The 115,343-nt window shown below is 48.5% G+C and carries 108 protein-coding genes, 1 tRNA gene and 4 pseudogenes (2 of these 113 only partly in view); 57 read left to right on the top strand and 56 right to left on the bottom strand.

The window, feature by feature from the left end:
* Nucleotides 1-456, bottom strand: the 5' portion of a protein-coding gene (locus CWM47_RS04010) for an SAM-dependent methyltransferase (RefSeq protein ID WP_100986485.1). The gene continues 312 nt to the left of window position 1, outside the view; 456 of the gene's 768 nt are visible here — the first part of the coding sequence; the start codon lies at nucleotides 454-456; its stop codon lies beyond the left edge, outside the window.
* A gap of 108 nt (nucleotides 457-564) precedes the next feature.
* Entirely contained in the window at nucleotides 565-1,029 is a 465-nt protein-coding gene (locus tag CWM47_RS04015; RefSeq protein ID WP_100986486.1) for a redoxin domain-containing protein, read from the bottom strand.
* A 292-nt stretch (nucleotides 1,030-1,321) separates the two neighbouring features.
* On the opposite strand from CWM47_RS04015, the gene CWM47_RS04020 reads away from it, so the two are divergent.
* Entirely contained in the window at nucleotides 1,322-2,245 is a 924-nt protein-coding gene (locus tag CWM47_RS04020; RefSeq protein ID WP_100986487.1) for an ROK family protein, read from the top strand.
* Nucleotides 2,246-2,394: 149 nt separating this feature from the next.
* Here the strand turns inward: CWM47_RS04020 and CWM47_RS04025 are convergent, their stop codons facing one another.
* Both CWM47_RS04025 and CWM47_RS04030 read right to left on the bottom strand, forming a co-directional pair.
* On the bottom strand, nucleotides 2,395-5,040 hold the full coding sequence (locus tag CWM47_RS04025; RefSeq protein WP_206170602.1) for a TonB-dependent receptor domain-containing protein: 2,646 nt from the start codon (nucleotides 5,038-5,040) through the stop codon (nucleotides 2,395-2,397).
* A 347-nt stretch (nucleotides 5,041-5,387) separates the two neighbouring features.
* Entirely contained in the window at nucleotides 5,388-5,945 is a 558-nt protein-coding gene (locus CWM47_RS04030; RefSeq protein WP_317046716.1) for an SOS response-associated peptidase, read from the bottom strand.
* 171 nt (nucleotides 5,946-6,116) lie between these two features.
* On the opposite strand from CWM47_RS04030, the gene CWM47_RS04035 reads away from it, so the two are divergent.
* A complete protein-coding gene (locus CWM47_RS04035; RefSeq protein ID WP_206170604.1) occupies nucleotides 6,117-6,752 on the top strand; it encodes a pyridoxamine 5'-phosphate oxidase family protein in 636 nt (211 codons plus the stop codon).
* 7 nt (nucleotides 6,753-6,759) lie between these two features.
* Here CWM47_RS04035 and CWM47_RS04040 read toward each other — a convergent pair whose 3' ends face one another.
* Nucleotides 6,760-7,299: a DUF1349 domain-containing protein gene (locus CWM47_RS04040; RefSeq protein ID WP_100986490.1), complete on the bottom strand. Its 540-nt coding sequence runs from the start codon at nucleotides 7,297-7,299 to the stop codon at nucleotides 6,760-6,762.
* A 233-nt stretch (nucleotides 7,300-7,532) separates the two neighbouring features.
* Between CWM47_RS04040 and CWM47_RS04045 the strand changes: the two genes are divergently transcribed.
* From CWM47_RS04045 to CWM47_RS04055, 3 genes are all read left to right on the top strand, one after another.
* Nucleotides 7,533-8,033, top strand: a complete 501-nt coding sequence (locus CWM47_RS04045) for a DUF4385 domain-containing protein (RefSeq protein ID WP_100986491.1) — start codon at nucleotides 7,533-7,535, stop codon at nucleotides 8,031-8,033.
* A 45-nt stretch (nucleotides 8,034-8,078) separates the two neighbouring features.
* Nucleotides 8,079-8,963 carry a bifunctional 5,10-methylenetetrahydrofolate dehydrogenase/5,10-methenyltetrahydrofolate cyclohydrolase gene (locus tag CWM47_RS04050; protein ID WP_100986492.1) on the top strand — a complete coding sequence of 295 codons (885 nt, stop codon included), beginning with the start codon at nucleotides 8,079-8,081 and terminating at the stop codon, nucleotides 8,961-8,963.
* Nucleotides 8,964-9,392: 429 nt separating this feature from the next.
* Complete coding sequence (locus tag CWM47_RS04055) at nucleotides 9,393-12,350, top strand: glycosyltransferase family 117 protein (protein WP_100986493.1); 2,958 nt, start codon at nucleotides 9,393-9,395, stop codon at nucleotides 12,348-12,350.
* A gap of 79 nt (nucleotides 12,351-12,429) precedes the next feature.
* Here CWM47_RS04055 and CWM47_RS04060 read toward each other — a convergent pair whose 3' ends face one another.
* The 4 genes from CWM47_RS04060 to CWM47_RS04075 all read right to left on the bottom strand — a co-directional run bounded on the left by CWM47_RS04060 (nucleotide 12,430) and on the right by CWM47_RS04075 (nucleotide 15,676).
* Nucleotides 12,430-12,723, bottom strand: a complete 294-nt coding sequence (locus tag CWM47_RS04060; RefSeq protein WP_100986494.1) for a hypothetical protein — start codon at nucleotides 12,721-12,723, stop codon at nucleotides 12,430-12,432.
* A gap of 458 nt (nucleotides 12,724-13,181) precedes the next feature.
* Nucleotides 13,182-13,682: an anthrone oxygenase family protein gene (locus CWM47_RS04065; RefSeq protein ID WP_100986495.1), complete on the bottom strand. Its 501-nt coding sequence runs from the start codon at nucleotides 13,680-13,682 to the stop codon at nucleotides 13,182-13,184.
* Nucleotides 13,683-13,776: 94 nt separating this feature from the next.
* On the bottom strand, nucleotides 13,777-14,946 hold the full coding sequence (dnaJ, locus tag CWM47_RS04070; protein WP_100986496.1) for a molecular chaperone DnaJ: 1,170 nt from the start codon (nucleotides 14,944-14,946) through the stop codon (nucleotides 13,777-13,779).
* A 109-nt stretch (nucleotides 14,947-15,055) separates the two neighbouring features.
* Nucleotides 15,056-15,676, bottom strand: coding sequence for a nucleotide exchange factor GrpE (locus CWM47_RS04075; RefSeq protein ID WP_100986497.1), 621 nt, complete (start codon nucleotides 15,674-15,676; stop codon nucleotides 15,056-15,058).
* 202 nt (nucleotides 15,677-15,878) lie between these two features.
* On the opposite strand from CWM47_RS04075, the gene queG reads away from it, so the two are divergent.
* Nucleotides 15,879-16,814, top strand: a complete 936-nt coding sequence (gene queG, locus CWM47_RS04080) for a tRNA epoxyqueuosine(34) reductase QueG (RefSeq protein ID WP_100986498.1) — start codon at nucleotides 15,879-15,881, stop codon at nucleotides 16,812-16,814.
* A gap of 87 nt (nucleotides 16,815-16,901) precedes the next feature.
* Here the strand turns inward: queG and kynU are convergent, their stop codons facing one another.
* Entirely contained in the window at nucleotides 16,902-18,191 is a 1,290-nt protein-coding gene (gene kynU, locus CWM47_RS04085) for a kynureninase (RefSeq protein ID WP_100986499.1), read from the bottom strand.
* Nucleotides 18,192-18,301: 110 nt separating this feature from the next.
* Between kynU and CWM47_RS04090 the strand changes: the two genes are divergently transcribed.
* Nucleotides 18,302-18,802 carry a hypothetical protein gene (locus tag CWM47_RS04090; protein ID WP_157815901.1) on the top strand — a complete coding sequence of 167 codons (501 nt, stop codon included), beginning with the start codon at nucleotides 18,302-18,304 and terminating at the stop codon, nucleotides 18,800-18,802.
* Nucleotides 18,803-18,953: 151 nt separating this feature from the next.
* On the opposite strand, the gene CWM47_RS04095 is transcribed toward CWM47_RS04090, so the two are convergent.
* The 7 genes from CWM47_RS04095 to CWM47_RS04125 all read right to left on the bottom strand — a co-directional run bounded on the left by CWM47_RS04095 (nucleotide 18,954) and on the right by CWM47_RS04125 (nucleotide 27,642).
* Nucleotides 18,954-19,319: a heavy-metal-associated domain-containing protein gene (locus CWM47_RS04095; protein ID WP_100993719.1), complete on the bottom strand. Its 366-nt coding sequence runs from the start codon at nucleotides 19,317-19,319 to the stop codon at nucleotides 18,954-18,956.
* A gap of 89 nt (nucleotides 19,320-19,408) precedes the next feature.
* Nucleotides 19,409-20,851, bottom strand: coding sequence for a hypothetical protein (locus tag CWM47_RS04100; RefSeq protein WP_100986501.1), 1,443 nt, complete (start codon nucleotides 20,849-20,851; stop codon nucleotides 19,409-19,411).
* A 19-nt stretch (nucleotides 20,852-20,870) separates the two neighbouring features.
* Entirely contained in the window at nucleotides 20,871-21,914 is a 1,044-nt protein-coding gene (locus CWM47_RS04105) for a sialidase family protein (protein WP_240625690.1), read from the bottom strand.
* 75 nt (nucleotides 21,915-21,989) lie between these two features.
* The gene (locus tag CWM47_RS04110; RefSeq protein ID WP_100986502.1) at nucleotides 21,990-22,346 is read right to left on the bottom strand and encodes a four-helix bundle copper-binding protein; all 357 of its coding nucleotides are present in this window, start codon (nucleotides 22,344-22,346) and stop codon (nucleotides 21,990-21,992) included.
* Between the two features lie 111 nt (nucleotides 22,347-22,457).
* Nucleotides 22,458-23,456 carry a glycosyltransferase family 61 protein gene (locus CWM47_RS04115; RefSeq protein WP_240625691.1) on the bottom strand — a complete coding sequence of 333 codons (999 nt, stop codon included), beginning with the start codon at nucleotides 23,454-23,456 and terminating at the stop codon, nucleotides 22,458-22,460.
* Nucleotides 23,457-23,854: 398 nt separating this feature from the next.
* Nucleotides 23,855-24,487 carry a response regulator gene (locus CWM47_RS04120; protein ID WP_100986504.1) on the bottom strand — a complete coding sequence of 211 codons (633 nt, stop codon included), beginning with the start codon at nucleotides 24,485-24,487 and terminating at the stop codon, nucleotides 23,855-23,857.
* Nucleotides 24,488-24,621: 134 nt separating this feature from the next.
* The gene (locus tag CWM47_RS04125; protein ID WP_100986505.1) at nucleotides 24,622-27,642 is read right to left on the bottom strand and encodes a sensor histidine kinase; all 3,021 of its coding nucleotides are present in this window, start codon (nucleotides 27,640-27,642) and stop codon (nucleotides 24,622-24,624) included.
* A 209-nt stretch (nucleotides 27,643-27,851) separates the two neighbouring features.
* Between CWM47_RS04125 and CWM47_RS04130 the strand changes: the two genes are divergently transcribed.
* The 24 genes from CWM47_RS04130 (at nucleotide 27,852) to tssD (CWM47_RS04245) (ending at nucleotide 49,848) form a co-directional block, all read left to right on the top strand.
* Nucleotides 27,852-28,928: a glycoside hydrolase family 5 protein gene (locus CWM47_RS04130; RefSeq protein WP_100986506.1), complete on the top strand. Its 1,077-nt coding sequence runs from the start codon at nucleotides 27,852-27,854 to the stop codon at nucleotides 28,926-28,928.
* A gap of 296 nt (nucleotides 28,929-29,224) precedes the next feature.
* The gene (locus CWM47_RS04135; RefSeq protein WP_100986507.1) at nucleotides 29,225-29,698 is read left to right on the top strand and encodes a hypothetical protein; all 474 of its coding nucleotides are present in this window, start codon (nucleotides 29,225-29,227) and stop codon (nucleotides 29,696-29,698) included.
* Nucleotides 29,699-29,779: 81 nt separating this feature from the next.
* Nucleotides 29,780-30,691, top strand: coding sequence for a hypothetical protein (locus CWM47_RS04140; protein ID WP_100986508.1), 912 nt, complete (start codon nucleotides 29,780-29,782; stop codon nucleotides 30,689-30,691).
* A gap of 51 nt (nucleotides 30,692-30,742) precedes the next feature.
* On the top strand, nucleotides 30,743-31,651 hold the full coding sequence (locus CWM47_RS04145) for a hypothetical protein (RefSeq protein ID WP_100986509.1): 909 nt from the start codon (nucleotides 30,743-30,745) through the stop codon (nucleotides 31,649-31,651).
* A 63-nt stretch (nucleotides 31,652-31,714) separates the two neighbouring features.
* A complete protein-coding gene (locus CWM47_RS04150; RefSeq protein ID WP_240625692.1) occupies nucleotides 31,715-32,614 on the top strand; it encodes a hypothetical protein in 900 nt (299 codons plus the stop codon).
* 12 nt (nucleotides 32,615-32,626) lie between these two features.
* A complete protein-coding gene (locus tag CWM47_RS04155; RefSeq protein WP_100986511.1) occupies nucleotides 32,627-33,058 on the top strand; it encodes a GPW/gp25 family protein in 432 nt (143 codons plus the stop codon).
* Between the two features lie 12 nt (nucleotides 33,059-33,070).
* Nucleotides 33,071-34,927, top strand: a complete 1,857-nt coding sequence (locus tag CWM47_RS04160; RefSeq protein ID WP_100993721.1) for a type VI secretion system baseplate subunit TssF — start codon at nucleotides 33,071-33,073, stop codon at nucleotides 34,925-34,927.
* A 14-nt stretch (nucleotides 34,928-34,941) separates the two neighbouring features.
* Nucleotides 34,942-35,895, top strand: a complete 954-nt coding sequence (locus CWM47_RS04165; protein ID WP_100986512.1) for a hypothetical protein — start codon at nucleotides 34,942-34,944, stop codon at nucleotides 35,893-35,895.
* Nucleotides 35,896-35,912: 17 nt separating this feature from the next.
* Nucleotides 35,913-37,070, top strand: a complete 1,158-nt coding sequence (locus CWM47_RS04170) for a hypothetical protein (protein WP_100993722.1) — start codon at nucleotides 35,913-35,915, stop codon at nucleotides 37,068-37,070.
* A 50-nt stretch (nucleotides 37,071-37,120) separates the two neighbouring features.
* Nucleotides 37,121-38,053 (top strand): hypothetical protein, encoded by a 933-nt coding sequence (locus CWM47_RS04175; RefSeq protein WP_100986513.1) that lies wholly within the window; start codon nucleotides 37,121-37,123, stop codon nucleotides 38,051-38,053.
* 21 nt (nucleotides 38,054-38,074) lie between these two features.
* Nucleotides 38,075-40,594: an ATP-dependent Clp protease ATP-binding subunit gene (locus tag CWM47_RS04180; protein WP_100986514.1), complete on the top strand. Its 2,520-nt coding sequence runs from the start codon at nucleotides 38,075-38,077 to the stop codon at nucleotides 40,592-40,594.
* Nucleotides 40,595-40,599: 5 nt separating this feature from the next.
* Complete coding sequence (locus CWM47_RS04185) at nucleotides 40,600-41,124, top strand: DUF4347 domain-containing protein (protein WP_100986515.1); 525 nt, start codon at nucleotides 40,600-40,602, stop codon at nucleotides 41,122-41,124.
* A 106-nt stretch (nucleotides 41,125-41,230) separates the two neighbouring features.
* Nucleotides 41,231-41,779, top strand: a complete 549-nt coding sequence (locus CWM47_RS04190) for a hypothetical protein (protein WP_100993723.1) — start codon at nucleotides 41,231-41,233, stop codon at nucleotides 41,777-41,779.
* Nucleotides 41,780-41,865: 86 nt separating this feature from the next.
* A complete protein-coding gene (locus CWM47_RS04195; protein WP_100986516.1) occupies nucleotides 41,866-42,819 on the top strand; it encodes a hypothetical protein in 954 nt (317 codons plus the stop codon).
* A gap of 42 nt (nucleotides 42,820-42,861) precedes the next feature.
* Nucleotides 42,862-43,380, top strand: a complete 519-nt coding sequence (locus CWM47_RS04200) for a papain-like cysteine protease family protein (protein ID WP_100986517.1) — start codon at nucleotides 42,862-42,864, stop codon at nucleotides 43,378-43,380.
* Nucleotides 43,381-43,401: 21 nt separating this feature from the next.
* Nucleotides 43,402-43,704 carry a PAAR domain-containing protein gene (locus CWM47_RS04205; protein ID WP_100986518.1) on the top strand — a complete coding sequence of 101 codons (303 nt, stop codon included), beginning with the start codon at nucleotides 43,402-43,404 and terminating at the stop codon, nucleotides 43,702-43,704.
* Between the two features lie 21 nt (nucleotides 43,705-43,725).
* Complete coding sequence (locus tag CWM47_RS04210; protein ID WP_100986520.1) at nucleotides 43,726-44,268, top strand: DUF4347 domain-containing protein; 543 nt, start codon at nucleotides 43,726-43,728, stop codon at nucleotides 44,266-44,268.
* Nucleotides 44,269-44,372: 104 nt separating this feature from the next.
* Nucleotides 44,373-44,822: a hypothetical protein gene (locus CWM47_RS04215; protein ID WP_100986522.1), complete on the top strand. Its 450-nt coding sequence runs from the start codon at nucleotides 44,373-44,375 to the stop codon at nucleotides 44,820-44,822.
* A gap of 26 nt (nucleotides 44,823-44,848) precedes the next feature.
* On the top strand, nucleotides 44,849-46,216 hold the full coding sequence (locus CWM47_RS04220; RefSeq protein ID WP_100986524.1) for a DUF5458 family protein: 1,368 nt from the start codon (nucleotides 44,849-44,851) through the stop codon (nucleotides 46,214-46,216).
* Nucleotides 46,217-46,252: 36 nt separating this feature from the next.
* Nucleotides 46,253-46,753 (top strand): hypothetical protein, encoded by a 501-nt coding sequence (locus CWM47_RS04225; RefSeq protein WP_100986526.1) that lies wholly within the window; start codon nucleotides 46,253-46,255, stop codon nucleotides 46,751-46,753.
* A 1-nt stretch (nucleotide 46,754) separates the two neighbouring features.
* Nucleotides 46,755-47,147: a type VI secretion system tube protein TssD gene (gene tssD / locus CWM47_RS04230; protein ID WP_100986528.1), complete on the top strand. Its 393-nt coding sequence runs from the start codon at nucleotides 46,755-46,757 to the stop codon at nucleotides 47,145-47,147.
* 47 nt (nucleotides 47,148-47,194) lie between these two features.
* Entirely contained in the window at nucleotides 47,195-47,599 is a 405-nt protein-coding gene (tssD, locus tag CWM47_RS04235) for a type VI secretion system tube protein TssD (protein WP_100986530.1), read from the top strand.
* A 12-nt stretch (nucleotides 47,600-47,611) separates the two neighbouring features.
* Nucleotides 47,612-49,411: a type VI secretion system Vgr family protein gene (locus CWM47_RS04240; RefSeq protein WP_100986532.1), complete on the top strand. Its 1,800-nt coding sequence runs from the start codon at nucleotides 47,612-47,614 to the stop codon at nucleotides 49,409-49,411.
* A 50-nt stretch (nucleotides 49,412-49,461) separates the two neighbouring features.
* Nucleotides 49,462-49,848 carry a type VI secretion system tube protein TssD gene (gene tssD / locus CWM47_RS04245; protein WP_100986534.1) on the top strand — a complete coding sequence of 129 codons (387 nt, stop codon included), beginning with the start codon at nucleotides 49,462-49,464 and terminating at the stop codon, nucleotides 49,846-49,848.
* Between the two features lie 62 nt (nucleotides 49,849-49,910).
* On the opposite strand, the gene CWM47_RS04250 is transcribed toward tssD (CWM47_RS04245), so the two are convergent.
* From CWM47_RS04250 to CWM47_RS04290, 9 genes are all read right to left on the bottom strand, one after another.
* Nucleotides 49,911-50,672, bottom strand: a complete 762-nt coding sequence (locus CWM47_RS04250; protein ID WP_100986536.1) for a TssN family type VI secretion system protein — start codon at nucleotides 50,670-50,672, stop codon at nucleotides 49,911-49,913.
* A 184-nt stretch (nucleotides 50,673-50,856) separates the two neighbouring features.
* A complete protein-coding gene (locus CWM47_RS04255; protein ID WP_100986538.1) occupies nucleotides 50,857-51,423 on the bottom strand; it encodes an AraC family transcriptional regulator in 567 nt (188 codons plus the stop codon).
* The gene (locus CWM47_RS04260; RefSeq protein ID WP_100986540.1) at nucleotides 51,423-53,723 is read right to left on the bottom strand and encodes a TonB-dependent receptor; all 2,301 of its coding nucleotides are present in this window, start codon (nucleotides 53,721-53,723) and stop codon (nucleotides 51,423-51,425) included. The genes CWM47_RS04255 and CWM47_RS04260 overlap by 1 nt, the downstream gene beginning before the upstream one ends.
* 74 nt (nucleotides 53,724-53,797) lie before the next feature.
* A complete protein-coding gene (locus tag CWM47_RS04265; protein ID WP_100986542.1) occupies nucleotides 53,798-54,244 on the bottom strand; it encodes an HYC_CC_PP family protein in 447 nt (148 codons plus the stop codon).
* A 115-nt stretch (nucleotides 54,245-54,359) separates the two neighbouring features.
* Entirely contained in the window at nucleotides 54,360-54,878 is a 519-nt protein-coding gene (locus tag CWM47_RS04270; RefSeq protein ID WP_100986544.1) for a DUF4494 domain-containing protein, read from the bottom strand.
* Between the two features lie 153 nt (nucleotides 54,879-55,031).
* Nucleotides 55,032-55,910 carry an SDR family oxidoreductase gene (locus CWM47_RS04275; RefSeq protein ID WP_240625693.1) on the bottom strand — a complete coding sequence of 293 codons (879 nt, stop codon included), beginning with the start codon at nucleotides 55,908-55,910 and terminating at the stop codon, nucleotides 55,032-55,034.
* A gap of 139 nt (nucleotides 55,911-56,049) precedes the next feature.
* Nucleotides 56,050-56,889, bottom strand: coding sequence for a crotonase/enoyl-CoA hydratase family protein (locus CWM47_RS04280; protein WP_100986546.1), 840 nt, complete (start codon nucleotides 56,887-56,889; stop codon nucleotides 56,050-56,052).
* A gap of 51 nt (nucleotides 56,890-56,940) precedes the next feature.
* Complete coding sequence (locus CWM47_RS04285) at nucleotides 56,941-58,449, bottom strand: DUF1501 domain-containing protein (RefSeq protein ID WP_100993725.1); 1,509 nt, start codon at nucleotides 58,447-58,449, stop codon at nucleotides 56,941-56,943.
* Between the two features lie 42 nt (nucleotides 58,450-58,491).
* The gene (locus tag CWM47_RS04290) at nucleotides 58,492-60,138 is read right to left on the bottom strand and encodes a DUF1800 domain-containing protein (RefSeq protein ID WP_100986548.1); all 1,647 of its coding nucleotides are present in this window, start codon (nucleotides 60,136-60,138) and stop codon (nucleotides 58,492-58,494) included.
* A 165-nt stretch (nucleotides 60,139-60,303) separates the two neighbouring features.
* On the opposite strand from CWM47_RS04290, the gene CWM47_RS04295 reads away from it, so the two are divergent.
* The 3 genes from CWM47_RS04295 (at nucleotide 60,304) to CWM47_RS04305 (ending at nucleotide 62,494) form a co-directional block, all read left to right on the top strand.
* The gene (locus CWM47_RS04295; protein ID WP_100986550.1) at nucleotides 60,304-61,422 is read left to right on the top strand and encodes a trans-sulfuration enzyme family protein; all 1,119 of its coding nucleotides are present in this window, start codon (nucleotides 60,304-60,306) and stop codon (nucleotides 61,420-61,422) included.
* 82 nt (nucleotides 61,423-61,504) lie between these two features.
* Nucleotides 61,505-62,101, top strand: a complete 597-nt coding sequence (locus CWM47_RS04300) for an NAD(P)H-dependent oxidoreductase (RefSeq protein WP_100986552.1) — start codon at nucleotides 61,505-61,507, stop codon at nucleotides 62,099-62,101.
* Between the two features lie 3 nt (nucleotides 62,102-62,104).
* Nucleotides 62,105-62,494 (top strand): VOC family protein, encoded by a 390-nt coding sequence (locus CWM47_RS04305; RefSeq protein WP_100986554.1) that lies wholly within the window; start codon nucleotides 62,105-62,107, stop codon nucleotides 62,492-62,494.
* A 90-nt stretch (nucleotides 62,495-62,584) separates the two neighbouring features.
* Here the strand turns inward: CWM47_RS04305 and CWM47_RS04310 are convergent, their stop codons facing one another.
* Nucleotides 62,585-63,763: a cysteine desulfurase family protein gene (locus CWM47_RS04310; RefSeq protein ID WP_100993726.1), complete on the bottom strand. Its 1,179-nt coding sequence runs from the start codon at nucleotides 63,761-63,763 to the stop codon at nucleotides 62,585-62,587.
* A 269-nt stretch (nucleotides 63,764-64,032) separates the two neighbouring features.
* On the opposite strand from CWM47_RS04310, the gene CWM47_RS04315 reads away from it, so the two are divergent.
* Nucleotides 64,033-64,728, top strand: a complete 696-nt coding sequence (locus CWM47_RS04315) for a mechanosensitive ion channel family protein (protein WP_317046717.1) — start codon at nucleotides 64,033-64,035, stop codon at nucleotides 64,726-64,728.
* A 548-nt stretch (nucleotides 64,729-65,276) separates the two neighbouring features.
* A complete protein-coding gene (locus tag CWM47_RS04320) occupies nucleotides 65,277-66,344 on the top strand; it encodes an SDR family oxidoreductase (RefSeq protein ID WP_100986558.1) in 1,068 nt (355 codons plus the stop codon).
* A 183-nt stretch (nucleotides 66,345-66,527) separates the two neighbouring features.
* Here CWM47_RS04320 and CWM47_RS04325 read toward each other — a convergent pair whose 3' ends face one another.
* Entirely contained in the window at nucleotides 66,528-67,154 is a 627-nt protein-coding gene (locus CWM47_RS04325) for a transposase (RefSeq protein ID WP_317046746.1), read from the bottom strand.
* Nucleotides 67,111-67,287, bottom strand: a complete 177-nt coding sequence (locus CWM47_RS39065) for a hypothetical protein (protein WP_240625694.1) — start codon at nucleotides 67,285-67,287, stop codon at nucleotides 67,111-67,113. Before CWM47_RS39065 ends, CWM47_RS04325 begins: the two co-directional genes overlap by 44 nt.
* A gap of 237 nt (nucleotides 67,288-67,524) precedes the next feature.
* Here CWM47_RS39065 and CWM47_RS39070 point away from each other — a divergent pair, with 237 nt between their 5' ends.
* Nucleotides 67,525-68,031, top strand: a complete 507-nt coding sequence (locus CWM47_RS39070) for a hypothetical protein (RefSeq protein WP_240625695.1) — start codon at nucleotides 67,525-67,527, stop codon at nucleotides 68,029-68,031.
* Between the two features lie 44 nt (nucleotides 68,032-68,075).
* A complete protein-coding gene (locus CWM47_RS39075) occupies nucleotides 68,076-68,363 on the top strand; it encodes a hypothetical protein (RefSeq protein WP_240625696.1) in 288 nt (95 codons plus the stop codon).
* A 263-nt stretch (nucleotides 68,364-68,626) separates the two neighbouring features.
* On the opposite strand, the pseudogene CWM47_RS39080 reads toward CWM47_RS39075, so the two are convergent.
* The 5 genes and pseudogenes from CWM47_RS39080 to CWM47_RS04360 all read right to left on the bottom strand — a co-directional run bounded on the left by CWM47_RS39080 (nucleotide 68,627) and on the right by CWM47_RS04360 (nucleotide 75,326).
* Nucleotides 68,627-69,022 (bottom strand): annotated as a pseudogene (locus CWM47_RS39080) (IS1 family transposase).
* 2 nt (nucleotides 69,023-69,024) lie between these two features.
* Nucleotides 69,025-69,174 (bottom strand): IS1-like element transposase, encoded by a 150-nt coding sequence (locus CWM47_RS40620; RefSeq protein ID WP_449448544.1) that lies wholly within the window; start codon nucleotides 69,172-69,174, stop codon nucleotides 69,025-69,027.
* On the bottom strand, nucleotides 69,122-69,379 hold the full coding sequence (locus CWM47_RS40625; protein ID WP_449448545.1) for a transposase-like zinc-binding domain-containing protein: 258 nt from the start codon (nucleotides 69,377-69,379) through the stop codon (nucleotides 69,122-69,124). Before CWM47_RS40625 ends, CWM47_RS40620 begins: the two co-directional genes overlap by 53 nt.
* An 880-nt stretch (nucleotides 69,380-70,259) precedes the next feature.
* Entirely contained in the window at nucleotides 70,260-73,973 is a 3,714-nt protein-coding gene (locus CWM47_RS04355; protein ID WP_100986568.1) for a sensor histidine kinase, read from the bottom strand.
* An 819-nt stretch (nucleotides 73,974-74,792) separates the two neighbouring features.
* Nucleotides 74,793-75,326 (bottom strand): CAP domain-containing protein, encoded by a 534-nt coding sequence (locus tag CWM47_RS04360; protein WP_100986570.1) that lies wholly within the window; start codon nucleotides 75,324-75,326, stop codon nucleotides 74,793-74,795.
* Nucleotides 75,327-75,996: 670 nt separating this feature from the next.
* On the opposite strand from CWM47_RS04360, the gene CWM47_RS04365 reads away from it, so the two are divergent.
* Complete coding sequence (locus CWM47_RS04365; RefSeq protein ID WP_100986572.1) at nucleotides 75,997-76,644, top strand: response regulator; 648 nt, start codon at nucleotides 75,997-75,999, stop codon at nucleotides 76,642-76,644.
* A 189-nt stretch (nucleotides 76,645-76,833) separates the two neighbouring features.
* On the opposite strand, the gene CWM47_RS04370 is transcribed toward CWM47_RS04365, so the two are convergent.
* From CWM47_RS04370 to CWM47_RS04390, 5 genes are all read right to left on the bottom strand, one after another.
* Complete coding sequence (locus tag CWM47_RS04370) at nucleotides 76,834-77,220, bottom strand: LytR/AlgR family response regulator transcription factor (RefSeq protein ID WP_240625697.1); 387 nt, start codon at nucleotides 77,218-77,220, stop codon at nucleotides 76,834-76,836.
* Between the two features lie 165 nt (nucleotides 77,221-77,385).
* Nucleotides 77,386-77,937: an RNA polymerase sigma factor gene (locus CWM47_RS04375; protein WP_100986574.1), complete on the bottom strand. Its 552-nt coding sequence runs from the start codon at nucleotides 77,935-77,937 to the stop codon at nucleotides 77,386-77,388.
* An 863-nt stretch (nucleotides 77,938-78,800) separates the two neighbouring features.
* A complete protein-coding gene (locus tag CWM47_RS04380) occupies nucleotides 78,801-79,505 on the bottom strand; it encodes a recombinase family protein (protein WP_240625698.1) in 705 nt (234 codons plus the stop codon).
* Complete coding sequence (locus tag CWM47_RS04385) at nucleotides 79,498-79,830, bottom strand: hypothetical protein (protein ID WP_157815902.1); 333 nt, start codon at nucleotides 79,828-79,830, stop codon at nucleotides 79,498-79,500. Before CWM47_RS04385 ends, CWM47_RS04380 begins: the two co-directional genes overlap by 8 nt.
* Before the next feature lie 209 nt (nucleotides 79,831-80,039).
* The gene (locus tag CWM47_RS04390; protein ID WP_100986578.1) at nucleotides 80,040-80,936 is read right to left on the bottom strand and encodes a helix-turn-helix domain-containing protein; all 897 of its coding nucleotides are present in this window, start codon (nucleotides 80,934-80,936) and stop codon (nucleotides 80,040-80,042) included.
* A 151-nt stretch (nucleotides 80,937-81,087) separates the two neighbouring features.
* Between CWM47_RS04390 and CWM47_RS04395 the strand changes: the two genes are divergently transcribed.
* Together CWM47_RS04395 and CWM47_RS40165 are read left to right on the top strand one after the other, a co-directional pair.
* On the top strand, nucleotides 81,088-82,071 hold the full coding sequence (locus CWM47_RS04395) for an aldo/keto reductase (RefSeq protein WP_100986580.1): 984 nt from the start codon (nucleotides 81,088-81,090) through the stop codon (nucleotides 82,069-82,071).
* A gap of 92 nt (nucleotides 82,072-82,163) precedes the next feature.
* A pseudogene (locus CWM47_RS40165) lies at nucleotides 82,164-82,931 on the top strand (aldo/keto reductase).
* A 228-nt stretch (nucleotides 82,932-83,159) separates the two neighbouring features.
* Here the strand turns inward: CWM47_RS40165 and CWM47_RS04405 are convergent.
* Complete coding sequence (locus CWM47_RS04405; protein ID WP_240625701.1) at nucleotides 83,160-83,834, bottom strand: recombinase family protein; 675 nt, start codon at nucleotides 83,832-83,834, stop codon at nucleotides 83,160-83,162.
* Between the two features lie 430 nt (nucleotides 83,835-84,264).
* A complete protein-coding gene (locus CWM47_RS04410; RefSeq protein WP_100986584.1) occupies nucleotides 84,265-84,753 on the bottom strand; it encodes a hypothetical protein in 489 nt (162 codons plus the stop codon).
* Nucleotides 84,754-85,267: 514 nt separating this feature from the next.
* Between CWM47_RS04410 and CWM47_RS39090 the strand changes: the two genes are divergently transcribed.
* From CWM47_RS39090 to CWM47_RS38915, 3 genes are all read left to right on the top strand, one after another.
* Complete coding sequence (locus CWM47_RS39090; RefSeq protein ID WP_240625702.1) at nucleotides 85,268-85,678, top strand: transposase; 411 nt, start codon at nucleotides 85,268-85,270, stop codon at nucleotides 85,676-85,678.
* Nucleotides 85,671-86,504, top strand: coding sequence for a transposase (locus tag CWM47_RS39095; protein ID WP_240625703.1), 834 nt, complete (start codon nucleotides 85,671-85,673; stop codon nucleotides 86,502-86,504). The genes CWM47_RS39090 and CWM47_RS39095 overlap by 8 nt, the downstream gene beginning before the upstream one ends.
* Before the next feature lie 234 nt (nucleotides 86,505-86,738).
* The gene (locus tag CWM47_RS38915) at nucleotides 86,739-87,179 is read left to right on the top strand and encodes a hypothetical protein (protein WP_206170701.1); all 441 of its coding nucleotides are present in this window, start codon (nucleotides 86,739-86,741) and stop codon (nucleotides 87,177-87,179) included.
* Nucleotides 87,180-87,451: 272 nt separating this feature from the next.
* On the opposite strand, the gene CWM47_RS39100 is transcribed toward CWM47_RS38915, so the two are convergent.
* The 5 genes from CWM47_RS39100 to CWM47_RS04430 form a co-directional block, all read right to left on the bottom strand.
* The gene (locus CWM47_RS39100) at nucleotides 87,452-87,637 is read right to left on the bottom strand and encodes a transposase (protein ID WP_240625704.1); all 186 of its coding nucleotides are present in this window, start codon (nucleotides 87,635-87,637) and stop codon (nucleotides 87,452-87,454) included.
* A gap of 39 nt (nucleotides 87,638-87,676) precedes the next feature.
* Nucleotides 87,677-88,285, bottom strand: a complete 609-nt coding sequence (locus CWM47_RS39105; protein WP_240625705.1) for a transposase — start codon at nucleotides 88,283-88,285, stop codon at nucleotides 87,677-87,679.
* Nucleotides 88,286-88,310: 25 nt separating this feature from the next.
* Entirely contained in the window at nucleotides 88,311-88,688 is a 378-nt protein-coding gene (locus tag CWM47_RS39110; RefSeq protein ID WP_240625706.1) for a transposase, read from the bottom strand.
* A 90-nt stretch (nucleotides 88,689-88,778) separates the two neighbouring features.
* On the bottom strand, nucleotides 88,779-89,444 hold the full coding sequence (locus CWM47_RS04425) for an outer membrane beta-barrel protein (protein WP_100986586.1): 666 nt from the start codon (nucleotides 89,442-89,444) through the stop codon (nucleotides 88,779-88,781).
* A gap of 276 nt (nucleotides 89,445-89,720) precedes the next feature.
* Nucleotides 89,721-90,587, bottom strand: coding sequence for a bestrophin-like domain (locus CWM47_RS04430; RefSeq protein WP_100986588.1), 867 nt, complete (start codon nucleotides 90,585-90,587; stop codon nucleotides 89,721-89,723).
* 323 nt (nucleotides 90,588-90,910) lie between these two features.
* On the opposite strand from CWM47_RS04430, the gene CWM47_RS04435 reads away from it, so the two are divergent.
* The 4 genes from CWM47_RS04435 (at nucleotide 90,911) to CWM47_RS04450 (ending at nucleotide 93,948) form a co-directional block, all read left to right on the top strand.
* A complete protein-coding gene (locus CWM47_RS04435; protein ID WP_100986590.1) occupies nucleotides 90,911-91,486 on the top strand; it encodes a DedA family protein in 576 nt (191 codons plus the stop codon).
* Between the two features lie 122 nt (nucleotides 91,487-91,608).
* Nucleotides 91,609-92,319 (top strand): DUF92 domain-containing protein, encoded by a 711-nt coding sequence (locus tag CWM47_RS04440; RefSeq protein WP_100986592.1) that lies wholly within the window; start codon nucleotides 91,609-91,611, stop codon nucleotides 92,317-92,319.
* 135 nt (nucleotides 92,320-92,454) lie between these two features.
* Nucleotides 92,455-93,282 carry a ceramidase domain-containing protein gene (locus CWM47_RS04445; RefSeq protein WP_100986594.1) on the top strand — a complete coding sequence of 276 codons (828 nt, stop codon included), beginning with the start codon at nucleotides 92,455-92,457 and terminating at the stop codon, nucleotides 93,280-93,282.
* 228 nt (nucleotides 93,283-93,510) lie between these two features.
* Nucleotides 93,511-93,948, top strand: coding sequence for a hypothetical protein (locus tag CWM47_RS04450; RefSeq protein WP_100986596.1), 438 nt, complete (start codon nucleotides 93,511-93,513; stop codon nucleotides 93,946-93,948).
* Nucleotides 93,949-94,594: 646 nt separating this feature from the next.
* On the opposite strand, the gene CWM47_RS04455 is transcribed toward CWM47_RS04450, so the two are convergent.
* Entirely contained in the window at nucleotides 94,595-95,251 is a 657-nt protein-coding gene (locus CWM47_RS04455; protein WP_100986598.1) for a hypothetical protein, read from the bottom strand.
* A gap of 76 nt (nucleotides 95,252-95,327) precedes the next feature.
* A complete protein-coding gene (locus CWM47_RS04460) occupies nucleotides 95,328-96,155 on the bottom strand; it encodes a helix-turn-helix domain-containing protein (RefSeq protein WP_100986600.1) in 828 nt (275 codons plus the stop codon).
* 342 nt (nucleotides 96,156-96,497) lie between these two features.
* Here CWM47_RS04460 and CWM47_RS04465 point away from each other — a divergent pair.
* A tRNA-Lys gene (locus CWM47_RS04465) sits at nucleotides 96,498-96,573 on the top strand.
* A gap of 570 nt (nucleotides 96,574-97,143) precedes the next feature.
* Here the strand turns inward: CWM47_RS04465 and CWM47_RS04470 are convergent.
* The 3 genes and pseudogenes from CWM47_RS04470 to CWM47_RS04475 form a co-directional block, all read right to left on the bottom strand.
* Complete coding sequence (locus CWM47_RS04470) at nucleotides 97,144-97,407, bottom strand: hypothetical protein (protein ID WP_100986601.1); 264 nt, start codon at nucleotides 97,405-97,407, stop codon at nucleotides 97,144-97,146.
* A 248-nt stretch (nucleotides 97,408-97,655) separates the two neighbouring features.
* Nucleotides 97,656-97,781 (bottom strand): annotated as a pseudogene (locus tag CWM47_RS40630) (recombinase family protein); the annotation flags it as partial.
* A 15-nt stretch (nucleotides 97,782-97,796) separates the two neighbouring features.
* A complete protein-coding gene (locus tag CWM47_RS04475) occupies nucleotides 97,797-98,276 on the bottom strand; it encodes a recombinase family protein (RefSeq protein ID WP_317046718.1) in 480 nt (159 codons plus the stop codon).
* Between the two features lie 613 nt (nucleotides 98,277-98,889).
* Here CWM47_RS04475 and CWM47_RS04480 point away from each other — a divergent pair.
* From CWM47_RS04480 to CWM47_RS04495, 4 genes are all read left to right on the top strand, one after another.
* The gene (locus CWM47_RS04480; RefSeq protein ID WP_100986603.1) at nucleotides 98,890-100,086 is read left to right on the top strand and encodes a sensor histidine kinase; all 1,197 of its coding nucleotides are present in this window, start codon (nucleotides 98,890-98,892) and stop codon (nucleotides 100,084-100,086) included.
* Nucleotides 100,086-100,790 (top strand): LytR/AlgR family response regulator transcription factor, encoded by a 705-nt coding sequence (locus CWM47_RS04485; RefSeq protein WP_100986605.1) that lies wholly within the window; start codon nucleotides 100,086-100,088, stop codon nucleotides 100,788-100,790. The genes CWM47_RS04480 and CWM47_RS04485 overlap by 1 nt, the downstream gene beginning before the upstream one ends.
* 356 nt (nucleotides 100,791-101,146) lie before the next feature.
* Nucleotides 101,147-102,289: a DUF3500 domain-containing protein gene (locus CWM47_RS04490; protein WP_100986607.1), complete on the top strand. Its 1,143-nt coding sequence runs from the start codon at nucleotides 101,147-101,149 to the stop codon at nucleotides 102,287-102,289.
* 115 nt (nucleotides 102,290-102,404) lie between these two features.
* Entirely contained in the window at nucleotides 102,405-103,751 is a 1,347-nt protein-coding gene (locus tag CWM47_RS04495; RefSeq protein ID WP_317046719.1) for a HupE/UreJ family protein, read from the top strand.
* A 281-nt stretch (nucleotides 103,752-104,032) separates the two neighbouring features.
* Here the strand turns inward: CWM47_RS04495 and CWM47_RS40170 are convergent.
* Nucleotides 104,033-104,158, bottom strand: a pseudogene (locus CWM47_RS40170) (DUF3500 domain-containing protein); the annotation flags it as partial.
* A 244-nt stretch (nucleotides 104,159-104,402) separates the two neighbouring features.
* On the opposite strand from CWM47_RS40170, the gene CWM47_RS04500 reads away from it, so the two are divergent.
* Complete coding sequence (locus tag CWM47_RS04500) at nucleotides 104,403-104,978, top strand: hypothetical protein (protein ID WP_100986609.1); 576 nt, start codon at nucleotides 104,403-104,405, stop codon at nucleotides 104,976-104,978.
* 105 nt (nucleotides 104,979-105,083) lie between these two features.
* Here CWM47_RS04500 and CWM47_RS04505 read toward each other — a convergent pair whose 3' ends face one another.
* Nucleotides 105,084-106,403, bottom strand: coding sequence for an NAD(P)/FAD-dependent oxidoreductase (locus CWM47_RS04505; protein WP_100986611.1), 1,320 nt, complete (start codon nucleotides 106,401-106,403; stop codon nucleotides 105,084-105,086).
* A 41-nt stretch (nucleotides 106,404-106,444) separates the two neighbouring features.
* On the bottom strand, nucleotides 106,445-107,143 hold the full coding sequence (locus CWM47_RS04510) for an SDR family NAD(P)-dependent oxidoreductase (RefSeq protein ID WP_100986613.1): 699 nt from the start codon (nucleotides 107,141-107,143) through the stop codon (nucleotides 106,445-106,447).
* A 626-nt stretch (nucleotides 107,144-107,769) separates the two neighbouring features.
* On the opposite strand from CWM47_RS04510, the gene CWM47_RS04515 reads away from it, so the two are divergent.
* Nucleotides 107,770-109,836: a sigma 54-interacting transcriptional regulator gene (locus CWM47_RS04515; protein WP_240625707.1), complete on the top strand. Its 2,067-nt coding sequence runs from the start codon at nucleotides 107,770-107,772 to the stop codon at nucleotides 109,834-109,836.
* A gap of 49 nt (nucleotides 109,837-109,885) precedes the next feature.
* On the opposite strand, the gene CWM47_RS04520 is transcribed toward CWM47_RS04515, so the two are convergent.
* Both CWM47_RS04520 and CWM47_RS04525 read right to left on the bottom strand, forming a co-directional pair.
* Complete coding sequence (locus CWM47_RS04520) at nucleotides 109,886-110,464, bottom strand: DsbA family protein (protein WP_100986615.1); 579 nt, start codon at nucleotides 110,462-110,464, stop codon at nucleotides 109,886-109,888.
* A gap of 58 nt (nucleotides 110,465-110,522) precedes the next feature.
* Nucleotides 110,523-110,996, bottom strand: coding sequence for a nuclear transport factor 2-like protein (locus tag CWM47_RS04525; protein ID WP_100986617.1), 474 nt, complete (start codon nucleotides 110,994-110,996; stop codon nucleotides 110,523-110,525).
* Between the two features lie 374 nt (nucleotides 110,997-111,370).
* Here CWM47_RS04525 and CWM47_RS04530 point away from each other — a divergent pair, with 374 nt between their 5' ends.
* Both CWM47_RS04530 and CWM47_RS04535 read left to right on the top strand, forming a co-directional pair.
* Nucleotides 111,371-113,761: a tetratricopeptide repeat-containing sensor histidine kinase gene (locus CWM47_RS04530; RefSeq protein WP_100986619.1), complete on the top strand. Its 2,391-nt coding sequence runs from the start codon at nucleotides 111,371-111,373 to the stop codon at nucleotides 113,759-113,761.
* Between the two features lie 89 nt (nucleotides 113,762-113,850).
* Nucleotides 113,851-115,343 carry the 5' portion of a tetratricopeptide repeat-containing sensor histidine kinase gene (locus tag CWM47_RS04535; protein WP_100986621.1) on the top strand. It continues 1,042 nt past the right edge of the window, so 1,493 of the gene's 2,535 nt are visible here — the first part of the coding sequence; the start codon lies at nucleotides 113,851-113,853; its stop codon lies off the right edge, out of view.

The following is a 115,343-nucleotide window of genomic DNA, read 5'->3' on the forward strand; positions in this document are numbered from 1 at the left end:
AAGCATTTCAGAATGAGCGAGGAACCGCCCGCCCGGTTTCAGCATATCTGCAATGCGCGTCAAAAATGCCAGCATGTCGTGGCGGGGAAAGAAACTGAAACTATTGCCTAAACAATAAGCAGCATCGTAGGAAGCCAATGCACCTAAATCGCTTTCGGGCATGGTCAGGAATTCTGCCTTCAAAGCGGTCAATGCCAATTTTTCAGCTTTGGCAGTGGCCTTCATTTCGGCAATGTACTCCTCCGAAATGTCGACTCCCGTAACGTGGGCACCCATCCGCGCCAACGGTAACGCATGACGACCATACCCACAGAAAATATCTATCAAACGGTCATCGGGGCCAAAATCCAGCGTTTCAACGAGCAATTCGAGATCAAGCTGTGTCTGTTCCTCTGTTTGCGCAGCTTTCCAGGCAGCCTGCGGCAATCCATGAAAAAAATTATGATACCAGGCCATTTTTTGAATGAGTGAATGAGTGGATAGCAGAATAAGCGAATGTAAAGGCAGCACTTTTTAGAGGTAACACTACTATTTTCACACATCCTACTGTTCACTCATTCTAAATTAAAGTTTTGCTAGCGTTTCCTGAATAGCCTGAAAACTTGGGACTTCCCCAGCATTTTCGAGCACTTCAGCGTATTGAATAACGCCGTCTCTATCAATTACAAAAGCCGAACGCTTGCTAACGCCTTTCATGTTCATAGCGAAGGTTTCGTAGATGGTATCGTAGGCCTTTGACACGTCCTTGTTGAAATCAGACAGTAAATCGAATGGCAACTGTTGGTCTTCTTTAAATTTGGCCAGCGTGAACGGTGAATCGACCGATATACCCACTATTTCGGCATTCAAGCCAGAATAGGTAGCGATATTGTCACGCATTTCACAGAGTTCAGCTGTGCAAACACTGGTAAAAGCCATCGGGAAAAATAGGATGATGACATTCTTACCAGTAAAACTTGATAGCGATACTTCTTTTTTATCGCTGTTGAAAAGGGTAAAATCAGGGGCTTTCTGGCCGGGCGTAAGCATGTTGACGTTTTTAAGTTTGACTACGTGTTAGTTTTCTTTCAAATCCGTTCCCTGAACGGAAGTTCGGGGGGCCTCTGTTCAGGGAACGCGAAATTCCGAAAAAGCGCAGGGAAAACAAGCACTTTTCTTTGATAGCTCGTTTACAGGTTAGGTCAAAACGCACGAAGGTTCATAAATTGCGACCTTCATCGTTATCAATCGGTCAGTCAAAAACGAGTATAAAAAGCCCGGCGGCTCCTATAAACTCAGAATGATCTGGCACCAATTTCAGAATCTTTTATCCTTTTCTTAAATGCAACACTACTGGGGTATTGACTTGGGCGGTACAAAAATCGAAGGTGTTATTTTATCGGCTCCTTCACCCGATGCGGTCATCATTCGTAAACGTATTGATACAGAAGCCCATAAAGGCTATGACCATATTATGGGTCAGATTATTCGGCTTATTGATATGCTTAAAGCCGAAACCGGGCTTACACCTGATCGAATTGGTTTTGGTACTCCCGGCACGTTCGATCCAGCCCGGCAATGGATGAAGAACTGCAACACAACGGTACTAAATGGCAAACCGATGAAACAGGATTTGACCCGCCTGTTAGGTGTGCCCGTAACCGTGGCAAACGACGCCAATTGCTTTGCCCTTGCGGAGTCGACAATGGGTATCGTGCCGGATGTTGTTCCTGATTTTCAGACAGTTTTTGGCGTCATTATGGGTACGGGCGTTGGCGGAGGTGTCGTGATCCGGGGTCGCGATGGGGTTCCGTTCGTTTTAAATGGATTGCAAGGTATTGGGGGCGAGTGGGGCCATAATATCCTGGAAGAAAATGGTCACTCTTGTTATTGTGGCAAAAGCGGTTGTAATGAACAGGTCATTTCAGGTCCGGCTCTGCAACGTTACTATTTCGAGAAAAGCGGAGAAGAACGAACTATGAAGGACATTATGGACCGCTATCAGGAGGGCAACGACCTTGTGGCAAGTCAAACGGTTAACCGAATGCTGGAGTATTTTGGCCGGGCAGTTTCTGTCATTATCAATATTCTCGACCCAGATGCCATTGTCCTTGGCGGAGGAGTCGGCAATGTAGACTTGCTATATACTGAAGGCATCGAGCGAGCCAAGAAATACGTTTTCAACAGCCGGGAGATTAATACTCGTTTCCTGAAGCCTAAATTGGGCGACAGCGCTGGTGTTTTTGGCGCTGCATTGTTAGTCTGAAGAAGTTAGTAAGTGAGATAAGTGAACTGAGTGAAGTAAGTCAGTAAGTGGCTGACCGCACCGGCGGACCGGCGAAAGCAACACTCGCGCGTCAGCCACTTACTGACTTATTTCACTTATCTCACTCATTTCACTTACTAACTAAAAACCTACCTCGGCCGGCGGGCACCACCAGCGGCTGGCGCCTGTTGTTGCTGTTCGCCACCACCTTCACCGCCTTTTACGTCGTCGTTGTTCACTGATTTTTTCTGACGTTGTGGGGCATCGAAGCTCAGCTTCCCGATTTTATAACTAAAGTTGACCCGCACACCTGCGTTATACAGACTTGTTGAGCTGCTCTGCGCAAAGATGGGCGACGAGGACTCCGAATGAATTGTGAATGGGTGATTAAAGAAATTCTCGGCCGCAATCCCGAAACTACCCCGTTTGTCTTTGATATCTTTTTTCAGACCGATGCTATAGAAGGCAAACCCACCCTGATAGCCCTGCAACTGAATTTGTTTACCCCGTATGAAACCGAAACCCTGCACGCCCCAGCCATTTTTGAGTGTCAGGTTCGTAAAGAAACGCCCCGTTGTTACCCAACCTGAGTTGGTTGCATTGTAAGCAGAGCCAGCATTGTTGTTGGTCAGGTACGAATAATACAAGTCAAAGCCGCCACCAATCTGCCATTTAGAGAAGAAGGTAGCATTTCCGAACACGTTCGTACCATAGGCGGACTCACGACCAATGTTCAGGTAGGTTGTTTGAATAGCCTGCGCTAGTGTTGGGTTAGTCACCTGCCCTGCACCCGTCGTGATCGTATCCCGAACGCTGGTGATCGAGTTGTTCGTTTGCCGGGCAAACAACGACACGTTCAGATACACACTTTTAATGTACGCACTTGTACTCAGCTCAAGGTTGTCGGTCAACTCTGGCGACAGTAATGGGTTTCCTTTTGTGATGCTCGTCGGGTTCGACGTGTTTACATTTGGATTCAGGAATTGTATACCCGGACGTTGTAAACGACGGTTATAAGCCAGCTTGATCGTTTTACCGCCTTTCAGTGCCTTCGAGATGTTGATACTCGGCACTAGATTGCTGTAGCTTGGAATACCTAAATCCTGCCCGGCAGCACCACCCTGCTCTCCCGGCTGATTCTGGCTATAATTCGCATTGATTGTCGTATGCTCGAACCGAGTACCCGCTTTGATCGTGTACTTGTTTTTGGTCGTTAACGTATAGGATACATAACCGGCACCGATTGTCTGGTCATAATTTAACGTGTTGGCAGAGCGGGTTGGGTCAACCATAAGTTCGCCAGTGCCTGTTCCCACCCGGTAGCTGTAGGCACTTTCGACTTGCCGATAAATGCCCTTACCACCAAATTCAAGCATCTGATTTTTACCAATCGGCGTCTGGTAATCTCCCTGAATAGTTGACTCCTGGTTGTAGCTGTTGTTCAGGTTCTGCAAACGAGACGCAGTGGTCGTAAAGTCGGGCGACGTTAGAATATCAGCCGTGAAATCGTTGTTACGGTTATTGCGACTATACTGCGCCGATACACTTAACTCCTGCTGTGGCTTGGCAAAGGTGCGTGTGTAATCAATATTTGCATCAACCGTACCCGACAAATCCTTGGTTAACACATTACGATCCGAAACGATTGGAAAATACGCCGTTGGCGTGATGGTTTTCGTTAGAAAATTGTCCTGATTTTGGTAGTTGTTACGGGCACCATAGCGCAAACTGGCTGTAATAGAGCTTGTTTTACTGATGTCATAATCCCAGCCGAGGGTGTACTGACCAAAAAGGCTGTGGTTGCGGGTATCGGCGGTTTGGTCGGTGGTTGTGGTACCTGTGCTGCCAAATGTTTTCTGTGTATTGGCAAAATTACCAATCACATTGTAGTTCGCACGGCCAAAACCGCTGAGGCTAAAGCCCATTTTACCGGTCCGCAGGTTACCGTTCAGGCCAAGATTACTCCCCCGGTTACCTACACCCGAATCAACATTGAGCGTAAAACCCTGCAAGGTTGTTTTCTTTGTGACGATATTAATGATCCCGGCGGAGCCTTCGGCGTCGTATTTTGCAGAAGGGCTGGTAATCACTTCAATGGTTTTAATCATGTCGGCCGGAATTTGCTTGAGCGCATCGGCAACACTACTGGCCACAATAGTCGAAGGCTTATTGTTGATCAGCACCCGCACATTGCTGCTGCCCCGTAAACTGACGTTACCGTCCAGATCGACAGACAGCAATGGCACTTTTCGCATTACATCGGTGGCGTCACCCCCTTTTGCCGTAATATCTTTATCGGCGTTATACACCAGCCGATCCACTTTTTCTTCAACCAGTGAAGCCTGTCCTACCACCTCGACTTCTTTCAGTGTGCGGACATCGGCACTGAGTTTAATAGCGCCTAGGTTAATATCGCCTTTGCGGTCAAGTTTAACGCTCGAAACAGTTTTGTTACGGTAGCCAACAAACGAAATCAGGAGTTGAAAATCGCCTTGCGGTAATTTAGTCAAGGTGAACTTGCCTTTTTCATCGGCAACGGTTCCATCAATTGGCTTTTTTGTCTGCGCATTAATCAGCGCGATACTGGCAAACTCAACGGGCTTACCCGTCGTCGAATCAGTGACCACACCGGTTAATTTGGCGTTGCCCCGAGGGGAGGTGTCGCTCGACGTGCCGGGGATTACGGCCGCTGGCTGCTGCCCTCCACCCGGCATGGCAGGAAACTGTGCCAATGTTATCCTGGGGGCCGTTAGCAGAGCAGTACCAAGGCAAAAAGAAAGTATTATTTTTTTCATAGTCAGGTTGTAAAAACAATAAGGGGTTATCTATCATAATGCATGCCAACCTGGAATCGCATCACAAAGACAACCTGGTTGACCAAAATTCGGTACAAATTTTCGGTTAAAATCTTATTCTACACAAACGGACTGCCACAATGACAAACGGGCCGGTTTACTCAGCTAAATAATTGAGTGTTTTTATTCAATTCAGGATAATCAAAACGGGTCAGCACCTCTGGAACATCGCTGGGTTCGTATCGGGAAGTGATTCGTTTACTAATGCTATAGCTATGCATTTTAGTCGCAGGATATTGATCAGTCAGCAAGGCCAGGGCATCAGCTTCATTCAGATCGTCGTGAATCTATGCGTGCTCAGCTTCTGGAGTCAATACACAGGGCATTCGCTTCTTGGTGTTGTGAATAGCAGCCAGCAAGGGGTTCGCATCGGTTGTGAGCAGCGTGTAAGTCGACATTACTTCGCCTGTTTCAGGGTCCGCCCAATCGTCCCATAAACCCGCAATTGAGGCAATTTTCTGATCACTAGCGCTGATATAGAATGGATATTTTTTGCTTTTGTCAGTATACCATTCAAAAAAGCCCGTCACCGGAATCAAACACCGTCTGCCTGCTTGTGCTGCCGACCGAAAGGACGGTTTTTCGTAAATCGTTTCCGAACGGGCATTAATCGTTTTCGTACGAATGTCATCCGCAGCATCCTGACTTCGGACCCAGTGCGGAATAAGTCCCCAGTGAATTAGCTGAAGTTTGCCCGGTTCCTGACGGGTAACAATTGGCCAGGCAGGCAAATTATAGGCATTGGCATGGTATACAGGCTGAAAATTAGCCGAAGGCGGCAACACCGCCTTGTAGCGATCTTCAAGTTCCGCGGCACTGACATCTAATGATTTATGGAAACACATACGATTGGCTTTACGATTTTACACAGCGTTTAACTTACTCGATAAACCAGCAAATACCTTCGGCGGTTATCATTTTCCGAAACCTTACAAATACCTTGGAGTGGCAAACAAATAAAGTCAACCACTCGTTTAACAGCCTTGACAAGGCTAATCATGTCCTCCAGCATCTTAATGAATTCACTCAACCATTCAGCATATCCCGGTCTTACACTCACCTTGGCCGACCTTGAACAAGCCAGCTGGCAACAGTTAGCTTCTGTTTTTGACTCAACCAATCAGGCATCCGTTACAGGCTTTAAAACGATGGTTCTTGCCTCCCGAACAAACACCGGTGCCGATGCCCGAACGGTTGTTCTCAGGAAGGTTGACGGAGATCGGAAATATGTCTGGTTTCATACCGATGTGCGAGCCGCGAAAGTTATGGAGCTTGAAGCGTTCCCGGATGCAACTTTGTTGTTCTGGGATAACACACTACGAGTTCAGCTCCGGCTAACAGTCGAGACTCACCTCCATTCCACTGATTATATAGCCGATGAACATTGGAAAGAACTAGCTGTCAGCAGTCGAAAAATGTATCTTTCCGAGTACGAACCTGGCAGTCATCAACCCAACTCCTACCCCGGTTTTCCAACTCACCTGGGCGCTGAGCTTCCTACGAAAGAGGAAAGCGAATCTGGCCGGAAAAATTTTGCCGTAATTGAATGCCGGGTGCTGGCAATGGACTACTTACAACTTAGCCGGGATGGACAGGTACGGGCCATGTTCCAGTACGAGCCCGACTGTAAAATGGCCTGGTTGGCCCCCTAACGCCTATTTACGAAATATCCAGCACCGAAAACTGTTCAAATACCACATCAAAGCCACTCCCGTCAGGCGCGGCTGCCATCAGACCAATCTGCACAGAAACATCGGGTGGGAAATAGGCCAGTCGTAGCATCTGGTACGCAAAATCATCGAACGAATAGTCGATTCGTACAGAGTCATATTGTCGGGTCAGGCGCAGGTAAACGGACTCGGGATTATGGCTCTGTGGTGAAACAGACCAGTCTGAAAACTCCCGCGTCACGACGGCACTCACATTCTGTAGCTCGTCTACATACTCAATTCCGGACTTAATCCAGTTTTGTTCGTCGAGCCGAAGCATTAACCCGGCCTGATCGTATAAGGCATTGTATTGACCGGTTACCTTAACGCTGGCGACAAAATCACCGGGCTGCTCTCTGTAAAAGAAATGTCCGGTATCACGAATGAAATCGTAATGCGTCACGCGCCAGAAATCGGTGCCACCGTCTACACGTACATATACCCTATCGCGCTCTTCCGACCAGATAGCCGGTTTATTATACCAAATCATAAATCCTCATTTTGGTGGAAATTTAAAGAAAATCAATACTGCTCGTCCAATTTATTTATTGGCTATTAAGCTCTGGCTTGGCCGTAGCCATCATAAAGGCCAAGCCAGAGCATGGCCCAGACTTTTATTGTTAAGTTGACAGTATACCAGTTAACTCGTAGAAAACACTAAGTCAGTACAGACATTTGCTCAACTGGACAGTTTACGAGTAAACTCAACCTGCTAAATAAAGTATGCCCGCAAACAATCGCGCTTTCAATTACGACCTCGATTATCGAAACCTGAATCTCCGCGAACAACCCGAACTTTACCGTGTGGGTAAGGGCGAAATGGGCGTTCTGCTGGTGAGACCTTATAAAGATGAAATTCTTCCCCACTGGAGGTTTAAAACGCCGGAGATTGCCCGTGAATCGTCCGAGAAGATTTACCAGTTATTCCTAGATTATAAAGAAAAAAACGACTTCATCGGCATGGACATGGCCAGGAAGTTTTTGCAGATGGGGTACACCAGAGCCAGGCGTTACGCGAACCACAGTACGGGCCAGAAGTACGACGGCCCGGTACCCGATGATAAAAAGGGGCAGTCGGGTGCTCATGGCCGCGATCAACTCCCCCGCCAGGAAGATCCCGTTAAGGCCGAGTCGGCACGGATTTTTTATGGCAAGTACCTGGAAGCGCGGGAAGATGAACAATACAAGAAACTCAGAAAGGAATGGCAGCAGAAATACGGGTAGTTTCCTAATCTTTACGACCTTTGCGGCATTCGTAAAAACAATTTTATGCAACTCCTTGACGGTAAGTTTCTCTCGGCACAAATCAAACAGGAAATCGCGATTGAGGTCGCACAAATTCGCGAACAGGGCGGCAAGATTCCGCACCTCGTAGCTATTTTAGTTGGCAACAAAGGGGCTTCTGAGACCTATGTAGCCTCAAAAATGAAAAACTGCGAAGAGGTCGGTATGAAGTCTACACTCATCCGGTTCGACCCTTCGGTGACGGAAGACGAACTACTCGATAAAGTTCGGGAAGTGAACGAAAACGCCGACATGGACGGCCTGATCGTGCAACTCCCCCTCCCCGACCACATCAACCCCGACCGGATTATGGAGACCATCGATCCCGCCAAAGATGTGGATGGTTTTCACCCGATCAATATTGGCCGTATGGCAAAAGGGCTACCCGCCTATATCTCAGCTACGCCACAGGGCGTACTTGAAATGATCAAGAGGTATGATATTAAAACTGCTGGCAAGCATTGCGTGGTCGTTGGTCGGAGTCAGATTGTAGGCTTGCCCATGTCCATCCTGATGCAGCGAAACACCTATCCCGGTAACTGCACGGTCACGATCACCCATAGCCGTACGCAAAACCTCGCCGAGATTTGCCGCTCCGCCGATATTTTGGTGGCAGCCCTCGGCAAACCCGAGTTCGTAACCGCCGACATGGTAAAAGAAGGTGCCGTTGTGATCGACGTAGGTCTGGAGCGAGTACCGGATGCCAGCAAGAAAAGCGGTTTCTCGTTGAAAGGTGACGTAAAATTTGACGAAGTAGCCCCAAAAACAAGCTTTATCACCCCCGTACCGGGCGGAGTGGGTTTAATGACCATTTGCTCGTTGATGCAGAATACGCTGAAAGCTGCTCGTGGGGAGATATACAAGAAGTAAACTAGGATTACATAAATCTGGTGATGTGTGGCACGTATTGTTATCTCTTTTCGACATAGGCCATTGGGCAGCTAATGCCACGGTAACGAATCAATTCAGCAGACATAAAAACCCCCTACGCGTTCGGTCGGAGAACCACTACGTAGGGGAAGCGTGGACAAGGTTACCAATCAAGCCCACCGGGGGTAAAGGTATAACAGTTGACTCTTGGATACAAGAAATGTATCTACACAATTCACGTTAAAATAGCGCACGCTTACCCTTCAGTGTAATTTTCATCTTTAAATTTTGGACCAAACACCCTTGGTATCTAATTGCCAAACACGGCCATTAACAAACTTTAACAGCCTCAATTAGCCCATTCGGGCGGCTTTTTTGTGTATTTTTGAGCACTCCTTACACAAAAGCAGTTCGCTAATCTTTATTTGTATGCAATCATTTAAACGCCTGAACACCCTTACGGGCTGGCTCGTTTTCGCTGTCGCGCTCATCACTTTCGCGATGACTGTAGAGCGCACAGCCAGTTTCTGGGACTGTGGCGAGTTCATTGCGTGTTCGTTTAAACTTCAGGTGCCGCACCCTCCCGGTGCTCCATTTTTCCTGTTGTTAGGCCGAATTTTCTCCATGTTTTCGTTCGGCAACCTGAGCACAGTGGCCTATTGGGTCAACATGGCATCGGTACTGGCCAGCGCATTCACCATTGCTTTCCTGTTCTGGACCATCACCATGCTGGCTCAGAAACTGTTAGCAAAACCAGAAAGTGAATACACCACCGCCGATACGTTATTGGTGATTGGTACAGGAGCTGTTGGCGCGTTGGCCTACACCTTCTCCGACACATTCTGGTTTTCGGCTGTTGAAGCAGAAGTTTATGGAATGTCGTCGTTTTTCACGGCAATTGTTGTTTGGGCTGCCTTTAAATGGGAACGCATCGAAGACGAAGCCGCGGCAAATCGCTGGCTCATTTTCATCGCCTATCTGACCGGTCTATCCATCGGGGTTCACTTATTGAACCTTGTCACGCTGCCCGCGCTGGCACTCATTTATTACTTCAAAAAATACCCAAAACCAACCTTTTGGGGTGGAGCTACAGCGTTTGGTATTGGTCTGGTCATTCTTGGTATCATTAATGCCGGTATCATTCCGGGTTTGCCGGGTATGGCCTTCGGTGTAGAGCGGTTCTTTGTGAACACGCTTGGTTTACCGTTCACATCGGGTGTTATTTTCTTTACGGTTGTCTTTATCGGTGCTATCGTTTACGGCATCATCTGGTCGGCCCGGCAAAAGCGGGTTGTTCTGAACACCTCGTTGCTGGCGCTGGCATTTGTGCTGATCGGATATGCCTCTTATATGCAGGTACTGGTTCGGGCCGATTTTAACCCGCCTATTAACGAAAATGATCCAAGCGACGAGCTGAACTTCCTGTCGTACCTGCGTCGGGAACAGTACGGTAGCCGTTCATTACTGTATGGACCAGTTTTCACAGCCCGCCCAATCGACCAGAAACAAGGAGCTGCTATGTGGAAAAAAGAGGGCAATAAATACGTTGTTTTCGACCACCAGCCCGAGTACGTGTACGCTCCCGGCGATGAGATGTTATTCCCCCGTGTGTACAGCAGCCAGCAAAATCACCCCGCTTTGTATCGTCAGATGCTTGGCTTAGCCGAAGGGCAAAAACCAACTATGGGTGATAACCTCAAATACCTGTTCAGCTACCAGTTGGGGCATATGTGGTGGCGTTACCTGATGTGGAACTTTGCCGGACGTGAAAGCGACGAAGAAGGCGCAGGCTATCTGCTGCCGTGGTCAACAGATCAGAACGCGCCGGATATGTTAGTCAATAACAAAGCCCGCGATAACTTCTACATGTTGCCGTTTATCCTTGGCTTATTTGGCATTACGTTCCAGTATTTCCGCCGTCGGCGCGATTTCCTGATTGTCGGGCTATTGTTTTTATTCACCGGCATTGCCCTGCAAATCTTCCTGAACTCGCCCCCGTCAGAGCCTCGCGAACGTGATTATATTTATGTAGGCTCGTTCTATTTCTTCGCCATCTGGCTTGGTCTGGGCGTTATGTCCATTGCCGAAGGGTTGCGGAATGTCCTGAAATCGGATGTAGCTCGCAATGGTCTGGTAGCCGGTGTTTGTTTATTGGTTCCATTAATGATGGGGGCTAAGAGCTGGGACAATCACAACCGCGACAAGCGGTATCAGTCCGTTGATTTTGCCAAAAACCTGCTCAATTCCTGCGCTCCTAATGCCATTCTGTTTACGGGTGGCGATAACGATACCTTCCCCCTCTGGTATGTACAGGAGGTTGAAGGTTTCCGTACCGATGTGCGGGTGTGTAACCTGAGTCTGTTAGGTACCGAGTGGTATATTCAGCAGATGAAGCGGAAAACGTACTTGTCTGAAGCACTGCCTATTTCGCTCGAATTTGACAACTTTAATAAAGGCAAAAATGACATTGTGCCCTTCTATGAAGTACCGGGTGTTAAAAACGGGATTGACCTCAAGCAATACATTAGCCTGATCAAGACAAGCAATCCAGCCGTACAGGTACCGCTCACCAATGGCGACATGACAAGCATTCTGCCATCGTCGGTGCTGTTCCTGCCCATTGACAAAGCTGCCATTGACAAAGCGAATTTTGTTCCGCCTGCGCTTCGTCCGCTCATGAAAGATACCCTGCAATGGACAATCGGCAAGAAAGATCTCTACAAGCCAGATTTGATCATGCTCGATATGATTGCCACTAACAACTGGAAACGGCCTATTTATTTTTCGAGCACGCTGGCGAGTGATAACTACCTGAGTCTGAAAAACTATATGCAGTTGGAAGGATATGCCTATCGACTGATGCCGGTAGCTGTGCCGGGTGCCACTGATGGATACGTTAACTCCGACATTATGTTTACCAACATGACGAAGAAAACCTTCTGGCGTGAGTTCAATAACCCGGATGTGTACTATGACGAGACCTACAAAGGACCGCCGGTAATTTCGGCCCGTATTGCCTTCTTCCGTCTGGCCGATCAGTTTATTCGCGAAGGCAAGAAAGACAAGGCACGTGAGGTACTCAATTATTCGCTGAAAGTTATTCCGGATAAAGCAATTCCATACGACCAAATTTCATCAAATTACGTACGTTTCCTGTTCGAGGTTGGCGATAACAAGAAAGCACTTGAAATAGCTGATGTCATGTCTAAGCGCGCCGATCAGGCCCTTACTTACGATAAGAGTGGTAATGGCAACCGTTTCGGCAATCCGGATTCAGACCTTTATATACTTCAAACAATAATCGAAGCCTGTAAAGAAGCGAAGCAAACAGCAGCCGCCAGTAAATACGAAGCCATTTTCCAAAAGCATATTAATGCCTTTGGTTGATTAATAAGCAGCTTACAAAAAAGCCCGGATCGAGTTACTCGATCCGGGCTTTTTTGTAAGCTGCTTATTAATCACCTCACTAAGACATCTTCACTACTGATTCAATAATGAATGTGCCATTTGTAAGTCGCTCAGCCTTGATTTTATATTGGCCATATCCAGCAGCAAAATGTTTAGACTGCATAATAAACCGATTCAATCCGTGCAAGCCATCCTGATAAGTTGAATAATCCTTTATCATTTGGAAATTATCGAATAAAAAATCGGCAAAACCTTCCGTTTGCATCAATACGTGACTAACGGCGACATAACCCATAAAGGGATCAGCATTTGTTTCAGATTCCAGTACGTTAACGGTAGCTATAGTATTCATAATAGAAACTAGTTTTCAGATCAGTATGAATTTATGTTTAAAGAAGTAAATGCGTATGGTAGATGGCCCCAATACCCTTTTAAAGGATAATTATTGGCGATAATTATAAAATTCTGACGCGATCTATGTGATCGCGCCAGAACACTTATTAGTAGATTTATATGATAATTTATATAAAAAATGAATTACCTCAACCATAAACGTAAAATATAAAATGCCTTGATTGAGGGCTATTAAATGATAGTATTTTTAAAATTTACTGTAAGTATTAACTAATTAATGCACGCCAAACGATTTTGAACAGTAAGATTAACTTTAGGTTTACGATAACAATATTATGAAAACTTAATTTCTTATGCAATAAAAATTTGAAAAAATTTTAGACACCAGTAAAAGCAAAATTCAACTTGGTATAATGCAATTTTATCAAACATTATAAATTGAATGGCGAATGGCATTTAGTCTGACTCCCGGTTGAGACAGGCCAGAATCAGAAGTATGAGTGTTGATATAGAAGCAATTGTTCTGATTAGGTGCCAGCTACCCCAGGGGCCTTCAAATTTCTGCCGTTGGGCAGCAATTTCTTCTAAAGAAGCTGTTTGTATAGAAAATGCGTCCAATCCATTATTCAGCGGAATATTACCCAGCACAGTAACACCAAGCGCACCAATCAGATAAACTAGCGTTGCCCCTACCAGGAGCCAAAAGCGGGCTGTAACAGGACTCCCATAATGAAGCCATGTACTGTATAACAGTAGAATTGGTGTTCCCAGAAAGCTAACAAAAAACACTGGGTTCTGAATAGCTTTGTTTATCGACTGCATAGCCATCAGGTAGGCCGTATCAGGCAAACGGTTCAGGCCTGGATTTACCGAGCAAGAATAGGCATAGAACAATCCCGCCATGAGGGCTGTGGTTAGTGTTGCACAGGCCAGTATTGTATTCGATAGCGTAGGCATAAGCGATCTTTTGCTTTATAATCCTTGACCACAAAAAAAACGACGGTGTCAGATTTTTACATCTGACACCGTCGTTAAGTTAGTTAGATTTCAATCAACCATGAAAGAAGTCTTTCATCTTGTCAAAGAACCCTTTCTCGTTCTTGTTCGGCCTGGGCTGAAAATTTGGTGAATTGCGTAGTTTCTCCAGAATGGCTCGCTCCTCTGCCGATAACATTTTAGGCGTCCAAACGTTGACATGAACAAGTTCATCACCCCGCCCGTAACCATTCAATTCTCTTATTCCCTTCCCTTTCAAGCGGAGAATTTTGCCACTTTGCGTGCCGGGTTCAAGGGTAATACGTGCCTTACCGTCAATGGTGGGCACCTCTACATTCATACCAATGGCTGCATCGACAAAGTTGACATATAAGTCGAACACAACGTTGTTTCCGTCGCGTTTTAAGTCAGCATCTTCTTCTTCCTCGATCACGATTAGCAGATCACCAGCGACACCGCCCCGTGGGGGAACGTTGCCTTTGCCACCTACCGACAATTGAATGCCTTCAGCTACGCCAGCTGGAATTTTGATCGGGATAACATCTTCCTGTAACACACGACCTTCCCCGAAACACACATCGCAACGATCTGTAACGATCTTGCCTTCGCCATTACAGGTTGGGCACGTGCTGGTCGATACCATCTGGCCCAGCATTGTGTTGACCACTTTACGGGTTTGGCCTGTACCGCTACAGGTTGAACAGGTCTGAACAGCCGTTCCGTTTTTTGACCCGTTGCCGCCACAGGTGTTGCAGGCAACATGGCGCTTAACTTTTATCTTTTTCTCAACACCGTTGGCAACTTCCTGCAAATTCAGCTTCAGTTTGATGCGCAGATCGGAGCCGCGACGAACGCGTTGCCGACCACCTCCGCCACCACCCTGGGCACCCCGGAAGAAACCACCAAAAGGCGAATCGTCGCCAAAGACGTCGCCAAACTGGCTGAAAATATCCTCCATAGATGGGCCACCGGCGCCGTATCCACCACCAGCGGCACCACCCATACCGGCATGACCATATTGATCGTAGCGGGCTTTTTTCTGAGGGTCGTTCAAGACATCATAAGCCTCAGCCGCTTCCTTGAATTTATCTTCGGCGGTTGGGTCGTCAGGATTCTTGTCGGGGTGAAACTTGATCGCCATCTTGCGATAGGCTTTCTTGAGGTCTTCTGTCGAGACGTTCTTGTCAACGCCCAGTATTTCGTAATAGTCGCGCTTCGTTGCCATATCTTTCAAAGAGTGAAAGAGTAAATGAGCGAAAGAGTGTCTGGCGCTTTACTATTCGCCTGTTCCCGTTGGTTCGGTGTCACTCTTTCACTCTTTCACTCTTTCGCCGTTAGCTTCCTACAATCACTTTTGCAAACCGAATGACCTTGTCATTCAGGTAATATCCTTTTTCTATTTCTTCGATAACTTTCCCTTTCAGGTCGTCGCTGGGAGCTGGGAACTGCGTAACTGATTCATGCAGGTCAGCGTCGAATGGTTGGCCTTTCGAAACCATTGGTTTCAGTCCTTTTCCTTCAAGAGTTTTAAATAACTTGTTGTAGATCAACGAAACACCTTCTTTCAAGGCGGCAACATCGTTGGTATTGTCGATGGATTGCATGGCCCGTTCGAAGTCGTCGACAACTGGAATTAATGCCTGCAAGACCCCTTGATTGGCATTGTTGATCAGCTCAAGTTTTTCCCTTGCCGTACGTCGACGGAAGTTCTCAAAATCAGCGTATAAACGGAGATATTTGTCTTTCAGTTCGGCTAGTTCATTACCAGCTTTGATGTCGTCTGCCGTTGCGGTTTCTGTCACAACTGCTTCTGCCGGAGCCGTTTCGTCACTATCGACTGGCTCTCCGCCATTAACGGTTACTGCGTCTTCGTCTGTCACAGGTGGTGTTGTCAGGTTGTCAGGTTGTTGCATATCGCTGGATGCCTGATCATCCAAAATGTCTTTATTTTCCATTACTGAGCTTCTATTTCGCTTCCAGAAATTCATAGTTAACTAAGGTCAAAAGACCGGCCAAAACCTCTGGCCCTGCCAACTTGACACAGTTAGAGTTACGCGAATCTACTAGATTTAACCGATTATGACGGATTTTTAATCTATATAAATCTGTTCAGTTCGTTAAACCGGCACAAACATCAGGTCATGCTCTCTACTTGTTATGAACGCTAAAAAGACGAACTACACTCAACTTATCAAAGCTAAAGCAACTGATTTAGGCTTTGATTTTTGTGGTGTGGCCAAAGCGGATTTTCTGGAAGATGAAGCGCCACGGTTCGAAAACTGGCTCAAGAATGGGATGCACGGCCAGATGAATTACATGGCCAACCATTTCGATAAACGACTCGACCCTCGCTTGCTGGTCGATGATGCCAAGTCGGTTATAACCGTGCTTCTCAATTATTACCCGGAGCAAAAACTACCTGAAGAAAACGATGATCTAAAACTATCGAAATACGCTTACGGCACAGATTATCACTTTGTTATTAAAGATAAACTAGCCGATCTGCTGACTTTCATCCATGAAGAGATTGGTGAGGTAGGTGGACGGGCGTTTGTTGACTCTGCCCCCGTTATGGACAAAGCCTGGGCCAGGCGGGCGGGGATCGGCTGGGTAGGTAAGCATACCAATTTAATTAATCGGGAGATCGGCTCTTTTTTCTTCATCGGTGAGCTGATTCTCGACCTCGAACTGGAACCCGATGGCCCAATCACCGACTATTGCGGTACCTGCACACGCTGCATTGACGCCTGCCCGACCGAGGCTATTGTTGGCCCATATGTGGTCGATGGTAGTAAGTGTATTTCTTATTTTACGATTGAATTAAAAGAAGCCATTCCGGAAGACGTTCGCGGGAAGTTCGACAATTGGATATTCGGCTGTGATATCTGTCAGGATGTATGCCCCTGGAACCGCTTTGCCCGGCCACATAAAACGCCCGCTTTCGACCCTCACCCCGAGTTAGCCGCGTTTTCGAAATCTGACTGGGAAGAAATAACGGAGGATGTTTTCCGGGAAGTCTTCCGTCGTTCAGCGGTAAAACGTACAAAACTGGAAGGACTGAAACGAAATATCGGGTTCGTGGGAGGGGGGTAATGAAGAATGTAGAATGAAAAATATCTAACAACCGGAGTTCTTCATTTGGAGTGTCAGATATTCTACATTATTCATTATTCATTCTACTTAAAACTTTCCAATAACCTCCCCCACTCGCCAAACCTCCTCGAAAGTGTTGTATAAGGGCGTTGGTGCCAGCCGGATACAGTCGGGTTCACGCCAGTCGCCAATTATACCTTGTTCTGCTAAGTAGTTGAACAAGGCTTTACCATTTTTCCGAACGATCAATGATAGCTGACACCCGCGCTGGTTGGGGTCGTCGGGTGTCAGAATCTGAATGTCGTGGAATGGGCTAAGTACAAATTCCAGAAAGCCCGTTAACTTTTCGCTTTTTTGGCGTATGGCAACGATACCCGCTTCGGCGGTAATAGCAATAGCGGCCCTATGCAGGGATAATGCCAGAATGTTGGGCGTACTAACCTGCCAGCCATCGGCACCGGGGGCGGGTAAAAAACCGGGCGCCATGTCAAAACGCTTATCTTCCCGATACCCCCACCACCCCGCTAATCTGGGCAAAAGCTGGTCGTGGTGTTTCTGGTGCACAAACACCCCCGAAACGGCACCTGGCCCCCCATTCAGGTATTTGTAGGAACACCAGGTAGCAAAATCGACCCCCCATTCGTGCAGACGCAGGGGTACGTTTCCAATGGCATGAGCCAGGTCGAAACCAATAGGGATACGGTATTTTCTGGCGGTTTCGGCAATTGCGGCCATGTTATAAACCTGACCGGTGTAATAGTTGAGCCCACTCATCCAGATTACGGCCAGCGAATCGACATGTTCGGCAATGGCTAACTGTATATCAGTCGTGTGAATCAACCCATCATCTGGTCGGGGTGCAATTTCGATGATGGCATCAGCGGCACGATAGCCATGTAGTTTTACTTGCGTTTCCAGTGCGTATTGATCCGATGGAAAGTCGCCTTTTATGGTTAGAATCTTATATTTTTTTGTGCCCGGCGTGGATTCGCCCAATGAAGGCGAGTCGGGCTTATAAAAGGATGCCAGTAGTAAATGAAGATTAACTGTCAGCGCATTCATTGGGCACACTTCTGCCGGTTCGGAACCAACAATCTGCGCCAGTGCTTCTTTGCAGGTTGCATGATAGCCAAGCCAGGGCTGTTCGGCGGCTTCGGTCACGTCAAACCAGCCTTCGACGCCCAGATTCTGCCATGTAGTAAGCTCCTTTTCCAGAGCTGCCCGAGCTGTTTTGGGTTGTAAACCAAGTGAATTTCCACACAGGTAAATCAGGTCGTGGCCATTGCGTTGGGGAATATGAAAGCGATCTCGAAACGACCGAAGTGGATCGATTTGATCGAGTTGTTGAGCAAAAGAAAGGGAGTTTTCGTAGGTCATTGACAAGAATAGCGACTGTCTATTAATAAACTACGATTTTGGTGTTATTTTGTTCATCGACCAATACGACTCAAATAACATATACCTTATTTATCTTGTTCTCTTACCGCTTGAAGAACCAAGTTTGTGAAGAAGCTGTAAAATTGCTGTCAACATACCCGATGCACCCTGTCCGCATACTTCTTTTACTGGCCGGTCTCGCACTGAGTTTGACTGCTCAGGCACAATGGCGATTGATTTATCAAAGCAAAGATATCGTTGCTACAGCATCAGACACAACTCGTTTCTTCACATCCATCGAATCGCGGGGGACATTAAGCAAATACCTGATCGTTCGTTCAGATGACCGGCAAAAATCACTTGTCCTGAAAGATGCCGTTTGGGGCTATGTTGATGGCAACAATGGCGTGTGGCGTACGTACGAAAAGGAGTGTTTTTTGTTAGTCAGGTATAACGGGGGTTGGGCAGAATATGTAGTTAACCGCCTTGTATCGAGTGGCAGTTTACGAACGTTCATGCAGCCCATGTATAGTCGGACGCTTGATAGTCGAATCTACGCAAGCTGGCAGGAGGCAATGAGAGACGTTCCTCCGTCCTTTATTCTTAAGTAGGCTATTGATGCAGTTTTAGCAGCCAATCAATCTTGCAAAACAGCCGTTAGCAACAATATCAAAAGCGTATCCAGAATCAAATACCTCTTTTTTAAACGCCAATGGCCTGAATTCATGTGAATTCAGGCCATTGGCGTTTAAAAAATGTCTTTTATTGATGAGCCATACCGCCACCTTTTTTGCAGCAGCTGGGGAGTTTGTTATATCCAGCTTCATCAGCCGCTACTTCTTCGGCATCGTAACCTGTTTTGCTAATATTTGCTTTTAGCTTAGACACATCCGTTTTCGCCGGATTATATTTTATCGTTACAACTTTCGTTTTCACGTCCAGGTCGGATTCTTTCACGCCCTTTTCAAAGGCAAGATTCCGTTCAATACGGGCTTTGCACATGCCGCAAATGGCCGATGTCTTGATTTTTACTTCTTTGTCTTTATCGTCGCGGGTTGGTGCACCAGCGAACAGGGTGCCCATAAGCATCAGCGACGTCAGGGCAGTTAGAAACAGGTTACGCAACATGGTTTGGCTTGGTTTATAGTGAATTAAGAACGACAATTTAACCCAATTGGTGCCCGAAATGGGGCAAAACGTATTATTGAATTGTTTGATCAATGTTTCATCGTTCGCATGGTCATCAGGCTTGGCGACAGACGTAGGTAAATTTCGCCCGAAACAGTCGTTTTTCCATAGGTCCTCTGCAATACCTTATCGGGTAGTCCGGTCGTCAACTGAGCGCCTAGAACCACATCTGATTTTTTCGTCTGCGCAATGCGGTAATTTGTACCCAGCGTCAGATTATTGATTGTCAGTTCAGTAGGGCCATTGTACGGAAAGCCGCTATCAGACGAGATCAGGTTTAACTCCTCCGCCGACTTTGTTACATTTTCATAGCGTACATAGAATGCCATCCGCTCCATTTGCAAACTATTTTCGGCCAAGAACGAATTTTCTGTATGCCCATGTATCCTATTTTGGCCCCATACTAAAGCCGATGTCACATAGCGGTCAGGGCCAAGTCCTTTACTGTGCAAAATAGATGCCGTTGTGCGTGTAACATTTTCTTCGGGATGGGCTTCTTCGGGACTATGCAGAAATCCCTGAGAAAATTGCAAGGCCAATGAAGGCGACGGATTCACCGATACACGATATGAGTAACTGTCAAATTTGGGCATATCGAAGTTATACCGGTTTTCATCGGGTTCACGTCCTTTAAACGTCGAGGCCTCCAGTTTTGCCCATTTGTAGCGAAATCCGGCCGTGGCCACGCCAAACAAAATGTGTGTAGCATCCTGCCAATGGTGGCTCAACGGTGCATCGGGGTTGTTGAACGAGGAAATGCGGTGCATGAAAGCAGGGGGCCCAAGGGCTGGTTCGCCCGGATACCCCACATAGCCAAATACATCAATGTCTTTCGATAACGCATGGCTATAACTCACCGATAACTCGGAGACAAGATCGTGCGGGTGCTGCCTGTCAATCAAGGGCTGACCTTTGTAAGTCTCGCCCGTTTGAAAAAGCAACGGATACCCGCCTTTCCCTACGGTTAATGGATCGAGCGACAGCATGGCCCGTACCTGAAAAAGACCGCGTTTCCCAACTTTCTTCTGCGCCATGCCCATAAACCAGTTGGGTGCTCCGAACTGTTCGCCACGACCACGCCCGTCAGGATTGTTACTGTTCTGACTTGTATAGCGCAGATAGAGAGCATAATGCAGCATGAAGCTCCAGCCTTTAGGCGTTGGCTGCGTCATGTAGGCATACATTGGTGTGTTGTCAGGATGCCAGGATGTGCCGGAGCCATTCCGATTCATGGGCAAGTTGCGCGACAGCGAATGTGTCATGCCCATGGCAGTATCCATCGTCAGGCCGTAGTTCTGCAACTTCATGGCATCCATATCCATACCGTCGTGCATGGAATGGTCCATCGCTTTAGTCGTGTCGATTTTCGGTTTACCGGTCATGGGCATCGTCATCCCTTCATGATGCTGATGTTGCGAATAAGACACACCCGATAGCATACTCAGGGAGAGTAGGAAAAGAAATTTCTTCATAGAATTATCGTTGAGTCACTTAAATAATCTCCGCCCGGATCGTGCCATCCTGTTCCCAAAGGCACAGCACCCGGTCATTCGACAGTCGCGTCATGTTGGCATAGGCGCCAGAGCCAAAGGCCGTTGGCTGAGGCTGGCCCGGTGTGATTTTCCAAAGCTGGCCTTCGCGCTGAAAGACGATATAATCCCCTTTTTGCGTCGTAACTATCTTTGCATTTTTACCCGTAGCCAGTTCAATTTCAGGCTGGCCGGGTCGGGCCGTATACAGTTTGTCGGCCCGTCGCCAAACAGTTGATAAGTTGCCATCGGGACTGATCGACATACCACCACCGTCCATTGGGCAGGCATTAAGCTTCCAGGTCCCCTCGCCTATTTTCTCTGCTTTCCCGAATGTTTGCCCGCCATCAGTTGACGTGAGCAAGTACATATCGCGCGAACCGTTTATGAAGTTGCGAAACATGAGCACAACCTGCTTTCCCTGACTTACCGCCGACACCTGGCAACATTCACAAATTGTGCCATCCGGCGACTGATACATGGTTTTGTTCACCGACCACGTCCGGCCACCATCGGTCGAACGAGCACCAACAAGTTTATTTCGTTTATCACCGCGCAGGTCGAGCCAAACAGCCGTATATTCATTGGCTGGCCCGGCCGCCAACGCCACAAAGCCTTCTTTAGCAATATCGGCAACGTCATTGACCCGTACCCGCTTTTGCCACTGACCGGTAGACTTGCTGCGGCTGTAGGCCCAAACATTGCCCATCTTGTCCAGTGCCGTAATCACAACAGATTGCTTATTAACGGCAATTTGTGGCCCGCGTGTTGCTCCAATAGCCAGCCCTAGCAAACTGTCTATCCGCATTGATGGCTTAAATTGTTCACCCGTGCCTGTTGTGGTATAATATAGCACTTCACCGCGTCCATAAACAATGTGCGCGACCCCATCGAGATCAGTAATTGCTACGGGCTGCAACCCTTTCGCTACCTCTTTGCCAGCCGTATGACCTGACCCGATAAACCAGTTTACGGAAATTAATAAGCTAAGGATAAATTGAATCATACTGAGTTGATTGGGTTTGGACTTTAGGTGTAAAAATGGCCGAAAAAGCAATTAACGGCTTTTTCGGCCATTTTTTTAAGCATTGGCAGACATAGACCGGCATTCTTCGGCACATTTCCGGCAAGCTTCAGCGCAGGCTTTGCAATGGGCGTGGTGACCGGCATGTTTTTCGCATTCTTCGGCGCAGGCGTCACAAACTTCGGCACATAACACCATAAAATCGCGGGAGAATTCGGAACCCCTGGCGTCCAGACGGCCACAGAGTGTGCAGATGTCGGCACAGTCGCGGCAGAGTTTAATGCAGGCCGTCATGTCATGGCCTTTGCTGTCGCTATCGCCCATTTCGAGGCAGGCTGTTACGCAGCGTTCGCAGGCTTCGGCGCATTCAAAACACGTATCGGTGTGGCTGTGGTTGTGTTGCATAGTTTCCATATCCGTTGTCGTTTAATTGACCCCTGTTGGTCTGACAAAGTAACTACGCTTACCCGATAGAGTTTTTACATAATTTCGGACTGGCTTTATAAAAAACAAGTCCCCAACAATTTATACAATCTCAAACAGGATATCCAGGCTTTTTTCAAGATCAGCGGTTGATACGAAAATATCCTCTTCGATATGGTATTTTGTGTGGCCCATTTTAATGGGATGGCTATAAGCTGAATAGCTCATTTCCATAATTCTGGCTAAATACGAAAAATGGTCAACGACAAGATTCGGGGGAAATAACTCAAAGAGATGCGTTCCGGGTTCGCACCAGATTATGTTCGTAAAGGATGCTCCGTGTGGTCCCAAAATGAAAGATGCGTTTTTATAAATGGCCACCTGCTCTGCCACAGATCGGGGCTTGTCGTCTACAATGGTAAAGTCATATTTTTCCAGTAATGCCAACAGAGCACCCTCATTAACCACTTTTCGACGGCTCGCCCGACTCACATAAATTCGATTTTGCTGTGTTCGTGCTATATTTAGTTGGGGTTCCACCTGCTTTTTCAACGCAAAAATATCAGCAGGGTCCGGGTAAAACCAGTGACCACTATTGGCCAGTATACACCGGTCAGCCCGAACGTCGTACAGGCGGCTATCGAAAACATGGTCTGGCTCAATACCGATCAGGGAAAGGTATTCCTGCTCGTAAGCCGTTTTAAAGAGTGGATAAGTCACGACTGCTTCGGTATAAACCTGCGTTCGAAGTGCTTCTTTGATGCGGCACATTTTAGCGGCAACCAAGATAACAAAATCATAATACCCGCCAAAAGCAATGCCATCCAGATAATGACTCCAGGGCACAATGACCGTTTTTCGATCAATAACAGTACGTGTCCTTGCGGTCAGAAAATTCTTGACCAAATGATAACTCTCGAAGTCCGGGCAGAGGATTTTTCCGTTAAAGACAATCCCACCATAGGGCAGTTGAACCGTTTTTTTCGTGCCCGTTCGGAAATCCCAGACATAACTTTGACAGGTTATTGCTTTACAGGGTGGAAAAACAAGCGTTGTCAGCTCAGCCTGATTTTGCACCCCCGGCAAAAAAATCTGCTTCACCGGGCTACCCGCAAGCTGGTAGGGTTTTAGATGAACTATTGTTTTCTCTCTTGATAAAAATTCAAGGTTGTATACGTTCAGTAGCAACCTGGCTACTGTTTTCGGTAATGAACTGACTGAATTTAAAAGATGACGTACAATACGGTTGACCATTCGGAGTTTAGGTTTACTCCTTTGGACTAAATTTGCCCGTATTCAGACATATAAAAGCTAAAATTATCTACACTTATTTTCGATTTGTCACATTCATTGTAATTGAATCAGGAGTGGAATTTTAGTTGTAACTAATTAAAAATAGTGTCTCATTCAACCAGCGCTTTATATTTAACAACCTTAAAGATACGAGTAAGTGACTGAATATTAGACTTTCATATACGTAAAGACTTAATTATCACGCGTCAGATAATCCGTTCACGTAAAGCTTTAGCAACGGCTTCGGTACCGCATTGCACGTGAAGTTTTTGATAAATATTTTTCAAATGCCGCCGAACCGTTTCCACAGAAATAGTACATTGAATCCCGATCATCCGGTAGGTATATCCCTTCGTTAACAGTTGAAGAATCTGCTGTTCACGTTCAGTAATACCATATTGCTGTCGTTTGGGATCAGGCGGCTGTAAAAACGTTTTCAGTACGCGTCGGGCAATACCCGGCGACATTGGGCCACCACCCTCCACCACTTCACTTAATGCATTTAACAAGTGCGTGGAGGTATCTTTTTTTAGTAAATAACCATCGGCCCCGCTGCTGAGGCAGGCAAACAACCGATCGTCATCATCAAAAACGGTGTGCATCAAAATTCGGATTGAGACATTTGATTCTTTCAGCAACCGAACACATTCGATTCCGTCCCGCCCCGGCATGTCAATATCCATCAAGACGACATCGGGTTGATCATGAGCTACCTGTTCGACCACTCGTTTGCCGTTGCTGTAGGCACCCACAACTGTGAAACCCTCCGTACTTCCGACCAGTAACTGGAGCAGTGAACGGAGTTCATCATTATCTTCATAGATAGAGACCGCTGTCATAATCAGGTGATTAATGAGTGGTAAATTGACGGAAAGGGTGTGAAAGGGTGTTTATTTTTACGAATAAGATTGTATCGCTCAAACTAGAATCAAATAACCTGTTTTGATTCTAGTTTGTCAATAACCCTTTCAGGTCAGGGTGATACCGGAAAGCTGAGGTGAAGCGATGTACCCTGCCCCCGCACAGACGTAATCGTTAATTGGCCATGCATATGCGTTGCCCGTATCTGCATATTACGAACGCCATTTCGTTCTGTTTCAGCGGCTGGATCGAACCCAACTCCGTTATCTGAAACGGTTAAGTACAGATGCTGATGTTCCAGACTTATTTTCAACGAAGCATGAGTAGCCCGGGCATGTTTAACCAGATTGTTGACTGCTTCTTTCGCAATCAAATAAAAATCCTGCCGCTTTTCCATCGGTAGGGTCAATTGTTGAATCGTATCGGGAACTGAAATCTCATAAGTGATACCTGACGCTTCAAATAACTCAGCAGCAAAACGATTCATTCGGGCAATCAGGCTGCTCAGTTCATCATTACCTGGATTGATACTCCATACAATATCATCTAGGGAGTTGCTTACCTGCCGGGCTTCGGTAACGATCCGTTCAACCATCGAACCGGAAGGATGCCCGGCCGGGAGATTTTGCTTAATCATAGTGCCCAGTATACCAATGCCACTCAGCGATGAACCAATTTCGTCGTGTAAGTCGGCTGAAATTCTGTTTCTGATGTGCAGTACACGCATTAATTGCTTGATTCGATAGCGGTATAGACCATATAAAAGACTGGCCGTTAATGTAACTATCAACAACCGAAACCACCAGGTTTCGTAATAGGCGGGCAGAATCTCGATTGCCAAAAGAAGTGGCTTCCGGCTCTGGTTACCAAAGGAATCAACAGCTTTCACGTGTAAGGTATACTGCCCCGGCCCTAAATTTGTGTAGTAAACTCGGTAAGAAGAGCCGCTATAATTCCATCGTTCATCCAGCCCTTCCAGATAACAGGCGTACCTGGTTTTAGCTAACTGACTAAAGGTTAAGGTAGTAAACCCAACACTGAACGCATTATCAGAGCGGGCCAGTCGAATCGGGCGGGAAGGGTCGACAGGGCGCTCCTGTTCATGAACATGAAACGAGGTAATCACAACCGGTGGCAGGGTCGCCCGCCGATGCAGTTGAGTAATATTGAAGTAGTCCACCCCATTTTGTTGTCCAATAAATAGCTCGTTGCCGCCGTGTACATAAAGCGCAGCCGTCGTATTATTCTGGCTCAGCCCATCGCTGGTGGTCAACCGCAGGAGCCGACCGGTTTTGGTAGTATAGCTATGAAGTCCGTCGAAATTGCCAATCCAGATGGTCCCCTCTTTATCCTCGGCGAGTCTCCGGTTTTCGCGGTCGTACAGGCCATTACGGGCTGTTAGAATCGTGCGAATTTTACCATCAGGCATACTTTCTGTGACACTCCCCCATCGGGCAGCCCACAAATGGCCATTTTTCGCCAGCATAATGGCATTAGTAGCGAGGTCTTCCGGCAAGCGTGTTTTAGGCTGCCGGTCGTCGGCCTTTACAAACCGATGCCCGGGTTCTGCTATGTAATACAACCCATTATAGGTAGATAACCAGATTCGTTCGGTCTTATCGATGGCCAGTCCTGTCAGAAAATTATTGTTTTTATGTAGCGCACTGCGTATCGAGTCTGACCAATACTGCAGGGGTTTGCCTGTGTGCAGATCTAGTACCTGTAGCCCTTCGTCGTTGTTTCCTACCCATAACCGGTGATGTTTGTCGATCAGGCCGTGGTCGACAAAGGGCACTGAAAACAGGGTGCCTGCCCGTTTTGCCGCAGAGTTTGTTACAAACCGCTTCAGCGCGGTATCGTAAAGAAGCACCCCATCGCCTTTGTAGCTCCACTCCCGAAGTCCAACCCAAAGCTGGTTCGACTCGGTCTGTTGAAACCACATGGTTTCTGACGCGTCGTGTGGAAATCGAATCAGCGTAAACTGATTGGTAGGTCGGTGCCAGCGAAGAATACCTGTATGCGACAGACCAAGCCAAAATGTTTGGCCGGTGGTGTCCTGCTGGTCAGCCAAAATAACGTTAACCAGCACGGGCTGACGAATCAGGGAGGGTGGAATAGTTACGGTTCGGATGAGGTTATCCAGCGGGTTGTAGGTAAAAACACCATTTGTGGTACCAATCCATAAAATTTCACTACCAGAATCCCGAAACAGCACATTGGTTTGAAAGGGACCAGACTGGAGGTTTGTTATTCGATAAAATTGTTCTTGATCGGCTCTAAACGCCAACAGACCATTTTCGTCGCCAACCCACAGCACCCGCTTTCCATTTTCATCTTTCCCTTCCTCAACGCATGTGATCCGGTTAGGCTCGTTGGGCAACTTAAAAAATGTATATTGTTCCGTTTCCGGATCAACCCGCAATAGCCCATGCCCATAGGCCCCAATCCATAGGGTACCCTCCGAATCGACACACCCTTGACTGAGATATAACTTTTGCCGCCGATTAGGATCAGGGCAATCGTGGCCGAGTATGCAAACGAAGCGATTGGTTCGACGATCAAACCGAAATAACCCGTTATCACTGCCAATTGCCCAAAGTCTGTGCTTTTTATCCTCCAGAAACCCTTTTACTTTGGGGCCTTGATAGGTCGTTCGGCGTAATGAATACCGATCTATATGGTTGGTTTTCAGGTTTATTCGTTCAATACCATCGACGGTACTGTACCAGCCTTCGCCATACGAACTCATAAAGAAATGGCCGGTCGTTTGGGGTGTATTGGGTATCGGTGTAAGCTGTAGTGTGTTGGGATCAATTATACAGATGCCCCCCCGGTCGCTGGCAATCCACATTCGATTGGTAGAATCTGCGGCCAGACCCGATACCAAATAAGTTTCGGGAAACAGGAAATTCCGAAACGACTGACCATCGTACCGAACCGGGCAACGGCGTGTACCAAACCACATAAACCCCTGTCGGTCTTTGGCAATACTATAGACGGTTGGGCTTGGAAGTCCATCTTTATCTGTCAGGCGGTTAAATACTACATTTGGAGTTTGGGCATAGAGCAGAATCAACGATCGACCATTCAGTATCAACGACAGGATTACTATGGCCAATAGTTTTCTTCTCATAACAGACAACAGGTTAGGCAGCGGTTAGAAATTTCCCGACGACAGAGAATCATACGTTATACCCCTCCAAAGGTGAGGTCGATCTGTAAGTTACAATCCGGAGGGTGAAAATAAGCGAATAACCCGTTTAATCAATGGGTGAAAAGGGTTATTGTACGTCCATGAAGACCGAATGAATTTTACCGGCATCAATAATATCCCTCATCGACATGAAAACGACCCTCATCGGCTTGCTTTTCCTGACTGGTATTGGTTTGCAAAACTGTAAGAATCAGACCGATGATTCGACGACAGCTATGCCTACGCTACCAAATAAACCAGGATTTTACGTGAACGACCGTTTTTTATACGACCCTTGCGGAACGAAGATCACGCTGCGGGGCGTGAATAAGATGAACATCTGGACGGATCGATCCGGGAGTTCGTTTTCGGAAATTGCACAAACCGGTGCCAACTGCGTGCGCATTGTCTGGAAAGCGCTGGAAGATGATGGCCAGCCGACTAAAGCCGCCGACCTCGACAACCTGATTACGGCCTGCGTGGCCCAGCACATGATTCCGATGGTCGAAGCCCATGATGCCACCGGCGACTGGAGCATGCTGGGGCAGATGGTTACCTTCTGGAAACGGGCCGACATTGTAGCCGTTATTCAGAAACATCAGAAATACCTGTTACTGAACATTGCCAATGAGTGTGGCGACGATCAGGTGACGGATGCTCAATTTACGCAGGGGTACACCAGTGCCGTTCAGCAGCTTCGCCAGGCGGGTATTCATACGCCCCTTGTTATCGACGGAACAGACTATGGCAAAAACCTCGAACAACTGGTTCGTGTGGGGCCAGACGTGATTCAGGCCGATCCGGATAAGAACCTGCTCTTTTCAGTACATACCTATTGGCCCATTGCCTTTGGCGCTACGCCACAATTCATCAAGGATCAGTTTCAGGCCGCAGTCAACGCCGGGTTGCCGTTTATCGTGGGCGAGTTTGCGGCTTACGGTGCGTATGCAGGTGGTGAGAGTATTTGCGGTCCCAAAGGTCAGGTTGATTATAAAACGATCCTTTCCGAAGCCCAGCGGCTCGACATTGGCTGGCTGGTTTGGGAATGGGGGCCGGGCAACGTTGGCGGGGGCGATCCGCTTTGTGTTGTTATGGACATGACAACCACGAGTACATTCAGCACCCTGAAGGGATGGGGTAAAGAAGTGGCGCTTACCCATGCAGCCAGCATTCAGAAAACGGCTATCCGATCCCCTTTTCTAGTCAACAACCACCTCTGCAAATAAAAAACGGTTGGACTGACTTCGCCCGAATTTGCACACAGATATGGATTCATTTTTCAACCTAATGGTGTCGGGACGGATGGCACTCCACTAATTGCTGACGTGACTATGTCGGGTTCCAGACCCCGACATCACGGAAAAGCGCGAGTTCTATAAATACAACTCCCTCTATTTCAATTAGTTAAAAAAATGAATATTTTTTTTACCGTTCGCTCAGTGGGTGTAAAGGGTTATGGACAAGCGTCTGTCGAATGAGGAAATTTGAAGCAACAAATCAGGACATACTTCTTTAAGGCAAAATGAAAAAACCACACTTGTTTCGACTCCTGCTGGCCGGCTTGCTGCCATTGTTAAGCCTTGGGTTTAGCCAAACCGATTCGCCAAACGTTTCGGGTTCATGGCGGATGATTTCTCATCGGGTTGTGCCAGCCATGAACGGTGTCGATGATATCTACACGCATTTCAAAGACCTGTATGGCGGCTGTCAGGAGGATATGGGTCTAACCTTAAACCCGGATGGAACCCTGAAAATGACTCCCGTTAAAGGGTGTCAGAATCCGCTCGGAAACATTATCATGAAAATGGCCTCCAAGTTTATGCCCTCCGGCAAAGCGTCGTGGGAGACTACGTCGAACAAAATTGTCTTGCAGGATGGCAAAGGACAACGCCGGGAATACGCCCTCCAATTGAGCGACACAAGTATGAAATGGACTTTCGACGAAACCGAGAAGCAAACCCAGGTCCGGCATACTATTGAGTTCAAACGAGATTGATAGTGGACTTGACTACCCGCTAAACAGGGTGAACAAATCAACGTATAAGGATAACCGTATTAAACCACAAAAAAGACAACCATGAATCGATATACTCTTATTCTAATAGGCTTGCTTATGCGGGTTTCAGTAACCCAGGCACAACAGCTTATGGCAGTAAACACAACAAACCGTTCGACCGACCCCGCTGCCAAACCAACCTCTCCAAACCGGGCGAAAGCGACCGAGTCGCCTATGTACCTGAAGATCTACGGATTTTACAGCCTGCTGTCGCCCGGAACTGAGCTTAATTATAGCTATTCACAAGCCCAATCCATAACCCCAACGACCTTTAGCCCAACGAATAAAAGCCTGGGCGCTGGCCCAAGAGTGGGCGCTGGGATTGGCTACATTGTCAGCGACTTCATCAACCTGGGCATTGATGCCGATATCCTCCTGGGAACAGACCTAAAGATTGACAACAACTTCTTTAGTGGCTCGGACGGCTCGACAAGATATACAACCTCCCTGAACACATCGCTAAAAGTACTGTCGATCACGCCTAACATTACCTTTAAAGCCCTTTCTCGGCCAGCCTTTTACATCTATAACCGGCTGGGACTGGTAGGCGGTGTCGTTTTGGATTATAAGGTGACAAGCCTTTTTGTGGCAACTCCCTCCAAGGGAGCCGCCACAACCACGGCTACGACTAATGTCTATAACAAAAACTCGTTAGCACTGGGGTATCAGGTAGCACTTGGCATTCAATTCCGGTTGAGCCAAAACTTGCGGGGCTTTGCTGAAGTAGTCGCTTATAATCAATCCTTTAAACCACAGGAGGTTCAAAGTACCGGTACCAGTACCACGAATGGAATCATCAAACTGCTGGATCCGGGTGCGACAGCTTATAAGGACCTGGGTGATTATAATAAATCGAACCCCTCTGAACAGCCGAGTTTTAATGTAGCCATTAATAGCGTGGGTGTAGGCGCAGGTTTGATATTCCGGTTTTAGTTGACTCCCACCAATTCGCACCAATGATCAGTTTTGATAAACCTGTGACTCATGGATCGATCCCTCATTTTACTTAGTAGCCTATTGATACGGGTTGTTGCCCTGGCTCAACCGGCTACCCCTATAAACCCGGTAAGCCGTTCAAATAATGGGCCGGTAACGCCTGAGACGGCTCCACGTAAAATAAAGGCTACCGAGTCTCCGGTTTGCCTGAAAGTATATGGGCTTTATGGCTTGCTAACGCCCGGCGTGCAAATCGCTAACAGCGATTTTTTTAACCTGTCCAATGCGGCACATACGTTTCAAACAGCCAATAAGGGGTTAGGGGCTGGCCCACGGGCAGGTGCAGGGCTTGGTTTCATTGTCAGTGATTTTATCAATCTGGGCATCGATGCCGATATCCTCCTGGGAACAGACCTAAAGATTATCAATAACCAAAGCGATGGAAGAGCCACATACAACAGTTCCACAACCTCTACCCTAAAGGTGCTATCGGTCATACCTAACATCACCTTCAAGGCCCTGTCGCGACCGACCTATTACATCTATAATCGGCTGGGGCTGGTGGGTGGTGTCGTGCAATATAAAGTAGTACTGGATTATATTGAAACAGTGAAGGGCGGGGGGTATGTACATGAAACTCGAACCGAAAATGAGTACACAAAGAACTCGCTGGCCATAGGTTATCAGGCAGCCCTCGGTATTCAGTTCCGGTTCAGTCGGAGTCTGCGTGGCTTTGCCGAAATCATAGCCTACAATCAGTCATTTAGACCAAAAGAACTTACAACCATAACCTCAAGATATAGTGACGGAATACTTTCTAAAGTAACCCAGTCAGTAACTGAATTTAGCACCCAAAGCACAGCCAGTGCAGTCAGTGGGCTATCGGTCCAACAGCCAACGTATAATGTGCCGCTCAACAGTGTGGGTGTAGGGGCAGGTCTGGTATTCCGGTTTTAGTCATTTCCAGGCTAGTGTCTGTAAGGAGATGTAGAATTCACCAACTAAATCAATACACTGCTCATGAATCGATTCCTCATTTTGCTCATCTGCCTGCTGATACGCGTTGTAGCGCTGGCTCAACCGGTTGCAGCCATAAACACACCAAGCCGTTCGGCTACCGAACCGACAACGCCGGGCAGGATAAACGCTACGGAGTCGCCAGTCTATATAAAAGTATATGGGCTTTATGGCTTTCTGACACCAGGGGTGCAGATTAGCCACGGTGAGCTACAAAGCCCGGACGGGTCGGTATTTACATTCAAAACAACCAATAAAGGGTTAGGGGCTGGCCTGAGGGCCGGGGCCGGGATCGGGATCATCGTTAGTGACTTCATCAACCTGGGCATCGATGCCGACATGCTCTTTGGTTCAGACCTGAAAATTAGCAATAGCTACAACGGTGGCGACAATACCTACACCAGTTTGGCAACCACAACCCTAAAAGTAGTGTCGGTCATACCTAACATCACCTTCAAAGCTCTCTCGCGACCAGCCTATTATATCTATAATCGACTGGGTCTGGTGGGAGGTATTGTGCTGGACTACAAGAGCATCGACGCAGGGGACGATATTCCTAAGGTAGGGGTTGCTACCACAAGTTCGGCCAATTACAATTACACAAAAAACTCGCTGGCATTAGGTTATCAGGCTGCTTTGGGGATTCAGTTTCGATTGAGTCAAAATTTACGGGGCTTTGCCGAAGTGGTCGCATACAACCAATCCTTCAAACCGAAAAGACTTGAATTTTCGACGACCAGCAACATATCGGGTCAGCCGGTCACATCACCGATTACAACGACAGAATTTACTGATCAGGGTATTCTTGTGGGGGCTAGCAACACCCAAACGGGGCAGCTAGAGCGTTTCAACGTGTCGATGAATAGTATCGGGATAGGCGTTGGTTTATCATTCCGCTTTTAATCACTACCCGCTATGCCTCATCCCTACTATGCACTGCCGCTCCGACTGGAGGAAATCCTGCAACGCAAACAGCACCCAACGTGCTCTCTGCCGCAGTCGATTGCCCAGAATCTGTATCTGATTCTTACGACCCACTTTGCCGAGTCGCGGTTTGATGAATCATTCGGGTGCAGTTTATGGGATGAAGATTTTTCCAATCAAACCAGTAGCCGGTGGAAAGAAGACATCCGGCAGTCGATAGAAACATCGGTCGCCAAACACGAAAAACGGCTCAACCAGGTGCGAATACGGGTTGATCTGGCCGATCAGGAAATACAACTCACTCGAACGAATCGCCGGGTAAAACGGCGGCTGAGTGTCTGGATTGATGGGTTACTGACCCGCACAAACGAATCATTTTCATTTCAACGGAGTCTGTTTCTGGCTCCACTGTCAACCGAATAACCAATGGCCGCTATGGATCTTGTTTCTGAAGGTTTCACCCGAGAGCGGGTAAAAACCCGGATGCTACGCCGGGCAGCCGACCTATGGGGGTATGCCGAAACGGACCTGGATAGTTTCGACCCACTTGTGGCCTTACTGATCGAAGCCTGTTCAGTTGAGTTCGAGCGCGTTTCGGTCGAAATTGGCAATACCCAGGCGCGTTTACTTGATCGGCTGGCGCAGGTACTGCATCCCGAACCCGATGTGGCCCGACCCGCCTTTGGCATTGCTCAGGTGCGACCCGTTGAGCCACGCATCAGCCTGTCTACCACCACCCAACTGTGCTACAAACGAGCCGCGACCAATCGTGCAGATCAGGCTAATGCGACAGAAACCTACTTTTCGCCCGTAGGCACGTATTCGGTCATTGATGGAGCCGTCCGGTATATGGCGACCACCGATACCTTATACCGCATCGATGAAGCGACTCAAAAAATTCCAATAGCACAGCGTCAGGGTACACCTGCCGTTTTGCCTTACCAATCTATTTGGCTGGGACTTGACCTGAACGAGAGCCTGACATCGCTGGAAGGGGTGTCGTTCTTTTTTGACTGGCCCACCGAAGCTACTCAGGTCGATTCGCACTCGTTGTTGGCACAAAGCCGATGGTTTCTGGCCGGACAGGAACTTCAGATTCGAGCAGGATTGCCAGTTATGACCGCGCCCCAACCGGCCAGATCACCCCTGGAAAGCGCGTTCGACAGTCTAAACAAGGTGGAACAACAGGCGATATTAACTTATGAATCCCATTTTATCACGATCGAAACTGCCCCAACGTTTAAGTCGTCGGGCCTGCAACGGCAGGCTTATCCGGAACCCGTTGGCCAGTGGTTTGCCGAGCGGGATTTACGGGCAATTCGGGAGTCGCTCTGGTGGATCGAACTGCGGTTTCCGCACACGGTTAGCTCACAGGTATTGGCAGGTATAAGCGTCGGTATGAACTGTTTTCCGGTCGTGAACCGGCGGCTCCATCGCATAACGTACAGGCTCCAGCAAAACCTCAACATCATACCCCTCGAAACTGAACGGTGCTTTTTGGCCATGCGGGACGTTCGAACCAGTCAGAACCGCCAGCTTACGTCTATTCCGCTCGGTAACGTATCGGATATGACCACCGACACCTATACCGTACAGTACGGAGTCAGCCGCTTCGACGACCGGGATGCCCGCCAAACGCTTATCAACCTCCAGGATTTGCTGCACGATGAAAGCGCATCCTTCGCGGCTCTGGGTGAGGATTTTCTAACCTCCGTGATTCGGGAATTAAACCAGGCACTGGCCCGGCTCGAAGCTAAAGTCGATCAGAAAACGCGTAACCGTGATACCATTCCATACCTCATTATTAAGCCTAAACAAGCTGGAGACACAGTTTTCATCGAGTACTGGACGTGCGATGGTGAAGCCGCCAATCGATTACCCACCGGCAGCAGGCTCACACCTTATTCCGATAATTCACTTCGCAAAGACGCCGGTTTCCTGATGACAACAACCAACGGCGGGCGCGAACGACTGAAAGAGTCCGAGAAAATAACGCAGTATAAACGGGCTCTACTGACCCGTAATCGAATCGTTACGCTGGAGGATGTGCGAGCGGTGTGCCTGGCCGAATTGGGTTCACACCTTCGGTCGGTGCAGGTTGAACGCACATTTCGGGTAGACCCACAACCGCAGAACGGGTTTCAACGATGCATTCGGGTAAGTCTTGAACCATCCGCAACGAGTCCATACGCAGCAGCCGACTGGCAGCAGCAGGTTCGCCTGTTACAGGTCACTCTGGACGCGCAGTCGGTGGCGGCACTCCCCTATCAAATCGTCGTCAACTCTATTTAACCTGAATCAAACGCATGGAATCGCTGACTGCTTACGCAAATTATCTGAATCACCTACCGTTCGACTTGAGGGCCGAGGTGGTTGTGACCGATATGCTCGAAGATGGCATTTCGCCGGATGACTTAATTATAAACCCGTTAGGGTCTTTCAATCGGGCATTTGGACGGGATATCAGCCGTGTTGCGTGGGTAGATGGGCAAACCAGGTTGCAGCGGTGGCTACAGATCGACCTCAATCGAACTGGCTTGTATGACCTCTTGCCGGAGGGTGTTTTTCATCAGCCAACGTCCAATGACGCGTCGGTTTCGAAAGAATCCATCCTGCACGAAATGGCGATTCAACGCGAGCGGGAGCAGGCAGCACGGCGGTTTTTTCTACCGATCGAACAGGAGTTTTTTCGGCATCGGATTCAAATTGAGCAGACGCAACGTACGTTCCTGTTCGGCAATGATACGCTGCTCCCCGATAACGATCTTCTGGGCTGGTTCTGGAATTTGCCGGATTTTCTGACCCCATTACAGATAAAACGCCTGATGTACCTGTTGCCTGAAATTTACCGGATGACGGGTGACCTGATTATGGCAGAGGCCTGTTTTGGGCAACTGGTTGATGACCGGGTGACCTTAACGGTCGAGTCACCGGAAAGTGAGCTGGTTCATTCCAATAAATCCGGGGCGTATTCGCCTAAACTGGGCCAGTGGCAATTGGGGGCCGATTCGGTGCTCGATGGCTGGGTAAACGATGGCGAACCGGGCAGTAAACTAACGGTACACATCGTTCAGGTGGACCGGCTAACCAATTATCTGCCGGGTGGACATGGGCTTCAGCTCCTTCATTGGCTCGCAGGCTATTTAATTCCGTTGACGACAAGCTTCCGTATAGAACTGGATACGTCGGCACTTGAAGACACATTTTTGCTCACCAGCGATGCCGTGTACGGCCAACTGGATTACACAACATGCATATGACTGACCGCTCAGCAACCATGAATATACCTCAGCTCACCTATCCGCCTGTCAACTGGATTGATGGCATGAAAATCGCCCGGCGGCACTTTACCGAGTGGGAAAACTTTATGCATGACCAACTTCGGGATAGTAATGCACTCGGCCTGTCGCGGTTTCGGTATGGAATCCTCCCCGCTGAAAATGCACTCGACCTGCAAATTCAATGCGACTTTAACCAGCAGATTCGGGTGCAGTTACGGAGTTGCCGGGCCATTAGCCCACATGGAGCCCGTATAGAGGTTAACACCGGCACCGATTCGCTGACCTGTACAACCTCGTTTTCGGCTCTGGCCGAAACGTATGGGCTGCAAACCGGCAAACCGCAAACGTTTGACGTTGTGCTGACGGTCAACCCGTTCACCCGGATACCATCCGGCGAACCCATCCTGACCGAAACGCCCCCACGCCACCCCCACTCCCGCCCCGACTACCGGCTCGATGTGGTACCATCGGTTCAGATACGTCCGGGTGAACTCAGCTACCAGCTGATTGTGGGTCGGGTTCGATACGGCAACGGTGAGGTGCAGACCGATCCTGATTACCTGCCCGCCTGTACATCAATTCATAGCCTGCCCAGGCTTCAGCAATGGCATCAGCAGTTCGGCAAGCACCTGGAATCGCTGGAGACAAACGCCTACAAAATTTTACAGCGAACAAAGGAAAGAGACCTGAAAAATTCGCTCCAGAGCAGTACACTCCTCATGGCCGAACGGATGGCGTTTATCCTGGGCGACATTAGTACGCGCTACAGCTGGATCATTCCCTACGAACCTCCCATACAAATGGCGGAGGCTTTACTAAGACCCATTCAGGCCATTCGGGTAGTGATGACCATGCTTAGCGGTCGCGAACGGGAAGAGTTCATTGGTTACATCAGCGAGTGGGCTGACTTGACACCGGGGGCGCTGGAAGCCCAGCTAAATACGACCCTGCAACTTCCATACGAACACACCGAACTGGCCACCTTACTAGCTGAACTGGACACGTTCTACCGGACGTTGTCGAACGTTTTTTACAAACTGGCCCAGCTCGATTTCATTGGCAAGCGCAAGGGTCAGAACGTATTTATCATTGAACATGAGGTAAAAGAAACGCCCCCCGATAAACCACGTTCGCGCTGGAGTCCATTGGGTTAACAAAATGGCTGAAACCCTGTAATCACCTCTTTAAACCGATCAATTTACGCATGGAACCGCTTAACAAACCCGAACGACAACAGGCCGTGAGCCGATTTCTAGGCGTTTATTGCCTATCGCTCAGTCTGCCCCTACTGGCTGTTTACTTCTTATTCAGTGCGCCCAACTATGTGCTGAAGCAGGAAAATGCCCGGCTCAACGAAACCCTGACCGAGCAAACCCAGAAATTGATGCGGCCTATGACGGGTGTGACGGCGAATCTTAAAACCCTGCAAACCACCGATCAAGCTTATCTAAAAGCAACTGACATTGAAAAAGGAAGCCTGAAAACACAACTCTCCGGTTTGGAAAGTGGACTTCAGCAGCAAGTAAATGGCTTTAAAGCGGACACCAGCCAGTTGCAACCCATCAACAAAAAACTATCGCACGATATTATCGACGCCTACGATGCCGTATTAACCTACCGCAACAGTATAAGCTACCTGCGCGAACTCCTTGAAAAAGAAGGCATTGACGCCAGCCAAGCCGACAAGCTGACGGCGGCACTCACACAGGCCCGCCAGGAAAATGAAATGCTTAAGATACTGGCCGCTAAAACGGCAACAGCACCGGCAGCTGCTCCAGCCCCATCGGGAGGGGGTGGCGGAGGGCCAACCTATTTGCCACAGTATCAGGAGTGCTCAACCAAGTTAACCACTGCTCAGGCACGCATAACCCAGCTTCAGGATCAGCTAAAAGCGGCTGGTAGTGTTCCCGCAGCCCCCGCTACGGCACCCACGGTTTCCGGCGTTTCGCGGGCCGATGTGGAGATGGATATCGTTGAGCGTTGCGAGAAAAAAGCCGATGCCACCAATAAACCGCCCCTCTGGCGACGACCGCTCTACGAATTTGCGGTGGAAACACTCGAAAAAAATTCCCGTCCGGATGCCAAACAACGCATGGCTTCGATCAATGACAAACTGCGCCGTTTAGGCTCTGACTAAATTTTTTAATCCCTGATTCCGATGGCCTACACTGAAGACGTTAAACGGGCAATTCAGATTGCCCAGTCACTCTCCAAAGAATATCAGAATGAACTATTTACCCCGGCGCACCTGCTCATGGGCCTGTTGCACAACGAGGTTGGAATGGCCTCATGGCTGGCAGTGATCGGGCAGGATGTCCCCTATCTGCGCGAGTGGGCCGAGGTGCGGCTGGAAGCCAGCCCGAAATCCAGCCGGTTGTCGCCAAATCCACCGGGCAACGAGCAGGTAAAAAAGGCAATGGAACTTGCCGACCTGGTAGCCATGCAACTGGGCAAGTCCCAAACTGACCTCGTTTGTGTGCTGATTGGTCTGCTCAAACCCGACGTCGCGTTCAGTGCCGAGCAACTGCGGAGTTTACCCCTCACCCAAACCGAACTGATGCAGGCAGCGCTGGCGGATACCGATCTGGAAACAGCCGTTGCGCCCGACTTTAAAGAGAACGGCCAGCGAACGACCAGCCCGACAGCCGCACAGGGACAGGCGTTGCTGCGCTATTGCGTTGACAAAACGTCGATGGCTGCCGAAGGACGACTGGACCCCATTCTGGGCCGCGACCGGGAGGTGCGGATGATGACCGAAACGCTGGGGCGCCGAACAAAGCCGAACGTCATTCTTGTGGGTGAACCGGGCGTTGGCAAAACAGCCTTGGCCGATGGCTTTGCGCTCAATATTGTGGCCGGACAAGTGCCTGACCACCTGAAAAACGCTCGTCTGCTGGAGCTGGATTTGGGAGCGCTGGTTGCCGGGGCATCCTACAAAGGTGAGGTCGAAGATCGGCTGAAAAGCATTTTAAAAGAGCTAAAACAGGATGCTAAAATCATTCTGTTCATTGACGAAATTCACCAGCTTTTAGATAGCCGGGGTCCACTCGGTACCGGCGTTGCCAACCTCCTAAAGCCCGAACTGGCAAAGGGGAATCTGACCGTTATTGGCGCAACGACGCTGGATGAATACCGTAAATACGTTGAAACAGACGAAGCCTTCAGCCGTCGGTTCGATGTATTACGCGTAGAGGAGCCGGACGTAGAGACCGCCATTCGGATGATTCAGCGGCTGGTGCCTTTTTACGAGAAACACCACCAGCTTAGTGTTGGCCCCGATGCCGTTTCCGAAGCCGTTATACTGGCCAAACGATATAGCCGCAACCGCCGGTTACCCGATGCCGCTATCGACCTGCTCGACCGTACATTATCGGCGGTGCGGATGATCAGCGAACGAACGCCCGCCGAGGTCGCTCAATTGACGCTACAGCTTGACCAGTTAACCGCCAATGCAAACGGTGTGGATAGCCTGCGCGACCTGCGCTATCTGCATCAGGAACTGGAAAATAAAATCAGCCCGATTCTACTGGCCAATCTGGCCGCAGATACAGCGACAGAAGACGAACCCATAACCGATCCGTTCGTTTCGACACTGGCCCTGACCGACCATATTGGGCAAACGCTGACTCGTCTGACAGCCCTGAACGCAACGGCCAAAACCAGCGTAGATCGACACGATGTAGCCGCCGTCATCTCACACAAAACGGGGATTCCGCTGGGAAAAATCCAGAGCCAGGAGCGTGATAAACTACTGGCAATGAATGAAATTCTGAAGCACCGTGTCATTGGCCAGGATCATGCCGTGAAGGCCGTTGCCGACGCCATCCTGGAAGCCCGCTCCGGGCTGACAAAGGCGGGACAGCCAATTGGATCGTTCTTCCTGCTCGGCCCAACCGGAACCGGAAAAACGGAACTGGCCAAATCTCTAGCCGATTTTCTGTTCAACGATGAGTCGTTTCTGATTCGGTTCGACATGTCGGAGTTTAAAGAAGAGCACTCGGCGGCTTTGCTCTATGGTGCCCCTCCGGGCTACATAGGCTACGAAGAAGGGGGTCTGCTGGTTAATAAAATCCGCGAAAAACCGTACTCGGTCGTGCTCTTTGATGAGATCGAAAAAGCCCATCCGTCGGTATTCGACATCTTCCTGCAAATTCTCGATGAAGGTCGTCTGCACGACCGTCTGGGCAAAGAAGGCGACTTTTCGGATGCCGTGGTGCTATTCACCTCTAACATTGGCAGTCAGTTGGTTATCGAGCGATTTGGCGAGGGGCAGGTTCCAACCACAGCCGAATTGATGGAGTCGATGAGTCGCCACTTCCGGCCCGAATTCTTGGCCCGACTGACGGAGATTGTGCCGTTTGCGCCCATTTCGGAGGAGAATGCCGTGCGCATTTTTGAGCTGCATCTGCGCGGCCTCACCGATCAGCTACACAAACAGGGAATTACCCTCGACCTCACTCCCGAAGCTCGTCGGCATTTGGCCCTCTCAGGATTCACACCCCAGTATGGTGCCAGACAACTGAAAGGTGTGATTCGAAACCAGCTCCGGCGGCCAATTTCCCGGATGATCGTGGCGGGCGACGTGGGCAAGGGGTCTGTGGTAACGGTAGACCTGACCGACGAACAGACCTTGACGTGGACGTGTCAGAATCAGGAGGTACAACTACAACCAGCCTGACAGTCATGGCAATGGTACACCTATATGACAATACACCCTCCACGCGGTTCGGTATCGACAATTCGGTTGCCAGCGGTGCCAATGCCCGCAGCGAAGACCGGATCAAGAAACCGGTAATCAATGTCAACGAGATGCGGCAGGCGCTCGACGACCTGTTAAGAACAAATACCAGTGTCGAGCAGCTACTGATAGAAACGCACGGGGGACCGGGGAAAATTGGGATTGGCGTCGATGTAATTGACCACACCTTCGTGAATTCATGGTTCGGTGATCGGGGTTACGAGCGACTGTTTGCCAGCAGTGCCCGCATTCTCTTCAACGGCTGCAACGTGGCCGAAGGCGCGAACGGCTGGCGGTTTCTGGAAGCGTTTGGCACCGTCTTTCTGAAGCTAAACGGCGGACAGGTAACGGGTTGGACCTCAGGTGGGTCATCTAACCCGTTCAATGGGCATGTTGTCCATTTATGGGGTGACGTTCGCAGCGTGTTTTTCGCACCCGGCGGCACAATTCTCGAACGATTTGAACAATAACCAATCAACGAAATGGAAGCCTGCACAGCGTGTACAACTAGGCTGACCCCACAACTTGAATGCGCGATTAGTCAGCCAACTGATTAGTCAAAAAAAAAACAAAACCATGGCAAAGCAAACAAAACCATCGTCTAACTGGGCGATTTCACCAAGTGCCTCATTAGGAAAAGGTAAAGGAAGTGTCGGTGCCGGTTATATCGCTTTAACACTATTTGATGTTGATTCCCAACTGTATTTTTCGCTTGGCTTATTAGGCGCAAGTTTAGGAGGAGGAATACCTGCCGGTGCTACTGTATCAACATTTTCCCCCTCCTTTTTCACAACTCCAACCCCGATGTGGGCTCAGGACTTCGGAGGAAGACTTGTTAACATCTCCGGAGCCGAATTGTCGATCGGAGTGGGCGGTGGAATTACTTATCTGACGTTTCACAACATAAACCATGAGCCTTACTGGCTGGATATTGGTGGCGTTGAGGCAGGAATTGCTGGTGGGATTGCTACTGGTTTTTATGGAAGCATGGTCTATGAAAATGATGGCTGGGAAAATAATGGCTGCCGTATCCAGCCCGACGGCGACCCTATGTGCGGGGGCAAATCACCATCCCCGCAGTACAGTACGCAAGATCAGAACATGTCGACAATGTCCAGTCAATAAAGGTGTGAATGTGAAGTACCGACCGTCCCGGTTGGTACTTCACATTCGAGACCAGTAGGTAGCTGTATTCTAAATCAGAAAAATCAATGAATATTCTTTTTTCGCAACGCAGTAGCCGGTGGGATTCACTGCTGTTCCCGATAGAGGACAATCGGTTTGAGCTGACCCTTCAGTTTAGGGTACGCCTGATCCGGATTGAGCCAACCAGCCATTTTATGGACCCCGGTACCTATATGAATGGCGATGGTTTTTTGCGATATCTGGATGGTCATCGAACGATTAAGCTGGAATCGTGGGCCGATCTGGAATGGGAAACCTACAAGCGGGACTTCAAGAGCGTTATCGAGCGCAATTGGGGCGACCGGTTTGTGCTCATACCTAATAAACCCTGGTACACGCCCCGCGCGGGCAGTGCACCAATACCTGCGCCGATAAAGTGCAGCATAGCTATTCAGGTCGTGGATTTCGCGGATCAGAACCCTCATTTTAAGTTTCGCTGTATCCACTTTCATCCCGATATCCAGCAGAGCAACTTCCAGTCATACGCCAGCTGGTATTATGGTTTAGGCATCATTACGCACGAAGACCTCCAGTTTTACTGGAGGTTAAAAGCCACAAAAGTGGGGAAGCAGCAACACCAGGTCGAATTTGGGCAAATCCTTGTCCTTCATGAGTTTGGACATATTCTTGGGTTCGATCATGTTAATGGAGAGTCGAATGAGGATTGGGCCTATGGAGTAACGGTTGACCAGAAGGCAGATACGATGGGTATAGGCTATCACTTTGCCAACCGACATGCCGAGCCTTGGGAGAGGACGCTTAAACGACATCTGGTTCGTGAAAATCGGTATGACAACACCGTAAAGTTTATCGGCCAGACAAACGGCCCGCAGATTATTCCCTATTGGGACAACAACTGGGAGTTCACCCCTACCCCATCGGCTTCGGGAAGCAACCAACCTGTACCTATAGATGATGCTGTTCGCGGACCAGCAGGTGTGATTTGGGGGCATATGGCCAACAGGCCCATAACTGAGTAGCCTGAAAACAGTTAAAAAACTCACTTACAAACACTTACAATTATGGGTCGTGTTGTTTATGATGTTCCCCTGGTTACGCAGATGCAAAATCCGATTTGCTGGATAACCTGCATGGCTATGGTGTCCAGCGAACGGTTGGGCTACTCCCTCGGAGTGGGTCATTTTGCTCAGGGTTATGACCCCAGCAATTCGTCGATCAGCAATCCAACGAACGGTTGGGATGATTTCTATGCTCGGCTTGATCGGTGCAATTTCAATTCCGTAGGTATCAATTCAACGGCCTCCGAAATAGAAAGCAGCCTGAAAACCTGCGGTCCGTTTATTCTTACCCACTACTGCACAGGCTTTCCGTATGGTCCCGGATGGGCACCCATCACGAATCCGTCGGCTACTCATGCCGTCGTTATTACGGGTATCGACTCAAGCATCAACGGCGGCATGTGCTGGATGAACAACCCCTGGGGAAACAAAGATCGCGCCATTGCCACAACGGATGTGATTACCGCTATTTCCAAAATGCTGGCGGCCAACGTACGGATGATCGCCTATTACAAACAATAACCCTTAAACCCCTGCAAGACCATGCCACAACCCGCAGCCCGCTTACTGGATATGCACGTTTGCCCCATGCAAACCCCGGCCGTCGTTCCTATTCCGCACGTGGGCGGGCCTATTGTCGGGCCGGGTATGCCCACCGTGCTCATTGGCGGACAACCAGCCGCTACCGTCGGGGATATGTGCGTCTGCGTTGGCCCGCCCGACGTAATCGTGCAGGGTTCGGCAACGGTACTAATTGGCGGTAAACCGGCCGCCCGCATGGGCGACATGACGGTTCACGGAGGCAGTATCGTTGCCGGATGCCCTACTGTTTTGGTGGGGGGCTAATAAACTAAATTACTAGAACGCATGGCCGTAAAATTATATCTATACGATTGGCAGGATAACATGGAACGGCAAGCTGGATATGCCGCTGAATACTGCGCTGATTACAGTTTCTGGGCCAAGCATTGCGCCCGGACGAATCCCGATACCCGAGCGGAGGCCATTGCCAATGCCAATCAGGTGGGACCCGCTATTGATAAAATCGGACGACAGGATATGTCCATCAGCCATTTGATTTTTCTCACGCACGGAGCACCTGGCTATGTTCATTTTCCTGGCGGAGGGTTTAATCATAAGAATATTGGCATGCTCCATACGGTCTGTGAAGAATACCTCATCTACGGAGCACAAGTCGAATTTTGGGGCTGCAATGTAGGAGAAGGAACAGCGGGAGCAACGTTTCTTCAAGCCGTAGGCGCATCTGTACTCAAACACGGGGGAGGCACTATTTTTTGTAGCGACAGCGTAACGTTTTCCTTCCCGTACGCGGGTCAGCGTTTTCCAGTATGGACCAACATTGTCCGGGCTAATGTACTGCCCGGCGGAGCAACGACCGTTCAGCAATAGGTAGCCAGAACGTACACAGGGCTGTTGGCAGTCCTGAGCGGAAATCCCATTTCCCACCCCGCAACACGAATTTACCTGTATTAATTTTAAACGTTTAATGAATCATGTTTGACTACGGAATCGGCGGACAGGAGCGTAAGCTCGACGTGAACGAAAGTATCGTTGACATCCCCCAGAACAGAACCCTGCTTATCGAAAAACTGACCGCTGACCCAGCCCTGCGCCCGGAAATTGTGGAAGGGCTGAAAACAGTCAGTGATGTGTTTCAGCACTTTCAGCCGCAGCAGGAAGTGGAATTTGATACCGAAGATGGCTCTTCGATAAGCGAAACCCTTCGCTTTCAGGCATTGAGCGATTTCGGGCGGAAAGGCGTCATTGCCCAGAGCGCGTACCTACAGGAACTGAACATGACATTCGAAGACCTTCAGCGATATGTGAAGCAGTTGAAGTCAAATAAAATCCTGAAAACGGTACTCGAAAATCCGGAAGCCAAGGTTGCGTACATGTCGTCGATTGAGGCCATGATTCGGGAGTTGGAAGAAGCAAAAAGTTAGGTTAACCCTCTTTAACAGACACATTCATGGAAGCTCAGGAAAAACCCGCAGTCAATGCCGAAAAAACGGCCGAAACTACCCAGCCGATTTCGCTCGAAACCAGCAGCGCCAAACTAACCCGCTACGGCGGCTTTGGAATCGTTGAAACAACGCTGGAAGGTGCGCAGAACCTTAACCCAGAAAAGAAAGCCCGCAAAAAGATCTTTCTGACCGAAACTGCCCGTCAGGCAGAACGCGATCAGCTACAGCAGCGCCTGCAACTCATTCTCGACCTGCTCAAGAGTACCGATTCGGTGGCCGATCTGGCAGAACAGGCCCAGTCGAAAGCCGAAACTGCACAGACGCTGCTCAATGAAAATCTACGGCGCACCTTCGAAGCCACCCGCGACCTCGAACGCTCGTACCGCTCGGTCGCCAACTTTTTTGCCAATACCGAACAGGACAAAGTTCGTAACGTCAGTATTATGAATGCCGAAGCCGACCAGTTGACCGACCTCGACAATACGTTGTTTCTGGATGCCGTCACCGAAGAGTTTGCCCGCACTTTCGACCGGCTCGACTTGCGGGAAAACTACTCGATTCTGGTACTGCCCGGCTATTTAGGTTCGCGAAAAGTGGTTGACAAATGGGCAAGAGTCGCCCATAAACACAAGGTGATGATGCTAACCGATTTTCAGCACCTGGATGCTCCCGACGACGTTCTCGACCTGTTTGAAGCCGCCAACATGACCGGCAGCGACCCCTATCTGTCCAACGTAATGATGGCTTGTAACTGGCTCGTTGGGCGGGGGAAATACCAGGAGGTCGGCGAAGAAGAAGACCTGCACGTACCGGCGTCAAGTGCTCTGGCAGGCAAGGTGTATAACACCCTCATGTCGCAGGTGACAGCGGGCCGTAAATACGGTGCCCTCAATGACGTCGATGGTGTTACGTTTCCGCTGAAAAAGAGCGAAATCGCCAGTCTGGAGAAGCTGGGCCTGATTCCGATGGTGGCGGAATATGGAAAAGTAATGCCATTTTCGGCCAAGACCCTGTTTAACGGCGATAACATTGGCCTGCAAACCTACTCAGTTGTTCGGGTGTTCGACTACATCACCAAAGTGCTGATCGACTTTTTGAATCGCCGGGCGTTTGAAAACTTCAATGTCAATACGCGGATGGATATTCAGAAGCAGATCGTGCGCTTCCTCGATAACATTACGGGGCCGGGCAAACTCATCGAAAAGTTCAAGATCATGCGATTCGAGCAGGACCCGAAGCAGAAAGACCGCATTTTTCTGGACATCCACATGGTGCCCTATTTTCCGGCCAAATCGTTTCTGATCAAACTCGACGGACAAAAAGGCGATGATCCGGACTCGGCAGAGTGGAAATCGGATTACGCCCAGCAGTAAGCAGTGCTTTGACCTTATTTTAACTTTCTAATCCAAATGGGCTGGAACACTAAAACAACCGACTGGCAGGTGTGCGGACTGGGGCAGGTTGGGTATGGCGCAGGTTATGCTGCCGGTACTTATTTGTGCTGCTTTTACAGCGCAACGGCCAGTGTGTCAGGGCTATATCTATTTAGCGGTATTGGTGCAGGAATTGGTGGCAACGCTTCAGGTGTTATAAATCCTGCCGATTACGGGGATGTCTCTTCACCCTGGACCAGCTTGACAAACACGTTTCTGGTTTGTGGTGTGCGGGAGTTCAGTGGTAACGATCTGAATGGCGCAATGGGCCGGATAACCTCACTAGGCGTTGGCGGCTTTGGCGTAAATTATGGGGTCACCTGTATCACGGCTATACCGCTCCAGGGGTCCTCTGATGCGTATTTCTACTCCCAAAATATTGGTGGACTTGGTTTTGGACCGGGCGGGGGTGTTGGTGGGCAGACAATTTCCGGTACTTGGGGGTTTGCTGCAACAACTAACTTACGCCCCTGGTAAAATGACCTCTTTTCGTTCTGAACTAACAGTCGATGGAAACACCTACCCTGTGCGGCAACTATGGCTGGACATTTCCCAGACCATAGATGCCGTCGGGCGGCCTTCCTCTGCCACACGGGGTGGAAAGATCAAGCTGGAACTGGATGTTCCTGAAGACGACACGCTCAGTGAATGGATGGCCGATCCACACAAAACCCTCGGAGGAAGCATTCGGTATTTCCGTATCGACGAAGACGCGACACTGAAAGAACTGAAGTTTGAGGATGCGTTCTGCGTCGACTACGTTGAGCGGTTCGACGGCACCCAATCCGGGCAGCCCATGACCACCACTCTGACGATTTCGGCCCAGAAGCTGAAGATCGGGCAAGTGAATGTTGAAAATAACTGGCCCTGATTAAGCCTCTGTTCACCAAAATCGAACCCGGTTAGCAAGCAAAAAAAATGGCGTCATTCAACGCAGAAATGAGCCTTGATGGCAAAACGTTTCCGGTACTGACAGTCTCGTATGGGCTCTATCAGGCAACGGATGAAAGTGGCAAACCCAGTTCAGGCGTTCGGACGTACCTGATTCAGCTTCGGCTGGCCGGGAGCGACGATGAAACCCTCCCGAACTGGGCGGTGGATGCCCAAAAGCAATTCGATGGCAAAATTACGTTTTTCCGCATCGACGAGCAGTCAACGTTTAAGGAGTTGACGTTTGAACAGGCCTACTGCATACACTATGCAGAGCGGGTAGCTCCGGCCGAGGGCAGCGACCAGGGAAACGAGTCGTATCAAATCGAAATGAGTATCAGCCCGGCGGTGCTGAAAATTGGGGGTACGAAGCATGATAACCAATGGCGTTAACGCCAATCGACTATGGCACGACAGGTTAAGGTTCAGATTGAACTGGAAGGAGGAAAAGAACTCAAACACTACACGCACCTTCGTATACACCAGTACCTGAATACGCATCACGCCTTCGAAATAGGGGTGCCGTTTTCGGTGCTGGAAGACTCGTCGGAGCATTTTTTCCACCAGGCTCATCAGGATGTTTGCGGCAAAACGATTACCCTTTCGTTTAGCCCGGCTTCGGATAAAGACTCGTTTAATTTCACCTTTAAAGGCATCGTAACGGAAATTGTGCTGATGAATACCTCCGACCTGTCGAACGTGTTTCTGCTCAAAGGCTTTAGTCCGACGATTGTGCTGGACGACTGTCGGACACGACGGACATTTCTTCAGCATTCGCTGCAACGGATTGCCGAGGCTGTTCTCGACCCTTATCCGAGTAACCTGTTGCGTCGACAGCTTAAGCCCCGAACTACCACTGACATACCCTATGCAGTTCAGTACAATGAAACAAATTTTGAGTTTCTCAACCGCCTGACGGCCGAACATGGGGAATGGTTTTATTATGATGGGCGCGAACTACGGCTGGGGCCACCCGATTCGGGCAACTCCGTCGACTTTTCGGTGGACGGTATCCAATTGTTTTCTCTATCCATTGGCTTGCAGCCAACCCAGCAAACCCTAACAGCCCACGACTATCGCCAGCCGAGTGATTATACCAGTCAGTCGTCGGGCCAGACGGTTAGCGGGCTGGGACAGTTCGGGAGTTTCGCGTTGCAGAAGTCGGAGGATGTTTTTGCGCAGGCTAGCCAGCAGCTAGCCGAATGGCCTGTTTACGGGCAGAGTGAGCTGGACGAACTGGTCAAAACTAAGAAATCAGTCAATGCGACGGGTTTGCTGACTTTCAGCGGGAGTGGCGAAGTGCCTAATCTGCTGGTGGGCGGTATTATCGACGTGCAGGGAATGGTCTTAAAGCGCGATAAGTCCTCGAAAGAAAGCTTCGGCAAGTATCGCTTGATCGACATCAGCCATGAGGTCGACGGGAGCGGCAATTACCAGAATCATTTTCGGGCCGTCCCCGAATCGGCAGCATATCCGCCCCGCAACACCTATTACCGTGCACCCGCTGCTCAACCTGAACTGGCAAAAGTGTCGGACAATAACGACCCGGATAAGCTGGGACGGGTAAAGGTAGAGTTCATGTGGGGTGGTTCGGACAAAGAATCTGACTGGTTGCGCGTAAGCTCAGCTTATACCGGTGCCGGACAGGGAGCCTTATTTGTGCCGGAACGCGATGCGCACGTTATGGTTGGTTACGAATCGTCACGGCCCGAAAACCCGTTTGTGATCGGGAGTTTATACCCAAAAAAGTCGGGAGTAAACTACACCTATTCGGATAATAATCGGAAGGTGATTCAGACGAAAAGCGGAAACCAGCTTCTTTTTGTGGAAGACGCCAATGGGGAGCAGATCCAGATTTCCAACGTCAATTACAGTGAAACTGTACTGACACTTGAGTTTGCCGAAAATGGGAAAATTAGCCTGAAAACGCCCGGAAAAATAGAGCTGGCTGGTGACACTATTCATTTGAAAGCCCAGACCGATCTTACGCTGGAGGCTGGAAACGAATTAACCCTGAAAGGGCAAACGAAAGCTAAACTTACGAGCAGTTCAAGCGTGGAAGTAGAGGCTCCCAATGTCAAGATTCAAGCGGATGTTGCAGCTGAACTAAAAGCCGATGCGTCATTAAAACTGAAGGGGGCAATGGTCTCCCTGAACGGCGATGCAATGGTTGAAGTACAGGCCGCTTTGATTAAACTGAATTAACACAGCAAACACGAATTAAATCCAAAATTTAACTTTAACTACTAACAGCCATGTCTTCATTTAGTGCATCATTAAAAATCGATGATCAGGAGTACGATGTAATGAGTTGCAACTACTCATTCGGGCAGTCGACCGACGAAAAAGGGCGGCCAGCGTCAAACGTTCAGGGTGGTAATATTTTTGTTCAGATTGCGGCCCACGAGGAGGACGCATTGATGGGCTGGATGATTGACCCCTACAAAAAAACGAACGGTAGTATCACGTTCAAACGGATCGATCAGGATTCGACCTTCAAAGAAGTGCAGTTTGAAGATGGTTACTGCGTAGGGTATTCAGAGAGCTTCAACTCGACAAACAGCAGTGCTATGACGTTGAGTTTGAACATTTCGGCCCGAAAAATTACTGTTGGCAGCGCAACACACGAGAGCGTCTGGTAGCAAAAAAGTATTGGCCGGTTTCAATGGTAAACCATTGAAACCGGCCAATATAATTAACAGTTTTAAGCCACCCGGCGGGCAATGATCGTATCGTTGTCGATCAATTGATTCTGATTAAAATCGAAGTCGGGATTTAGATAAACGCGACGCTGCCACCAGGTGGCTTTTTTGGTAAATACCCATCCAAAAGGTCGGCCTGCCGCATCGGTATACTGGATTGGACTGGCCGGGGTTCGCTCGTTGTAGTCGTTAATAAATATTAAAAACAGGTCACCCAAGCTCATCGAAACGGGTGCTTTGGCTTTAAAATTCGTAAAATTCGAATCGGCGGGCGTCTTCAGAAATTCGAATTGAATAACCAGAATCTTCGACAGATCGAGTAAATCCAGATCGGGCATGTCGCCATTGATCGGGTAGTACCACTTACGGTAATCGGCAGGGGGGATTTCCAGATAAAACTGATAGGCCTTCCCAACAAAAAACGGTATCAGGAATGGTATCAGGCTTGTTACAAATGGCCAGCGTTCGGTCAGGTAACCCGTTTGCCAGTATATGACCAGCGCAACACCCATTGCCAGCAGCATTATCAACACGGTAGCGACCGCTCCTCTGCCAAAGGTCACGAAAAAATCCGGGGCAAATCGCGTGCCTAGCAACAGGTGCAGACACCCCACCCCAAACGCCAGCACTTGAACAATAATAAAATACCGCTGAAAATGAACACTATCGAATGTGCCGGCAAAACCAAATGCGCCCAGCAGCAGGACAACTAAAATTCCGTAAAGAACACCTGGCGATCGTTTTGCAATGGATGGAAGGGGCATTAGACGAAACGTTATTGATCGTTTTAAAACTTTTTCATTCGTACTGCAATATGGTCGAAAATTTGAAAGAACGCACGAAAATAAACAGCTGGCGTGCCAGTATAATCCATTTCTGATTTTGCGTTAACCTGCCCGAAACCAATCAACCGGTATGGCAACATTATATTTCGATATTTTTAGTCGATCAGATAGTATCCAGGTTTCGTCGTTCTGCGTGTACAGCCTTTCGAAATTGACCTGGTGTTTCACCCGTTACCTGCCTGAATTGGTTGGACAGGTGTTGAACACTGCTGTAACTCAACCGCCAGGCTATTTCGCTCAGTGTCAGTTCATCGTACTGCAACCACTGTTTTACTTTTTCAATTTTGAGGGCAATGATGTACTTCTCCAGCGTCTGGCCCTCACTCGCCGAAAACAGCCCGCTCAGATATGAATACTCGTAACCCACTTTCCGCTCCAGAAAGGTCGAAAAGTTCTCGGTCGGAAGTTTGTCTGCCTTCAAGTACTCTATTTCGTTGATGAGCAGCACTTTTATATGTTCAACCAGCGACTGCTTTTTATCGTCGATCAGGTCGAAACCGTTGGTTTGCAGCACCTGCCGGATCGTATCGAGTGAAAGCGTTTCGGGCATAGTTTGTACCTCGACCTCGCCTAACTCAACCCGATTTAAAGTCAGCCCCAGTTTTTCGAGTTCGTCGCGCACGACCCGTTTGCAACGGTCGCACACCATATTTCGGATGGTTAGTGTCATCAGTTTACGGGTTTAAAGCGGAATCCCACATACACCATACGACCAGTAATGGGTCCCCACACCTGCGATCCGGCATCGAATCGTGTGCCAAACGGGTCGTTGGCCGCCACAATCGGGTTCAACTGACGAAAACCAGTCAGGTTTTCGCCCCCCAGATAAATCTCCCAACCTGTTCGAAACGCCCGACTCACCTGTGCGTTCAGGTTATAAAAGCCCGGCGACAAATCCGTAGGCATATTCTGGTAGCTCGAGTGAACGTAGCCTTCACGCAGATAGGGAATCCGGCGTGGGCCGTTCCATTGCAGGGTGGCATCGAATTTCCATTTGTCGAACGGCAAAGCATAACCCGCATTCAATAAAACCCGGTCGCGGCTAACCATCATTTTGGGAAGTAATCGCTCTTCGCCAAACGGCCCGCCCATACTTTGTTGTACATCAAAAAGCCTATAGGCCATTTTTACTTCCAGTCGTTTTGCGGGCTGTATGTTCAGCTCGGCCTGAAAGCTGTTGGCGAAGGATTTGGCTTTATTACTGCCATCGGTCAGATTGTAAAAGTACAATTCGCCGGGATGTTCAATATCAACGATCAGTTGATTCTGAAAGTTGGTTCGGTGATAATCCACAACCAGCGATGCTTTTTTACCCAAAAGAGAGAAATCGTTCGTTAAGCTCAGCCCGTAATTCCAGGATGATTCCAATTGTAAGGATCGATTCAGGAATACCGCCCGCGAGCTAACCAGATACCCGAAATTTTCGGCAAAGGGATTTGCCGCCCGGAAACCGCGCCCGGCCGAAGCCCGTAGCGTAATGCTCTGACTAACGTTATATTTGACATGCGCACGGGGTGTCCACTGCGCGCCAAACAGATTATGGTAATCGAAACGGCCTCCCAGAACGAGGGTTAATTTTTCGGGATAGGTGTAGGTATATTCGATAAAGGCACCCGGTACAGATTCGGTACGGCTCGTTTGCAGCGCCCCCAGGAGTTCCCGATAATCATCGAGCAAATAGCTCAGGCCCGCTTTATAGGCATGGTTTGTATTGCCAATTATCGACTGATAGATCAGGTTAGCGTAGAACGTCCGTTGCTGGCCTGAATAGGGGCGGTAGCCAAAAAAAGCCGTTTGTTCATGATGAAGGCCATTCAAAATCAGCCCTAGTCCTTTATAGGGTTTCTCGGGATACAGAATGGCTGTTTTCGAGAAAAATTCCAGTCTCTTGGTTGTGCTGCCAAATTTGTAGCGCGTATCGCCAAAGCGCGACAGTTGCCCACCATCACGGTCTTCGTAAAGCGCTTTCACACCGAACTGCGCCATGAACCGTTCGCTGGTGTATTTGTAACGATTAATTGCATTCACTTGTGAAAAAAGGGGCAAATCGCGAAAGCCATCCTTATTTTGGTCAACTTCGTTCTGAAGCGTACTTGCATGACCCAACACCCCAATGCTCCACTTCTTACTCAGCGGTTTCGACCAGTTCACATTCCCTTCCATCCGACCAAAACTATTAGCATAGGCGTTAATGAACAGCTTGTTCGCGTCCGGTCCGGCGTCCCGGTCAGGCTTTTGCAGTTCGACATTCATTTGGCCGCTCATGGATTCGTAGCCATTCACGACAGAACCGGCCCCTTTGCCCACGTCAATACTTGTAATCCAGGTGCCGGGAATGTAATTCAACCCGAACGTAGTGGCTAGTCCGCGCACCGTTGGAATATTTTCAACATTCGTTTGAACGTACTGTCCGCCCAACCCTAAAAACTGGATTTGTTTCGCCCCGGTAACGGCATCGCTATACGACACACTCACAGAGGCATTTGTCTCGAAGCTTTCCGACAGGTTGCAGCAGGCGGCTTTTGCCAGCGTTCGCTGGTTGATAAATTCGGTCTGAATAGGATTAACCCGGTCAATTTGCCCCGGTGCCCCCGATACGGTCACTTCCTGTAACGTACGTTCGGAACGTAGCGTAACCGTAATCTCTTCGGCTGAATTGGCAACGGCAATAGTATCAGATTTATAACCAACATAGCTGACGATCAGGGCACTCTGGGTTGAATGAACCGGTAATTGAAACCCCCCATTTACATCCGTAATGGTGCCCGACGTTGTGCCAGCCCAGATGACGGTAGCGCCCACCAGCGGCACTCGATTTCCGTTAACGGTTTCGCCAACGTTGCCCCGAATGGGAGTTGTTTGTTTAACAGAGGTTGAATCGGATTGAGCCTGTGCTAAAGTCTCCTGACTAAGTAAGCCAGACCATAGCCCGCCAATGAGCAGGGCAATCCATATAAAGGAAAATCGCATGAATTCGTTGATTAAAAGTATGCACAACAAGCCCGTATCAGAGAGATACCGGCCCAAATACCTTAATCAACGACTCAAAGGAGAAGACTACGAACGAGCGTAATAATATCGCGCCCGGATAGCGACGGGGGTGGTGAAAAGGCAGTAACTGACGTCGTTTTTTCGGCAAAAACTACATCGATCAGCCACGCCATTATAGAAACGACGCTGGTTATAACGGCTTCCGTTGCCGTTTTTACCAGTTTTGCCACGAACTGACTCAACGACGACGTAATGTCGACATTTGTGTAATGTTGGTCATCCTGACAGCAATCCGTCTTTTTAATAAGCGTTTGCTGCTCCGGCATTGGCTGTTTACTGGTGGCACAGCCGGGTGATTTCACGTCGCTGAAAGCGACGACCATCGTCTTTTTCTTGCCACGCATCTGGCACGAGTGTTCCACCAAACCAAAACCGGTACTGCTCAGCAGTACGACGCAGGTCATGAGTAGGTTGAACAGTTGGAACAGCGTGCGTTTCATGTGGGGCAAATATCAGTATCGATCAGGTTCGACGCAAGTACTTAAGACTGAAAGTCAGTAATTTCATAAAAAAAGAATGCCATTCTGTAAATGAATGGCATTCTTTCCGGTATCGTTAGACGGTTTCGGGTTCAGGGCTCAGCACTTCGCTGAGCGGACGCAGATTCCGTTTCTCTTCTTCATTATATGGAAATATTTCCAGGATCTTGGTCGTGTTGACATCCGTGATCTCAAACGGGTCAAGGGCCGTTTTGAGACTTATTTCCACTTGCTCGTAGGCTTGTTTAGGCGTTTCGGCATTGACGAGCATTACACTGGGCGTCTTTTTCTGCTTACCCGTTTTTTCGTCGTCGGTAATGAACATCGCCTTCACTTTGAACCAGATTTCGCCACCGTCTTCGATATGAAACACGTCGGCTAGTTTCATGCGCGAAATGTTCGTAATCTCGAAGTCGGGTGTGTTAGCGGCAATCTCCTGATAGAGACGACCTTCGGCGTCGGTATAGCTAACGGCGTCGACCAGATAGGCTTCCGTTACCGTCTTTTGCTTAATAAATTCTTCATTCCGGGTGCCGACATTCGAATCGTCGATGGGCTGCTGATAGCGGATTTTTCCGAGAAACCAGTTTGGCATTTTAACGAATTTTAGTACTCTTTTAGAACACAAATATGGGCACAAAGGTGCCGGAAATTAATGAAGAATGAACAATGTAGAATGAAGAATAAATAGTGAACATACTACTATTATTCTTCATTCTACATTGTTCATTCTTCATTAACGCTTCGTTTATTTCTTACTCGTCTTATTGGCGGAACGGATGGTTTGCTCGATCATGTCCCATTGTTCGGTTGTTACTTTGTCCAGATGGCTGAACTCGCCCGCCATGAGTACCTCTCCCCCATCAATGGTAATGCTTTCGCCAGTGATATAGCCCGAAAAGTCGGACAGTAAAAAGGCCGCCAGATTGGCGAGTTCACCATGCTGACCCACACGGTGAAGCGGAATACGGCTCGTGGGGTCCATCATGCTGGCTAATGGCTCGGGAAAAAGTCGTTCCCAGGCACCTTTCGTTGGGAATGGCCCCGGCGCAATGGCATTGAGCCGGATACCGTATTTTCCCCACTCGGCGGCAAGGGATTTCGTCATGATCAGCGCACCTCCTTTGGCTACGGCTGAGGGTACAACATAGCCCGAACCCGTTGTGGCGTAGGTTGTCGATATGTTCAGCACCGTACCGGGAATTTTATTCGCGATCCAGTACTTGCCAACAGCCAGCGTGAAGTAATACGTGCCGCGCAAAACGATATCGACAATCGTGTCGAATGCTTTATAGGAAAGTCGCTCGGTCGGGCTGATAAAATTTCCCGCTGAGTTATTGAGCAAGCCATTGAGCTGACCAAACGTCTCCAGCGTTTTGCTGATGACGTTTTCGATCTCCTCGGGATTACGAACGTCGCAGGCAATAGCCAGTACCTGCCCACCTGTCTCCTCCATCAGCTCCTTCGCCGTCTCATCGAGCACGGCCTGCCTGCGGCTGCAAATGGTAACATTGGCTCCCAACTGAAGTAAATATCGGCTAACCGATTTACCGAGGCCTGTGCCGCCACCGGTCACAATAATCGTCTTTCCCTTGAGCGCGTCATCGCGCAGCATGCCTGTTGTCATTAGTTAATTTTGACTGAGTGAATAGGTCAATGAGTGAATGAATATGTGGATAATGCGATGTTGTTAATGGAGATAATAGGCGAATAATACGTATTCCCATTATCCATTCTCCCATTCGCTCATTTATTCACTAATTGCATTAATAACCTCGGTTTATCTTTTTATTAAACTCGGCTTTTCGTTTTTCTACTGTGGCCTGCATGGCTTCGCCGAAATCGACCGACTGCATTTGGCTGGAGTTCCAGACCGCTACATATTGCATGCCGTCTTCAATGGATTTATTCAGGCTATAGTTAAGCACCTCTTTGGCACCTTGCACAGCCGGGGCCGGATTATCAGCAATTTGGCGAGCCAGCGTGCTGGCGGCTTCAAATAGCGCATCGGGTGTATCATATACGTGGTTGACCAAACCAATGCGCTCAGCAAATGTGGCATCGTAGTCGCCCCCGGTGAAGGCCATCTCACGGGTAAACCCCTGCCCGATAACGTGGGGCAGAAACTGCAAGCCCCCAATGTCGGGCGTGATAGCGAGTTTGGCTTCGCGCAGGCTGAACTTCGCTTCGCGGGAGCAAAGCCGGATGTCGGCGGCAGCAATCATGTTCAACCCTCCGCCAATGCACCAGCCATGCACGGCCGCAATAACGGGTTTTGCCGACTCATGCATCTTCACAAATCCCGACTGCATGAACCGAATCTGGGCCATTAATTTCCGCCGTTCGCCGGCCATTGGATTACCGGTAGCCATGCTGGCAATGCGCGGCATCATCCGGGCAACATCCAGCCCGTAGCTGTAGTGATCGCCACTCCCCCGGAACAGGATGCACCGGACGGTGGGCATCTGGTTGATCTCATCCATTGCCCTGGGAAGTTCGTCCCAGAATTCCGGGCCCATTGCGTTGCCCTTGCCGGGGCCAAGTAAAGTGACGGTCATAACGCCGTCGCTTTCGGTTAGTTGTAGGGATTGATATGTTTGTGACATAGCTACTAGTATGCTTGCATACGATAGCCCTAAAGGTACTAGTTTTCCTGATTAGCCGGTAATCATGATCGAATACGGGCCTGTAAAATTCAACTTTCCATTAAGCTGAATATTCCGCACGCTGATCGTGTTGTTAACGGTTAGCGTATGCCCGGCATTTACCCTCACGTAGTCTGTAATGAAGGGAACTCGGCCTACGCTCCAGGCAGTTCGATCCTGCCAATTGCCCGAGGAAACAGTTTCGACCATTGTCGAAAACAACGAAACCGTCGGAAAATTACGTGACAATACTGCATCAGTTGTGGCGGGAGCTGTCCCAAACCAGCCGGTCAATACATCGGCGTACACCCGCCGGAAGTCGGTCTGCATATCAATGTCTTTATTTCCGTACTGGCCGGTCAGGTTGGCCAGGTCTGGATTATGGCCAATGGTTGGGTGCTTAACGCCTGTGCCAAAGACAAACATTGGAGCGCCAATGCCATGATCGGTTCCGTTTGACGCATTGGCATTTGCACGCCTGCCAAACTCCGAAAACGTCATTCCAATAACGCGATCCTGTGTTCCCTGCAATTCCAGATCGCGCTGAAATGCGCTAATAGCGGTCGATACCTTGCCTAGCAGGGTTGCATGTGCCCCCATAGTTGTGTCTGTTGATTCTACCTGTGCCGAATGCGTATCGAAACCAGTCAATGACACATAATATACTTTCGTTTTCATGCCCCCGTGAATCAGCCGGGCTACGATTTTCAACTGGTCGGCTAAGGAATTACCTTCATAGGCCGCAGGATAGGCAGCCAGATTATTACCAGCATCGGCCGCCTGTTTAATTTTACCGGCATAACCCACCGCCAGCGTTTGTTGTTTTCGAATGAATGAAACAAGCCCCCCGACATCACCGGGCAGGGTTTCGCCGGGCGCAATCGGGTCTCCTGTGCCAACCAGCGCATAAAAATTATCAGGATCATTAAGCGATATAGCCATTGACTGCTGACTGCCCAACAAAGCCGTTGACGTCAGGTACCCAATCTGAATGGCCAGTGGGTCGTCCATGTCCGGGTTCGGGTAGTTTTCCGGATAATCCGGGAAGCGATCGTCGAGATAGCGGCCCGCCCAACCCGAGGTCGATGTCTGGTTTGAGTCAACTCCTGTCATCCAGATATCGGTTGATCGGGCATGCGACTGATCGGGGCTGGGATACGAAACGGAATGCAGAACCGTCAACTTACCGTCATTATATAGATTCCGCATTCCCGTCATGGCCGGATGAAAGCCCGTTGCCGGATTTCCGTTAAGGGTCAGCACCCGGCTTTCCGGAATGGCAATATTGCTCCGTAAGCTATTGTAAAGCGACATCTGGTCGAGCGGAATAACCGTGTTAAGTCCGTCGTTTCCGCCATTGAGGTAAATGATAACCAGTATCCGATCTGTATTGACAGCCGACGTCTGCAACAGCGATTGCACCAGGGCCGATTGCCGACTCATTGCCTTCAGCCCGAAGCCATCGAGCATGACCGGAATCATGCTGGCCGATGCTGCTGTTAAAAAGTCTCTACGATTCATGCCCATTGGGTGCCGAAATAAGATTTACGATAGAAGTGGCGTTCAACAAACATGATACTCAGCCATTCGAAGCATGTACCGCATCAGGTTTTGCAAACGCCATAATACACTATACTGACTGCCCGGATTGGTGATGTCCCGTCGGTACGCATTCCACTCAAACAGCCAATCGGTGCGGGGTACACCCTGCATCATGATGGTATCGATCAGGAAATCGGTCTGCGATTGAAACAAGTCGATAGTGAACAGATTTTTTGAGAAACTCGCCATTACGGTAGCGCACGTGATGGCGGGCGTTCCAGCCACATCGGTAAAGTTTGGCTGTAAAGCGGTAACCCAGGCAATCAGGTCGATCCCCAGATTATAGCCCGGCTTTACTTCTAACCAACGCCAGATGTAAGCATCGGTCAGGTTTCCGCGCAGGCCAATCGAACTCGTATTGATCCAAAGCCTGGAAAAGCCTGTCTGGTAACAGGCATCATAGCCCAGCACTGAAGGCTGATCGACAAGGCCCATTTGCATGTCGTTCATTTGATAGAATACAAATTCGAAGTACTTCCGGAAGGCTACCGAATCCGTCACCCGGTCGGGAACTGGCTGGTTAAAAAACCGCATCGCCCCAAGAATTAATTCTGCCGGTGATTTTACAACAGCACCGATATTGACCGAATCAAAAAACACCTGACTCATCAACAGTTTCTCGATTACCGGCTGGATGGCAAAATCATTGGCCGGACTCGCGAAAAAACTGGCCAGTGGGGTAATTACATTCGTTTCAATATCGGCCGTGATGTTCGAATTCACATACCAACGGTAGAGTTTACGACAGATATATTTCGGACAGTTTGGATGTTGTACCAACATGTTCACGAGGTCAGTCAATTCTGCATCTCCCGCCGAGCTGGTGCCGGGGTTCGATACGGCCCGACCTGTAATAACTGTGTTGTTGTAATGGTCGGTGAATGTCTTGTTGGTGGCGTCGTGGAGACTATCTGTGAAAGTGGTCGTAAAACTCGTTGAGTCCGTTTCGTTGTGGTGCGTATGCCCCCAGCCGGTCAGCACCTTTGCCACCGTTTTGACGTCGTCTTCCGTATAATTTTTGTTTCCTTCAAAATCCACGGCTCCCACCACAAACAGTTCCTGAAGCTCCCTGCCGTAGTTTTCATTTGGATTTCCCACCTGATTCTGATCGCCGTTAAGATAAACCAGCATGGCTGGCTCCTTCGTCATTTTCGTTACCAGGGTTCTAAAATTACCCAGTGCATTTGTACGAATCAGTTGGATATATTGAAAGAGAAAGCGATAATCTCCCACCACCGTACGGGTGATAACAAAGTGATTTTGCCAGAACAGAGCCAGTTTTTCAAGCAAACTTGCCGGAGCCGTTTGGGAGGTCATTTGCGCCAGCCAGCCATACAGGACATACTGCCCAAGTTCGTAATTCCGATCCTGATCGAAGGGCAACGACAAATACGGCTGTCTGAATGTCGTTTTCGTTTCGTTCAGATCGATTGGCGGAGGGGTCGTATAATTTACATTGCTGACAAGCTGTCCCACTGCCTGTTGGGCAGTGAGGCCTATAAACGCTGTTATTTCTGCCTGCGTTGGCCCAAATGTGGAGCGCCTAAGCAAATGAGCCGCTGTTTGAGCCGTTAAAGGTTGAGTGTAAGCCGCTAATGGTGTAGGCATCCGGTCGTGCAGTATGACAGTCAAAAAGCATAAGCCAAAAATTATACCACTTTAACAAATCATGTACTTATTTATGAATTTAAGTGTCGTTTCAACGCTTATTCTGGTAATTATCCATCAAAAAAAAGTGTTCATATTTCCAAAATCCTCTTCGTAGTATCGATTATGCATTTCGACACGCTCGCTCTTCGCGCCACCCATCAGCCCGACCCAACCACCGGAGCGGTGGCTCCCTCTATCCACCTCTCCACCACCTTTGCCCGCAATGAAACCAATGAATTGCCTGCGAACTTTATATACACACGGCCCAATAACCCAACTCGGGAATCGCTTGAGAAAGCGATAGCCATGATTGAAGGCGGAGCGGTTGGCATGGCGTTTGGCTCAGGTCAGGCTGCTGCGATGACACTTTTTCAAGCCCTTCGCCCCGGCGATCATGTATTGCTTTCGACCGATGCCTACTACGGAACGCCTGCTTTGCTGGAACAGGTATTCCACCCCTGGGGACTGACTTACACACGGGTGGACATGAGCGATCTGGATGCGGTGCAATCGTCCATTCACGAACACACACGGGTTGTCTGGTGCGAAACGCCCTCGAATCCTATGCTCACGATCACCGACCTATTGACTGTGAGCCGGTTGGCGCACGAAGTAGGGGCCATTTGCGTGTGCGACAACACTTGGGCAACGCCTGTGCTCCAGCGCCCGCTCGATCTGAACTGCGATGTGGTGATGCATTCCACCACCAAATATTTCAGCGGCCACTCCGACGTGCTGGGTGGGGCATTGGTTTTCAAACACGATAATGACTTCACAAAACGGGTGCGCCTGTTGCAGGGGTTATCGGGTGCGGTTCCCTCGCCTTTCGATTGCTGGCTGGTTAGCCGGGGTATTAAAACGCTGGGTGTTCGGGTGCGGGCACAGAGCCTGACAGCACAGGCCGTTGCCGACTTTCTGGATGGACATCCGGCAGTTGAGAAAGTACATTATCCGGGTCTGGCGGATCACCCCGACCGTGCCCTGATTCAACAGCAGATGAACGGGCCGGGTGCTATGTTATCAATACAAATTAAAGGCGATGCTGATGATGCGCTGGCCTTTATGGGTAAGTTAACCTTGTTTACGCGGGCCACCAGCCTTGGTGGTGTTGAAAGCCTCATTGAACACCGGGCCAGCGTTGAAGGGCCTACCTCCACAACGCCCAAAAATCTGCTGCGTATCTCGATTGGGCTGGAACATGCCGAGGATTTAATCGCGGATCTGGCTCAGGCATTGAGGTAATTACCCGTTGAGCTCTCCACATTTTCTGGAAACTAAAGCCTTAGAACAGGGGTTTGATAGGCATATTCACTGAATTTAACGCATGAAAATTACCCTAATTTCTACCTCACCGCGCAAGAACAGTAATTCGCTGCGTTTCGTCAGTTACCTACGCCATTTATTGGCCGAAGAAGGTCAGCATGAGGTTTCGATTGTTACGTTTGAGCAATACGATATACCGTTTGTTGGTCAAGGCTCGGTTAAACCCGACCATCTGACCCCATTTCAGCAAGAGCTAATCGGAGCCTGGGATGCCGCTGACCTTGTGCTGTTTGCCATGCCCGAATATAACTGGACAGCCCCGCCACAGGCAACCAATATCATCCATCAATTGGGGGGACCAGCTTTTAAACATCTGTTCGAAAATAAAGCCTTTGCCATGGTAGGCATCTCCAACGGACGGGGTGGTCGCCAACCAGCGCTGGACATGACAACGGTAATGAATAAGATCATCAGTTTCACGAACAGCTACTCGATCGTATCCCCTAAACTGTACGAGTCACATGAAACAGATAAAAATCTGGATGAACATGGGCATTTCATCGGCCACGAGGTGTATGAGCGCACCGTAAAGGCGTTCTTAACCTATACACTAAACGTGGCTCACCGGTGGCTGGCGTCAAGTCTGGTAGAGAAATAATCCATGAAACAACGAATTGCCCAGATTGCTCTGGTGGTCGATGATTACGACGATGCGATCGCCTTTTATACACAAAAACTCAACTTCACGCTTGTAGAGGATACCCGTTTAAGTGAAACTAAACGATGGGTTCGGGTTGCCGCGCCGGGATCAACTGACTTTTGCCTGTTGCTGGCCCAGGCAACGAACGAAGAGCAGAAAAGCCGCATCGGGAATCAAACAGGTGGACGTGTTTTTCTTTATTTATATACCGATGATTTCTGGCGGGATTATAACAACTTAGTCGCAAAAAGTATAAAAATTATCCGTGAGCCCTCAGAAGAAGCGTACGGTAAAGTAGCCGTTTTTGAAGACTTATATGGCAACTTGTGGGATATGATCGAGCCTAAATAAGCAGGTTGTACCCACGGGCTTCAGTCCGTGTTCATACACAAGGTAAAACACGAACTGAAGCCCGAGGGCACATAGATGGCCACACAATATTTATTTTACCAATTCCTTAGTATATAATCCCACCAGCGTATCGACGGCATAGTCAATTTCTTCGGCTGTATTGTATTTTCCGAACGAGAACCGAACATACCCCCGGTCGGGGTCTAGTCCCGGCAATGCGGCCAACACGTGAGAACCCACACTTGACCCGCTCGAACAAGCCGACCCACCCGAGGCCGAAATGCGGGCAATGTCTAAACTGAACAACAGCATATCGCTCAGGTCTGATGCGGGCAAGCTGACATTCAGCACCGTATATAGGCTATTGTCAACATCGGCCGAATCGCCATTGAACTGCACATCCGGCATTTTGGCGCGTAGCTGGTCAATCATCCGGCTTTTTAGTGACGTGATATGCTGCCGATGCGCATCCATATCGCGGTAGGCAATTTCGAGGGCTTTGGCTAATCCAACGATTCCATATACGTTTTCGGTGCCGCCCCGCATGTTGCGTTCCTGCGCACCGCCATACACGAACGGATTAATTTTTACCCGCTCGGCATTGACATATAAAAAGCCAACGCCTTTGGGTCCGTGGAATTTATGCCCGGCTCCCACAATGAAATCGACGGGCAGTTGTTGCAGATTGTGCCGAAAATGGCCCATTGTCTGCACTGTATCGGAGTGAAAAATGGCATCGTACGAACGGCAAATCTCCCCTACCCGATTTAGATCCAGCAGATTACCAATCTCATTATTACCATGCATGAGCGACACCAGCGAGCGGCCCTTCCCGCTGACTTTCTGGGTATGGAGTAACTCCGACAGGTGTGCCAGATCAACATGGCCCTGCTGGTCTATATTGACCATACTTAACTGTACAACACCCTGTTTGGCAAGGTGTTCCAGCGTATGCAGCACCGCATGGTGTTCAAGTGGCGACGTAATGGCGTGTGTAAGACCATAGGTTTCAATACTACTCCGGATGGCTGTATTGTCGGCCTCGGTTCCGCCCGATGTAAAGAAAACTTCGGCAGGGGACGTGTTTAGTAACATAGCCACCGTTTTGCGCGCTTTTTCGATGGCTGTGCGCACCGCCCGACCGTGACTATGAATGGAAGAGGGGTTGCCAAACTGCTCAGTCATAAGCGGCAGCATAGCCTCAAGAACTTCGGGGTCGAGCCGGGTTGTAGCGGCATTATCGAGGTAAATAGCAGCGGTAGGTTTCATCATCAGTCTGTTGAACAAGTCCACAAAGGTACGGCGAATGGCCATACCGATGAAACAGTATGTGAATCTGTGACGTTCTTGCAGCACATCTGTACGTACACAAAATAGATTTTTCTCAGGCACCCGGCCTAATTTATGCTGAACTTTCTCTCTGGATACGCAATGCCATACGCTTTTTACCTGAGCTGGCAGCAGCGATTCTCGTCTTCGTTTTCTTTACGTTCCTTTCACGCTGGATTAGTCGGGGTTTATTGAACGGGCTACGGCGTGTGAGTGATAACCAGTCTATTGTTAACCTGACAGGAGCTATCGTCCGGGCAGTGATTGTGGCCGTTGGTTTGTTTGTCGCGCTGGGTATTCTGGGCCTCGATAAAACCGTGACTTCTCTACTGGCTGGGGCCGGTGTTATTGCGCTGGCCGTTGGGTTTGCGTTTCAGGACTTAACGGCCAATTTCATTTCGGGAACGATGATTGCGCTGGCCCGCCCCATTCAGGTTGGCGATACTGTTGAGACCAACGGCTATACGGGAAAGGTTCTGGACATAAAACTTCGCTCTATTGTAATGGACAATGGGCAGGGGCAAACAGTCGAAATTCCAAGTAAAGATGTCTTTCAAAAGCCGATCACCAACTTTTCCCGCATTGGCAAACGTCGTATCGAACTAGCTGCCGGTGTCTCGTATATTGACGATTTAGCCAAGGCTCAGCAGGTTGCCATAGAGGCCGTAGCTAAATTACCTTTTGTATTAAAAGGCCAATCCATCGAATTACATTACCGGAACTTTGCCGATACCAATGTGCAATTCATACTATTATTCTGGATCAACCCAAGTACTACCAATGCACAGGCAGCGCTGAGCGAAGCTATCATTGCCGTAAAAAAAGCGTTTGATGAAAACCACATCCTGATCGTTTTTGCCGCCCAGACATTCGATTTAAAACAGAAACTGGCTGATAAGAACTGATAATTTATTTTGGTACTAAGAGAAACGTATGCCTTTAGGTTTGTTCCGTGATAGTATTCCAAGGTAGCTAGAACAGGAAAGCCAACCTTGGAATACTATCACGGAACAAAGTCCTGCAACGGTACTGCCAGTCGTTATGAGCCAGACCATTTACAAGACAGATACATGAAAAGCCCTATCGTCTTGCACTGAGAAGCATTTTGCGAAATACTGACTTTATGAATATCTGTCAACTAGTTTGCCTATCGCTCAGGAGTACCTTCATCGGTGACAAAACTCTTAAATCGGCGGATTAGGGCTCTACTTAATTAATTACATGTAGAAACAGTCAACAAGACAACTAACGACGGGGCACGACATACCGTTGTGAGACGGGGAATGATACGGTATTGCGTCGAACCGTTTTTTTAGTGTGAAGGGTCTTGAAAAGGACTAAGGAGATACATTCTATATACAGAGGTCCTGCCAAATTAGTATAAACAGAACGGGGGATTTATCGCTTAAGAAGGAAACTGTATTCGTTAACTCGATAAATAGCAAACTTAACTATGCCCAATAAAGCTTTAGTCGTTGGTGTCAGTGGCATTACTGGCAGTAATCTGGCTGAGAAACTGCTCGCTGAGGAATGGACCGTGTATGGACTGGCCCGTAATCCTCAGGCAGAGTTAAATGGAATGATTCCTATCGCAGCGGACCTTCTAAGTAAGGATAGCCTCAACATCGCCTTGTCCGAGCTTAGCTTTACCCATGTATTTATTACCAGCTGGATGCGCCAGGAAACGGAAGCCGAAAATATACGGGTAAACAGTCTGATGGTGCGCAACCTGCTTAATGCCGTTTCACCCAAGAAAACGGTGCAGCATGTAGCGCTGGTGACGGGATTGAAACATTACCTGGGACCCTTTGAGGCCTATGCTAAAGCCGGTACATGGCCCCTAACGCCAGTACGGGAAGAACACCCTCGACTGGCGATCGAAAACTTTTATTATGCTCAGGAGGATGAAGTCTATGCCGCTGCCGAGCGGGATGGGTTTAGCTGGAGTGTTCACCGGCCGCATACGGTCATTGGCAAGGCCGTGGGCAATATGATGAACATGGGCACGACGCTTGCCGTCTATGCGTCCATCTGTAAAGAAACCGGCCGACCCTTTCAGTTCCCCGGCTCGGCTGCCCAGTGGAATGGGCTATCCGATGTTACGGATGCCCGGATTTTGGCCAAGCAACTGATTTGGGCGGCTACCACAGCGGCAGCCCGCAATCAGGCCTTCAACATTGCCAACGGCGATGTATTCCGCTGGAACTGGCTCTGGCAAGAGTTGGCGGACTGGTTTGGTATCGAAGCCAGGGGATTTGACGGTAGCCTTCACCCGCTGGAAGGTCAACTCTCGACCGATGAGCTGCTGTGGGCAGATATAGCAGCCAAATACAACTTAAAAGAAGCGAAGCTAGACCGTCTGGCCTCCGCCTGGCATACCGATCTGGATCTGAGCCGCCCGATAGAAGTGATGACCGATATGGCGAAAAGCCGCAAATTAGGCTTTACCGCTTACCAGAACACCCGTGAATCGTTCTTTGATCTGTTTACCAAGCTTCGGGAGGAAAAGTTGATCCCTTAAACCCACCACAGCCCGTCGGCAAACCTAGTTTTATCCATCTTCGTATGCTACAAATTGAGTTTGACAGTTATTAAAACCAGCGTCTCAGCAAACGCTCGTAGCTGTTGAACAACTCCGCTTTTTACATCGGTTATTCATTCTGTACAGGCTTATGGTCAGATTTTCTCACCTCGTTGCCCCATCTCAGTTGAGATAAAGCCTGGTAAAGCACAGACAAGTATCACCAGAAGCCCATGACCACTCCACTTTTAGGGCTATGGTCTGGTTGACGGTAGACTGAGTAGTGAATTTCATATACTTCTCCAGATTGAAGGCAAGAGCTGCCATCATCATCACTTTGTGAGCCCCAGATTTACAGCGTACATTCACCTTGCGAAGACCATAGAACTCTACCAAACTCCCAAAGACTGGCACTACCGTCCGTTGGCGAAGCTTCTTCATGCGCTTGCCTCTCCGACTCAATTGTCGCTCTAGGGCTCGCCGATAGAACGGATCAAAGACAGTCCGGACAATTTGTCGGCATTGACTCTTAGGAACGCAATTGGGTTTGAGCGGGCACAGTTTGCAGTCTTGATAATCCGCCCGGTATACTTTCAGCCAGCCTCTATCGGCGTTTCTGTCAAATGTCTTAAAGGGTAAACGTTTACCTTGCGAACAGGTAAAGTGATCTACGTGAGGATCATAGGGAAAGCCTTCGATTTGGAGCTTATATTGGCCGAAGACGGGTATCCAGCCAGTGATTTTCCACTGCTTTAATAAAGCGTAGTTACCCCCGTTGGAGTAGCCGCACTGGCGGCCCGGCTGTATCAGTCAATAGCTCCTCTAAGATCAGTTTATTGGAGGCTAGCCGCTGCTGAAGCTTCCATGTGATATCGGGCAGACACTTGCTGTCACGGCCATCGGCAAAATCGGCCGACACATGGCTGATAATACAGGCCTCCAACCCCAGCTAGTCAGTCGGCCCAACTGGTTGTTTCAAAGGCTGCCCGCTCGCCTGAACGAGCAGTAGTTGTAGAAACTATGTCGGGTAGATTTTTAAACAAGATTCCTTCGCTCGTTCCACGAAAGCCGCTTCAACTGAGACTTTTTCCGTTTCAGGGAATTGGACGTTGGTCGATTGGCGTATATACTTGAATTTTGGGCACAAAACAACATCCACCAATTTTCCGGAACCTTCCTTATGAAAAGATCTCCCCGTCTTTCTCTACTTCCTATCCTGTTTAAGTCAATATTGGCTCGCACCACACCCAAACCTGAAACGGTTACGCCAGATGGTACCCACGATTGGCACTCAAACGGTGGGCCGCCCTATGTCACTCCAACCACCATTGTAGGTTCCAACACAAAGGAAGGTTTTGTCGATGCCAGTGGCACGGGAGCCGGACTCAATTACTTTACCCAAAGGGTTCGGCAGGTTCATTACTTTTCTGGTTTACTATTGGCCACTTTCGTTGCCGTCCACCTAACTAATCACCTGCTGGCCGGCCTCAGCCCAGCTACTCACATCGCTTTTATGACTGCCACACGATTGGTATATCGAAATCCTGTTGTTGAAACAGCCTTGTTAGCCGCAGTCACCCTGCAAATTAGCACAGGCATAAGATTGGTTAGGTCCGTAGCACGACAGAATAGCCATGCCTGGAGCCGTTTGCATATTGGGTCTGGTCTATACTTAGCTTTTTTTTAGTTATTCATGTCAGTGTTATTATGGCTGGCCGATACGTATGGCACATGGATACTAACCTCTATTTTGGTGCGGCTGGCTTAAATCACTACCCACACCAGCTTTTCTTTATACCATACTACACCCTGGCGATTCTATCTTTCTTTGGTCATGTGGCGGCCATCCATCGCGTAAAAATGAATCGTAACCTGGGCTCGATCACCCCCTCAGGTCAAGTCCGACTCATCTTAGTCGTTGGAGCTGTGTTAGCGCTTGGCGTGCTTTACGGAATGTCCAACCGCTTCAAAGGGCTGGCGATCCCCGGGCAGTACACTATTTTAACGCCATCAATTTGATTGGATACTGGTCAGTAAGTCTACGTGGTGGATGAGCCATCAGCATCAGGCGATGCCGCTTCACAGGGATTATTTGCTGGTTCATCCCCTATTTTATTGGCTCTATTGACCTAAAGCTGGCTTAACAATCTGTATAGACTAGTTTTATGGTCTAAACCTCCAAGCCTATTCCCTCTGCCATGAACATACTCATCATTGAAGACGAAGAACTAGCCGTTCGTAAATTGGGTAGTGGCTTAATTGCGTTGATCGGCGAAGAAGAACTAATTAATGAATAGGCCGATTGTTGTATCGTGAACCGCCACTGACTTTGAGAAGCAAATGGTTCGACGGGCCAGTCTCTTCAAGCGTGTTCGAAGAGTAAGATGCTTACGTTCCAGCCCTTGCAATGCCGCTTTACGAACTAAGCGTAAACGTTGATCTAGGCAGTCAAATTAGGCCCACCAGGAGTCCGTTATCCACCTGATTACCTCGATTTTAGCTTGCTCTAGTAAGCTAAGTAGGTGGCGAAACGTTTGGTGAGTGCGTCGTCCGAAAACAAAGGCAATGATCTCGCCTGTCACCGCATCCTCCACCCACCACAGCCAACGAGGCTGTTTTTTCTTACCTACATAGGACCGCCCGGCGGCCCGGCACATCTCATCGACTTTGAGACTCATTTTCAATCCTCTATCGACGTATAAGGGGTTAACATGAATGACTTCACTAGCGCACGGGCGGCCCCGTTTTTTTTAAACTGAGCGCTGACGGTGTTCCGGTTAACGCCCAGGATACGGGCGGTATCCCGTATGCCGGCTCCATTGAGGACCATCTGAACGGTCCGCCGTTGCGGTGATCTGTTCTTTGACCAAGGGGTCACGGGCCTTGTGAGTATATGTTTGAACAAAGCCGGGCCGCCGGGCGGTTCGACGGCAGTCAAAGCATCGGTAGCGTTGAGTGCCTGCACGGGTAGTACCATAGCGTTTGACGTGTTGGGTTTGCCCACAATGCTTACAGGAAACGGCTTCTAAGACCATTCACAAAGATCCCTGAATAAACGCAGTTAAGCCACTACCGATTTTGCACTTTCTGAAGCCAAATTATATAACTAAGGTGGCTGTTGCAAAAATCTGGATGGATTTAAGATGCTTTATTCAGTACCTTGTTTCGGCTAAAAAGCGACCTATACTGACCCCTTCTTTGGGCTTACTTATGCCTTAAAAGACTTTTGCAACATCCACTGTGAATATGTTAACCCAGCCTCGAAAAGGAATTATTCTTAAAACGAGTATGAGTAAATAAACAATCAACAAGCTACTATACAGCAGGTTGTGCTTCCTAGTCAGTTGACTTATTTCCTTACAATCGCTGTATTGCTTTTTCAGGAAAAGAATTGAATGAATCACCCGGTTAGAATCTCTTGCTAAGAAATAGTTCCAAAAGGAAAGCAGTGGCAGCCGATGACGGCTTCGGTCCACCACAGAATAGTAGTAAGCTTTCAACTGAGAGAGGCTAATCAAAATCACGGCTCCTAATAAGGGAATTGCAGCTGGCAGGTAGTTTGTGGTCATATAAAGGCTCGCTTTCTGTTGTCTAATCTGGCTTGTTAAACAAAACTTGAGTTTTGTTTAACAAGCCAGATTGCGTTTTTTATGGAATAAAGCTTAGCTGTCGTCTTGGCAAGCCATTTTCTCGGTGGGAACGTGTACCGCATCACGAACATGAACCATTAATTGGAAAAGTACTAGTTTCTGTTTGGCTTAACTTATAAAACATATAGGGAAACTTCTTGCCATAACACAATGATAGATGTTTACTATTTCGTTCACGAAAAGGCTTCTTTTTTCAAATGTTCCGGCAGCCCGACCGTAGCTGTTGGGCTTTAGTTGGTAAGCCCGAAAATATATGCTTTGGGAATTAAAACGGCAAGGTGATCGTAAAGGTGGTTCCCTGGTTTTCCTGGCTCTCCACGGACAACTCACCACCGTGACAAGTGACGTATTGCCGGGCGATAAACAGCCCCAGACCCGTACCCTGTATGCCATCGGTATTACTGGCCCGAAAGAAAGCCTGAAATAAGGAAGTTTGCTCGCTGGTCGGGATGCCTACGCCCTGATCGATTACCTGGAGCAACAGGCTGTTCGTGCGGAAGAAAATTCGTAGAATGGGAGGTGTACTAACTGAAAACTTAAACGCATTGGACAACAGATTGGTCAGCACATACCCCATCAGTTTGGCATCCAGATTGACTCGTCGGGGGGTACCCTCAAGGAGCAGTTGAACGCGCCGGCCATCAGGGCGTCGACTAAAATGCGTATCAACCAAGCCCTCACACAGGGCAACGACATCCGCTGAATCAGGCGAATACGTAACCTTCCCGGCTTCGATCTGACCGATCGTCAGCACATCCGTCAGTAAGATCCCAAATTGATCGATCTGTTTTTCGACAACGCCTAGGTGTTTGTCGATGGCCATCCGGCTACTGGCAGCGGGTATATCAAGGTACAGTTTGATTAATTCAACACTGGACTGAATGGTCGTTAGCGGAGTGCGGAACTCGTGCGAGGCCGTGGCCACAAACTGGGATTTTAGTTGATTCAACTCCTGCTCGCGCTGGAGCGATTGCTGGAGAACGAACTCCTTTTCTTTCTGACTGGTCACATCACTGGCAATGCCAATATGGCGCACTACCTTTCCTCGTTCATCATGAATGATGAAGGTGCGAATCAACAGCCAGCGCAAGGGTTCGTCTTTCAGCTGCAACCTGTAGTACAATTCCCCTGCGATGCCCGCTTTATACTGCTCAACAAAAGCCAGCACCAGGGGCCGGTCTTCAGGCAGGACACCTTGCATAAATAAGAATGGCTCCTGATGAAATTGCGCAAAACTTGTTTTCCAGACCCGCTCGAAGGCGGTATTCACATACAGCAATTGAAAGGGATTGGCCGAATGAATCCAGAATATCTCGTCGACGTTTTCGGCAATTTCCTCAAACCGCTGCTCACTTTCCAGTAGCTGTTGTTGAGCCGCCTGCTGTTCGACCTGGGCCTGTAATAACTGCATATGAAGGGCCTGATCTTGCAAAGCTACCTTCTGTTGGAGTACTTCCCGGGTGCGCTCCTGCACCAGGTTTTGTAAAGTAACCTGCTGTTTATGGATGCGTTTAATCCGCAGGCGATACGCTCCGTAAAGACAACCGACCACCAGTAAGGCAACTAAACTTTTAAACCACCACATTTGCCAGAAGGGGGGATGGATGACGATTCGGAAAGCCGTTCCGCTTTCATTCCAGAGACCATCATTATTAGACCCTTTTACCCGAAAGGTATAGGTGCCCGGCGCCAGATTGGTATAGGTCGCCACCCGGGTGGGGCTTGTCAAACTCCAGTCCTGATCAAATCCCTCCAGTTTATAGCGGTACTGATTCTTCTGGGGAATCGAATAATTTAAAGCCGCAAACTCAAAGCTGAGCGTGGATTGGTCATAGGCGAGGGTGATCTGGTTGGATCGAAGCCAAACCGGTTGATTGAAAATACGAAGCTGCGTGATAACGACGGGTGGAATGAAGGAATTATGGGTATTTCGTACCCGATCCGGATCAAAGCTGGTCATCCCGGTACTGCATCCGAAAAATAGGTTACCCCGCTGGCCTTTACAAACCGCCATCCGGTTAAATGACCCTTTTGGTAGGCCATCCTCCGCCCCAAAATTGCGGAATGTGTTGGTTTTTCGATGGAAGACCGATAGCCCTTTATTGGTGCTAATCCACAGGTTGCCGCCCGCATCGCTGATCATACCCTGAATCACCTTGTTAGCTAACCCCTGCTTTTCGCTATATGAGACAAACGACTGCGTCTGGGGCTCAAACCGGTTTAGTCCACCGTAGGTGCCGACCCATACCTGGTTCTGGGCATCTTCGTAGAGGCTGATTACTGAATTATGATTCAAACTACCGGGCACGTCCCGGTTGTGCCGATACGAGCGGAATAGGCCGCTGCGGGTATTGAGCACATTCAATCCGTCTCCTTCGGTCCCAATCCACAAGTTTTGCTGGTGATCATAGCACAATGCGCTAATATAACTTTGTGTCAGGTGACCCGGCTGCGTTGCATCAGCGGGGTAATGGGTAAACGTGCCGGTTTTTTTCGTGTAACTACTAATACCCCCCCCCATGGAGCCTAGCCAAATTGTCCCTTTCTTTCCCTCGACAATCGTCGTAACCGTTTCATGATTGAGTCCGTTGGCATCACCCCGCTGGGTGAAGTTGAGAAAGTCACCGGATTTCTTTCGCCATAGACTCAGTCCTCCTTTGTAACAGCCAATCCAAATATCCCCGTCGCTATCCTGGTAGAGGCTCATAATAAAGTTACTTCCCACACTCGATGGATCGGCGGGAGAATGGGCATAGTGGACGTAGTGATGGGTTGATTTGATCAACACGTTCAACCCACCCCCATCGGTTCCGAACCATAGGTTACCTTGAAGGTCTTCCAGAACGGCCATCACATTGGGATTCGAGAGACTGTTGGTCTGGTTAATATCTTTTTGATAGCGCGTAAAGTTGGCTGACTGGTGATCAAAAAAGTTAATGCCTCCGCTGTAGGTTCCAATCCACATGTTCCCGCTCCGATCAGGGCAAAGGGCATAAATAGAGCCATTATTGAGCCCGTCGGGATCATTCTCCTGGTAGGGATACTGGGTAAACGCCGTCCGGCTTTTATTGAGTACACTGATGCCTTCGTTTTCGGTCCCGATCCACAAATTTCCCTGCCCGTCTTCCGCCAGGGTATTAATGTCATCATCAAGGAGCGAACTGGCCACCGCTGAATCGTGCCGAAAATGGGTAAACGAGGTTTGATCCTGATTTAACAGATTCAGGCCCCCGCCTTGGGTAGCTATCCATAGCCGCCCCTGCGAATCTTCCAATAATTTTTTTACGTTGTTATGGCTCAGGGACGATTGATCCCCGGGGCGATGTCTATACGGCTTAAACCTACCCGTTAGGGGGTCTAATCGGTTTAGTCCCCCGCCAAAGGTGGCCACCCAAATTTGCCCTTGACGGTCCACCAGTACATCCTGAACCAGATCATTGGATAGGCTAGTTGGGTTACCGGTCTGATGTTGATAGCGGATGAAGCTGCCACGGGTCGGATTAAACTGATTAAGGCCATCTTCGGTGGCGATCCACAGATTACCCTGACGATCTTCGGTGATGGCCAGGACGTGATTACTACTCAGGCTTCGGGTATCGGTTTGGGACCGATTAAAGCGGGTGAATCGGCCCGTTCTCTTATCAAATCGGCAAAGTCCCCCGTCAGCGGTTCCGACCCACACATTTCCTTTTCGGTCCTTAAAAAGAGATACGACAAAATTATCGCTTAGGCTAGTGGGTTGAAGGGGGTCATTTTGGTAAAGCGTAAAGGCGTATCCGTCGTATTTATTAAGGCCATCCTGAGTGCCAAACCACATAAATCCCTGCGGATCCTGGAGGACACAAGTTACATTACTCTGGGATAAGCCTTCGTCGGTGGTTATATGTTTAAAGGGTGCTTTACCGGTTTGGGCCTGGGATGATTGGCAACGAACAAAACATAACAGAACCAGCAGCAGGCTAGAAGCGTGACCGAACATGTAAAAGGTATAGCTACGGATATCGTAAAATAGACCCTAAATATAGTAACATATTGTGTAATAAAAATTCATTTGGGCAACATTTTATCTTCCATGACTATAGTCAACGGCGAAAGTGGGTAGGAAAATAAGATGATTAAATGACCGTTACCTGTCTGGCTAATTAAAAACCGTTCAGTTAAAGCTTAACCTGGCCCGAAACGCTGAACTATTAAGCTGAACGGTTAACATAAACCTTAATTGGGCTGTTTTGAGTGCCCCCTATTTAGCTACCATTCATTTATACATCCTTTTCAATTTAAGACAAAACAGGCCTTGGTATACAAAAGAGGTTAGTTACCGGCCTTTTTGAGGCACTTTTCTGCTGCTTGGCTACCGGTAGGCGAAGCACCCCTATTCGATCAACAAACCCTCTAGCAGGGTCTATAGACTGCGGTGATGCCCGCTCTAAAAAACCATAGCCTAAAGAGGGGAATAGGGATAGTCTAGTTATATGCTAATGACCGTCTCTTACCATCAGGTACCACTCGCTATTTGCCCCTCAATAGCTAGACGGTTATATCTAACCAATGGGCAGCCGTTAAGCGCCATCTACTAAGCGATCGACGTGTTGGGTCAAAAGGGGACCCATTAAACCCTGGTCAAGATGGCTAATCAGCGGTGCCAAAACTAAACCCCTTGTCACTGATCGAACGACGACGGCATGTCGTGCAACAGTGATAACAAAAGCAGCCCATAAAACCGGTCAAGAGCTAGCTATTTTTCCCCGTACCCAGCATGGCATTTCGTCCTAAGCAACCAGGCGGCAAGAGGCTTGTTTTACAAGGGGGTACCGAATAATTGGCAATAATAATACCGGTTCTGTTTACTGGGGCCCGCAATACCAATACCGATGGCTGTTACGTCTCTGGTCAATAAATTCTTTCGATGCCCGCTGGATTCCATCCATTGGTTATTCACCACAAAGCGACCATCCAAGCGGGTATTGAGCGCAATATTTTCACTCAGCTGCCTAAAAGAATAGCCAACCCGGTTAGCCTTATCCGGCAAACTTAACCCGTTCAGGGTATGGCTCATTTGGTCCTTGGCTGCCATTAATTCGGCGTACGCTTGAGCCGCTTGCATCAGCTTCGCATCCGGCTTTAAGTCGGATAAGTGTCTGCGGACTCGTTGCTGGTTAGTAGCGACCAGGATGGCCTGCTTCTCGTTTTGTAAGTTCATCGTTAGCCCTTGCACCAGTGAATCGTTTACGTTCTTAATCCAGGCACTCGGCTGAAGCGGGAAGGGTAAGGTTGACGTTGACATCAGCCACCCAGGCAGAATAAATAAGGCAATCGTTCTGAATGTATTCATCGGTAGTCAGGTGCTTTACATCAAGAAAAGCGTCCAGGTCAGTTGACTGAATCAACGTTTGATTGGACTTGCGACAAGTAAGGGTACATGGCAGGAAATCCTACTGAACGGAATGGTCGTTTTTTCAGGAGGAGCCACAAAAAAGCCCGAGCCAAAACTAGCCAGGGCTTTCCGCTTCTATCCACACCATAGTGGGGTCGTGCCCCACTCGATGTTTATTAAACGGCATGGGAACGGGTAACGTTCATCATATATTACAAATCAGCTAATTAGGTGTTTTATTAGCAACGGGAACGCAGTGGCATCGGCCATCCGACGCGGACGGCAAAAAATTACGCTAACCGTTTTTGGCTTGTATCCTGTACTTATTCAATGGCAAGATAAGGTACTTTAAAAAAGGTATAAGTTTCGGCTACAACTCTAAGGCTGTATTTCGACATTTTATAACCCTGGCTTTGTTATACCACTAAACCCTAAGCTGAATCGACGCCACTTGCCGCTCGATAATTTAAATAAATACGTAGGACCAGTGCCAGAAACCGTTTACGGAAAGGTTCTCAACTCGAACGTTTAGCAACTGTTAAACCACCCAAGTAGTGCCACCCTGATCCCTGATAAGTAGAGAATCCAGCTTCCTGTATTTTCCTAATTAACTCTTGAGCAACCACTTATGCCTGCTACTGTTGCCATCGTTGATGACCACCGCCTATATCGGCAAGCGTTGACTAATTTTATCCGCCATTCGGTTGGGTATAAAGTGCTCTTGGAAGCAGAAAACGGTAACGATCTATTAAATCAGCTTTTACGTGCTGACAAAACTCCAGACCTGGCTCTGGTTGATTTACATATGCCTGGTATGGATGGATTTGAAACAACGGCTCGACTGCGACAACTCTATCCAGCGATTCGTGTGCTGATTGTTACTATATCTGATCGAAAAGAAGATGTAGTCCAGGCAATACGTAGCGGAGCACACGGTTACCTGGTAAAAGGTCAGCCTGATGATTTGCTTAAAGCAATGTATGATGTAATAACGATGGGCTATCACTTTCCAATCTCCTTAACGTCTGCGAAAGGCGATGGTCAGCGTAGTAGCTTAGAAAAGCGTCAAAAGGCGGAGGACCAGTTGACAGATCAGGAGATGACATTTGTACGAATGGCGTGTAGTGAATTGACTTACCGACAATTGGCCGATAAACTGGGTATATCGCTGTTTGCTCTGGAGCAGTACCGCGAATCTGTTTTTGTCAAGTTGAAGGTACGCTCTCGTGTGGGCTTGGTGATGGAAGCGTTGCGTCGTGGCTGGATAACATTGTAGCTTCGTTAGCTCACAAACATAGCTGTAAACGCCAACTGTTTTCTTTCTGCTCCATGCTGAGGAATTCTCCTGCTTATTTTGATTCTGCCTTCAATTGGATCTGATTTAGCCGCCTAAGTTCGTAGCTTCCCATTGTGATCTTCATGAGTAAAATTTATACCAAAAAAATTGTCCCAATTTAACAAATGGCTAATTGGTAGTGGAGTTCTGGTAGCGTACTATCAACCGCTTAACCATACACAGGCGTCGACGCGACACGGGCAAGACCTCTCCCGAATGGAGATAGACCAAGCCACTCTTATTCGTCTCTACTCTTTCCAGCCGTTCAACGTATCGAAGGTTAACAATACAATTACGATGCAGCCGGATAAACCAGGCACCGGGTAGCTGAGGCTGATAATAATTTAAGGTACGGGATGTCAATACTTTTTCCCCATTCGTCCAGTAAAGCCAGCTATAATTGCCAGTTGCCTGCAAAAACTTCAACTCGTCAATGGGTAAACGAACCCGGCTGGCAGTTATCATGAAACCGTCAGGCTGCGTGTTTACCGGAGTAGCGTTGGTAAATAATGTCATATAATATTAAATTCTAAAATAACTGTTTTGTGCTTGATTTCCAGAGACTTGACGTTCAATTTTTTTTATAAAATTGAAGTTGTATTGTATAAATGCCAACGGGTATAATAACAGATTCCATTTTTTACCGCGTTGGTGGTTAATTGGGAACACGGTAAAACCACTTTATCGATTTGATGCTACCAGATAAAGCTGATGGGCTTTCTGCCGGGATCGTTTCAAACGCATCTTAACGGCGCTTTCCTGAAGACCGAGCTGCTGGGCAATCTGTTGGATGGACAGCCCCTGCTGATATTTCAGGCGAAGCAGACTAGCCTCCATGGGAGAGAGTTTCTGGAGCGTTTGATTAAGCAGTTGTAAGCGCTCTTCAAACGGTTCCTGCTCGTATAGATCGGCGAACTGATAAGTCTCCAGACCGTCCAGGTTTGACATCGGCAATCGTTTCGTGGTTTTAATTTGATCCAGGCAGTAGTTGAAGGATATCGAGTAGAGCCAAGTAGAGAAGGTGGATTTCTCCTGAAAACGGCTTAGTTGGTCAAAGGTGCGGATAAATATATCGTGGGTGTAATCCTGGGCTTTTTCTGAATCTTTGGTCATGGATAAACAGCGCTTATAGACCTTCCTGACATAGCGGCTATAAAGCTCTTCAAAGCAGGCATTGGGATTGGTGATGAACTGCTGGCGAATTAGCTCTTCGTCGTTGAGTTTCGTTTTCATCGTATCGGTAGTGAATAAAAAATCTGGATATCAATACGTTTCTGATTGCCGCTTATTGATACAAATTTGTTTTATTAACTGCTCGTTGAGAACTTGATTCGATGAAATGACAGTTTTGCCCGTTTTTTGGTATGATTTACTGAAATATATAACTAGTAGGTAGTTTAAGCAATTGAAAAATAGGTGATTACATATTAAAGAGAAGCCCACCTATAGACTGGGACACGGTCTACCCCTACCAGGTTTTGTTAAATAGTCATGGGCACCAGTACATAAGCCGACATCTGACATTTGGGGAAGCCATGGCCAGTATATTAAATGGGAAAGCCGGATCGTAGCAGGTGTGTCCGTGGTTTTATCCGAAGCCGAACTGGCTGAACAGATTACCAGCTCTGTTACCAGCCGGTTCGTGGGCGTAGCCTCATCCGGTCTAGTGGCTGCACAGACTGATATAATACATCAGGGGTGCCTGACGGGGAAGTAATACCATTAAACGATTGTCGCTGACTAGTTTAGGCAAGAGACGTTGACCCGTCGGCTGGGCGAAAGGTACAACACCAACCCTTGCCGTCCTGTTAGGCTGGTAATGCCCGAAAAATCCAAGAACCGCCGTGCTCCTGCCCACTGATTAGGTGCGTTCTGAAGCCACTGATTTCCGGTGGACAATTAGCCGTACAACCAGCAACGAATCTATTAGCTGACGGAATGAAATCAATGAACGACGATTTGTTAGCAGCCGGGTCGAAAGTAGTCAAACTTTAGCAATGTCCACCTTGAACCATGGTCCCCATTCGGAGTAGGCAATTGGCAAGAGGCTACGCCCATGTGTCTAATTAACAAAGTCTAAAAACCAGACACCGGACTTACGTTAGCCGCGCTATCAACCGCTTCACCTGCGTCGCTTGAAACTGCGCACCTCTTGCCGTGCGAAAACCCGCCCGGTTTAGCTCGGCCGCTATCTGGACATAGTTTCGCCCAGCCTGCCGCATCAGGGCAATCATTGACGATGCCCGCCGGTTGTTCTCGTTTTCAGCCGCTCGTCGAACGTTACCCGCTACCCCTTTTTTCTGAGCCTCAGCTGTCAGGTTTTCGGGTTTCCCCAAAATTGCTCCTTGAGCCTTCTTTGCCGACAAAGCGGCTTTTGTTCGCTGACTGATGAGTTCCCGTTCGTGCTGGGCCAGCGTAGCAAAGATGCCGATAGTGAGCGTATTGGCGTCGGGCATGTCAACGCACTGGAAATTCACACCCGAATCGTGTAAGGTAAAGATGAAGCTGGCATTACGGCTCAACCGGTCGAGCTTGGCGATAACGAGTACGGCACCCTCTTTCATAGCCCGATCAATGGCCGCTATCAATTCAACGCGTTTATCTTTCTTACCTAATTCGACTTCGGTGAATTCGGCAACGATAACCGCTCGGCGATCCGATCCATTCACGTATCCGGCCACAGCTGTGCGTTGGGCCTCTAACCCCAAACCAGATTCACCCTGGCTTTTGGTCGACACCCGATAATAGGCGATGTACTTGGTTTTGCTCATGGTACTCACAGCAAAGTTCTCATTAGCCATTAGTTTGAAATCGGTTTATGCGTTCGTTATATTGATCGAGTGCCTCATCATCTGCCCCAGCATGTTGAAGGATGGCCAGTAGCCAATTCACCCGATCGCCTGCGGCTTCGGCTTGCGCTTCCAGTTTGATTTCCGATTGCACCCATTCCGACGAGTACCCAAATGCTTTAGCCTGGCAGATAGCGGCCGTCACGATCTCGACTGTCCGAACCGGATTATCGGTGATCCTATTAAGGCCCGAAATCGTTTTAATATAATCGGTGTAGGTTAGCCGGTCCGTTGGTAGCTGGACTCGAACCCAGTCATAGGCTACTTGTTTATTCACTAAGTTGGTCTCTGCTGACTCCATCCTTTTTTACGGTGTGCACCTTGTCTTTCGGTGAAGATAGGTGTTTCACGGCTGTTTTACATACGTTGAACGGTCGTCTGTCAAACGTATCACTAAGTTGTGAATTAAGTTGTTTTATAAAGTGCTCAGGCAGGTAGTTTCCTGACAAGTACAGGAGCTACTTTGGCTATTGGCTAGTTGGCGCTTCAGTTTAGGGATCGGTAATCATTGGGCGTAATCCCAGCTTTTTGTTTGAATAACCGGGTAAAATGCTGCGGGTATTTAAAGCCCAACTCGTAGGCAAGTTCACTCATCGATTTACTGCTGTCAAACATGCGTTCTTTGGCCACATTGATCACTTTGGATTGAATGTATTCCTGAGCCGATCGGCCGGTTTCTTTCTTCACTAAATCACCAAAGTAGTTGGGGGATAAATGGAGGGCTTCGGCACAATACCCGACGGAAGGCAAGCCTTTGTGCTGCGGTTTATCGGATGAAAAATAGTGGGTCAATAAGGATTCGAACCGTTCCAAGACTCCTTTGTTAGCCTGGTCGCGCGTGATGAACTGGCGGTCGTAAAAACGGATGCAGTACTTGAGCAGCAACTCGATGTTGAAGGCAATCAGTCCTTTGCTATGCTTATCTATGGTCTGATCGAGTTCATACTCGATTTTTGAGAAGCAGTCAATCACCATACGCTTTTCTTTATCCGATAGGTGAAGCGCTTCATTGACATCGTACGAAAAGAACGAATACTCCTGAATGTGTTTGCCCAACGGAGTGCCGGCCATCAAATCGGGATGAAAGAGTAATGCCCAACCGGTTGGGGCAAATAGGTCAACACCAGGTTGCACACCTACCACTTGTCCAGGCGCTATGAATATTAGACTGCCTTCCTGATAGTCATAGTGACTCCTTCCATAGCGCAATTGGCCATAGTTCCCCTCTTTTAGACCCACCGCATATAAACCAAAGTTGAATGACCCTGCAGGCATCGGTTGTGCCTCCGAGAGGTCAATCACCGTAACCAGCGGATGTTTAGTCGGTACGCCCCGCATACTATTGTATTGGGCAATGCTGCCAATTTTGACAATCTCTTCCATACCTTATTGGTTTATCGCTACAAACTTACCCGTTCCGGCCAGTCCTTTTTATCCCGGCCTTCCCAATCAGTAATAGTGGTAAGCAAGCCCGTAATCTGTATACAAAACGGCTCGCCCTTGCGCCACAATTTTGCAGTAAAAAACATCCAACATGAAAACACGACAATTAGGAACCTCAGGAGTAACCGTGTCCGAACTGGGTTTGGGCTGCATGGGACTAAGCCACGGGTATGGTCCGGCAACTAATGAAACCGATGCCATTGCCCTTATTCAAAAAACCTATGAATCGGGCATTACGTTCTTTGATACCGCAGAAGTGTATGGACAAGGCGCCAACGAACAGTTGGTCGGAAAAGCATTACACCAGGTACGGGATCAGGTAATCATCGCTACCAAGTTTGGTTTTAACAACGGCAGAAATACAGATGGGTTGAATAGTCGCCCGGAACGCATCAGGCAGGTGGCAGAAAACTCGCTCCGCTATCTGCAAACGGATTATATCGACTTGTTTTATCAGCACCGGGTGGACCCGAATGTACCTGTTGAAGACGTAGCCGGGACCGTAAATGAGTTGATTGCCGAAGGCAAAGTAAAACACTTCGGTATGAGTGAGGCCAGCGTGCAAAGTATCCGCCGAGCGCATGCGGTACAACCCGTAGTCGCCCTGCAAAGCGAATACTCCATGTTTTGGCGCGAACCGGAAAAAGAAATCATTCCATTGCTTGAGGAGTTGGGCATTGGCTTCGTTCCGTTTAGTCCGTTGGGCAAAGGATTTTTAACGGGTAAGATGACTGCGGACACGGAATTTGACAAGACCGATTGGCGAAATGTCATGCCTCGTTTTAGCAAAGAAAACCGCGAAGCAAATCAACTCATTGTTGACCTTGTGGTAAAGATTGCGGCAGAATATAATGCAACCCCAGCGCAGATTGCTTTGGCCTGGCTGCTGGCCCAACAGCCCTGGATTGTCCCGATTCCGGGAACCACAAAAATGAATCGCTTAGCCGAAAATATGGGCGGTGCAGACATTACCTTAAACAAGGATGATCTGGCCACCATCAATCAGGCTTTAGATACCATCACGCTTCAGGGAGAACGCTATCCGGCAAGCCTAGCAAACCTGCAAGGCAGGTAAGCCTATCATACTCTCAATGATACATCTTGGTAGGGATTCTCCATACAAATAAGTATAACCTGATGAACGTAACACTAAATAACGGCATAAAAATGCCGCTGCTTGGCTTTGGTACTTACCTGCTAACCGGTTCAGCGTGTGAGCAGTCTGTGCTCCATGCGTTAAGGATTGGCTACCGACTGATCGATACAGCGGCAGCCTACCAAAATGAGGAATCGGTGGGTAGGGCGATTAAACAAAGTAAGGTCAAGCGAGAAGAAATCTTTGTGACCACCAAATTTTTGCCAGCGGCTCCTGGGTATGAACAAGCAAAGCGCGCCTGTGACGCATCGCTAAAAAAATTGGGTCTTGACTATATTGATTTATATCTGATCCATCTCCCGCAGGGTGACGTAAATGCTTCCTGGGCAGCCCTGGAAGAGTTGTACAAAGCAGGTAAAGTAAGGGCGATAGGTATCAGTAATTTCAATATAGACCAGATACTTGGTCTACTGAAGCGGCATCGTGTGGTACCGGCAGTCAATCAGGTGGAGACGCATCCGTTTTCCCAGAAAACAGACATGCAACAAGCGTTGAATGATTAGAGCATCCGGCTGGAATCCTGGGCTCCCTTTGCTCAGGGTAAGGCCAAGCTGTTTAGGAATGAGCTTCTACAAACGCTTTCAAGCAAACACCACAAAAACATTGCCCAAGTAGTGCTACGCTGGTTACTTCAACGAGAAGTAGTGGCTATTCCTAAATCAGCAAATGCGAAAAGGATGGTTGAAAATTTCAATGTATTCGATTTCGAGTTGTCTTCCGTGGACATGGCAACGATCGAATTGCTGGATAAAGGGAGTGGCCTACTTTATCATGTCTAAAAGAGGTTGAAAACAGCAAAATGATGTGCTCGCTAAAACGAACGTTAAAATCGGACCACTTCGGCGGCCCTGTGCAACCGCGGACGATCGACTAAGCGGTATAAATTTACTGGCAAGCGCCTACGGCACAAGTCTATTAACTGCTTTTGGTGACGGATTTACGGCAGCGGCACGAGACGCTGTTGCGGGACCGTGTCAACCGTATCAACTAACCCAAATCTAGCCTGCTTAGCTTTTTGATATAGACTCATTCCTAGCCCGCTGAGCTAAGCGCATCACTTGAGTAGCTTGAAAAGCATTCCCACGAGCCGGCTTAAATCCCGCTTGATTTAGTTGATGAGCAATAGCCACGTAGGTTAGTTTTGCCTCTAGCAGGGCCTGAATTAAAGCGGTTGCTTTTCGATTATTTACATTCTCAGCGGCCCGGTCTCGATTCGATTGGGCCGCTTTTGCCAAAACCACAGGATCCTGAAATACGCGGCTACTCCTACGCCACTGACCGATCCGCAATAATTTTTCATCCAAGGCTTTCTTGGTGCGTTCGCTAATCAGCTTTCGCTCCTGCTGAGCTAAAGCCGCGAAGATGTGGATGGTAAACTCATTGGCATCGGGCATGTCCGCGCAGACAAAGCTGACATGCGAGTCCATCAAGGAGGATACAAAAGTCATGTTACGACTAAGCCGGTCCAACTTGGCGATCACCAGTCGGGCCTGGTTCTGCTTGGCATAGTCAATCGCTTTAAGTAACTCGGGACGCCGATCCTGTTTGCCCGACTCAATATCACAAAATTCAGCGATGATCAGGGCTTGGTTTTTGACGAAGCTGAGTACGCTACTACGCTGGGCATCGAGTCCCAGACCAGACTGTCCCTGCTTCTTGGTACTTACCCGGTAGGAGGCCACAAAGGTTTGGATGGTGCAAGATAGTGTTCCACGACTATTTTACACAACATTAACGTCCGTAAATGATATGTAAAATAGAAAAAAGCATGGAGACCGAATTATTCTTAAGGCTGTTAAGTATACAAACAATTAAAAGGTGTTGAAGAGGGCGGTAGAATTTGGGGCAGATTGCTACAAATTACGAAGGGACGTTTAAGATTTGTGGCAAGATTGACCATACCTGCTTTTTAAGCGACTCTAGGGCCAAAAAGCTGCCAGCCTGACAGGTTTAACTTTAAGTATCCCTTAATCCATAAAAGTTGCCTTGGTTGATTGCATGGATCTGGCTGACTAATGGGTTAAGAACGGCGGGGAAATAAAAGGAGCAACCCAAGCAGAGTCAAATAAATAGTAGCCATAAAAAAAGCCCTGATGGACAGGGCTAGTTCACTTAATCGGCAACCTGTTCCGACTTCGGCTTTCGACCTCTTGGCTTACCTGTGTAGAGGGCTGATGCCTCTGCAGCTTCAGCCGCTAATTGTAACGCAAAGGCCGTCTTACCTTCATACTCAAACAGCCGAATCGTAAAGGCATACTTGTTTTTACTAAAGTCAATTCCGCTCCTGGTCAAAATGAAGGGCAAAGCTAACGTATAGCTTTTGGCTGCTTTTTCGAAACCAAAAGCTTGCTCGTCCCCTTCGCTTGGCACTAAATAAAGCGATTTGGCTTTCCGCTTGCCCTGGTCCATGCCCACTTTAAAAAGCGTTTCATCCAAGTTGATCCCTAAGTTGGCCACCGTCTTGGCGGGGAGGGTGAGCTTGCCCGTTGACGAAATGTAGCCCGTCAACGCAACCTTAACCGGCTTGGCAGCTTTTGAGGGTTTTGCTATCGCAGGGCTGTTTTCAGCCGGAGAGAAAAAATTAATTGTCAGTGCTTTCATCGTGTTTATTTATGGCTTAACGGGCAAAGGTAGGGGTTAAGGCAGATTTATAGAGTTTAGTATTAAAAGTGTAGTGTACTACATCCTAGTACTATTTCTACTGACGATTGTTTCGCCATGAATAGGGGGAACAATTAAACCAAAATAAGCCAACGCCACCACGATCAAAATTGTATTTAAGAAAGGTCTAGGGCTCAACTACAGGCAATATAGAAAAAATTTAAGTTATAATTTTTTCAAGAATCAGTTGGGGCGTATTCCATTAGATACTTGGGTTGCTATCTACAAGATATTTATTAGGTATTGAGCCATTATAACAAGGCCACAAGCCTACTGAGTTTTATGGGAAAGTAGTATTCATTCGGCGTTTTTTCTTTTTATAATTGTCCGACAGAAAGGCAGACAAAAAAATGTATGGTCATTTGTTTCACTTAGGTTAACATATAGCCAGTGGCTGTTGCAAAAGTAACTCATTGAGGGCTAGATTAGTTGTGAGCTTATGCTAGGCTATCACATGATCCAAACTTCGCTGGTCAAACTGGTGCCCGCTCACCATTTTTACCGGCAATTGCTAAAAGCGGTCGACTTTCGCTTTGTCAGGCCGCTTTTTGAGCCCTTTTACAGTACAATGGGACGGCCTTCGCTGGACCCAATCGTGTTTATTAAGCTGCAACTAGTAGCACACCTGGAAAACATTACCTCGGATCGGAAACTCCTGGAACTGGCGAACCTACATCTGGGCATCCGTGCGATTTTAGGCTATGCACTAGAGCAGCCCTTGCCCTGGCATAGCACGCTGTCACGAACCCGCCAACGCGTCCCGGTCTCCGTCTTTGAAGCCGCACCGGCGGCCCGGGTGCTTTTCGCACATCGTAGGCTTATGCATCCAAAAGGGGCTCGTCAGCGGCCATACCCAGGTGATTGATTCAGCCTACATCAAAGCGAATGCGTCGATGAGTCGGCAGAAGCGAAAGCCTGCCATCTGGTCGTCTGAGACGACTTCTTCGTTAAGTAAGCCTAACGCCCCTCGGCTAACCGCTTCGGCGGATCGCTTACAGCACATCCACCGGTTTCATAAAAACATCAAAAAAGCCGCCCCTAACAAAACGGGCCAACTTTTCAGCAACCTCACTCATTATAGCCCCACAGACCCAGATGCGCGTATTGCCTTCAAAACTGGTAAGCCTCGCCAACTGGCGTACATGACCAGCGTGAGCGTGGATGCCTCCCAACATGTGATCACCCATATTCAGGCTGGCTCGGCTGACCGGCGCGATAGCCGCAATCTGCTGCCCATTATCGACACGACGCGGGACCGTTTGACGGGGTTTGGGGTAGCCACAAGTAATGTAGTGGCTGATGCCGGATACAGTTCCGGCGAGAATTACGAACAATTGGAAATCAGAGGGTTAACTGGATTCGTTTCACCCCATGGCAAGTACAAGGACGAGCGACCAGGCTTCCATTACGATACCACGAGCGACAGCTACACATGTAATCAAGGGAAACATTTGGCCTTTGACAAGTTGCTGGTCGATAACCAGGGGAACCCCAAAAAACGCTACCTGGCGAAGGCATCTGATTGTAAAGACTGTCCCATTCGTGAGCAGTGTATGGGTAAAAAAGCCAAAGAAAAGCGCTTACACCATACCTATTACAAAGCTCAATATGAGCGAATGGTGAAGCGGTTGTCGAGCAGGTTGGGCAAACGTATGATGCGAATCCGGTCGGCAACGGTGGAGCCGGTCTAAGGTAGCCTGATCAATTACTTTGGGCTACGCCAAATCAATACCCGGAGCCGGGAAGCCGCGGCTAAGGTGATGTATGTGGCAGCCATGGCCTACAATCTGAAGAAGTATCTGCGTTACACTTCCGTTGAACAAAGTGGAATGGTAATCGCTTTACCAGTACCTGACCAGTTTTATTATATACTGATCTACTTTTGCAACAGCCATGCCACTTATATAACAGCAAAATCTAACCTCATGAAGATTGTTCAGCTTCTCATTTTAGCTGTAAGTATGTTGTTTACTACTGGATGCCCACGCCCGTTCACACCTACGTTTTGTGAAGCCGCAGATAAAATTACAGTTGATAATAGCTGCTATGAGGCTAGTGAAGGGTTGATTGTACAAGCTTCAGGGTTAGTTACGGCTGACTCAACTATTCGACTCGAGTGGACGGTTTATATTTTTGCAGATTCATCTGGTCATGAGTACTTTGACCATGCTGATATTACAGTTAATGATGGATTTCGCTGGATAGTTGTGCCAGATTCCCTACTGAAAGACAATCAGAAAATTTACGTTCGAGTAGATACACATTGTCCGGGTAATGAAAAAGCTCCGGGTCTATGTTACAACCAATTCGTTAAACGCTATAAAAAGTCAAGCGCTTGCTACAAATGGGAAGCACAACCGTTTTAAATATTCTGTGTTGATTTCTCTGATCAATATTAGGCCAAACCTTAGAAAAATCTCTTAACATATTCTTAGTGGCTGTTGCAAAAGTAGATCAGTATATAATAAAACTGATCAGGTACTGGTAAAGCGATTACCATTCCACTTTGTTCAACGGAAGTGTAACGCAGATACTTCTTCAGATTGTAGGCCATGGCTGCCACATACATCACCTTAGCCGCGGCTTCCCGGCTCCGGGTATTGATTTGGCGTAGCCCAAAGTAATTGATCAGGCTACCTTAGACCGGCTCGACTGTCGCTGAGCGGATTCGCATCATGCGCTTGCCGAACCGATTCGATAATCGCTCTGTCATGCGCTCATATTGAACTTTGTAATAAGTGTGGTGTAAGCGCTTTTCCTTGGCTTTTTTACCCATACACTGCTCACGAATGAGACAGTCCTTACAATCAGATGCCTTTGCCAAATAGCGCTTCTTGGGATTGCCCTGTTTATCAACTACTAGTCAGTCAAAGGCCAATTGTTTGCCTCGACTACATGTGTAGCTATCACTTTCGGCATCGTAGGTAAAGCCCGACCGCTCCTCCTTGTATTTGCCATGAGGGGGTATATAGCCGATCAGTCCTCGATCTTCTAGGTGCTCATAGTTTTCCCCGGAACTATACCCTGCATCAGCCACCACATTACTCATAAGTATGCCAAAACCCGCCAAGCGGGTCTGGGTTGTATCAACGATGGGTATCAGATTGCGACTATCGCGCCGGTCGGCCGAGCCAGCCTGAATATGGGTGATCACATGTTGGGAGGCATCCACGCTCACGCTGGTCATGTACGCCAGTTGGCGAGGCTTACCAGTTTTGAAGGCAATACGCGCATCTGGGTCTGTGGGGCTATAATGAGTGAGGTTGCTGAAAAGTCGGCCCGTTTTGTTAGGGGCGGCTTTTTTGATGTTTTTATGAAACCGGTGGATGTGCTGTAAGCGATCCGCCGAAGCGGTTAGCCGAGGGGCGTTAGGCTTACTTAACGAAGAAGTCGTCTCAGACGACCAGATGGCAGGCTTTCGCTTCTGCCGACTCATCGACGCATTCGCTTTAATGTAAGCCGAATCGATCACTTGGGTATGGCCGCTAATGAGCCCCTTATGGATACATAAGCCAACAATATGGGTAAAGCACCCGGGCCGCCGGTGCGGTTTCAAAGACAGAAACCGGAATTCGATGGCGTGTTCGACAGAGCGTACTGTGCCAGGGTAAGGGTTGTTCTAGCTCATAACCCAGAAACGCACGGATACCTAGATGCAGATTTGCCAGTTTCAGGAGCTTCCGATCCGAGGTAATGTTTTCCAAGTGAGCCACCAATTGCAGCTTAACAAACACGATTGGGTCCAGCGAAGGCCAACCCATGGTGCTATAAAAGGGCTCAAAAAGCGGCCTGACAAAGCGAAAGTCGACCGCTTGTAACAGTTGCTGGTAAAAATGGTGAGCGGGTACCAGTTTGACCAGCGAAGTTTGGATCATGTGATAGCCTAGCATAAGCTCACAACTAATCTAGCCCTCAATGAGTCACTTTTGCAACAGCCACAGCAATTATATTAAGTGAGAGGCTATTCAGAACTTGTACATTAGTTGATTTTGAAGACTTAATTGATAATAATGGTAGTAAGAGTAAGAGGGATGTGAATCAATATTGTACTGAATTGTAGGTTGAACAATTAAAGAAATATGATCAGAAAGATTATATGTCATTCCCACTCCTAGCAGCGGAGTAATAACCACCGCTTTGCCAACTTTTATGGGTATTAACTCTCCATTTCCACTTAAATCAACATAGCTAGTCCCTCTCAAATCAAATGTGGCTCCGGCTGAAAAGTAAGGCGAGAGCCGTTTAGTTGATGACTGGTAGTTAATTATTAAGGGAATTTTATACAGATTTGTAAAGGGATGATTATACTTATAGCGAATACTGGAAGCAAAGCCATTCTGCACATAGTTAGTTTTACCAGTTGCCGAATGGGTAGCCCAAATACCTGTTCCTACTGACAATTTCGGCGAAAAAGCATAGCGGGCCGTAACGCCCACTAAGTAACTAAGACCATTTGAAACAGCACTGAACTCCGTATTAGGAGATTGAGTGGCCGGATCAGCAAATGGAAATATAGCTTTCAAATTAGTATGGGTACAGATGGGAGCGAGTTGAATCGATAAAGCGAATTTATGTTGCCCAAAGGCAGTATTCACACTGGCGATCAGCAACAAGCAAGTCAGCGTCTTCATAAGATTGCCATTTGTTTTTGTTATTCTATGATCACATATAAGCCGTTCTAAGGGATACTTTACATGTAGTTGGCAATCCCAATCTAGGGATATTCCATTAACATAATAAAGGGCTTTCCCCTTCCCTTTCCAAAGGACTATAGAGCTTGTTTTCAAGGCTTGTATGGGGTGGTTGATCTAGGAATATCCCCCTAGAATGAGATAATTTATATAAAAATACTAAAAATAGTACAATTATTAATCCAAATATAAAAACGATCTTGGTCACTGACTTGTTCACTTTTTTGGCGAAGTGACTCCACTACTCATTACTTTGCTTAAGACTAATTCATACGCCTGGGGCGAAACGCTCACTTCCCCCCAATAGGGATGGTCCAAGGCAGCGATCAGAAATATCAGCAAACCAATCACCGCCCCTAATAAACTCACCAGCAACCCATGAAACCAAAACGACTTGACCACGAATAAATAACCGAATGTTACCGTCAACAGCGCCCCCAATAGCACCACATACCAAATCACACCCGGCACGCTGCCACTAATGGACTCGGCCCGTAGCCGACGCAGTTCGACCAACGAATTAAACGTTCGAATCGCTTCCTGGTGCAGGATCTTGGCCGTTTCATTGGTGGGGTCAAACCCCATCAATGGTGCCTGTAAGTCAAGTAATTTGGCCGATTCCCCATCATGGATAAAGCCCTGTCGTTGTAAGGGCCAGGACTGCTCAATAATAAACCGGGTGTAGGTCCGTACCTGAGTTTGCAGCTGAATTCGCTCTGGGAGGGGATACCCCGCCAGATCCCGGTAGAGCACTGCCAAACTAGCGGCTTCTTGCGAAGCTAGTGCCGTTGCCTGGGTGTAATTAGTCCAGGTGGCCACCGTCAGTAGGCCCAGTAATAACCCATATAAGACAGTTACCCCGGAAAAGAACCAGCCCACGGTTCCATTGTCAATTAAGGTAGCCAAGGTGCCGGCATTCAGCCGACGGTGGATCAGGCGTAGACCTATCAAGGACAGGCTCACAAAGCCACTCATGGTTAATAAGGCAAACAGCCAGGTGGGCAAGTTATAGAGCCAGATCATAAAAAGTCCGTTGTCGTCGACCGCATGGATCAGCGGAGACCAATTGGCCGGTTGTGGCATGGGTTCATCCAGATGGCAGGGAGTAGGCCACCAGCACTAGGGGTAGATACACCCCAGGGGTGGGAATTGTTCAACCGCACCCCCCTTGCCTGGTCCTTGGCTACGGAGAAGACGCTTATCGTTTATTAAGTAGAGCTTCTTCTATGAAACCAATTTAATCATTTTAAATCCTATGGTCTTTTACAAACGACCGTTAAAACAGCGCCCTATCGAAGTGCTACCGGGCCGAAGCCCAACACCCGTCAATCACTCGGTGAGCTGCCAGAAACAAAGACGCTACTGGTCAGTTCTTGCCTAAGACTGACCCCTTCTTTCTACTTCTCATGCATCTGGAGTCCTTGATCATTACCTACGGCTACCCCATCCTGTTTATAGGTGTATTGCTGGAAGGCGAGGCTTTCTTAATCTTGGCCGCTTATCTAGCCCACCGAGGCTACTTCTCCCTGCCCATTGTGATCGGACTAGCTGCCCTGGCCTCCTTTGTGATGGCCCAGATTTGGTTTGTGCTCGGCAATCGCTTTGGCACCGCTTTACTGAACCGTCGTCCCAGCTGGCAATCGCGGCTCGTTCGGGCGGACACCCTGCTACAACGCTACGGCAGTAGCTTGGTCCTGGGGTTTCGCGCCCTGTTGGGCCTACGGACCCTGATTCCGATCGCCATTGGCACATCAGCCTACCCAGCCCGCCAGTCCACGCTACTCAACGGAGTGGGTGCGTTGATATGGGCCCTGGTGATCGCCTTGGCGGGTAACACGATCGCTCATGGATTGGAAGTACTAGGCACCGATCTGCGTCAGCATGAACTGGCTGCTGTCGTCGTGATCGCCCTGATCGGTTTGGTTTGGGGGCTGATTCATCTCTACCGCCAGCCTAAAGTTCCGCGTATAAAAGGTGACTAGCGTAAAGGCCATCAATTAAGCCTGTAAAGAGGGTTTAAAGAGACGATTATTTTTTTCTAACTGTCAATTCCAGTTAGTAGCATACAGAATAGATTAGACAAACGTAGTTTCATAAAAACGTTATGCACCTTCCCTACTGGATTGTCCTATGCGTGCTGCTGGTAGGTATGTTCCTGAGCGTTAAAGCAGGTAAGCTCAACGTGACGGGTGCCCTAACAGGTGGCCTAGTAGGCTTCGCCATCTTTCTGGGTGCTGGCTTGCCAGGCCTGGTGATGCTGGGCACTTTTTTTATCGTTGGCTCAGCAGCGACTAGCTGGAAACTAACCGATAAGATAGCGGCTGGCGTAGCCGAATCGAATAAGGGACAACGGACCGCTTCCCAGGTTATAGCCAATGCTGGCGTAGCCGGACTAGTTGGTTTGCTGGCCTGGCTCTTTCCTGCGCAAGCTGGCCTATTTCAAGTTATGCTGGCGGCCAGCTTCGCATCAGCTACCGCCGATACCTGTGCCTCGGAACTGGGCAACGTATACGGTCGGCATTATTATAACGTCCTCACTTGGCGTACCGACACTAAAGGCCTGGATGGGGTCGTCAGTCTGGAGGGGACGCTGCTGGGTTTTCTGGGGAGTTGCCTGATTGGACTTATCTATGGGATTGGCTTTGGCTGGGGCCTGCCTGTTATCTGGATTCTGATGGCCGGCACCGTCGGTAATCTGGTAGACTCAGTGCTGGGGGCCAGTCTGGAGCGAAGGGGGTATCTGAAGAATGACACGGTAAATTTTCTCAATACGTTGGTGGCGGCCCTGGTGGCCCTGGTGGTTCAAACCTGGTAACCCGGCAAACCCATCAGCACCAGCTGTCCAAACTACTGGGGTAGGTAGGCATGAAAGCCGGTATACGCTGTCTTACCCGGCCTTGTGAGGTGTTACAGATCAGTAAGAGTATAAGTCCATCGGCTTATTAGCGGTATGGCGCTTCCAACTTTAGACAATCTCCTCCGTCGATCCGCTTATCTGACCATCGGGATGCTGGTGGTTTGGATCGGCTTAGACACCTGGCTCACAGGAACCGCCTGGGCGGGCCTGCCACTCAGCCAATCGGCGCTAACGGTTGAGTATTGCGAGTTTAATCATGTCCATCGCTTCGTACATCAACCCAGCAATACCTATTCTAATCTGGTGTACTTCTTTTTGGGCGTACTCATCCTCCAGATTGCCCAGGTAGATACGCAGAAGGGAGGGGAAACGGGTTTAAACCGACTGGAACATTTTCCTTTGCTTTCAGCCTTGATGGGTGGCTGTTTTGTGTACCTGGGGTTTGGAAGCGCGTTTTTCCATGCGTCGCTCACGTACATCGGCCAGCGGGTGGATATGAATGCAACCTACAGCCTTATGCTAACCCTGGCGGGCATTGCGCTGTATCACCTTGGCCATAGGATGAGCTTGACAGCTGCTCAAAAAAAGGGTTGGGTGCTGATGATATTACTACTGATTGGTGCATTTTTTAAGCTTTCGCTGTTGGTGCCCAGCTCCCGGTTGGTCCCCGCTTTGATTCTAGGGATAAACGTATTGATGCTCATCGACTATATTCAGTTCCGAAACGATCGTTCACTTGGCCTGCTGCTGCTGGGTCTAGGCTTGATTGTCGTAGCTATCAAAATCCGGACATTAGACGTGCAGAAAGTGAATTGTGATCCGTATGCTTTCTTCCAGGGGCATGCCTTCTGGCATGTACTTACGGGGCTAAGCAGTTTTTGTAGTTACTCATTTTTTCGTTTCACAAGAATCACCTCTTGATGTAGGGCAAGCGCCCTCAAGTTGAAGGCATGGCAAGTAGCTAGGGAGCCATTAAAGAGACAGCGATTTTTTAATATCTGTTCAATTATACAAGTTCACTGTGCCGATTAAGTAGACCATCTCAAGGCAAGGCACATACGGTATAGACTCTAAACTAACTTCGATACTAGTTTTGCGGTTAACAACCAAGCGGGAGCGGCCGACTACTGCTCAGGCCAACCGAAATCTATGAAATCGTATTCAATCCCTAAAGACATTATTCGCCGGGAGCGAATGAATAAAACCTTTACTAAATATCACTTAGGCGATGGCCGGGTGTTGCATCATTTTACGGCGGCCAATGACGAGTTGTTTCATGATCACCCCTGGTCTTTTCGCACCACTATTTTGTCCGGGGGCTACATTGAGGTAGTAGCCGAGCCAAAAGACGACGGAACGTTAGCCCTTACTAAGCACAAGCGCCTTCCGGGGACAACGCACCATGTGCAGGCGGGAACGATTCACAAGCTGATTGGGCTGCTGAAAGGGGACTGCTGGACGATGATTGAACCCGGCCAGCCTGAGCGCCAGTCGGGCTTCTATAAAGCGGATGAAGCAGGCGTCTGGCACCGGTTCTGGAACCAGCGAAAGTGGCGGTTAATGGTTGCTATACCGAGTACAGCCTAAAACACCAGCTCCCCAAACCAAGGTTATTTAATTACGGGTAACTAACCATTTGTTCATAAGCTATATACTCTCTCTTAGAGGTGATAGTAGCTTACGTTGCTTTATACTCGTAGAGTAGATGAATGGCTGTTAATGCTTACTCTCAGCAAAGGATTTGCCGTTTTCTAATTTACTTACTCTACTAACAATGGACATACTTGAAGTGCTAGCTAAGTGGCTTTTTTGGCTCTTTGATGGAATCGGCGTCAACCTTATTCTTAAGAAGATTGCCAAAGTATTCGACAAAAAGAATGAAGATAGCCCAAATTCAAATAGCAATTCGTTGATTAGCACAGAGCTACCACAGGTATAATTTATCGTTTTATTCAAGGTTACATAATCATGATCTAGCTTTCGCACCATTCTTAAGTACGATAGTTGGTACTCTTTTGACCTTCCTACCCCTAAAAGCATAATAATAGCACTTTTGTAATGGCTTTATTTCGTACTTCTTAAGCTAATACGAAAAGTGGGTAGTTTCCTTCATCTCACATAAGAGGGTATTTTGAGAACTCTAGCAATAGGTGATCAAGCCGATCGTCCAAGACAAATTGAAATATAAGCTAATAACCGGACTTGAATTACTCTTGCCGCTACGCAAAGCAGCCTATCTACCAAAGCACCAATTCCACAGCATTTTTAACAATTCTGTTCCGCTACTCAGAAGACTTACACATAGGAGAAGCAGACCTATAAAGGCGGCTAAAGAGATGAGGTAGGGCTTGTACACTTTTCGGGTAAAGCGCTCATAGAGGAGTAGCCCCAGGATAATCAACAACCCAAGTAAAGCCCCCGAAAGAGGGAAGCTCGGTATTCGGCCAATCGTTGCACCTAGAAACGGCAAGATGGTCAAGACCATAAAACGGGCATGATAGGCAAGTCGGTGCCGATATGTGATAGCTAGCGTATAAAACAGAACAAACAGGCTGATATCGAATCCATTATAAACGAATAAAATTAGGTCCTGGGCACGCATCTGATGTTGTCGAGCCATCAGTAGTAAGCAAACAATCAGGACTGGTACTAATCCATAAGAAGCTTTGCCCACTAGGCGATGCAATGCAATGTGTTTCGTTCGGAGCAGGATGGGCTGACCAATCAGCATGGCAAACCACAACAGAATGGTCATTGCGTGGAGATGAACGAGCGTAGTGGTTCCAGTAAAGGTGGGGAATAAACCGAAGTAGGTTTTATAAAATGCGAGAAAGACAAGGAACAGAACGGCGACAAACAGATAGCTGATGTTTCGGTAGACTTTTTCCATGACGATAAATGGTTGGCATTCATCGCCAAATCTAGCGTGATAAATGGCGTGGGTTTGGTTAGAAACCCGACGTTATTTAGACTAGCCGCAGGATTTTTTCGGGCGAGAGGGCATACTGGGCCAGCAAGGTATTGGGCGTTACGCCCGCAAATTCCTTGAATTCCTTGAATAGGTGATGAAAATCCGTATACCCGAAATGAACCGCCACGGTCAACCAATCGGCATCAGGATGGGCTTCCTTCCACAAAAACGTCTGGTGGAAACGCGCAATCCGACTGTAGAGTTTGGGGCCGATACCCAACCGTTCAACAAACTTGCGCTCTAACTGTCGTGGACTCAGGCAGGCTTGATTTGCCAACCAATCCAGCGAAAAACTCGTTGGGTTGTGCAGTAGAAGTTGCCCGATTTGATCGACGGCATGACTGTCGGCGCGCACCTGCCGAATTTTCGATAGCAGATAGTATTCGACAACCGCCAGCATCTCGCTATACCCGTTGGTGTTGGCTAAGCGATCATTAATCCCCCGAACTTCCTGACCGATGATGGATTCGGCGTCTACTTTCAAATCGGTAAATTCAGAGAGGGGTATCCGAAATAAGCGGAATAAGCCTCCAACGTGAAAAATAACCCGAATCATCAGGTAGTCGGCGGTCGGCATCTTAAAATTAATTCGCGACACGGGTTGACCAAAAATGGCGATCCTTGGTTCAATCTTCTCCACGCCCGTGCTCGGATTCAAGGACGTAACCAACCCCTTGAGAAAGAATTCTAGGCCATGTTCAGGTAGGGGTGGAAATGGTTTAACCAAGGGTGAGTTGGTCGGATCATACCTAAAATGGAGGAGCAAATATTCCTTCACAAAAGCTTGGAGAGCTAGCTGGGGTGGAATCCGCTGATAGATCATACAGAAAGATAGGTGTTTACAGTTAATTCTGACCTAAGTTTTAGTATTCGGTTAGGCTTCAACTAGACCAATGCTAATTATCCAAAATTCGACCTATCTAATGCTTTCTTCTAAGCTAGATTGAGAAAAGGGATCATCCAAACAGGAGTTGTACGACAGCCATACCCCATTTTTGAAGCATACGGATGAAGAATCTATCGTCTCCCGTAGGAGCGTTTCAGGAGACGGTCATCTTTCAATATCTACCATACACCATTAATAGTGTGCATTTTGGTCATTAATCGTTTTAAGAAAGGCACCCATTTCCACAGTAAATGGTTATAGTAGTACCAAATTTAATATGACTCCGTAGCTCAGTTGGTAGAGCAATTGACTCTTAATCAATGGGTCGACAGTTCGAACCTGTCCGGGGTCACCACTAAACACAACAGGCCAGCTGCAACACAACGTGTTATAGTTGGCCTGTTGTGTTTATTCTCGTTCCTAAAATTAAACCAGCGTTATCTGGGAATGATGAAAACGGGTAACGTATGCTACTGATTAGATTGGACAGATGTTAAAAATGATAGTTCATTTAAATTAGCTTTTTTTACCAATTTATTGACCTATCTATTCGTTGACATGTCGGTTTTGACGATTTACGGGAGCTAGTTTTAGTGGCAGAAATAGCTCGATTGGCAGGCATAATTTATATCAATTTACAAATCGACTTTTGGAGAATGTACAATTGGTTCAGACGAACAGTTGTATCCTCTTCGGAGGTCCGTTATGAAAATGTTACAAAATATAATGATCAAAGAGTGGTCTACTATCTGATTCTTATAAGCTAGGCGAAAGGGAAGGGTTTGCAATGAACAATTAATCCTGTATTCTCTACTCGTAGGCTACTCACTGGATCGTGGTGGCAGGCTACCCAATGAATTCTCTTTTCCACTAGCTCCCCACCCGGTTATAACTCATTTATCCAATATCACTTGACTACAAACACTCACTCTTGTTTGGGGCTTATGGTGAAAAAAGAGCATCCATCATATTGAACTATAGGATAGTCTTTGTAGCGCATTACATCGGTATCGGAAACCGGCTTGATCAGTTGCTCATCTTCAATTTGGAGAAGCTGGTGGTAATACTTGCTATTAACATTAAGCTGAAGCTGACAAGCCAACGACTCGGGCGGTAAGACATCGGGTAGCCTTTCCAAGGAACGCTCAAACAAACCCAGTAAAGGATGTTTATTGAAGAGGCTTTGCATAACCAGATGGGATAATAGGCGACTCGGCCTCCTTTTTAAAGGTAAAAGGTTGCTGGGTACATAAGCTACTTAGGGGCTTTCAGCAATTTGCCCCAGTAAAGATAATGGGAGGCACCCTGCGCCGCTACGGTAGTTTTAATAGAATTATATTATTTATTGAACCTCCCGTTGAATAAACGTTAAAGTGTTTTGACTTATCATTTAATGAACCTTCCTTTAATAAATGTATAGGCTACAGCTACATTTTTCTACGTTGTGGCAACCGGGATTAAAAGTGGAGCGCCAATTTCGACCCCCCGTAAACGGAGATACTCGTATAGGGTGGTTTTAGAGATGTGTAAATCGCGGGCGATTTGTTCAACCGAGTACTTGGCTTCTTTGTAAAGACTTTAACCAATGCGAGCTTTCTGCTCACCGGCCTTGGAAAGCCCTTTACGTCGGCCTAAGAGTTGACCCCGACGACGGGCGGAGGCTAAACCCGCCAGGGTTCGCTCCCGAATCACCTCCCGCTCAAACTCAGCCAGGCTGGCAAAGATGCGAAAAACAAGCCGACCCTGAGCCGTCGTGGTGTCGATGGGGTCGTTCAGACTAACTAACCCAATGTGGTGATCTTCTAGACGAGTCACAATCTCAATCAAGTGATTCAAGGAACGGCCCAATAGATCCAGTTTCCAAATCATCAACGTGTCCCCCTCGCGGATGATTTCGAGCAATCTGTTCAATTCAGGCCTTTCGGTTTTAGATCTACTGGCTTTCTCCTGGTAGATTTTCAAGCAACCGGCTGCTTTAAGGGCATCAAGCTGAAGGGCCAGGTTTTGAGCTTGCCGGTCCGCCGGTGCGGTAGAGACTCGGGGATAACCTAACTTCATGGTGTACGGATATCTGTCTCACGTATTTTACGTAAGAAGTGAGAAATCGATTTTCGATCCAGCGAGCAGGTTGTGAGCGTTTATGTTACAGAATTATCAGGTAGAAATGCCAAAATAAAAGTAGTATACCACTAAACGCTTTAGAAGGGTGCGTTGGTAATAAACGATTGAAATGATTGTCCAGCAGTCTTTAGGCCTGAAATCATTCACAGAAAGGTTCGAGCGAGTGGAACCTGTGAACTAATAAACTGAACGGGTTTACTGAACGTAAAAACGATTGTTTTTGACCACTTTCTTTCTACCTGACCGCCGTTCATGAAAACCTCGGTTTAATTTTAGGAGAAGACATACAATATTTTAAAGACTAAAAACGACAATCAGTTACATACGATCTACATTGCCGTTTTATTTTCGGACATGACAATGAAGTCAGATTAATTATTATGTTCCAATTCAGCCTTTATCGTTTAAAGCGTCCAACTAGTCTTTTCATAATTGCTTATAACAAAGCATAACTTTAGCGGGTCATTTACCCCAGAAATCGAGCATTCAACCACATTTATATCCGTTCGGTAAGCGGTAGTTGTATTTTTGCAACGTATCTCTTCTATGAATGACAGCCTGGTTAAAAGTCTATCGTAATCACGTATTGATCGGAATTGCCCTGGTAATTCTGCCAATCGTCTATTCGGTAAATACTGGCGTAAGCTGGTCACCGTTGAGACCACACGAGCATCTGGTACAAAATGGGTTAGCCTATGTGCTGCTGGTGCTGTTCTCGTATTTGAACCATACCCTATTTGTTCCCCGCTGGTTTCTGACGAAGCAATACCGGAAATACGTCATCATAGCTGTTGGTTGCATTCTGGCAGCTGTTTATTTGCCCTATCGCATTGAGCAGTGGGCCTTCTTTAAATCACCGCGAGAAAATACCCCGCTGGCCTGGGCTCGTCAGATTTTCGTAGAGGAAATGATGCTGGCTAGACCACGTGATTTTCCCCACCCCGACGAACACAGATTCGGAGTTAAGCCATTTGATCGGCTGCAGGTTCCACCTCAACAGGATGGCCCACTTCATTCACCTGGTGACGATCGACCTTACGACCGGCATGGACCGCCTTTTATACTGCTGCTTCCCGTTAAGCTTGCCATATTTTTTTTACTGGGTAGTGTCAGTTCCCTCATATCCATCTCTATTCAAACAGCCAGTCGGCTTCATCAGGTTGAAACGGATCAGTTGCAGGCCGAGCTTCGCCAGCTAAAAGCGCAGATTCAACCGCATTTTCTGTTTAATACGCTCAATAGCATTTATGCGCTGGCCATTCGTCAGGATAAACGCACGGCCGATACCATTGTGAAGCTCTCGGAGTTCATGCGCTACATTATCCGCGATGCTCACCGGGACAAAGTAGCCCTGAACAAAGAGATCAATTACATTGGTAATTACATCGATCTCCAAAAAGCCCGGCTACGGGATGCGGTTCAGGTTAACTACCAACTGGAAGGCGATGAGCGGCATGTAGAGATCGCTCCTTTACTGCTGTTTTCGTTCATTGAAAACGCCTTTAAATACGGAGTAAATCCTGATGAAGAATCGCGGATTGAAATTCAGATCCGTATTGAGGGAGATAGCCTGCATTTATATGTTGCCAATAAAAAGGTGCAGATAAGCCAATTCGAAAATTCAACGGGAGTTGGTTTACAAAATACCAAGGAGCGATTACGGCTCCTCTATCCTGACACCCATACATTAACTATTGATAATAATCCGACCGATTTCCATGTCAGTTTAAGCCTGACTTTATCCTGATGAAAGCTATTGCACTCGACGACGAACACCCTGCCCTCGACGTCATAGAAGCCTTTTGCAGCCGAATTGATTCAATAGATCTGGTCAAAACGTTCACCCGCACGGGCGAAGCTCGGTTGTATCTGGAAACGAATCCGGTCGATTTGATCTTTCTGGACATCAATATGCCAAAGGAGTCGGGACTGGACTTTTTTAAATCCATTACTCAACAAACCCTCGTTATTTTCACAACGGCCTACAGTGAATATGCATTGGAAAGCTACGACGTGGAGGCTGTTGATTATCTGCTGAAACCCTACACCTTCGACCGGTTCACGAAAGCGACGCAGCGGGCCCAAACCCGGTGGCGAGCACTCCAGCAAAATCAGGGTATTGACAGTCAAGGAACTGAGCAGGTACACCTCTTCTTTCGGGCGGATTACGGTTTGGTGAAGGTTACAGTGGCCGACATTGTTTTTATTGAAGGACTGGACAACTACCTGAAAATTCATTTGGAGGAGGGGCATCCCCTAGTGTTGCGGCTTACAATGAAAGCTCTATTGGAAAAATTGCCAGTGGCCAAATTCATTCGAGTTCACCGGTCGTTCATTGTCGCGATTAATAAAATTCAGTCGATTCGTGGCCGGATAATTCTAATTGGAGAGGAGGAAGTTCCCATCGGGAGCAGCTATGAAAATGCCTTTTTTAGTCTCTTTATGAAATAAGGCTTACCCGATTTTCCACGTACTGACGTTCCACTTTCGGCTAATTCGACAGCCTGATTTAACCCCGAAATTTACCCCATTCACCACAAATTCAGGGCAATTACCCCCGAATTATAGGGGTTAACCACTTCTTTTCCATCACCGGTATTTTACAGACGACCTTTATCCTGTCAGCAGAGTCCACCGGTTATGTGGCGCTACGTTGGATGGGATCGCTTGTCGATAAACGGTACGTTCACCACAACATTTCGGCTCTTTACCCCAACTGCGAACGGGCTGTGCAACAGTGACTAAACGATTTAAGTATTCGATATATAAGCAATTAAGCGCTGAATAGAACGTATTCAGCAAACATCATGAAACGAAAAAACTGGACTAGTTTCCTGCTGATCCTACTCGGTTTCAGCGCACTCTTCGGCTCCTGCACATCAACGGATGTTGATGCCACGAGTACTACTGGCTCAACAACGGGATCGACTGGCACGACGTCGAACAGTTCCAGCTCGATCACAACCACTTTGTCAGCCACGGCCACCACAACCACCTGTGGCTCAACGGGCGTAGCTCAGATCGTCTGCCTGGCCGAAGCCTTCAAGGCTACCTTGAGCAGCACGCAGGTATCGACTGTGCAATTGACCTACTCGAAGGCCAACGCGCAGAAATGGTCGAACCTGCCAGCCGGGATGTCTTCCCGGGTAGGTATTAACCTAGGTGCGCTCAGTGATACGCAACTTTTGGCTTTCCGCAACCTGATGGTGGCCGTGCTGGCGCTGAATGGTATGAATGAAGGCTACGACGAAATGCTGGGCAACCTGGTTGCCGACGATTACCTCAACTCCATTGGGGGGGGCTCTACGTATGGTGCTGGCAATTATTACCTCTCGTTTCTGGGTACACCCAGTACCAGCAGCTTGTGGGCCATCTTGTTTACGGGCCATCATTACACCCAGCCCATTACCTTCAATGCGGGTGCTGTCACGGGCGTAACGCCCGCCTTCCGGGGCACGGAGCCACAGGCAGCCGTGACCGCAGGCAGCCGCACTTACCAGGCTTTTGAACAGGAGCGGGTTGCATTTGCTGCGTTGTTAACGGGGCTGAGCACCACCGAGCAATCAACCGCCAAACTGTCCGGCTCTTATAACGATCTGGTACTGGGTCCGGGGCAGGATGGTAAGTTTCCGGCTACTAAATCTGGTTTACAGGTTGGTACGTTAAGCAGCGACAAGCAGGCGCTGGTGCTGGCCGCTATCCGGCTGTATGTCAATGACCTGGACGCGTCTACGTCAGCCGCCGTGTTAACCAAATACACCTCAGAATTAGCCAATACGTATGTCGCCTATTCCGGTACGACCGCGATGGCTTCCCAGGGGGATTATGTACGGATCGACGGGCCGAGTGTGTGGATCGAGTTTTCCTATCAGGGTGGAGTGATTATCAAAAATACACCGCACTCCCACTCGGTTTGGCGCGATCATACCGCCGACTACGGTGGCAATTAGTATCCTGAGTTCTCGTGCTTTGCCTGCTCCGTCAGTTCAAGTGTAACGGCGCATATTGATTACCTTCGTATTAATGGGCCAGCCACGCAATAAATTGATGTCAACGTCTTTTCCAGTGACTAAACTAAGTCGTATCAGCAGCCGTCGATCCGGATGGCTGCTGATTTTCACCCTACTCGGATTGCTAGTTGGACTGCCTAAACAGGCTTCCGCCCATCCCATGCCGAATTCGGTAGTTCTGCTCAACGTCCACGCTAACCGTATCGATGCCGAGCTACAAATCCCGCTCGTTGAGTTACAATCGGCCTGGGGGCATGCCGTAAACGATTCATCAGCGGGACTGGTCGCGCGATTGGGTCCACAACTCAGGGCGTACCTGAAAACCCACATCCGTCCGCAAAGCCCCGACGGGCGCTTCTGGAACGTAACGGTTGGCGAACTGACCGTCCATGAAAGCCAGAATCCAATCAACGGTGTATACCGTGAACTCACGGCTCAGGTGCAGATGCTGCCCCCAGCGGACGAAGACGCTCGGACGTTTACCTTTCACTACGACGTCGTGTTGCATCAGGTAATGACCCATAAAATTCTGGTGTCGGTCCGTCAGGATTGGGAGCGTGGGCAACTGGCCGAAACCGAGCCGGTGCAGGTTGGGGAAATCAGCCTGGATATTGTCAATAATCGGATTCTACCCCTGTCGGTTAATCTGACTTCCGGCCACGCCGGGCCGGGTAGTTACTGGACCGGTTTTACGGCCATGATTAAGCTGGGGATGCAGCACATCGCCGAAGGGACTGATCATTTGCTGTTTTTACTCGTGTTACTCCTACCAGCTACCTTACTGGTGGCAGGGCAACGATGGGGACGATTTGGTGGGATTCAATATAGCTTGAAGCGATTGTTGGCCATCATCACAGCCTTCACGGCAGGGCATTCCATTACGTTGCTGGCCGGATCGTTGGGTTGGGTTCGGTTACCGTCTCAGCCGGTCGAAATGTTGATTGCCGTGTCGATTCTGGTGTCGGCCGTTCACGCTGTTCGGCCAATTTTTCCGGGTCGCGAAGCCTGGATTGCGGCTGGGTTCGGGCTGATTCATGGGCTGGCGTTTTCCAGTACGCTAGCTAACCTGCAACTCGACGCTGGCCCGATGGCACTGAGTATTCTGGGCTTTAATGTAGGCATTGAACTCATGCAGCTGTTCATCATTGTGTTGACAATTCCCTGGCTGATGCTGTTGAGCCGTACACAAGTGTATAGCGTTTTTCGATTGACGGCCGCATTTCTGGCGGCCGTAGCCGCTAGTGCCTGGGTGATTGAACGGATCACGGGTCAACCGAACAGGTTAACACAGGGAATTGAGTTTGTATCGCCTTATGCTCCGTATGGGTTGGGGGTGTTGGCCGTGATGGCGCTACTCTTCACCTGGCGCCTGACGCGGGCGAGTCAACTCCCTGTACACTAGTTTCTAATGTCGGTAAAAAACATAGTTGCTACATGGGTAGTCGGACTGTTAGCTGTCCAGGTTGGGTTTGCTCATTTGGGTGCAATCCCACGGACAAGGCTACGCGGATTTGCACTTTGTGATTCCTTAACTGGTCGAAGGCGTCGATTTTAAAAAAGGAGCCTTAGATCATAAAAAGCCCCTGACAAACGGAGTTTTGTCAGAAACTGATCCACTAAGATAGGCCATCACTAGCCAGTGATGACGAGAGTGATTGCTCGGTAGCACAAACCTGGAGCTGGTCACCCAGCACAAATAGTAATTACCAGATGATGGCCCTCGATCTGCCAGCCACAGGGCTGGGTAGCTGAAGGTGTCCCCATGATGGTTAACCAGTTGAGATTTTCATTCAGCCGGGTGACTGATACCTGCCTGTTATAAGTTCATATCCAGCCCAAAAATTTTTGGAATTTTCATAAAGAAATCCAAATTGTCTGGAGTTTTACCCATGTGCCTGCTGTTATTGATGAATTGAAAAAAGTGCTGGAAGCACAGTTTCGGCCTTTTCACTAAAATAGTACCCGGAGCCTGTAACTGGCATGTAAATCGCGTATAAGTCATTTACAAACATGGATTTGCAACGGAGCGTATCCATATGAAAACTGACTTAGAATGGCCTTTTCAATCCCTAATTCAACAACTCAATCCTGGTGGCTACTCTACCTGCGTACAGGTCTCTTCGCCAGTATAGGCGTCCTGGTAGTTTTCGCAGGAAATTCACAGCCCTTCGTAGGTATTGCGTTGAGTACGCTCCTGATTATAGCGGGGTTGCTGGCCATTCGTTTTCGGCAGGTTAGCCGAATACCAGGGGCAGCCACAAACTGGTTTTTGGCTGCCGGGCTACTGGACATTGTCGCTGGCCTTGCCCTGCTTTTTTATCTTCACCATCCTGATCAAGGCATTGTCTTGGTATTCGGTGCCTGGGGTATTCTGGTGGGGCTTATTCAGGCGGTTGAGGCCATGTATGTATTTATTGGTCTGCAGACATCAGTCGAAAGCCGGAGTATGTCGGGTACGCTTATTCACTTCCTCAACGTACTAATTTGTGGTGGAATCGCCTTCATGCTTTTACTTCAGCCCCTCGGCGATGATTCTACGCAAGTTGTGGGTTGGTTTTTTATTGCTTTCAGTATTACCCTATTATTACTGACGCGTCGGCTACAGGTGGAAGGAGAGAATCGGCCATAAAATAAACGTTACTAAGCAACCAGTAGGGTTATTCAATTTTCAATGAGTTGCTTAACCAACCACCGGTTTCGGCTGATTTTTGAACATAAACTGAGCCAGCGGGAATTAAAGCGGTACCGAGGCTCCGGAAACACTGGTCACGGCTTCAACGGGAGCATTCTGAAACCGGGTAATTAACCGCGAAGCCCGGCTGTAGCTAAAATAATTGACCGCCCAGTTCAGGACCGTGGACGCTTTGTTGCGAAAACCAACCAGCAATAGTAAGTGTACGCCCATCCACAGTAGCCAGGCTATAAACCCTTGTGTGTGCCAGAAGGGTAGCTCAACGACCGCCCGGTTTCGGCCAATGACCGCCATTACCCCTTTATTCACATAGCGAAACGGTTGTAGCGGTTGTTTCTGATGAAGGGAAACTAGGTTCTTAGCCAGCCATTGGCCTTGTTGAATCGATGTGGGTGCCAATCCCGGAAGGCCCTGTGGATAATCAGGAAACACTTGAAGGGCATTGTCGCCAATGGCAAACACATTTTCATAACCCTCCACCTGATTAAACACATTGACAACATATCGACTCCCTTTTCCAACGCTGGCAGGCGACAACCCCGGAATGAGTACACCTTCTACCCCGGCGGTCCAAAATAAGGTCCGGGCGGCATGTGTGTCCCCATTACTAAGCGTAACGACCGCTCCATCGTAGGATTTAACCAGGGCGTTTAGATGAACGGTTATGCCCATCCGGGTCAGAAACTGACGGGCCTTCCAGGAGGAGTCTTCTCCCATACTTTTTAATAAGCGGTCGTTCCCCTCGACCAGGTGAATCTTCATATGCTTCAGGGGCAGTTCGGGGTAGTCTTTGGCCAGTACAACATCGCGCAGTTCGGCAATGGCACCGGCCAGTTCAACACCCGTTGGGCCACCACCTGCAATAACGATGTTTACCTGTTCGAGCTGCTGTTGCTTATCGGATAATTCCAGCGCCCGTTCGCTGTTTTCCAGCAGGCGACTCCGTAAGGCCAGCGCATTTCTTACGGTCTTCATGGGCAGGGCATGGCGTATCAGCTCCTCATTCCGGTAAAAATTGGCCTGTGAACCGCAGGCCAGCACGAGGTAATCGTAATGCAGCGTACCGATTGACGTAGTCAAGGTATTTTGCTGTGGATCAATCTGAAGCACCTCCGCCATTCGAAAATTGAAACGGGGTTGCCCGTTGAAGATTTCACGAACGGGTTCGGCAATGGCGTCCGGTTCAAGCCCGGCCGTTGCCACCTGATACAGAAGCGGTAAAAATGTGTGGTAATTATTCTTGTCGAGCAATACGACCTCAAAAGCTTTACCCGTTAAGGACTTAGCCAGCTGAATACCGCCAAACCCACTGCCAACGATGACAACGCGGGGTAAACTGGAATCGGGAATGTTGACCTCCATCAGTAAATTAGTTTATGAGTAAATTGGTTACCCGCCAGCAATTAAGCCCGATTGTATACCTCAAGTACGGGTTCCCGCAAGGCGCGGCCCGCGCCAAATAGCACGAAGGCGATTGTATCTGCCAGAGTTTGCGGATTGACCCAGGCGGTAAAGTCGGCATCCGGCATCGCCTGACGGTTTGCAACGGTATCAATGACACTGGGCGCAATAACCGTAGAGACAATGTCATGTTCCTTCCCCGAAGCATTTATCAGGGTCGACAATTCGAACAGCAGTGATTTGGATAAGGTATAGGCAACCGCCTGCCGACCGAATTGGGCGTTCAGGGCTTGCCGGGCACCAATGAGTACGAACCGTCCTCCGTTGGATTGGCTACTCATGTGGGCAAAAAGTGGCTGAATTACATGATAAGCTGTCTTGAAATTTACCGTCATCATGCTGTCGAGTAAGGCCCCATCCGTCTCCGTCAGTGAACCACCCGTATAACCTCCTGCCAACAGAATGGCTGCGTCGACAGGGCCATGATTGTGAATAACCCGTTGAATCAACGTCTGAACCTGGACTTCGTCGGACAGGTCTGTTTCGTATGTAAACAGCAGGTCTGAGAAGCCATGAATAAGGGCTTGAGGATTATCGTGGTACTGTCTCGTAGCAATAACGAGATGCCCTTCATTCAGCAGGGTTTGTGTGACGACCCGGCCTAACCCGCCAGAAGCACCGGTTATGAAAATAGTAGCCATGAGTACACAGGTATGTTATGTCAAGAGCTAGTTGAAATCCGTTGAACGTCCAGCTCTGCAGTTTCTCTATCTGCTATTGTGCCAGTTTTCATTTTCGATCAGGGATTTTACAAACAGGCTTTATTCGGCGATTAACGGCTGTTTACAACCAGCGAAAGAGGCTAGTCAACTGCACATACATCCAAATAACTCAGACTTTTAGTAGAATTCTCCATTATTCCCGGGGTTCACCATAGGCCAAAAGGTGAACGTAATCAGGCTTGGTCGACAACAGGCTTCTCACCATCAACTGTTGTCCTAATGGGCTACTTCGAAGATGATTGGTGACCGTAGCAGAGCAATCTGGAGAACTCCAGTAAATCTGGATTTTTCCACAGATTGTCTGTAGGTTTATCAGGCTGGAGCGAACGTTTTGTGAAGAACCAGAGACAGCGGTAAATTAAATTTATCGTAAAAAAAACCCTACTTCCGGCTATACTAATCGGTCAGTAGTTAGTTAGATAACAACCAGCAACTACCCGGCGATTAACGGATTACCTTTACTTATTACCCTGTTACGGGCGCAATTCTTGTAGTGTCGATATAAAGGCAGTCCGAGTTCAACCCTTCCCGGATGTCCACAAACTATGCAACAATACCTCAAGCCTCCTCTTTCCTCCACCTCAACGTGTCAGATACTAATCGTGGAAGATGAATACATCATCGCCAATGACCTGGGGTTGATTTTGCGCGTTGCCGGTTATCCCGTTCTGGGAGTTGCCGATTCTGTGGCCGAAGCCCTGACACTTATCGCCCGTCAAAGGCCCGATATGGTGTTGCTCGATATTTACTTGAAAGGAAAAGAAACGGGAATTGACCTGGCTAAACAGTTGGAGGACAAAGGGATTCCGTTCATCTATATCTCGGCCAATGACAACAAAAGTGTACTGGAGCAGGTCAAGGCGACGCAGCCCAGCGGCTACATTGTGAAGCCGTTTCGGGAAAAAGATATATTGACAACGCTGGAAATCAGCCGGTACCGTCACGCACACAGCGTTGAGATGAGACTACGGGAGGAAAAAGCGCTGCAAATCAGCCTGACCGACGCCTTGTCAGCAATGGAAAGCTGGGAGCAGAAACTACTGAATGCGGCCAGGCTACTGCAACCCTACATACCGTTTGATTTTCTGACGATTCAGTACCAGAAAAAAGGTATTAACCACAGTTATAACTTCTACCAGATCGGGTTTGACGAATACAAAGCCCTCACCCTGAGCGATCTGCAACCAATGACGGGCATTCCTGCGGAACAACTGCTGGCGATGCAAACCGGAATGCGCTTTGGTGAACCTGGCCGCTATAATGAAGAGGCCTTCGACGATTTTTGTCAAACTTATCGCTATGGGCAGGTTCTCGCCAAATCATTTCGGCTCCAGTCAGGGCTGGCTATGCCGCTACGAATGAATAGCAACGATTCGTTTGTGATCCTGTTTCTGAGTCGCAAACCCGATGTGTACCGTTCATCGCACCTTACCCTATTGGAACGGCTAGAACAGCCGATTGTTCTGATGCTTGAACGCGTATTGGCTTTTGAGGAGGTGGCCCGGCTCAGTGAACAGCTCCAGCGCGAAAAAAATTATCTTCAGGAAGAGGTGAAAACAACCGCCAATTTCGAAGAAATCATCGGCCGAAGCCAATCTTTACTGCGGGTATTTGAGCAGGTAAATCAGGTTGCCTATACCGATACAACGGTGTTGATTCTGGGAGAAAGTGGTACCGGCAAAGAGCTGATTGCCAGAGCTATTCACAATCTATCTCCCCGAAGTGGCAAGATCTTGGTCAAAATAAACTGTGCTGCACTGCCCGCTACGCTCATCGAATCGGAGTTGTTCGGCCACGAGAAAGGAGCTTTTACGGGAGCTTTTGAGAAACGGATTGGCAAGTTTGAACTGGCTCAGGAGGGTACCATTTTCCTGGATGAAATTGGGGAGTTGCCACTGGAGTTGCAGGCCAAGCTACTACGGGTGTTACAGGAAAAAGAAATCGAGCGAATCGGTGGCAAAACGCCTATAAAAACCGATGTGCGTATTATTGCCGCTACGAACCGTAGTCTGGAAAAAGAAGTGGCCGAAGGGCGCTTTCGGATGGATCTTTATTTCCGGCTCGCGACCTTCCCCATTATGTTACCGGCCCTGCGCGAACGGGCAGAGGACATTCCGTTACTGGCTAACTTCTTCGCTCAGAAATCAGCCCGAAAAATGGGAAAACAGTTTCGGGGTATTAACCCTTTGGTACTTGACGAACTGGTCAACTACGCCTGGCCGGGTAACATTCGGGAACTGGAAAACGTCATGGAACAGGCGGTAATTCTCAATGATGGGCAAACACCCCTCGAGTTAGGTCGGCCTTTAGTCAGCAATCTGTTTATGGCCAGCAGGCCCACCCTACCCCCGGAGAACGCAACTCGCGACGCTGAACAGTCTACCATTTCCCCGCCAAAAGACCTGAATGACATAAAGCAGATTCAGCTTCAAACCGAACGGGAATATATTCTGGCGGTGCTCAAGCGCACCAATGGCCGCATTCGAGGCAGCAATGGCGCGGCTGAAGTACTCAATCTTAAACCAACAACACTGGAGTACCGAATGGATAAACTGGGTATTCGCAAAACCGTCGCCATTGACCCTAATACCCCTTCGACTGATTCGTACTGATGGAGTTCTAATGAATAGTGTATTGAATTGTTATGGGTTCGTTCACCCTTTATTCACCCCGTCCCCAATAGATCATACCCCTGGCAACATCTACTTTACTGAGCACAGGCTGAGCGTGGCGACTTAGGTGAGACTGGATGAGTGGGGCCAGACGGGACAACGTCATCTTTCCATAAAATCGGTGCCCGTCAACGAACAGCGCTGGCGTGGTCATGACGCCAAGCTGATGCCCATCGCGTCGGTCTGCTTCAATTCGATGATGCAGGTCTTCATCATCCAGATCTGTTAGAAACTGATGATACTGTAAGCCCAGACTAATGGCAAGCATAGAGAGTGTTGTTCGGGTAATGGTTGGCAGTGTAAATAACGCCTGATACATGGGCCAGAATTGCTCTTGCCGACGGGCGGCCTCTGCCGCTAGCGCTGCCATTCGGGATGCATCACTCCGTTCGTTGGGAAAGTGGCGGTAGGTATACCGAACCCGGCCATCGAATGCACTTACTACCGACGAGAGTAAGCTCCGGCTCCGGCGACACTGGCCGCAGGTGAAGTCACCAAACTCGGTTAACTCGATGGTTGGTGCCGGACCACCCATGTCAGCAGGGAAATTGGTTGCTATCGAATTCATAAACCCAAAAAAGAGAAAGTTGGTCAACCAGTGTCGTTGTTACGGAGAAGGCTATGCGTCAGTTGAGCGAAGGGAAGGCTGCGTATGTGGGAAAATAGGTCGTAGACTGAAACCGGTCCAGGTGCGTACTAACCTCCCCCATGTAGTAGTACGCGCTTACGATTTGCCCCCTCTGAATCCGGTAGAAATGAGTAAAGGGTGCGCTATACCAAAGCCCATTCGTTTCGCGCTGAAACTGGTAGGTGCCAATGATAATACCACCAATGGACGAGCCAATGACTTCACTGACAACTTCGTACCAGTCCGGATAGGTGCGGTCAAGCTGGCGCTGGTAGTTTCTGAAAAAATCGCGTCCCAGATGAGTGCCTGAGCAGACATGCCCATCGGCCAGTTTCCAGGTACATTGGGGATGAATAAAGGCAGGATCTTGTGTCAGAATCCAGTCGTTGAGCAAACGAACGTGGAGTTCCTCAATAAGGGTCGTCATAGACGGGCCAACAAGCCAGCGGAAGAAGATAATGAAGCGTTTCATGAAGATTGGATTTGGGCGAATGACAAAACGATTTCTACCCAAAGCAAGTCAACTCCTGTGCCACGAAACAGCTATCGGCTTTTGGGATTAGAAAATGGCCATTATGAAGTCTAAATCGCGACTTTCTCTATAAACGTCTGGCTGACAGACGAACTACAAGGCAGAAAAAACTCCAAAATAATGGATACATCCACCCTATAACTCCAATTTTCTAGAGTTTGCCGTTTCTGGAGTACGGCTCACCAGGGCCGTTTGACCTGAATGAAGGCAACCAAAACCGGAGCCATTTTTGTAAGGAGGACATTGAGCGTTTAGTGACGTCGGCGGTCCAGGGCAACCGCTGGCATTCCGAACGTATTGTAGCTTACTAAATCATGACAGCGTCAGTATACTTTTTCCCGTTTGTTCAGGCACGAATAAAGCCGATTGGCTCGGGACGATCAATCCAGTTCATCCGGTCATCAATCCTCCGTTGGTCTTGCCCGTTTATATGGGTAAACGTTTGCCTTCTTTTTAGTTTATTAACGAGCCATCTGTCCGCTCAGGGACAAAATATTAACCGGCAGATGGCGAACCAGCTGCTGGCTCAACTGCCCAAAAGCCAGGCCGATACCGGCCGGGTACGAATCCTGTTCGAGCTGGGCAAGTATCAGCTGTTTAAACCGGGCAATGTTCCCGCAGATCTGGAAAGAAGCCTGTCCTATTTGAACCAGGCGAAACATTTGAGCGATTCGTTGCACCTGCTGACATGGCAGCACGAAATTGATGCTGTACGAGTGGCGAACTACCTGGAGGGGGCCAACAGCAAGGCCGCCTATGCGCTGTTTGATCAGTTAATCGCCGACTGCCGACGAACGGGCGACCGGGCCTCCGAAGCCAACGCCCGCTTTCGTCTGGGCTTTTGCATTTCCTTTACCACCAAGAAGTACCCTGAGATCTTCGACAATTACAACCAGGCCATCGCCATCTACCGGTCGCTTCACAACCAGAAACAGGAGTTACTGATCCTGCACGAAATTGCGGGGCTTCATACGAGTCTCGGGCAGTTGGATTTGGCCCAGAAGGAGTTCCTGACGATCCTGAAACGCTACAAAGCTATTGGCTATCCGAAACTTCACTATACCTACAACTGGCTGTCGACCATTAGCCGATTGAAAGGGGATTTTAACAAAAGCCTTTTTTATTCCCTGCAATGCATCGAAAGCATGAACCGGACGGGCGATACGGTATCGGCAGCCAGTTTTTACGGCAATCTGGCTCAAATGTATTTTGAGTTGGGCAGGTACCGGCAGAGCAACGATTGGTACCGAAAAACGCTGGCCAAATGGCGTCAGGAAGGGTTGCCCAATTACGGGATGTATAGTGCGGCTAACATCATTGTCCGGGATTTAATTGAACAGCATAAACCACAGGAAGCGCTTAAACTGATCAACGATCTGGTCACTCAGATTCCAACGATAAATTTCATACAGAAGGGGTCGGTAGCGCAAAGTTTCGCATACAGTTATGATGCGCTGAAGAATGATAAACTAGCCGAAAAATACTACCTGGAAGCCATGCGGTGGTACATAGAGGCCAACCACGATTTCGAAATGTCGCGCAAGGCCCAGTTGGAAGTTGGTCGATTTTATGTGGAACGCAATCAGTTCAAAAAGGGCAATTTTTATGTGAGGCCGCTACTGGTTGATTCGACAAAAAAGAACTCGCTTTCTCTGTTAAAGGATATTCACTTCATGCTGTTTAAAATCGACTCCGCAGTAGGCGATTACAAATCGGCGATTGCTCATTTTCGAATCCATAAAGCGTTGAATGATTCCATCTTCAACGAAACAAAAAACAATCAGTTCGATCAGTTGGAAGTCCAGTATGAGACGCAAAAGAACCGGCAAAATATAGTGCTTCTGGAGAAACAGAAAACACTTCAGGATGGGGAATTGAAACAGGCCAGACTTGTCCGTAATGGCATTCTGGGCGGTTCGGTCCTCTTGTTGTGTTTGCTGGCCTTAAGTTATAATCGGTACCGGCTCAAACGACGCAGCAATCAACTTCTCGAAACGAAACAACATGAGATAAACCGGAAAAACCAGACACTGGAAACCCTCCTGTCTGAACAGCAGCAACTGCTGACGGAGAAAGAATGGATGCTCAAGGAGATTCATCACCGGGTAAAAAATAACCTCCAGATCATCACCAGCCTGCTCCATTCGCAGGGCGTGTTTCTTAAAGACGAAGCCGCTCAGTCGGCCATCCGCGAAAGTCAGAACCGGGTCCATGCGATGGCCCTGATTCACCAGAAGCTCTACCAGTCGGATCGGCTGGCGGCTATCCCGATGACTGGTTACGTGGCCGAGATTATCGACTATCTGATTAAGTCCTTCGACCGGGAAGGCACCATTCGTAAAAAGATCAACGTAATACCGCTCGAACTGGACGTTACACTGGCGGTTCCGCTGGGATTGATTTTGAACGAAGCAGTAACCAACTCCCTCAAATATGCCTTCATAGCGGGTAATCCGGGTCTCATCTGTGTAGAACTGACAGCGCAGGAAAATCACTACCTATTGGTTGTAAGCGATAATGGCCGGGGTTTTCCTGCCGACTTCAACCCGCAGATGAGCCAGACTCTGGGCATGAGTCTGATGCATGGGTTGAGCAAGCAGATCGGAGGAAGCCTGCAAATAGGTTCGAGTGACGATAAAGGGGTTGAGGTTCGACTTGAGTTCTCGGATGAGGTTGTTGGCAAAGAGTCGATAAACGCACTATAATCAGTACGTTAAGCTGATCGTATTCTGATAAATATGATTGAAATTGCATAAGGAATACGAAAAGGGCTATCCCATATAGTCATTTGTCCATGAAGCTAATCGCGAAGTCTGATAACCGGCAATCGTCAAAAGGCCTACCTGAGGTTGTCTTGTCTGACAGGGCTATGCATTGGCTTCTTTTTAAGTATCTATGCAATTGTTTTGTGGGATTCTACCCCACCCCAACCCCTCCCCTTGAAATAAGGGGAGGGGCTCAGGCTTATCACTTTTTTAGCCCCTCCCCTTATTTCAAGGGGAGGGGTTGGGGTGGGGTGAATTATCGCAATACTTATGGTGACTTTCTCAAGCGCCTTGTGCCGTGCTTCGGGCTGTTGGCTGGCCTTGTATTGACCGGTCTGTCGAGCTGGGGACAGAACATAAACAGACAAATGGTGAATCAATATTTGACGCAGTTGGCGAGTAATCCGAACGACACCAGCCGCATCAATGCCCTGATTGCCTTAGGGAAATTTCATGTGCTCAAGTATGGTGAAGTCAAACCTGATTTGGACAGCGCCAAAGGGTATCTGAATCAGGCGAAGGCACTAAGTACCAAACTTCATTTGACTTCGAAACGCCACGCAGCCGAGACGATGCTGGTGGTTGCTCACATGGAGTTAAGGGATACAACGGTGGGAAATTTACTTTTTACCGAACTCATCAACGACTGTAAACGAACAAACGACAGAAATGGACAAGCCGACGCGCTTTCCAGATTTGGGGCTTGTTCTGTGTTTACGACAAAGAATTTTCCGGTGGTACTGGCTTGCTATGCACAGGCGGCTTCCCTGTATCACTCGCTGGGGAACTACGAGGCCGAAATTTATATCCTTCGCGAAATAGCCGCGTTTCACACCAATCAGGGAAAGCTGGATGTAGGGAATAATGAGTTCATCAATGTGTTGAATCGATACAAGGCCATTCAATATCCAAAGCTCCATTACACCTATAGCTGGCTTTCGTATATCAACCGATTGAAAGGAAATTATGGGAAAGCCCTGGGCTATTCGTTTTTGTGCCTGGAGAGCATGAACCGGACTCAGGACACCCTCCTCGCTGCCACGTTTTATGGTGATGTCGCCCAGATATACTGGGAGTTGGGAAAGCAGCAGCAGGCCATTAGCTGGTACAAAAAAGCACTCCAGAAATGGCGGCAGGAAAAACACGCCGATCTGCCCATGTACAATGTAGCCAGCATTATTGCCCGGGATATGACAGCCCACTATAAAGCACCGGAAGCCATAAACTTGTTGAATACGCTTGTCCGGGAAATTCCGCCAATCAACAAAGTTCAAAAAGGCTGCATCGCACAAAGTCTGGCCAATAGCTACAAAGCCCTGCATCAGCCCGAACTGGCCGAACGCTACTACTTGGAAGCGATTGACTGGTACGAAAAATCGCACCAGAATACGGAGATGTCGCAGAAAGTTCAGGCAGAAGTCGGTCAGTTTTATTTGGAGCAGCAGGATAGTAGAAAGGCCGGTCTCTTCCTGGAAAAATCTCTGGCCTTCATTCCCCAGAAACACGCATTGTCGACGGTGAA

It is taken from the genome of Spirosoma pollinicola (genome assembly GCF_002831565.1).
GTDB classification, from domain to species: Bacteria; Bacteroidota; Bacteroidia; order Cytophagales; family Spirosomataceae; genus Spirosoma; species Spirosoma pollinicola.

Coding starts and splice junctions, on each gene's coding strand:
- CWM47_RS04015 (WP_100986486.1), bottom strand. CDS start 1,029: ATGCTTACGCCCGGCCAGAAAGCCCCTGATTTTACCCTTTTCAACAGC.
- CWM47_RS04020 (WP_100986487.1), top strand. CDS start 1,322: ATGCAACACTACTGGGGTATTGACTTGGGCGGTACAAAAATCGAAGGT.
- CWM47_RS04025 (WP_206170602.1), bottom strand. CDS start 5,040: ATGAAAAAAATAATACTTTCTTTTTGCCTTGGTACTGCTCTGCTAACG.
- CWM47_RS04030 (WP_317046716.1), bottom strand. CDS start 5,945: ATGTGTTTCCATAAATCATTAGATGTCAGTGCCGCGGAACTTGAAGAT.
- CWM47_RS04035 (WP_206170604.1), top strand. CDS start 6,117: ATGAATTCACTCAACCATTCAGCATATCCCGGTCTTACACTCACCTTG.
- CWM47_RS04040 (WP_100986490.1), bottom strand. CDS start 7,299: ATGATTTGGTATAATAAACCGGCTATCTGGTCGGAAGAGCGCGATAGG.
- CWM47_RS04045 (WP_100986491.1), top strand. CDS start 7,533: ATGCCCGCAAACAATCGCGCTTTCAATTACGACCTCGATTATCGAAAC.
- CWM47_RS04050 (WP_100986492.1), top strand. CDS start 8,079: ATGCAACTCCTTGACGGTAAGTTTCTCTCGGCACAAATCAAACAGGAA.
- CWM47_RS04055 (WP_100986493.1), top strand. CDS start 9,393: ATGCAATCATTTAAACGCCTGAACACCCTTACGGGCTGGCTCGTTTTC.
- CWM47_RS04060 (WP_100986494.1), bottom strand. CDS start 12,723: ATGAATACTATAGCTACCGTTAACGTACTGGAATCTGAAACAAATGCT.
- CWM47_RS04065 (WP_100986495.1), bottom strand. CDS start 13,682: ATGCCTACGCTATCGAATACAATACTGGCCTGTGCAACACTAACCACA.
- dnaJ (WP_100986496.1), bottom strand. CDS start 14,946: ATGGCAACGAAGCGCGACTATTACGAAATACTGGGCGTTGACAAGAAC.
- CWM47_RS04075 (WP_100986497.1), bottom strand. CDS start 15,676: ATGGAAAATAAAGACATTTTGGATGATCAGGCATCCAGCGATATGCAA.
- queG (WP_100986498.1), top strand. CDS start 15,879: ATGAACGCTAAAAAGACGAACTACACTCAACTTATCAAAGCTAAAGCA.
- kynU (WP_100986499.1), bottom strand. CDS start 18,191: ATGACCTACGAAAACTCCCTTTCTTTTGCTCAACAACTCGATCAAATC.
- CWM47_RS04095 (WP_100993719.1), bottom strand. CDS start 19,319: ATGTTGCGTAACCTGTTTCTAACTGCCCTGACGTCGCTGATGCTTATG.
- CWM47_RS04100 (WP_100986501.1), bottom strand. CDS start 20,851: ATGAAGAAATTTCTTTTCCTACTCTCCCTGAGTATGCTATCGGGTGTG.
- CWM47_RS04105 (WP_240625690.1), bottom strand. CDS start 21,914: ATGATTCAATTTATCCTTAGCTTATTAATTTCCGTAAACTGGTTTATC.
- CWM47_RS04110 (WP_100986502.1), bottom strand. CDS start 22,346: ATGGAAACTATGCAACACAACCACAGCCACACCGATACGTGTTTTGAA.
- CWM47_RS04120 (WP_100986504.1), bottom strand. CDS start 24,487: ATGACAGCGGTCTCTATCTATGAAGATAATGATGAACTCCGTTCACTG.
- CWM47_RS04125 (WP_100986505.1), bottom strand. CDS start 27,642: ATGAGAAGAAAACTATTGGCCATAGTAATCCTGTCGTTGATACTGAAT.
- CWM47_RS04130 (WP_100986506.1), top strand. CDS start 27,852: ATGAAAACGACCCTCATCGGCTTGCTTTTCCTGACTGGTATTGGTTTG.
- CWM47_RS04135 (WP_100986507.1), top strand. CDS start 29,225: ATGAAAAAACCACACTTGTTTCGACTCCTGCTGGCCGGCTTGCTGCCA.
- CWM47_RS04140 (WP_100986508.1), top strand. CDS start 29,780: ATGAATCGATATACTCTTATTCTAATAGGCTTGCTTATGCGGGTTTCA.
- CWM47_RS04145 (WP_100986509.1), top strand. CDS start 30,743: ATGGATCGATCCCTCATTTTACTTAGTAGCCTATTGATACGGGTTGTT.
- CWM47_RS04150 (WP_240625692.1), top strand. CDS start 31,715: ATGAATCGATTCCTCATTTTGCTCATCTGCCTGCTGATACGCGTTGTA.
- CWM47_RS04155 (WP_100986511.1), top strand. CDS start 32,627: ATGCCTCATCCCTACTATGCACTGCCGCTCCGACTGGAGGAAATCCTG.
- CWM47_RS04160 (WP_100993721.1), top strand. CDS start 33,071: ATGGATCTTGTTTCTGAAGGTTTCACCCGAGAGCGGGTAAAAACCCGG.
- CWM47_RS04165 (WP_100986512.1), top strand. CDS start 34,942: ATGGAATCGCTGACTGCTTACGCAAATTATCTGAATCACCTACCGTTC.
- CWM47_RS04170 (WP_100993722.1), top strand. CDS start 35,913: ATGAATATACCTCAGCTCACCTATCCGCCTGTCAACTGGATTGATGGC.
- CWM47_RS04175 (WP_100986513.1), top strand. CDS start 37,121: ATGGAACCGCTTAACAAACCCGAACGACAACAGGCCGTGAGCCGATTT.
- CWM47_RS04180 (WP_100986514.1), top strand. CDS start 38,075: ATGGCCTACACTGAAGACGTTAAACGGGCAATTCAGATTGCCCAGTCA.
- CWM47_RS04185 (WP_100986515.1), top strand. CDS start 40,600: ATGGCAATGGTACACCTATATGACAATACACCCTCCACGCGGTTCGGT.
- CWM47_RS04190 (WP_100993723.1), top strand. CDS start 41,231: ATGGCAAAGCAAACAAAACCATCGTCTAACTGGGCGATTTCACCAAGT.
- CWM47_RS04195 (WP_100986516.1), top strand. CDS start 41,866: ATGAATATTCTTTTTTCGCAACGCAGTAGCCGGTGGGATTCACTGCTG.
- CWM47_RS04200 (WP_100986517.1), top strand. CDS start 42,862: ATGGGTCGTGTTGTTTATGATGTTCCCCTGGTTACGCAGATGCAAAAT.
- CWM47_RS04205 (WP_100986518.1), top strand. CDS start 43,402: ATGCCACAACCCGCAGCCCGCTTACTGGATATGCACGTTTGCCCCATG.
- CWM47_RS04210 (WP_100986520.1), top strand. CDS start 43,726: ATGGCCGTAAAATTATATCTATACGATTGGCAGGATAACATGGAACGG.
- CWM47_RS04215 (WP_100986522.1), top strand. CDS start 44,373: ATGTTTGACTACGGAATCGGCGGACAGGAGCGTAAGCTCGACGTGAAC.
- CWM47_RS04220 (WP_100986524.1), top strand. CDS start 44,849: ATGGAAGCTCAGGAAAAACCCGCAGTCAATGCCGAAAAAACGGCCGAA.
- CWM47_RS04225 (WP_100986526.1), top strand. CDS start 46,253: ATGGGCTGGAACACTAAAACAACCGACTGGCAGGTGTGCGGACTGGGG.
- tssD (WP_100986528.1), top strand. CDS start 46,755: ATGACCTCTTTTCGTTCTGAACTAACAGTCGATGGAAACACCTACCCT.
- tssD (WP_100986530.1), top strand. CDS start 47,195: ATGGCGTCATTCAACGCAGAAATGAGCCTTGATGGCAAAACGTTTCCG.
- CWM47_RS04240 (WP_100986532.1), top strand. CDS start 47,612: ATGGCACGACAGGTTAAGGTTCAGATTGAACTGGAAGGAGGAAAAGAA.
- tssD (WP_100986534.1), top strand. CDS start 49,462: ATGTCTTCATTTAGTGCATCATTAAAAATCGATGATCAGGAGTACGAT.
- CWM47_RS04250 (WP_100986536.1), bottom strand. CDS start 50,672: ATGCCCCTTCCATCCATTGCAAAACGATCGCCAGGTGTTCTTTACGGA.
- CWM47_RS04255 (WP_100986538.1), bottom strand. CDS start 51,423: ATGACACTAACCATCCGAAATATGGTGTGCGACCGTTGCAAACGGGTC.
- CWM47_RS04260 (WP_100986540.1), bottom strand. CDS start 53,723: ATGCGATTTTCCTTTATATGGATTGCCCTGCTCATTGGCGGGCTATGG.
- CWM47_RS04265 (WP_100986542.1), bottom strand. CDS start 54,244: ATGAAACGCACGCTGTTCCAACTGTTCAACCTACTCATGACCTGCGTC.
- CWM47_RS04270 (WP_100986544.1), bottom strand. CDS start 54,878: ATGCCAAACTGGTTTCTCGGAAAAATCCGCTATCAGCAGCCCATCGAC.
- CWM47_RS04275 (WP_240625693.1), bottom strand. CDS start 55,910: ATGACAACAGGCATGCTGCGCGATGACGCGCTCAAGGGAAAGACGATT.
- CWM47_RS04280 (WP_100986546.1), bottom strand. CDS start 56,889: ATGTCACAAACATATCAATCCCTACAACTAACCGAAAGCGACGGCGTT.
- CWM47_RS04285 (WP_100993725.1), bottom strand. CDS start 58,449: ATGAATCGTAGAGACTTTTTAACAGCAGCATCGGCCAGCATGATTCCG.
- CWM47_RS04290 (WP_100986548.1), bottom strand. CDS start 60,138: ATGCCTACACCATTAGCGGCTTACACTCAACCTTTAACGGCTCAAACA.
- CWM47_RS04295 (WP_100986550.1), top strand. CDS start 60,304: ATGCATTTCGACACGCTCGCTCTTCGCGCCACCCATCAGCCCGACCCA.
- CWM47_RS04300 (WP_100986552.1), top strand. CDS start 61,505: ATGAAAATTACCCTAATTTCTACCTCACCGCGCAAGAACAGTAATTCG.
- CWM47_RS04305 (WP_100986554.1), top strand. CDS start 62,105: ATGAAACAACGAATTGCCCAGATTGCTCTGGTGGTCGATGATTACGAC.
- CWM47_RS04310 (WP_100993726.1), bottom strand. CDS start 63,763: ATGAAACCTACCGCTGCTATTTACCTCGATAATGCCGCTACAACCCGG.
- CWM47_RS04320 (WP_100986558.1), top strand. CDS start 65,277: ATGCCCAATAAAGCTTTAGTCGTTGGTGTCAGTGGCATTACTGGCAGT.
- CWM47_RS39070 (WP_240625695.1), top strand. CDS start 67,525: ATGAAAAGATCTCCCCGTCTTTCTCTACTTCCTATCCTGTTTAAGTCA.
- CWM47_RS39075 (WP_240625696.1), top strand. CDS start 68,076: ATGGATACTAACCTCTATTTTGGTGCGGCTGGCTTAAATCACTACCCA.
- CWM47_RS40620 (WP_449448544.1), bottom strand. CDS start 69,174: ATGGTCCTCAATGGAGCCGGCATACGGGATACCGCCCGTATCCTGGGC.
- CWM47_RS40625 (WP_449448545.1), bottom strand. CDS start 69,379: ATGGTCTTAGAAGCCGTTTCCTGTAAGCATTGTGGGCAAACCCAACAC.
- CWM47_RS04355 (WP_100986568.1), bottom strand. CDS start 73,973: ATGTTCGGTCACGCTTCTAGCCTGCTGCTGGTTCTGTTATGTTTTGTT.
- CWM47_RS04360 (WP_100986570.1), bottom strand. CDS start 75,326: ATGAATACATTCAGAACGATTGCCTTATTTATTCTGCCTGGGTGGCTG.
- CWM47_RS04365 (WP_100986572.1), top strand. CDS start 75,997: ATGCCTGCTACTGTTGCCATCGTTGATGACCACCGCCTATATCGGCAA.
- CWM47_RS04370 (WP_240625697.1), bottom strand. CDS start 77,220: ATGACATTATTTACCAACGCTACTCCGGTAAACACGCAGCCTGACGGT.
- CWM47_RS04375 (WP_100986574.1), bottom strand. CDS start 77,937: ATGAAAACGAAACTCAACGACGAAGAGCTAATTCGCCAGCAGTTCATC.
- CWM47_RS04380 (WP_240625698.1), bottom strand. CDS start 79,505: ATGGCTAATGAGAACTTTGCTGTGAGTACCATGAGCAAAACCAAGTAC.
- CWM47_RS04390 (WP_100986578.1), bottom strand. CDS start 80,936: ATGGAAGAGATTGTCAAAATTGGCAGCATTGCCCAATACAATAGTATG.
- CWM47_RS04395 (WP_100986580.1), top strand. CDS start 81,088: ATGAAAACACGACAATTAGGAACCTCAGGAGTAACCGTGTCCGAACTG.
- CWM47_RS04410 (WP_100986584.1), bottom strand. CDS start 84,753: ATGAAAGCACTGACAATTAATTTTTTCTCTCCGGCTGAAAACAGCCCT.
- CWM47_RS39090 (WP_240625702.1), top strand. CDS start 85,268: ATGATCCAAACTTCGCTGGTCAAACTGGTGCCCGCTCACCATTTTTAC.
- CWM47_RS38915 (WP_206170701.1), top strand. CDS start 86,739: ATGAAGATTGTTCAGCTTCTCATTTTAGCTGTAAGTATGTTGTTTACT.
- CWM47_RS39110 (WP_240625706.1), bottom strand. CDS start 88,688: ATGATCCAAACTTCGCTGGTCAAACTGGTACCCGCTCACCATTTTTAC.
- CWM47_RS04425 (WP_100986586.1), bottom strand. CDS start 89,444: ATGAAGACGCTGACTTGCTTGTTGCTGATCGCCAGTGTGAATACTGCC.
- CWM47_RS04430 (WP_100986588.1), bottom strand. CDS start 90,587: ATGCCACAACCGGCCAATTGGTCTCCGCTGATCCATGCGGTCGACGAC.
- CWM47_RS04435 (WP_100986590.1), top strand. CDS start 90,911: ATGCATCTGGAGTCCTTGATCATTACCTACGGCTACCCCATCCTGTTT.
- CWM47_RS04440 (WP_100986592.1), top strand. CDS start 91,609: ATGCACCTTCCCTACTGGATTGTCCTATGCGTGCTGCTGGTAGGTATG.
- CWM47_RS04445 (WP_100986594.1), top strand. CDS start 92,455: ATGGCGCTTCCAACTTTAGACAATCTCCTCCGTCGATCCGCTTATCTG.
- CWM47_RS04450 (WP_100986596.1), top strand. CDS start 93,511: ATGAAATCGTATTCAATCCCTAAAGACATTATTCGCCGGGAGCGAATG.
- CWM47_RS04455 (WP_100986598.1), bottom strand. CDS start 95,251: ATGGAAAAAGTCTACCGAAACATCAGCTATCTGTTTGTCGCCGTTCTG.
- CWM47_RS04460 (WP_100986600.1), bottom strand. CDS start 96,155: ATGATCTATCAGCGGATTCCACCCCAGCTAGCTCTCCAAGCTTTTGTG.
- CWM47_RS04470 (WP_100986601.1), bottom strand. CDS start 97,407: ATGCAAAGCCTCTTCAATAAACATCCTTTACTGGGTTTGTTTGAGCGT.
- CWM47_RS04475 (WP_317046718.1), bottom strand. CDS start 98,276: ATGAAGTTAGGTTATCCCCGAGTCTCTACCGCACCGGCGGACCGGCAA.
- CWM47_RS04480 (WP_100986603.1), top strand. CDS start 98,890: ATGACAGCCTGGTTAAAAGTCTATCGTAATCACGTATTGATCGGAATT.
- CWM47_RS04485 (WP_100986605.1), top strand. CDS start 100,086: ATGAAAGCTATTGCACTCGACGACGAACACCCTGCCCTCGACGTCATA.
- CWM47_RS04490 (WP_100986607.1), top strand. CDS start 101,147: ATGAAACGAAAAAACTGGACTAGTTTCCTGCTGATCCTACTCGGTTTC.
- CWM47_RS04500 (WP_100986609.1), top strand. CDS start 104,403: ATGGCCTTTTCAATCCCTAATTCAACAACTCAATCCTGGTGGCTACTC.
- CWM47_RS04505 (WP_100986611.1), bottom strand. CDS start 106,403: ATGGAGGTCAACATTCCCGATTCCAGTTTACCCCGCGTTGTCATCGTT.
- CWM47_RS04510 (WP_100986613.1), bottom strand. CDS start 107,143: ATGGCTACTATTTTCATAACCGGTGCTTCTGGCGGGTTAGGCCGGGTC.
- CWM47_RS04515 (WP_240625707.1), top strand. CDS start 107,770: ATGCAACAATACCTCAAGCCTCCTCTTTCCTCCACCTCAACGTGTCAG.
- CWM47_RS04520 (WP_100986615.1), bottom strand. CDS start 110,464: ATGAATTCGATAGCAACCAATTTCCCTGCTGACATGGGTGGTCCGGCA.
- CWM47_RS04525 (WP_100986617.1), bottom strand. CDS start 110,996: ATGAAACGCTTCATTATCTTCTTCCGCTGGCTTGTTGGCCCGTCTATG.
- CWM47_RS04530 (WP_100986619.1), top strand. CDS start 111,371: ATGACAGCGTCAGTATACTTTTTCCCGTTTGTTCAGGCACGAATAAAG.